Raw genomic sequence first — 115,343 nt, 5'->3', positions numbered from 1 at the left:
CCACGCACAGCCTGCGTGCCACCGCCGGCGTCAACTTCGGCGGCGGTCGCGGCAATGTCGCGATCGACCTCGGCTATTCGAAGTCGCCGACGCTGCTGTTCGGTGCCCGCCCGCTTTCCAACCTCGGCCGGCTGACCGTCAGCAACACCGCGGACACCGGTCCCGCGGACGGCATCCCGGCGGTGAAGGAAATCTTCAACGCCGCCTTCTGGCCATTCAACAGCAACGGCGTGATCTTCACGCGCGCCGCGCCGGTCAGCCAGTTTCTGGCGCGCAGCGGCGGCAACGCGCTGCAATTCTCGCCGGACGGCAGCGTCATCCCGTACAACACCGGCGTCTTGCAGGGCATTCCCTTCGCCGCGGGCGGCGACGGCTTCAAATATCAGGCGCTCGCGGGCCTGCGCACCGGCGTGGAGCGCTACACCGCCAATCTGGTCGGCCATTACGACCTGACCGATCGCATCTCCATCTCGACCGAACTGCTCTACGCCCGCACCACCGGGACGGAGATCCCCCAGGGCAACAGCTATACCACGCTCAATGCCGGCGCGTATAACGGTCCGGTCGTCTTCACCAACGCCAACCCCTATCTGTCGACGCAGGCGCGCACCCTGCTCGGCGCCGCCAACCCGGCGTTCGTGGGTGGGGGGGGGTTGTATGTGTCCAAGTATTTTTACGACCTGACGCCGGCGAACGACCAGACGACGCGAACGGACACGTATCGCGCGGCATTGGCGCTGGAGGGCGACTTCGACGTCGGTGCCCGCAACTTCTACTGGTCGCTCGCCGGCAGCTATGCGCGTGTCGAGGGTGCGCAGCGGAGCTGGCAGGTGGTCAACAGCCGTTTCCAGAACGCGATCAACGCGGTGTCGAGCGGTGGCCAGATCGTCTGCGCGATCAATGCCGACGCCAATCCGTCGAACAACGATGCCGCCTGCGCACCGATCAACCCGTTCGGCGACGGCAACGTCAGCGCCGCGGCGCGCAATTACGTCAGCACCCGCGCCGGCACCGACTGGACCAACGAACAGGCGGACCTGCTCGCCACGCTCGGCGGCACGCTCGCCACACTGCCGACCGGCAATGCCGACTTCAGCATCGCCTACGAACACCGCGACGAACGCGCCCGCTTCGACCCGCTCGCCGCCAACCGGCTCGGCAGCTTCGGCACGGGGGTGCGTCAGGTCGGCCAGTCCGGCGGCTACAACACCGACGAGATGTCGGCCGAGCTGATCGTCCCGCTGATCGGCAAGGACTTCCAGTTGCCGCTGGTCCGCCTGCTCGAGGCGAAGGGCGCGTTCCGCTACGTCGACAACAGCTATGCCGGGCATGAGAACGTCTGGGATCTCGGGCTGCGCTGGGAAGTCGTTCGCGGCGTGACGCTGCGCGGATCGCGCAGCCGCAACTTCCGCGCGCCGACGCTGACGCAATTGCTCGCACCCTCGGCCAGCGGCCTCGACTCGACGGGATTCGATCCCTGCGACGCCGATCGCATCACCGGCGGCCCCAACCCCGCCCAGCGCCGCGCCAGCTGCCTTGCGCTGTTCACCGCCAATCCGGGCTATGGCGTCGATGCCGACGGCACCGGCCGGGGTTTGAGCGCCGCCGCCCGCCTCGCCCGCTTCCAGAACCCGTCCGAGAATTTCGCCCGCGCCACGGTGACCACCGGCGGCAATCCGGCGCTGCGCAACGAAATCTCGAACACCTGGACCTATGGCATCCTGCTCCAGCCGCGGATGATCCCCGGCCTGACGATCAGCGCCGACCGGATCGAGATCGACCTGAAGGACGGCCTGTCCGCCTTCACGACGCAGGATTTCACCGCCGCCTGCTATGACGATCCCAATCCGGCGGCGGGCGTGTGCAGCGCCTTCACCCGCATCGCCACCAGCGACGGGCTCAGCCCCGGCGGCACCATCGCGACGGGCACCACCACCACCTTCAACGCCGGTGTCATCCGCTATCGCGGTGAAAACTACATGGTCGATTACCAGTTCGCGATCGGCGACCTCTTGCGCACCAGCGATCTCGGCCGCCTGCAACTGACCGCGTCGGCGACGCACAACACGCTGCTGACCACCTCGGTCACCGGCACCACCTTCGTGCGTAGCGACGGCACCTATCTGTCGCCGACCTGGGTCGGGCGGTTCAACGCCGCCTATAGCAAGGGGCCGCTGCGCCTGACCTATCAGCTGCAATATCGCGACCGGACCGCGGCGGGATCGAACGTGTCGATCGAAACCACGCCCAATCCCGTCCTTGCCCGCAACATCGTCCACGACGTGTCGGCACAGGTCGATCTCGGCAGCGTCGCGCTGCGCTTCGGCGTCGACAACCTGACCGACAAGGACCCGTCCTATCCGCAGATCGCCTATGGCGATATCCTCGGCCGGCGCTTCTACGCCGGTGCGCGGATCAAATTGCAGTGACGGTATCGCCCGGCCGCAGCGCCGGGCGACCCGCCCATCGCGCCTCATGACGAGCGGATACGGACCCCTCACGATGACCCGGCCGGATAGCCCCGACCCTGCCCCCGACCCTGCCCCTGCCGCTGCGGCGATGACCGAAAGCTATTCGGCCTGGATCCGCCGGGTGATCCGTGCCGTCCGCTCCGAACGCAAGCTGCTGGTCGGCCTGTTCGACAGCTCGGTCCCCGAACCCGTCGAGCATCTGCGCCGGATCGTGGTGGAGGGGTTCGGCGAGACGATCACCTCGCGCTACACCAGCGCCTTCACCAGCGGTAATCCCTATGTCGTCGCACAGCTCGCGCGGCATTATGCGGTGCCGGCGGAGCGGATCGTCTGCACCACCGGTGCGACCGGTGCGCTGTCGCTGGTCTATCGCGCGATGCTGGAACCCGGCGACCGCATGCTGGTGGAAAATCCGGGATTCGACCTGTTCCACAAGATCGCCGAAACCTATGGCTATGGCGTCGATTTCTTTCAGCGTCGGGGCGACGATTTCACGATCGACGTGGAGGCGCTGGCCGCCGCGATCACCCCGCGCACGCGGCTGATCGTCCTGTCCAACCTGCACAATCCATCCGGCATGGCGCTGTCCGCCGACACGCTGGCGGCGATCGGCGCATTGGCGCAGGCGCGCGGCATCCACGTCATCGCCGACGAAGTGTATGGCGATTACGTCGACGCGCCGCTCCGCCCGCCGCCCGCGGTGCAATCGTCGCCCGCGTTCATCAGCATCAGCAGCCTGACCAAGTCGCACGGGCTGAGTACGCTGCGCTGTGGCTGGATCGTCGCGGCGGACGGCCCGATCGCCAGGATCCGCGCGCTCGCCGAGGAGATCGACTTCGGCGTTTCGAACCTGTCGCACGCCGTCGCCGCCCTGGTGCTCGAACATCCCGGGATATTCGAGGCGTATCGAGCCGACATCATGCGCCGCGCCCGACCGATCATGGCCTCCTATCACGCGCATTGGCGCGAGCGGGGGCTGGTCGCCGGCACGCTGCCGCCGTTCGGCTGCATCGCCTTTCCACGACTGGTCGGGATCGACGATACCGTACATTTTTCCGAATGGCTGGCCGATCGCTGCGGCGTCATCGTCGCGCCGGGCGAGTATTTCGGGGCGCCCGGCCATATCCGCATCGGCTTCGCGCGGGCGCCCGCGGATGTCGATTACGGCTTGCAGGCGCTGACCGATGGCCTGATCCGCTACCGCGATCGGCATGACGGGGGGAAGGCATAGGATGATCGTCCGGGCGGCGCTGGGATTGGCGATGCTGATCGCCGGGGCCATTGCTTCGGCCCAGGGTCCTTCCACGGTCCCGACGATCAAGGCGCGCAGCGAACAGATCGCCATCATCCACGGGCAGCGGTTCGCCTATACCGCCGAAGTCGGACTGGTTCCGGTCGCCAGCAAACCCGGCAGGCCGGACGCGACCGGCGGCTATATCTCGTACAGCCGCGCCGGCGGCAGGGATCGTCCGGTCCTGTTCGTCTTCAACGGCGGGCCCGGCGCGGCCTCCGCCTACCTCCAGATGGGCGCGCTCGGCCCCTATCGCGCGCACGTTCCGCAGGACCCGGCCGCTCCCCTGCCCGCCGCCGTCGATGTCACCGCCAATCCCGACACGTTGCTCGACGTCGCCGATCTCGTCTTCCTCGATCCGCCCGGCACCGGATTTTCCGCGCTGTCCGCCGACGCCGACACCGCCTTCTATCGTTCGGTAAAGGGCGATGCGGACGCGGTGGCGCAACTCGCCCGCGGCTGGCTCGCCGCGCATCGCCGCGACCGTGCGCCGATCTACATCCTCGGCGAAAGCTACGGCACGATCCGCGCCGCCGCGATGGTCGATGCCCTGCGCGAACAGGATCCGGCGCTGACTCTGCGCGGCGTCCTGTTGCTCGGGCAGGCGCTCAACATGATCGAGACATCGCAGCGGCCGGACAATGTCGTCACCTATCCGGTGTCGCTGCCGACGCTGGCCGCCATCGCCTGCTATCACCACATCCGCCCCGCGCCGTGCACGCCGCAGGACAGCGCACGCGAGGCGTCGGCCTATGCCGAACCCTATCTCGCCGCGCTGTTCCGCGGCCGTGCGCTCGATGCCGCCAGCCGCGATGCGGTCGCGACGAAGCTGGAAGCGCTCACCGGCATTCCCCGCACCTATTACCTCGCCCACGACCTGCGCATCTCGAAGGAGCAGTTTCGCGTCGAACTGCTCCGTGCGCAGGGGACGGTGCTGGGCCGCTACGATGCCCGCTACGTCGCAGCGCGGGCCGCCGATGCCGGCGATACCGTCGGTGCCGATGCCTTTTCCGCGGTATCCGATCGCTACGGCAAGGCGGTGATCGGCCAGCTGACGCGGATCGGCGTCGCCGATGCCGCCGGCTACCGCGTGATCGTGCGCGGCGGTGACGACTGGCGCTACGGGTCGGGCGATTCGCCGTTCAACGACTGGCCGTTCATGGCCCGGCTGGAACAGGCGATGACCGCCACGCCCGGCCTGCGGCTGTTCGTCGGCACCGGTCTCTACGATCTCACCACCACCGTCGGTGCGGCGGATTACCTGTTCGCGCAAAGCACATTGACGCCGGATCGCTACCACAACGCGCGCTACCCCGCCGGCCATGTCGCCTATTCGGACGACGCGAGCTGGCGGCTGCTGATGCGCGACCTGCGCGCGTTCCTTGCCGCCGGAGCCGCGCATTGACCGACGCGAAGCTTGCGAGGGGAATCGACCTGTGGGGCGTCGTCGCGCTCGGGCTCGGCACCGCGGTCGGCGTGTCGATCTTTTCGGCGATCGCGCCCGCCGCCCGGATCGCGGGTCCGGCGATGCTGCTGTCGGCATTGCTCGCCGCGCTGCCGATGTATCTGATCGCGGTCAGCTACGCGTTCCTCGGTTCGGCGTATCCGGTGTCGGGCGCATCGTTCGTCTGGCCGGCGCGCTTCCTCCATCCCGCCTGGGGCTTCCATATCGGCTGGGCACGCATCGTCGCCAACGTCGGCGCGATCGTCGTCCTCGCGCTGGTGCTCGTCAAATACGCCGCGATGCTGGTGCCGCTGCCGACGAAGCCGACGATGCTCGCGGTGCTGCTGCTCGCGCTCCTCGCGAACCTGTTCGGCGTCCATATCGCCACGCGGGTGCAGAAGGTCCTGCTCGTCGGCATGCTGATCCTGTTCGCCGTCTTCGTCGTCTGGGGCGGCGCGACGGCGGTCGACACGGCACGGTTGCGACCCGTCTTCCCGCACGGCGTCCACGGCATGATCGCCGCGACTCCCTTGCTGATGGGCCTGTTCTTCGGGATCGAGGCCGCGACCGAGGCAGGATCGGAGGTCGCGGACAGCCGCCGGACGATCCCGCTCGGGATCGCACTGTCGATCGGTTCGGCGACCTTGCTGTATCTGGCGGTGGGCTTCGTCGCGCTGGGCGTGCTCGGTGGCGACGCGCTGGGGGCCAGCGAGGCGCCGATCCTCGATGCCGCCAGACGCTTCATGGGCCCTGCCGCTACCCCGCTGATCGTGCTGGCGGCGGTGCTGTCGATCGGCAAGTCGCTCAATGCCCTCTTCGCGATGTTCAGCCGCAGCCTCTACGCCATGGGCCAGTCCGGCATGCTGCCCTCCGCCCTCGGGCGGGTTCATCCGCGCTGGCAGACGCCGCATGTGGCGCTGTTCGCCGTGTTCCTGCTCGGCTGCGTCGGCCTGCTGCTGCCGATGGAACTGACCTTCCTGTTCCTGGCGGTGAACATCCCCAATCTGCTGAAATACGGCAGCATCTGCCTTGCCGCCGCGCGCGTCGTCGAACGCCACCCCGACCTGTACGAGGCGGCCGCGTTCAAGTTCGGCCGGCGGACGATGCGCGCGCTGGGCTACGCCGGTGCGGGGTGCGCCACCGTCCTGATCTTCGTCGGGATGGAAGCGGACTGGCGACCCTATGCGCTGCTTCTCATCTGGATGCTTTGCGGGCTGGGCTTCCTGAAGCTGCGGACACGGGCGCACCGGCGAACGGACACGTCGGGTTGACATCACCTGTTCATCCCTGCTGTCGCACCTGCACAAGGGCCATTTCGGCCATAGGAATCATCCAATGCGTAAGTTCGTGCTGCCGATCATGTTCGGTTTCGCCGCTACCCTGCCCCATGCTGCCAGCGCGCAGGATGCCAGCTTCTACAATTGCCAGAACGATCGCGTCCGGGTCGCCATCGCGCCGATGCGGCTGGACAAGGCGATCGCAAAGTTCACCAGCGTCACCCGCTGCCCGGTTTCGATCGATACGGACATGGTGAAGGGCCGGCCGACCCGTACGATGAGGACCGGTCTGGCCAAGGGCAATCTGACCCCCGAACAGGCACTTGTCCGCATGTTGCGCACCACGCCGCTGAAGGCCAGGCCGATCCATGGCGGCTTTTCGGTCGCCCGATAAGGCACCGCACGTTCCGGCAGCACGGGCCTGAAAACGCCCGCGCTGCCGGACGCGCATCGCCGGCGCGGTTGGCAGCGGACGGCACCTGCGCATATGAGGTGTCATGCGGATCGCGATCATCGATACCAGCACGACCCGTGCCGCCATCATCTCGGATGGCCTGCGTGAGGCGGGGCTCGGCGATCTCGCGCTGATCGATCCCGCCGGCCCGCTGCTCGCGCAGCTCGAGGCGGCCCGGCCCGAGGTGGTGCTGGTCAACCTCGAAAACCCCAGTCGCGACATGCTGGAGGATTATTTCGCGATGAGCCGCGCGCTGGCCCGGCCGATCGCGATGTTCGTCGACCAGAGCGACGCGGAATCCACCGCGGCCGCGGTCGATGCGGGCGTTTCCGCCTATATCGTCGACGGGCTCGCCAAGCAGCGGATCAAGCCGGTGCTCGACCTCGCCATCCGCCGGTTTCAGGCCTTCGCGCGGTTGCAGACCGAACTGGCGGAGGCGAAGAGCGCGCTGGCGGACCGGCAGGCGGTGGACCGGGCGAAGGCGATCCTGATGAAGCGGCGCGGGCTGGACGAGCCGGCGGCCTATGCGCTGCTGCGCAGTCACGCGATGCAGTCCAACCGGCGGATCGCCGAGATCGCGGACGCCATCGTCACCAGCGATGCGCTGATGGGAGATTTGTGATGTTCCGCATCGGTTTCCTGCCGCTGGTCGATGCCGCGCTGCCGATCCTGGCGCACGAACAGGGGTTTGCCGCGGCCGAGGGCGTGCGCATCGAGCTGGTGCGCGACCTGACGTGGGCGACGGTGCGCGACCGCTTGTTGTACGGGCATACGGATGCCGCGCACCTGATCGCGCCGCTGGCGATCGCGACCAGTCTGGGACGGGGGCGGCCGGCGGTGGCGCTGAGCGTGCCGTTCGTGCTGGGGCTGAACGGGAATGCGGTGACGCTGTCGACGGCGCTGGCGGCGGCGGTGGAGCTTGGCGGGGGGCTGGCGGATCCGGTGGCGCTGGGCGCGCGGCTGCGGACGGTGGCGGTGGAGCGGGCGGCGGCGGGAACGCGGCTACGGTTCGGGGTGGTGCATCGCTATTCCAGCCACAATTACATGCTGCGCTATTGGCTGGCGGCGGTGGGTATCCAGCCCGATCGCGACGTCGAGATCGTCGTGACCAGCCCGCCCTTCGCCGCCGATGCGCTGGCGGCGGGCGAGGTCGACGGCATCTGCGTCGGCGAGCCGTGGAACAGCATCGCGGTCGATCGCGGGGTCGGGCGGATCGCGATGGTCACCGCGCAGATCTGGCGGCGGGGCGTGGAGAAGGTGCTGGCGCTGCGCAGCGATACGGTGGCGGAGCGGGGCGAGGAGGTCGCGGCGCTGATCCGCGCGCTGCACCGGGCCGCCGCACATTTCGTCGCGCCGGACACGGCGGAGGACAGCGCGGCGATCCTGTCGCGCCCGGAATATTGCAATGCGCCGCCGGAGACGGTGCTGCGCGCGATCACGGACCGGGTGCGGCTGGCACGCGATGCGGAGGCGCTGCACATTCCGGATTTCATGTTCCAGTACCGCGAGGCGGCGAACTTCCCGTGGCGCAGTCAGGCGGCGTGGCTCTATTCGCAGATGACGCGGTGGGACGGCACGGCGTTCTCCGCGGCGGAGGCGAAGGCGGCGGAGGGGGTGTTCCGGCCGGACCTGTATCGCGCGGCGCTGGCGGGATCGTCGGCGACCCTGCCGGGCGCGAGTTCGAAGATGGAAGGGTCGATCGGGGAAGCGACCGGAGTGGGCGCGACGCAGGGGCGGCTGATCCTGGGCAGTGACCGGTTCTTCGACGGACGGGCGTTCGATCCGGACGAGATACCGGCCTATCTTGCCGGACTGGCAGGGTAGCGGCGCGGCCAATGATTTGCTGCATGTGCGAAATGCACTTGCGCCGACCCTGCGAATCAGGCAGCTTTCGAATCGTCGGGCAATGATGCCGGACACGAAATAGACGCAGCGCCTTTCCAACGGGGGGCAGGCTCTGCGGCGACGGGACGGCGGTGACGCCATCCGTCAACGGCAACGAAGCCGCCAGGATGTAGCCAGCGATGGCCGCCGTCCTGGCGGCTTTTTCTTTGTCCATCGCAGATGGGGGACGGCACATGGCCACGGCACTCTGGCAAGACGATACGACGCAGGACAAGACCGGCTTCTGGCAGAGCGGGCATACGCCGACGCTGATCGCCGCATTCCTGTATTTCGACCTCGCGTTCATGGTGTGGGTGCTGCTCGGGCCGCTCGCGCCGGAGATCGCGAAGACGCTGGCGCTGACCCCGGCCGAAAAGGGGCTGATGGTCGCCACGCCGACATTGGCGGGGGCGATCCTGCGCGTGGTCAACGGCTTGCTCGTCGATCGGATCGGACCGAAAAAGGCGGGCGCGATCAGTCAGATCATCGTCATCATCGGGCTGTTCTCCGCTTGGATGCTGGGTGTGAACAGCTTTGCCGGTACGCTCGCGCTCGGCGTGATACTGGGGTTCGCCGGCGCCAGCTTCGCCATCGCGCTGCCGCTCGCCAGCCGCTGGTATCCGCCGCAGCATCAGGGCAAGGCGATGGGCCTTGCCGGCATGGGCAATTCGGGCACGGTGCTCGCGGCGCTGTTCGCCCCTGCCCTCGCCAAGCTGTTCGGCTGGAACGCGGTACTCGGCCTCGCCTGCATCCCGCTGGGGATCGTGTTCGTCGCCTATATGGTGATGGCGAAGGATGCGCCGGACGCGCCCGCACCCAAGAGCCTCGGCCAGTATCTGACCCCGTTGAAGACCGGCGATGCGTGGTCGCTGATGGGATTCTATGCCGTGACGTTCGGCGGGTTCGTCGGGCTGGCCGCCAGCCTGCCGATCTATTTCACCGATCGTTTCGGCCTGACGACGATCCAGGCCGGCTATTGCACCGCCGCATGCGTGCTGGCGGGATCGCTGGTGCGTCCGATGGGCGGCGCACTGGCCGATGCGATCGGCGGCGTGAAGGCGCTGACCGCAGTGTTCATCGTCGCGGCGCTGGCGCTGGGCGGCGTGAGCATGGCCGGTAGCGTCGAGGCGGCATTGGGGCTGTTCGTCTGCGCGATGCTGGCGCTCGGCACCGGCAATGGCGCGGTGTTCCAGCTGGTGCCGCAGCGCTTCGCCGCGGAGATCGGCGTGATGACCGGGCTGGTCGGGTTCGCCGGGGGTATCGGCGGATTCTATCTCGCCTCGTCGCTCGGCATCGCCAAGCAGTTCACCGGCAGCTTTTCGTCCGGGTTCCTGATCTTCGCCGGCCTCGCTATCCTCGCCTTAACTGGCCTGACGCTAGTGAAGACCGGATGGCGGGCGCGCTGGGGCGCCGCCGATACAGTCCGGATCTGACATGCGCTATACCCTTAATTTCCCTGTACTTGCCCTGATCTGCGCGGCGCCCGCCGCCGCGCAGACGATCACCCCGCTGATCGATACCCGCCTGCGCCACGAGCATGTCGAACAGAACGGCCTTCGCGACGATGCCGATGCCGTGACCGCCCGTATCCGCGCCGGGCTGCAGGTGACCGAAGGCCCGTGGTCGGCGCTCGCCGAAGCGCAGGGCAACCTCGCCATCGTCGGCAAATATTACGATGGCCTTCAGGGATCCGCGACGTCTCGCCCGCAGATCGCCGATCCGCAGAGCATCGGCCTGTACCGGGCGCAGTTGCAGTATCGCAGCGCGCCGCTGACGGTGACGGCTGGTCGCCAGCGCATCCAGCTGGAGGACGAACGCTTCGTCGGCGCCGCCGGCATCCGCAACAACGGCCAGACCTTCGACGCGGTGCGCGTCGAGGTTGCGCCGCTGAAGGGCGTGAAGGCGGACGTCACCTATGCCTGGGGCGTCCGCACCATCTGGGGCATCGACGGATTCGGCGCACGGCCGCAGGCGGTGGGCGGCGACAATATCTTCGCGACGCTCGGCTGGGCGTCGCCGATCGGCACGTTGAGCGGTTTCGCCTATCTGGTCGATCAGGACGAGGCGCCGGTGCAGGGCTATCGCCTGTCGAGCCAGAGCTATGGCGTGCGGCTGGCGGGATCGCGGAAGGTCGGCAAGGCGACCGTCGCATGGCAGGCGAGCCATGCGCGCCAGTCCGACTACCATCGCAACCCCAACGACTATCGCGCCGATTACTGGCTCGCCGACGTCGCGGTCGATCTGGCCGGACCTAAGCTGGGCGCGGGGTATGAGGTGCTCGGCGCCGATCGCGGCACCGCGCTGACCAGTTTCCAGACACCGCTGTCGGCGATCTTCAAGTTTCAGGGCTGGGCGGACAAGTTCACCACCACGCCGCCCGACGGCATCCGCGACCTGTATGCCAGCGCCGGCTGGGGCTGGAAGCAGGTCGGCACGCTGAAGAACGTTTCGGTACAGGCGATCTACCACCGGTTCGAGAGCGACCGTCTGGTCCGCCATTACGGCAACGAAATCGACCTGCTGGCGCAGGCGAAGCTCGGCCGCACCGTCGCGAGCGTCCGCTACGCCGATTACGACGCGGACCTGTTCGCCACAAACACCCGCAAACTCTGGCTCCAACTGGACTGGACCCTATGATGAACACCCGCGAACACCTGGTCGTCATCGGCAACGGCATGGCCGGCTGCCGTGCGGTGGAGGAGCTGATCGCCCGCGATCCGCATCGCTACCGCGTCACCATCTTCGGTGCCGAACCGCATGTGAACTACAACCGCATCATGCTGTCGCCGGTGCTGGCGGGCGAGAAGACGTTCGACGAGATCGTCATCAACGATGCCGCCTGGTACGCGTCGAACGCGATCGAGCTGATATCGAGCGACCCGGTGCAGGCGATCGACCGCGTGGCGAAGACGGTGACGGCGCGGTCGGGACGCAGCGTGTCCTACGACAAGCTGCTGATCGCGACCGGCTCCGATCCGTTCATCATCCCGGTGCCGGGCAAGGACCTGCCCGGCGTCATCAGCTTTCGCGACATGGCGGATGTCGACCACATGCTCGCGGCGGCGGGAGCCGGCGGCGATGCGGTGGTGATCGGCGGCGGCCTGCTCGGGCTGGAAGCGGCGCATGGCCTCACGCTGCGCGGTATGAAGGTCACGGTCATCCACCTGATGCCGACGCTGATGGAGCGGCAGCTGGACGAGGCGGCGGGCTGGCTGCTGAAGTCGGCACTGGAAGCGCGGGGGCAGACGATCCTGACCGAGGCGCATACCGCCGCAATCGTCGGCGACGGCAAGGTCGAGGGCGTCGCTTTGAAGGACGGCACCGTCATCCCCGCCAGCCTCGTCGTGATGGCGGTCGGCATCCGGCCGTCGGTCGCGCTGGCGCGGGATGCCGGTCTCGCGGTCGGTCGCGGTATTCAGGTCGACGACCATATGGTCACGTCCGACCCGTCGATCCTCGCGGTGGGCGAATGCGTCGAGCATGACGGCAACGTCTACGGGCTCGTCGCGCCGCTCTGGGATATGTGCCGCGCGCTCGCCGACGGGCTGGTCGAGAGGCACAGCGGCTATCGCGGCTCGGTCACGTCGACCAAGCTGAAGGTCGCGGGGCTGGACGTGTTCTCGGCGGGCGATTTCTCGGGCGGCGACGGGGCGGAGGACATCGTGCTGCGCGACGCCTCGCGCGGCGTCTACAAGCGCGTGGTGGTGCGCGGCGACAAGGTGGTCGGCGCGGTGTTGTACGGCGATACCGCGGATGGCGGCTGGTATTTCGACCTGCTGAAACGCGAGGAGGACGTGTCGGCGATCCGCGACATGCTCATCTTCGGCCAGGCCTTCGCCTCGGGAGGGGGGCAGGCGGACCCTAAGGCGGCCGTTGCGGCGCTCTCCGACGAGGCGGAGATCTGCGGCTGCAACGGCGTCACCAAGGGCAAGGTCGTCGCCTGCATCGGCGCGGGCAACACGACGCTCGACGCGGTGCGCGCCACCTGCAAGGCGTCGGCATCCTGCGGCTCCTGCACCGGACTGGTCGAGACGTTGCTCGCCGTCACGCTGGGCGATGAGTATTCGGGCGAGCGCACCGTCAAGACGATGTGCAAATGCACCAGCTTCGGCCACGACGACGTGCGGCGAGAGATCGTCGCGCAGGATATGCGATCGATTCCGGAGGTGATGCAGAAGCTGACGTGGAATACGCCCGACGGCTGCTCGTCATGCCGGCCGGCGCTGAATTACTATCTGCTCTGCGCGCTGCCGGGCGAGTATAAGGACGACCAGCAGAGCCGCTTCGTCAACGAGCGCCTGCATGCCAACATCCAGAAGGACGGCACCTATTCGGTGGTGCCGCGGATGTGGGGTGGGCTGACCAACCCGCGCGAACTGCGTGCGATCGCTGATGTCGTCGAGAAGTTCGACGCGCCGATGGTCAAGGTCACCGGCGGGCAGCGGCTCGACATCTTCGGGATCAAGAAAGAGGATCTGCCCGCGGTCTGGGCCGATCTCAATGCCGCCGGGATGGTCAGCGGCCATGCCTATGGCAAGTCGCTGCGTACGGTGAAGACCTGTGTCGGGAGCGAATGGTGCCGGTTTGGCACGCAGGATTCGACGGGCCTCGGCGTGAAGGTCGAGCGGATGACGTGGGGCAGCTGGATGCCGCACAAGTTCAAGATCGCGGTCAGCGGCTGCCCGCGCAATTGCGCCGAGGCGACGATCAAGGACTTCGGCGTGGTGTGCGTCGACAGTGGGTACGAACTGCACGTCGGCGGCAATGGCGGCATCAAGGTTCGCGCCACCGACTTTCTCTGCAAGGTCGCGACGGAGGACGAGGCGATGCATTACTGCGCGGCCTTCATCCAATTGTACCGCGAAAAGGCGCGTTATCTGGAGCGCACCGCGCCGTGGATCGAGCGGATCGGGGTCGAATATATCCGTGAACGCATCGCCGACGATGCGGAGGGTCGCGACGCGCTGGCCGCACGGTTCCGCTATTCGCAGAGCTTCTCGCAGGACGACCCATGGGCCGCGCGTGCGGCGGGCGACGCGCGCGAACAGCATGCGCCGATGGCGGTGTTCACTCCTCTGGATGCAGCGAGGGAAATGGCATGATCGGCGAATGGCTCGATATCGGCTGGGTCGACGAAATCCCGGTGCGTGGCAGCCGCACGGTGCAGGTCACCGGCGGTGATGACATTGCGGTGTTCCGCACGGGGGACGGCAAGGTCTTCGCATTGCTCGATCGCTGTCCGCACAAGCATGGGCGGTTGAGCCAAGGGATCGTGCATGGCGGCGCGGTGGCGTGTCCGCTGCACAACTGGCGCATCTCGCTGACCACGGGCGAGGCGCTGGGTGAGGACAAGGGCTGTACGCCGGTGGTGCCGGTGAAGGTGTCGGCGGGGCGGGTGCTGATCTGCCGGACCAGCGTGTTGGCGGCGGCGGCGTGACGATCCGGGACTTCCAAAGAGAAGCCCCTCCCCTTCAGGGGAGGGGTTGGGGGTGGGGCGGGGTCTCACCGAGACCATCGCCCGCGGACAGGCCCCACCCAAACCCAGCGTCGGGTCGGTCAGGCTCCCAGCCTGACCTGAACCGCGCGGGGCGCGGTTCACCCGACGCTCCTGAAGGGGAGGGGCTTTGAGCGCGACCCGCACCACCTGCGCCTATTGCGGCGTCGGCTGCGGCATCGTCGCCACCCCCACCGGCGAGCGCACCGCCACCATCGCCGGAGACCCCGATCACCCCGCCAACCACGGCAAGCTCTGCTCCAAGGGCACCCACCTCGGCGAAACGATCGGCCTCGAAGGCCGCCTGCTCCACCCCATGATCGGCCAACGCCGCGCCACATGGGACAAGGCGCTCGACCTCGTCGCCCGCAGGTTCCGCGACACCATCGCCAAACACGGCCCCAACAGCGTTGCCTTCTACGTCTCGGGTCAGCTCCTGACCGAGGATTATTACGTCGCCAACAAGCTGATGAAGGGCTTCATCGGCTCCGCCAACATCGACACCAATTCCCGCCTCTGCATGTCGAGCGCGGTCGCCGGCCACACCCGCGCGTTCGGCGAGGATATCGTGCCGGCGAGCTACGACGATCTCGACGCGGCCGACCTGATCGTGCTCGTCGGCAGCAACACCGCCTGGTGCCACCCGGTCGTCTACCAGCGTATCATGGCCGCCCGCGCCGCGCGCGGGACGAAGCTGGTGGTGATCGACCCGCGCCGCACCGAAACCGCGGACGAGGCGGACCTGCACCTCGCCATCCGCCCCGGCACCGATGTCGCGCTGATGCACGGCCTGCTGGCCTGGTGCCGCGCGAACGGCGCGGTCGACCATGCCTATCTGGAGCGCCACGTCGCGACTCCCGACGATTTCTGGAAGGTGTTCGGAGAGGGGAGCGACCTGTGGTCGACGGCGCGCACATGCGATGTTGCGCCGGACGACCTCAGGCGCTTCTTCGACCTGTTCGCCGCCACGCCGCGCACCGTCACGATGTTCAGCCAGGGCGTGAACCAGTCGCTCAGCGGGACGGATCAGGTCAACGCGATCATCAACCTGCACCTCGCGACGGGTCGCATCGGCAAGCCCGGTGCCGCACCGTTCTCGATCACGGGACAACCCAATGCGATGGGCGGGCGCGAGGTCGGCGGGCTGGCGTCAACGCTGGCGGCCCACATGGACTTCGCGCCCGAGAACGTCGCGCGCGTCGGGCGGTTCTGGGCCGCGCCGAACATGGCGACGAAGCCGGGTCTGAAGGCGGTCGACCTGTTCCGCGAACTCGGCCACGGGCGAATCAAGGCGTTGTGGGTGATGGCGACCAATCCTGCCGTATCGATGCCCGACGCGGGGCGGGTACGCGAGGCGCTGGCGACGTGTCCCTTCGTCGTGGTCAGCGACGTGATCGCGGAAACCGACACCAGCGTTCACGCCCATGTCCGCCTGCCCGCCGCGGCATGGGGCGAGAAGGACGGCACCGTCACCAATTCCGACCGCACCGTCAGCCGCCAGCGCGCGTTCCTGCCGCTGCCCGGTGAGGCGAAACCGGACTGGTGGATCGTCACGCAGGTGGCGCGGCGGATGGGGTGGAAGACCGCCTTCGCCTACGATCGCCCCGCCGAAATCTGGCGGGAGCATTGCCGGCTGTCGGGATACGAGAACGACGGAGCGCGGCTTTTCGCGCTGCCGGGGCAGGCGGCGCTGGGCAATGCGGCTTACGACGCGATGGAGCCGTTCCGCTGGGGCGGCACGCCGTTCGCGGACGGGCGCTATCCGACGCCGGACGGCCGTGCACGGCTGGTGCCGGTGGTGCAGAAGCTGCTCGCGAAGCCGCTCGCCGACTGGCCGATGACGCTCAACACCGGGCGGTATCGCGATCAGTGGCACACGATGTCGCGGACCGGCCTGTCGCCCAAGCTGGCGCGCCATCGCGAGGAGCCGTTGGTGGAGGTGCATCCCGACGATGCCGCCGCATTGGCGCTGACGGACGGTGCACTGGCCCGGGTTGCGACACCGCAGGGGGACAGCCTGTTTCGCGTGCGGATCGCGACGACGCAGCGGCCGGGCGAGCTGTTCACGCCGATCCACTGGACCGACCGGAGTGCGACGGGTGGCCGCACCGGGCTTTTGCCGCGCCCGCTCGCCGACCCGATTTCCGGGCAGCCGGGCTTCAAGGCGACGCCGGCGCGGATCACTGCGGTCATGACGGGGTGGCGGGGCTTCGTCATCGTCGCGGGTGAGCTGGCCGCCCGGCCGAATTGCCCGTGGGCGACGCGGGTCGCGGTTCCGTGCGGCACGGCGTGGGACCTTGCAGGAAATGGCGATGCCGCGGCGCTCGACGCGCTGCTGCCGGCCGGCCAGCGGCTGGAGGCGATCGACGCGGCACGGGGAACGCGCCGCATCGCGATCCTGCGCGACGGGCGGCTGGCCGCGGCGCTGTTCGTCACCCGCGACGGCACGCTGCCGCCGCGCGACTGGCTGGTGGAGCAACTCGCCGAGCCGCAGGCCGCGCCGACGCTGCTCGCGGGTCGCGCGCCCGGCGTTCAGGTCGACCGCGGGCCGATCGTCTGCGCCTGTTTCGATGTCGGGCTGAAGACCATCCTGTCGACGATCGCCGCCCAGCGCCTGACCGATGTCGCCGCGATCGGCACCGCGTTGAAAGCGGGCACCAATTGCGGCTCGTGCCGGCCGGCGCTCGCCAAACTCCTCGCCGAAGGATCGACCCATGCCGCATGACACCATCGCCCCCGGTACCGTCTGGCTGGTCGGCGCGGGCCCCGGCGATCCCGACCTGCTCACCCGCAAGGCCGAACGCCTCATCGCCGCCGCCGACGTCGTGTTCTACGACGCCTTGGTCGGCCCCGGCGTACTCAACCTGATCCCGGCGAACGTCGAGTGCGTCGGCGTCGGCAAGCGCTCCGGCCGCCATTCGAAGGATCAGGGCACGATCGACGACATGATCGTCGCCGCCGCGCTGGCGGGCCGGCGCGTCGTACGGCTGAAAGGCGGCGACCCGTCGATCTTCGGCCGGTCGACCGAGGAGATCGACGCCTGCGCCGCGCACGGCATTACGGTGCAGGTGTGCCCGGGCATCACCGCCGCCAGCGCCGCCGCCGCGTCGGGGGTGGTATCGCTGACGCTGCGCGGACTGGCACGGTCGCTGACGCTGGTCACAGCGCATGCGCGGGCGAACGAACCGCTGGACCTCGACTGGGCGGCCCTCGCCCGGCCGGAGGCGACGCTGGCGGTCTATATGGGCCGGGCGGCGGCGGGTGACGTGTCGCGCAACCTGATACAGGCCGGACTAGCGCCGGACACGCCCGTGATGGTGGCGGTCAACGTGTCGCTTCCCGACGAACGACTGATCCGCGGTCGCCTGGATGCGCTGGCGTTTCTGGTCCGCACGATCGGCGATCGCGATCCCGCATTGCTGCTGATCGGTCAGGCGATGGCCCAGCCCATCGAGAGGGGCGCAGGACAGCCGGCCGCACGGCGGACCACGTCGAGCGATCGGATCATGCTGGTCTGATCCGATCCGCAGACGGACGCTCGTCACCGACGAGCGAGACCGGTTCCGAAAAGATGGATGTAGCGGGCGCCTTCATGCCCGTCCGCTACACTTCGTCGTCGGTTGCGAGCGGAGAGAGGTCGGCGGGATCGAACGCGTAGCTGAGCAACTCTCCCGGCGCGCAATCCAGCACCGCACACATGCGCGACAGAGTGGAGAAGCGCAGCCCACGCACCTTGCCCGACCGGAACAGTGACAATTGCGTCTCGCTCAGGCCCACGCGGCGGGCAAGCTCCTTGCCGGTCATCCTGCGTTTCGACAGCACCGCGTCCAACGTGATCTCGACCGGCACGTCAGAGAATCCCGTCCAGTTCCGCTTCCATCTCGCCGGCAGCGTCGAACAGGCGGACGATCAGCAACAACCCCGCCCCGATCGCACCGACGCTGAAGGCCGCGACGTCGAACCGCAGCAATCCCCCACCCTCGCCCCGTTCCATCAGCCAGAAGATCAGATTGGGCATGACGACCACCTGAAGCGTCGCGCCGAGGAGCATGGCGGCGCCCAGCCGGGACAAGGCGCGGCGCGTCGCCGATCCGAACAATTCGCCGGCGGCGATCGACACGAACGCGCTGCGCAATTGCACCAGTCCCAGCAGATACACCAGCGGCGGCACGAGTTCGGTCAGGTTGGACCAGCCCGCCGGTGGCCGCCCCAAGGCCAACGACAATGCCAGCGGCCAGGCCAGCAACAGAAACGTCCCCGCGATCAGGATCGCGGTCAGGCGGCTCAGGGCGCGTGCCTGCCGGATGACGCCCGCACGGGCGGGTGATGAGATGGTAGACATTTATCTTTCACTTAAATAACACGGGCTGAATTTAAATCTTAGCTAAAGGCGCCTGTGATGGAAACAGCTCTTTCAGCCACCGGGCTGGTCAAGCGCTATGACGGCCGTCCGGTCGTGGATGGCCTGAACCTCACCGTACCCCGACGCGCGATATACGGCTTTCTCGGTCGGAACGGGGCCGGCAAGACGACCACGATGCGCATGGTGCTGGGACTCGTGCGTCCTGATGCGGGGCGACTTACGCTGTTCGGCGACGACCGGCGGCAGCGCAGCGCGGTCGTCGGAGCGCTGATCGAAGCGCCTACCGTCTGGGGCAATCTGACGGGACGCGAAAACCTGGAGGTCACCCGTCGGCTGCTCGGGGCCGACCGCGGCGAGGTCGATCGCGTCCTTGCCGTGGCAGGGATCGCCGACGTCGCTGATCGGCGCGCGGGCGGTTATTCGCTGGGTATGCGCCAGCGGCTCGGCATCGCCCGCGCACTGATCGGGGGACCGCGCCTGCTGGTGCTGGACGAGCCGACCAATGGCCTCGATCCGGACGGGATCGCGGACGTCCGGCATCTGCTCGCCCGGCTGGTCGCCGAAGACGATGTGACGGTGATCGTCTCGAGCCACCTGCTCGACGAGGTCGAACGCGTGGCCACGCATGTCGGCCTGGTCGCGCATGGCCGGATGGTGGCGGAAGGACCGATCGCGCAGGTCCGCGGATCGGTCGATCCAGTGGTGGAAGTGGAAAGCGACGCCGGTGCCGGCGACACGCTGGCCGCGGCCGGCTTCGGCTTCACGGCGGATGGTTGCCGGCTGCTCGTCCGCACCGACGCCGCCGACCGGCTGGCGGCGCTGCTGATCGCTGCCGGTCACCCCGTCTCGCATCTGGTACGGCGCGAACGTCGACTGGAACACCTTTTCGACCGGACCGCATTCGACCGGATCGCGTTCGACCGGACCGTACAGGGAGCGATGGCATGATCACGGTATTGGCGGTCGAACTGCTGCGCCTGCGACGGTCGCTGACGCTCGGGCTGGTGATCGCGGCGCCGCTGAGCCTCAGCGTACTGGCGTTCGTGATCCTGATGGATCGCGACAAGTCGCTGCCATGGCGCATGTTCGCCGACGGGACGGCGGCGATCTGGGCCTATCTGATGCTGCCGATGGCAGCGACGGCGCTGTCGGTGCTGCTGGCGCAGGTGGAGCAGGCGGCCCGCGGCTGGGACCATCTTCTCGCCCTGCCCGGCTGGCGCGGCCGCTTCTTCCTCGCCAAGCTGCTCATCCTGCTGCTGCTGCTGGCGGCGATGAGCGTGCTGATGGTCGCCGGGATGGCCGCGGCCGGGTCCGTCGCCGATGCGATCACCGGCGGCAAGATGCTGAGTGGCGAGGCGCCACTCGGGCATCTTGCGGCGCTGATCGCGCGCATGTGGGTCGCCGGCGGATTGCTTGCCCTTCTGCAGTTATGGCTCGCCCTGCGCGCACGCAGCTTCGTGCCGCCGCTGGTGCTGGGCATCGGCGGCACCCTGATCGGGGTGGTCACCGCATCGGCCAGACAGGGCGTCTATATTCCATGGCTCCTGCCGGTGAACATGCTTTCCTCGCCCGACCGCGCCCAGCAGGCGCTGGTGACGGCGATATTGGGAATGGCCGTGCTGGTTCCGATCATGCTGATCGACCTGTCGGCACGGGCGCGGCGCTAGGCAAATTCGCGCAGGGTGAGCCGAACGCACGGTGTCGGCACGCTTGACGCCTGCGGCCATCCCGGCTTGGATCGGCTCGCGGATCAGCCACGGAAAGCCCTTATCCCATGACGCTGCAAGATCTTGTCGTGCCGACCTATGTGCAGATGCTGGGGACGCTGTCTCAATGGCTGGACAAGGCCGAGGCCCAGCAGCCCGACGGCGGCGCGGAAGCATTGCTGGTCGCCCGGCTCGCCCCCGACATGTTTCCGCTGGCGACGCAGATCCGCTTCGCCTGCCGGCAGGCGCAGGAGGGCGTCTTTCGACTGTCCGACCGGGAATTTCCACCTTCGCTACAGGTCCTGCTCGACGAAGCGCGCAATGCCGGAGACGCGCCCGGTACGCTTGCAGACGCACGGGCCCGGATCGTCGAGACGCTCGGCGTAGTCGAGGCTGCCGCGGCCGGGATCACGATGGACGCGTCCGCGCCGATCGCGCACGCACTGCCGAATGGCATGGTTCTCGACCTGACGGCCGGGCAGTACGCGCGCGACTGGGCGTTACCGCAGTTCTATTTCCACGTCGTGACGGCCTATTCGATCCTGCGGGCGCAAGGCGTCGCGCTGGGGAAGGCCGATTATGTCGCGCATATGGTCGCCTGTTTCCGCCAGCCTGCCGCATCCTGAGAGACGATCGGCAGCTATGATCGCACGCGTCTTGCGCCCTTCCCCGACGAGAGATCGACGATGAGCAACGATCCCTACACGCCTCCCGCCGTCTGGACCTGGAACAAGGAGAGCGGCGGCCGCTTCGCGAGCATCAATCGCCCCGTCGCCGGCGCGACGCACGATGCGCCGCTGCCCGTCGGCGAGCACCCGCTCCAACTCTATTCGCTGGGAACGCCGAACGGCGTGAAGGTGACGATCATGCTCGAGGAGCTGCTCGCGGCCGGCCATGCCGGTGCCGAATACGATGCGTGGCTGATCCGCATCGGCGAGGGCGACCAGTTCGGCAGCGGCTTCGTCGACGCCAATCCGAATTCCAAGATTCCCGCGCTGGTCGACCATAGTGGCGACACACCGGTGCGCGTGTTCGAATCCGGCGCCATCCTGGTCTATCTTGCCGAGGCCTTCGGTGCGTTTCTGCCGCCGTCCGGACCGGCACGCGCCGAATGCCTGTCGTGGCTGTTCTGGCAGATGGGCAGCGCGCCGTTCCTCGGCGGCGGTTTCGGCCATTTCTATGCCTATGCGCCCGAGAAGTTCGAATATCCGATCGATCGCTACGCCATGGAGACGAAGCGGCAGCTCGACGTGCTCGATCGCCGGCTGGCGGACAGTGCGTTCGTTGCCGGACCGGACTATACGATCGCGGATATGGCGATCTGGCCATGGTACGGCCAGCTCGTGCAGGGCGAATTGTATGGTGCGGCAGAATTCCTGAAGGTGCAGGATTATCGCAACCTTCGGCGCTGGACGGAGCAGCTGGCGGATCGGCCCGCCGTGCGGCGCGGCCGGATGGTGAACCGGGTGACCGGGGACCCCGCGAGCCAGCTGCACGAACGCCATGCCGCGGACGATTTCACGACGCGTACGCAGGACAGGCTGCAGGGGCAGGCGTAACGGTGGTCCGCGAAAGGACCACGGTCCCGCCGCTGATCAGCCCGTGGGAGGATGCCGCTGCTTCTCCTCCGTCGTCGAGACGATGCGAACGGCCGACGCGCCAGATGCGCCGGGCAACAGGGGCCGCCGGTCGCTCAGCTACAGCAGCGCTTGTGCTTTTTCCCGGATCCGCAGGGACACGGATCGTTGCGACCGACCTTGGCCGCCATGGTGGCGGGTGCGGCGACCGGCATCCGCCCGGCGGATTGCGCGCGCGCGGCGTACAGATGCTCGACGGCCTCCGTCAGCTCGGCCACAGCGCGGTCCTGAAGCGCGTTGACCGCCATGCTGTCGAGGTCGCTTTCGTTGCGCGCGACCGCGATCAGCATGTCCAGTCGCGACCGCGAGGCCATCGTGTCCGGATCGTTCGCCAGCGTCGCCCAGGCGTCCGGACGCAGCGCGATCATTTCGGCGAAACCGTCGATCCAATATTCCCACAGGGGTTCGCCATCGCGCTCGTCGATGTCGAGGATCGGCTGAAGCTTGCCGCGGGCGAGATCGCGCGCGATCTCGTCACGCCGCGCCGCCACTGCATTGGCGAACCATTGCACATCCAGTGGATCCTCGAAGGGCGGGATGCCATCGGCTTCGGCTCCCCAGACCACGGTCATCCACTCGGCCGGCAGGATCGCATCCGGGCAGATCACCAGCCCGGTGAGAAACCCGTCGAGCTCGGTCAGCAGCATCGGCTCCTCGACGGGCAGATCGGCGAGCGCGCCATCCAGCCGGCGGAAGCGCGACGGCAACCGCTTCACAGGCTGAGGTTCCTTCGGCGCATCTCCGCCTCCGCCATATTGCGCAACGGGGTCGGATCGCCCGCGGCGAAAATGTCGGCGAGATCGAGCAGGTCCTCGTCGGCCAGCGCCACCACCGACGCTTCCACCGCGGCGAGACGGTCGAGCGCGCGCTCCGTTTCGGTCGCCATGCGCTTCATTCGTGTTTTGAGCATGGATGTCCGCTAGCAGGATCGAACGGGATTGGCATCGGGCAACCTGTCTGCGAACGTTACGTCGCCCGCGGGATGATCGATCGGTCGGCGCGGTGGCGGCGCGACGGAAGGACCGATGTCACCGCTCGAACGCGAGCAGAATGGGGCACGGGCCGCCGGTCCCGGCGCCGCAATCGTCGGCAAGCCGTGCCAATGCCGCCCTCGCCTGCTGCATCTCCGTGATCCTCGCATCGAGCGCTGCGATCCGCGATCGCGCGAGATCCCGGACGCGGGCGCGATCCTCGGTTGCATCGAGTGCCAGAAGCTCGCGGATTTCCTCCAGCGTGAACCCCGCCGCCTGCGCCTGCCGGATGAAGCGCAAGCGTCGCACGTCGTCGTCGCCATAGCTTCGGAACCCGCCATCGGGCCGTTCCGGTTCGGCCAGCAGCTGCCGCCGCTGGTAATAGCGGACGGTCTCCACGCCCACGCCGCCGGCTTGCGCCAGCCCTGCTATGGTCATTCTCGACATCGGCGCTTGACTCCGGACCATGGTCCGGACCCTATATCGACAGGGTGCCACCGCAGGCAATCAGGAGTGCACCCATGTCCCGCCGTCCCGTCGCCATACTCTATCGCATGGTCATGCCCGAACACGTTTGTCCCTATGGGTTGAAGGCGCTCGACCTGTTGCGGCGCAAGGGCTTCGAGGTGGAGGACCACCACCTCACCGATCGCGCGCGGACCGACGCCTTCAAGGCCGGGCACGGCGTGAAGACGACGCCGCAGGTGTTCATCGCCGGCGAACGCATCGGTGGCTATGACGATCTGCGCCGCCATTTCGGCAGCCGCGTCGCCGAACCCGGCACCACCAGCTATCGCCCGGTCGCGGCGCTGTTCGCGATCACCGCGCTGCTGGCGATGGCGGTGAGCCTTGGCACCCTCGGCGCGCCGTTCACGCCTCAGGCCCTCCAGTGGTTGGGCGGCTTCAGCATGGCGACGCTCGCGCTGCTCAAGTTGCAGAACATCGAGACGTTTTCGACGATGTTCCTCAACTACGACCTGCTCGCCCGTCGTTGGGTGCGCTACGGCTACGTCTACCCGTTCGCGGAGGCACTCGCCGGGGTCCTGATGACCGCGGGCGTGCTGGACTGGCTGTCGATCCCGATCGCCCTGTTCATCGGCATCATCGGCGCCGCCTCGGTCTTCAAGGCCGTCTATGTCGACCGGCGCGAACTCAAGTGCGCCTGCGTCGGGGGGTCTGCCGACGTTCCGCTCGGCTTCGTGTCGCTGACCGAGAACCTCGGTATGATCGCCATGGCGGTGTGGATGCTCGTCAGGTCGGGATCGATGTGAGCAGGCGTGCGGTCGGGCGGTCGGGCGGTCGGCTGAATCGCGGGGATCGTCATCACGCACTGGAACGCACCCATCGGCTAACACGTTTGCGCAGCTCACTTTTCAGGTTCCCCATGCCAGCAAACCCGCCGTCCAGGAGCGTCCACCGCAGCACGGCCGAACACGCCGCATCCCTTGCCCCCCTGCTCGACGACGGCGATCTCATCGCGATCGCGCGGGATGAAGTCGCGGCGGCCGGGCTGGCAGACACGCTGGCCGCCTTGTGTCCGGACAACACAATCCTGTTCTGCCCCGGCAGCGATGCCCTGCCCGGCGACGCCGCGCCGCCCTCGCCCGGCAACGTGGGACAGCGGGTTGCGAGCCTGCACAGGCTGCAACGGCTGCTGGCGACACCGCAGCGTCCGAGAATCGCGCTGATCAGCACGGGCGAGGCGGCGGCGCGGGCGTATCCCAAACCCGAAACCTATGCGGCCGAACCCCCGGCCGTCGCGGTCGGAGACGAGGTCGATCTCGCCGCGCTTCAGGAAAGCCTGCTGGCGATCGGCTATGTCGCGGACGAGCGCGTGGACGAACCCGGTGAAATCGGGTTGCGCGGGCAGGTGCTGGACGTATTCCCCGCCGATGCCACGCTGCCGCTGCGGATCGAGGCCGCCGACGGCCGGATCGCCGCCATCCGCAGTTACGATGCCGCCGACCAGCGCAGTATCGAGGATATCGATCGCCGCGATCTGGGGCGCGTCACAGAACCGGCGGTCAGCGACACGCCGACGACGCTGCTCGATCAGTTTTCGGGCGCACGCGTGACGATCGATCCGGCCGCGGACGACCGTCGCGAGCGTTTCCTGAAGCTGGTGAAGGATGCGACGCGGCGCGGGTCGAAACGCACGTCCAGCGATGTGATCGACGACGCCACATGGCGCAAGACGCTGAAGGCGCGTGACGTCGTGACGTTGGCGCCCGCCGCCGATCCACCACCGCGGTTCGTCGAAAATCCGTCGCCGCTGCGTGCCTGCGCGCAACTGGCGAGGGAGGTGCTCGACACGGGCGGGCGTGTGGTCCTGCTTGCCAGCCGACGCGATCTCCGGTTTCTTGCGCCGCGCCTCGCCAATGCCGTCAAACGTGACATGCAGGATGTCGGATCCTGGGCGCAAGTGGCTGCGGCGAAACCCGGCACCCTGTTGTCGCTACCGGTCTGCGCCGATCGCGGGTTTCGCCACGAGGATGTGCTCGCGGTCACCGCAGCCGATCTGATCGGCAGTCGGGCCGAGCGGAGCGGACAGGCGGTGGCGGTCGCCACGCCCGCGTTAGACGCCGGCACCGAACTGCGCGTCGACGATGTGGTGATCCACGAGGATCATGGACTTGCCGTGATCACCGGCTTGCAGGCGCTGCCCGTCGATGAAGGCGATGGCGGCGACGCGATCGCGCTTACCTATGCCGACGAGGCGGTGCGTCTGGTGCCGGTGTCGGAAGCGGATCGCATCTGGCGCTACGGGGCGGAAGATGATGCGGTTCGGCTGGACAAGCTCGACGGATCGACGTGGCACAAGCGCCGCGGCGAGATCGACGCGGCCATCGCCGAAACCGCCAAGGCACTGACCGCGCTCGCGGAAGAGCGCGCGAACCACACTGCGCCGGTGCTGGATGCGGCACCGGCCGATTACGAGCGTTTCGCGGCCGGCTTCCCCTTTTCGGAAACGCCGGACCAGCTGGCGGCGATCGAGGCGGTGCGCTCCGACCTTGCCAGCGGACGGCCGATGGACCGGCTGGTGGTCGGCGATGTCGGGTTCGGCAAGACCGAAGTGGCGGTACGGGCCGCCGCGGTCGCGGCATTGTCGGGTCGTCAGGTGGCGATCGCTGCGCCTACGACCGTGCTGGCGAGGCAGCATTTCGAAACCTTTACCAACCGGTTCGCCGATACGGACATCACCGTCGCCAGCCTGTCCCGCACCTCCGGCGCGGCCGAACGCAAGGCGGTAAAGGCCGGTCTCGCCGACGGAACCATCCGCATCGTAGTCGGCACCGGCGCGATTGCCGGCAAGGGTGTCGTCTACAAGGACCTCGCGCTCGTCATCGTCGACGAGGAGCAGCGCTTCGGCGCCGCGGACAAGAACCGGCTGCAACAGCTGTCCAGCGGCCATGTCCTCACCCTGTCGGCGACGCCGATCCCGCGGACGCTACAGGCCGCGATGGTCGGCCTGCGCCAGCTGTCGATCATCGCGACCCCGCCGGCGCGGCGTCAGCCGATCCGCACCGCCGTCAGTGCGTTCGCCGACGCGACGTTGCGGGCGGCGCTGCTGCGCGAGCACAGCCGGGGCGGGCAGAGCTTCGTGGTGGTGCCGCGCATTGCCGACATGGCGCCGCTCGCGGCCTTGCTCGACCGTCTGGTGCCCGAGCTGGACGTGCTATCCGCGCACGGCAAGATGCCGGCGGCGGATATCGATGCATCGATGGTGCGGTTCGGACGCGGCGACGGCGACGTCCTGCTGGCGACCAACATCATTGAGGCCGGGCTGGACGTCCCGCGCGCCAACACCATGGCCATCATGCATGCCGACCGCTTCGGTCTGGCGCAATTGCATCAGTTGCGCGGGCGCGTCGGGCGCGGCAGCCGACGCGGACAGGTATTGCTGTTCACCGACGCAGACGACGCGATCGCGCCCCGCACGATCAAGCGGCTACGCACGCTGGAAGCGTTCGACCGGCTCGGCGCGGGGTTCGCGATCAGCGCCCGCGATCTCGACCTGCGCGGTGCCGGCGACCTGATCGGCGACACGCAGGCCGGGCATATGCGCCTGATCGGCGTCGAGTTGTACCAGCAACTGCTGGAAGGCGCGTTGCGCGAGGCGCGGGGGGAGAGCGTCGAACGATGGACCCCGGTGCTGCACCTCGGCATTGATGGCCGTCTGCCTGCGGAATGGATCCCCGACGTGAACATGCGGGTCGCGCTGTATGCGCGACTGGCGCGGATCGTGTCGGCCGACGAACTCGACGGGTTCGAGGAGGAGCTGACCGACCGCTTCGGCGAGGCTCCGGTCGAGGCACGCCGCCTGCTGACAATCGCGCGGCTGCGCCTGCACATGCGGGTGGCGGACGTCGCGCGGATCGACGCGGGGCCTGCGGCGATCGCCTTTACCCCGCGTGGCGACGTCGCCGCGCTCGCCGCGAAACTGGGATTGCCGGAAAAGAAGGGGCGGGTCTTGCTTGCCGAAGCCATTGATGATCCGGAAGCGCGGCTCGAGCGGGTGGGTGCTCTGATGCACGCGGCGGCAGGATGACGTGATCGGCGGCGTCAGCGGGTCGGGTCCGCGGATCCGGAACGGATGCGGTGCGCGCTCTCGCGCAAATCGGGCCACCCTCCGCAGACGCAACACATCCTCGATCGGCCGCTCGGGGTCGGCACCAATCGACCATCTGCCGGCCACGAACGGCCTGGCGTGCCGGCTCCCGGCCCCTTGTCACCCCGCATTTCGATCGTCACAGGATATAACGATATAAAGATATCTTTATATCGTTATTGACAGAGTCTCGCGGATGGTGTTGAACCGGCTCGTCGAGGTTCCTCATCCCAGGCATGGCGATGAGGCTAAGACGGGAAGCCGGTGATGTCCTGCGGACATAATCCGGCGCTGCCCCCGCAACTGTAAGCGGCGAGCGGCGGTTCCAATTCGTGTCACTGGGCTTTGCACAAAGCCCGGGAAGGCCGGAACCACCGCATTGACCCGTGAGCCAGGAGACCTGCCTCCGACGCCAAAACGTTCCTCGGACGGGGGTTCCTCCGGTGGATCGCGTTCGATGCACGTTCCGTGGCTTGCGCCATCCGGGCCTGTGCGGCCCTGCGCGCTCTTCCTCAGACCCTGCCCGGCAAATGCAGGTGAAGTATGACGGATAGCGAGTTCACGTTCACGATAAGCAGCATCCCGTTCGATGAGGATTATCGTCCGGCCGACAATACCCGCATCACCACCAACTTCGCGAATCTGGCCCGCGGCGAAAGCCGTCGGGCGAATTTACGCAACACGTTGAGGATGATCGACAATCGCTTCAACTCCTTGATGCATCGGGATAACCCCGCAGGCGATCGTTATTCGGTCGCGCTCACGATCATTTCCGCCGCCTTGCAGATGCGTGCGCAGGGCAGCGTCGACACGTTCCCGCTGATCGAAATCCTGCAGACGACCGTTATTGACACAGCCACCGGCGAACGCATCGACGGCATGGTCGGCAACAACTTTTCATCCTACATTCGAGATTACGACTTCAGCGTCCGCCTGCCGGAGCATCTCGGGCGGAATCCTGACGGTGGTGCACCTAAGGACTTCGGCGATCTGCACGGCAGCCTGTTCAGGCACTTTCTGCATTCCAGCGCCTATCGAAACACCTTCAGCAAAGCGCCGGTCATCTGTCTGAGCGTTTCGAGCAAGGAATCCTACTGCCGGGTCGCCGGCGAACATTCCGTTCTCGGGTTCGAATATACGAACGGCAAGTTTTCCCCGACCGACGAGTATTTCGCGAAAATGGGGATGAAGGTGCGCTATTTCATGCCGCGTCATGGCGTTGCACCGTTGGCGTTCTACCACATCGGCGATCTGGCCGGTGACTATGGCGATATCGAGCTCGCCAGTACAATTGCCACGATGGAAACGTTCCAGAAGATCTATCGTCCCGAAATCTACAACGCAAATTCGGTTGCGGCCGAGCTTTATCAGCCGAGCCTCGGGTCCCAGGATTATTCCCTGACCCGGATCGTCTACGATCGCGACGAGCGCAGCAGGCTGGCCGTCGAGCAGGGCAAGTTCGCCGAAGACCATTTCATCAAGCCGCATGGCGCGATGCTGACGCGATGGGCGGCGACCTGCGGTCTTTGAACACCACGAACAATACAGGCGAAATCATCATGACGACGTTGTTGCCGACCACCACCGCGGGCAGCATGCCCAAACCTTCCTGGCTTGCAGAGCCCGGGACGCTCTGGTCGCCGTGGAAGCTGGAGGGTGATGAGCTGGCGGCCGGCAAGCAGGATGCCTTGCGACTGGCCGTCGATGATCAACGGCAGGCCGGGATCGATATCGTCGGAGACGGCGAACAGACGCGCCAGCATTTCGTCACGACCTTCGTCGAACATCTCAGCGGAGTCGACTTTGCCAAGCGCGAGGTCGTCAGGATTCGCAATCGCTACGATGCGAGCGTGCCGACGGTAGTCGGTGCCGTGTCGCGGCCGAAGTCGGTCTTCGTCGACGATGCGAAGTTTCTGCGCGCGCAGACCGACCGGCCGATCAAATGGACGCTGCCGGGTCCGATGACGATGATCGATACTCTTTACGATGACCATTACAGGAGCCGCGAGAAGCTGGCCTGGGAGTTCGCCAGGATTTTGAACGCGGAAGCCAGGGAGCTGCAAGCGGCCGGCGTCGACATCATCCAGTTCGACGAGCCCGCGTTCAACGTCTTCTTCGACGAAGCGAACGACTGGGGGATCGCCACGCTGGAAAAGGCGGCCGAGGGACTCAAGGCCGAGACCGCCGTGCATATCTGCTATGGCTACGGCATCAAGGCCAACACCGACTGGAAGAAAACCTTGGGATCGGAGTGGCGCCAGTATGAGCAAACCTTTCCCAACCTGCAAAAGTCCCGAATCGATATCATCTCGCTGGAATGTCAGAATTCACGGGTGCCGATGGACCTTATCGAGCTCGTCCGGGGCAAGAAGGTGATGGTCGGTGCCATCGACGTGGCGACCGATACGATCGAAACGCCGGAACAGGTGGCGGATACCCTGCGCAAAGCACTCAGGTTCGTCGATGCGGACAAGCTCTATCCCGCCACGAACTGCGGCATGGCGCCCTTGTCTCGCGATGTCGCGAGAGGAAAACTGAGGGCATTGGGTGCGGGTGCGGCGATCGTGCGGCGAGAGCTTTCGGCCTGACCGCGATCCCGGCAAACGGAGAATAGTCGCGAGCGGCGGCATGACGCCGCCGCGACCTTCATCCGCCCCATCGGCCAGCGCCGCACCGGCATCGGATAAGCCGACTCCGGACATCATCATAATCCGTAGAAGGATTCCGCAGACGAGCGGAATATGCCCTGCACCCGCTCTGGCACACGGTCCTGTATGAAACGCAGGGAATGATCCAGCCAGTCGCTGTAATTCCATCCGCTTAGCAGCAGCACCGGCCAGTCGCTGCCCCACATCAGCCGGTCCGGGAACACCCCGATGACGTGGTCCATGCAGCCGGATAGCAGGACTTCCGATGCTGGCGCCGGCAGTTCCGTCAGCAGGCCGGACAGCTTGCACCACACGTTGGGCAGTGCCGCGAGTTCCGCCATGTCGAGCCGCCATCGATCGAGGTCTCCGTTCACCGGATCGGGTTTGGCGGCATGATCGATCACGATACGCAAGTCCGGCCAGCGCCGGGCCAACAGGTGGATCGCGGGCAGATGCCGGGGCCGGACCAGCGCATCGAAACACAGGTCGTGCGTCACCATGGCCTCGATCGCGGCATCCTGTTCGCGGCGCAGGATCCAGCGCGCGTCGGGCATGTCCTGCAGCATCGGACGCAAGCCCAGTAATCTCGGTCGTGCGGCAAGGCGTGCGATGGCATCGGGAGCGTCCGCCGCATCCAGTGCGGTCCAGCCGACCACGCCGGCGACGTTCGGCGCCCGCGCGCCGATGTCGAGCAGCCAGTCCGTCTCGCGCGGATCGGGCTGTGCCTGCACCAACACGGCGCGGTCCAGCGGCAGGGCGGCGAGATCGGCGAGGCCGAAGTCACGATGGATATCCGCCAGATCGGCGCCTGGCCACTGATGAAACCGCGACGCCAGCGACCATAGATGCACATGGCTGTCGCATATGACCGGCCGGTCGTTTGCCACCACGGTCACAGCCGGGCGGGGTCGATCACGATATGGCGGATGCGTCGCCGATCGTAGGTGTAGGTGATGTGGACCAGATTGTCCGCCGACTGGATCACCGCAGGATAGGCGTAGCCGTCCTTCAGCGGTTTGTCCTCCAGCGTCAGGACGTTGCGCCAGCGCACGCCGTCATCGGACAGGCCGATGTTGATCGGATAGCGCACCCCCTTGCCCGGCATCGCGGGCGAATGCGCGGCATGATTGTAGACGATCAGCTGCCGTCCATCGCGCAACGTGATCGCATCGGTGCCGGAATTGGGGTTGGGCAGATCGACCGGCATCAGCGGCCCCCAGCTCCGCCCGCCGTCGCGGGAGAAGGTCGCGGCGACGACGCCCTGCCGCGTACGCGCAACCGCCTCAAGCTGGCCATCGCGCAACATCAGCACGCTCGGCTGGATCGCGTCGAATCTGGACCCCGGATCGACCGGCGGCGTGGCAGTCCACGTCTTGCCGGCATCGCGGCTACGCTCGAAATGCAGCGACCAGCCGCCGCCGTCCGCCTGCTCCGTACTGGACGGGGACAGCCAGTCGCCGTCGGCGAGAACCACCGGCTTGTTCTTGATCGGACCCAACACTCCGTCGGGCAAGCGGCGCGGGCGGCTCCAGCTGCGACCCTCGTCGATCGAGCTGATGACCATGCCCCACCATTGCTGGGGGCTGGGCCCGACCTTGTAGAACAGGTGGAGCGGCCCCTTCGGATCCTGGAACAGCACGGGATTCCACGTCGGCAGTCGCGTACCGTCCGGCTGGATGCCGGTTGCGACGGACCTGGGCGTATCCCATTTGGCCGGGCCACGCCTCGCGAACCAGATTTCGACGTCCGGATGACGTTCGTACGTGCCGCCGAACCACGCCGCGGCGATCGTCCCGCCGCGCGTCTGCACGATCGTCGATGCATGGCTCTGCGGATAGGGTGCGGTGTCGTAGACGAACTCCATCGTCCGGATCGCGGACCGGGCGGGGTCGGCCACCGGACCGGCCTGCATCGCCGCCACCCCCGTCGGAACCGTGGAGGGCGCGAACGCCAACAGCGCGATCACCAGCCATCGATAGGTCATGCATCGACTCCCTTCGCAGCGCCTGGCGTGCGGATGACGCCCTTGCGCAGGATAACATTGCCATACAGCCGCGTTTCGCCCGTCGCGACGATCGCGAAGCATTCCGCCGCACGATCGTAAAAGGCATGGCGTTCGAGCGGAACGATCGGCCGGTCGTAACCGGACCCGTGCAGCACATCCGCCATGTCGGCCACCGTTTCGGGCATGCGATCGGAATCGCCCACCACCGCCATCGAAAAGACGGCATCGTCGAAGTCGTCCAGCGGCAACACGCCGACGATCGCGGACAGCATGCGGATCAGCGTATGCCCGTCGCAGCGCACCAGCCGCCGTGCCCGCGCCGCGGCAGGAAAGTTCGCATCGACCAGTGCGATCTCATCGCCATGGCCCATCGCCCGCAGCGCAGCGAGCAGATCGGGACCCAGCAGGGGATCGAGACCGATCAGCATGTTACGTCCGGGTGCATCAGTCTTTCTCCGGCCAGATCGCGCCACAGGGCGGGCGGGATCGGATGATCGAGCAGTGCGACGTTGCGGCGGACCTCATCCGGAGTCCATCCGCCGGGATGACGGACACGACAGCGGGATGCCGCAACGGAAAGGCGAGCCCCGCCGCGGCGAGCGGCACGCCACAGGCGACGCGTACCGCGTCGAGCCTTCGCGTGCGCTCCATCACCGCCTCGCCTGCCGACGCAATCGTACCATGCGCCGGCAACCGCACCGGTCGCCAGAATACCGCTGTTGAATGGTCCGCCGATCACGATCCCCACCCCGTCCGTCAGACAGCGCGGCAACAGGTCGTCCTGCGCCTGCTGGTTGAGCAAAGTAAGCGCCCCGCGAGCAGGAACAGATCCGGGTCCGCAACCTCGAGCAGGCGCAGGCAGGCCCGCACCTCGTTGACGCCCGCACCGATCGCCCGCACGTCGCCGGCGGCGCGCAATTCGATCAGCGCCCGCCAGCCGCCGCCATCGACCAGTTCGGCGATGCGGGCATCCGCCCCCGTGCTATCACCGTGCGCGGATGCGTCGACGTCATGGACGTAAAGGATGTCGACAGCCCGGCCCAGCCGCTTCAGGCTCGCCTCGTACGACCGCATCACGCCATCGTAGCTATAGTCGAACGCAACCCTTACATCCGGCACGTCGACGTAGATGCCGCTGTCCTGTGCGCGGGATGCGCACGATATCAGCAGCCGACCGACCTTGGTCGACAGCATCACGTCGGTCCGTCCGCTCAACGCCTTGCCGGCCCGGCATTCCGCCAGCCCACGGCCATAGAGCGCCGCGACGTCGACATGCCGTAAACCCGAGGTCGAGCGCCGTGGTAACGGTCGCGATCGCATCCGCATCCGCCATCGGCCGGCCCATGTTGCCGATCGGCGCCGCGCCGAAGCCGATCCGGGTCAGGTCGATGCGCGCGGCATGGCGGGTGACGAACGGCATGGACGTCGCCGCCGCGCTCGGCCGGGTCATGGCCAGGCCCGCCGTCACATCACCGCTCCGATCTGCCACGGCACGAATTCGGCGCCGCCATATCCCAGCGCCTCGCTGCACGTCTGTTGCCCGGATGCGACGGCAGCATCAGGTCCAGGATCTCCGTTCCCATATCCTCGACACTCGCACCGCCGGATACGATCGTGCCGCGATCGAGGTCGATGTCCTCCGCCGTCCGCTCGAACAATGCGGTGTTCGACCCCAGCTTGATCGACGGCGAGGGTTTGTAGCCCAACGCCGATCCGCGCCCCGTGGTGAAGACGATCAGCGTCGCGCCGGACGCCACCTGCCCGGTGGCGGAACACGGGTCGAACCCCGGACTGTCCATAAACACCAGCCCCGGCGTCACCACCGGCTCCGCATAGCCGATCACGTCGGCCAACGGTGCGCTGCCGCCCTTCGACACGGCACCAAGCGATTTCTCCAGAATGGTGGTCAGCCCGCCCGCCTTGTTGCCCGGTGAGGGGTTGTTGTCCATCTCCGCATCGTGGCGGCGGGTGTAGTCCTCCCACCATTCCAGTCTGGCCCGCAACCTGGCGCGGTCGTCGCATCGGAGCGCGCGTACAGCAAATGCTCCGCGCCATAAATTTCCGACGTTTCGTCGCGAGCAACGCGGTGGCGCTCGTCTGCATCTCCGCCGTCGGCCTTCGCCGGAAGAGGCAGACAACGGGCCGCCTGTCATGACAGGCGGCCCGTCCGGTGCCGGCCGCTAGTTTCCGAACTGCATACGGCCGCCGACCAGCACTCGGACACCGCCATAGGACAGGCGCTGGACCTTGGGCGTTCCGTCCGCAAAGTTCTGACTGGCGTCGAGAACCTTGATCACCCCCTGCCTCTTCAGGTTGCGGCCTTCCGCATAGATCTGGAAATTACGGGTGATGTTATAGGCGACCTTGGCGTCGATATAGGTCGTGGCATCGGTGTAGGATGGCGACCCCGGATTATAGCCGTCGCCGGCAAGAGGATTGCGGACGTTGGTATAGCCGTCGCCGGGATAGTTGAAGTCGACCGTGTTGCCGCCACACGGTGTGATGCAGGTGAACTGGCTCGTCCGCCGCTGGTAGGCGAGGCGCGCGTTAAACTTGCTGTCGTCATACCAGATTGACGCATTGATGAAGTATTTCGATTCGTTGGTCGGCAATTGTACGGCGCCGGTCAGCGGTGCGCGGATACCACCGATCTCGGTATCGGACTTGGCGGACGAGATGTTGAAGTCGGCGCCGGTATGGCGCAGGATCCACGGCAGGAAGGTGAAGGCGGTGCGAATCGCCACTTCCCAGCCCTTGCGCTTGTAGCCGGGGCCATTCTCGAAGGTCGGAATGCTGAAGACCGTGGCGGCGACCGGCTGACCGGTGATCGGGTTGATCTGGTCGCTTTCGGCGAACACCGCCCGGTCCGCCGTCGAGGCGACCGGGTTGCCGATCTTCACGTCCTGAACAAAATAGGCGAAGGAAATCGACGTGTCGCGGTTGGGATAATATTCCAGGCTGTAATTGTAGTTCCACGACGTGAACGGGCTGAGCCCCGGATTGCCGATCCGGCCGGTGCATCCGCTCGGGAGCGAATCGTCCTGAAGGATGCGTTCGTCGAGGATGCATTCGCCCGCCGGCAGCAGTGTGCCGACGTTCGGGCGCGCCACGGTCTTGCCGCCATAGGTGCGGACCACGAGCTTGTCGTCGAACGCCCACAGATTGGCGTTGTAGGTCGGCAGCCAGTCGGTTGTCCTGTTCCTGAACGTCACGTTCTGTCGGAAAACGGCGTCCTGAAACGCATTGGTGGCAGGATCCGCATACGTCCGGACCCGCAAGGTGAGAAAGCCGGTGCCGCGAACGTCGGTGAAAACGCCGCGCACGCCGGCGTTGCCGGTGAAGCGCAGCCCGATCGGCAGGTCCTGTTCCGCGTCCGCCATGACATAGACGTTCCTGGTAACCTCCATCGTCTCGGTCTTCGGCTGGTCGTACTGCTGGCCGTCGCTGCCCGCGCACACTTTGACGCAGTCGAGATTCATGAACTTGTAGGCATCGAGTTGCTGAAAGATCTTCTGCGGCAGGACGCCGTCGCGGGTGCTGCCGACCGACGCGCCCGGATAGCCGTTGAAGAAGCCGACGGTCGCGGGTTCAACCGAGCCTGCGAACAGATCGCGCAGCTGTTGCGGCGTCACCACCTCGTTGCCCGAACGGGAGGCTGTCGGATCGGCGGAGGGCGTGAAGCCGAACACGCAGGGCCGCCCGCCCGGAGCACGCGATCCCGCGGTATCTTCGCAGGCGAACAGCTGGCCACGGACGTTGGCGGTCGGCACCCGCACCGGCGCGACATAGCCGGCGGTGCCGAAGGTTCCACGCGGTCCCGTCGCCTCATATCCACCGCCGCCCCACCGTTCGATCCTGCTATCGCGATATTGCACGCCGGCCTTCACCCGCTTGATGAACGGCAGGATGTCGTCGGTGCGGTAGGCGGCGTCGAACCTGCCGTTCCTTTCCGACGTTTCCAGGATCTGCGGCGTGTAGGTGAGCTGGGTGTTGGCCGACGTCAGCGGCAATTGCCCGACCGTGTAGCGATTGGGATTGGCATTGACGCCGAACGCCGGATCGACCGGGTTCACCGCGGCGCAGCCCGGTGCCGTGCGCGGGAACCCGGCAGGCTGCGTCGCCAGACAGGTGGCCGGCGACATTTGGACGTATCGCTGCGGATCGTTGAGATCCACCCCCTCCGGCAGAGTCAACGACCACAGGCCGCTGGGCGTGATCGATGCGGTCACGTCGCCCACGAACGTCGAACGGCTGGTGCGAAAATCCTCCCGCGTCGAATCGGCCAGCGAGATGCCGGCCATCGCGTTGATCTCAAGCAGCTCGCCGACATAGTCGCCGCCGAGCTGCGCGTAGCGGGTCCTGATTTCGGTATTATTGTCGATCTGGTCGACGCCCGCCCTGTTGTTGGTCGTCGTGAACCGAGTCACATTGTGCATGGAATCGACCGCGACGCTGCCGGGCAGGACGTTGAGGACATCGCCACGAAGCGGCACGATATTGGCGACCGACGTGGTGCTGATATTGTATTGCGTGGTGCCGAACACCGGATCGACCAGCAGATAGGCGCCCGGCCCGCCCGGTGCGGTGGGGTTGATCGCATTCAGCTGCGGATAGGTGCCGGTCGGAGAGAAGGTGCCGGCAGCCTGTGCGGCGGGTATGCCGCCCGACGAAAAGGCGCGCTGCCGGTCGTTACCCGATCGGCTGCTCTGGTTCACCTTGCCGTAGACGACGAAATCGTCCGTCACCTGATAATCGGCACGCAGATCGACCGACGTGCGGATCTCGTCGTTGCTCGTCACCAGCTGACGAAAATTCTCAGGGAGATAGTCGTTCCACTGGTTGAGGCACGTTCTCTGCTCCAAGATGCGCTGGATCCGCTGGTTGTTGTTGCTGCCGACCTGCGCGAGATCCGGAAACAATTGCAGGCACTGCGCCTTGGAAGTGGCACCGGCGGATTTGGTGAGCAGGGTGCGCGGCGTTTCGAGGCTGTTGCCGAACACGGTGTCCGACTCCCGGTCAGCCGAAAGCGTATCGAGGTTGAACGCGAACGTCTTGGCGGGCGAATTGTCGAAATCGAACCGGCGCAGATAGCCACGGGCACCCGAGCTGACGTTTTCCTGAAAATGCTGTTGAAGCTGGATATCGGTGCGGTTGACGCTGCCGATGACGCCCAGCCGATCGTTGAAGAACTTGCGCGTGGCCACGACGTTGACGTCGGGGGACCAGCGGTCCCCCAGCGTGGTCCGTTGTCCACCCGCCCGAACCGAAAAATACGGCTTCTTGAAGTCGAGGCCCGAGCGCGTCTTGATCTGGATCGTGCCGCCGAGCGATCCTTCGGTCATGTCGGCGGTGGATCCCTTGACGACGTCCACGCTCTTGATGAGTTCGGCGGGCAGTTCACGAAGATCGGCACTGCGCGCGCCGCCGTTGCCGCCGGGGATATTGGTGCCCAGCACGCCCAGACCGTCCAGTTCGACGCGGGTCAGGTCAGGTCCGTTGCCGCGGACGGCGACTTCGGTACCCTCACCGAACCCGTTGCGGCTGAGCGCGACGCCGGGAATGCGCGAGATCGCTTCGTTGACGTTGCGATCCGGAAAGGAGCCGATGTCGTCGGCGACGATGGAATCCGTCGCGGTGCGGGCGTTGCGCTTGCGTGCGATCGCCGACTGCTGGCTGGCGCGGGCGCCGACGACCACGATGTCGTCGATCTCGACACCCTGCTCGGCCGAACCGGTCGTGGGTTTCGGCGTGGATCGGGAGAAGCCCGGTGACGTTCGCGCGTCGATCGTGCCCGATTGTTGCAGCGGCGCCGCTGCCGCCTCGCCGGCACTGCTTGCCAGCATCAGACCCAGCACCGCCCATGACGATGTCGCCGCCATCCGGCACCGACCCCTGTTATCCTTCGCCATCCGCCCCTCTCCCGTTCTGATCGTTCAGGGTGTGGCCGGCCGCAGGTGTGCGTTGCCGGTGACGGGGACGATGGCGCGTCGGGTCCTTTGCTCCGGTACATCAACCGGACCTGACGATCGCCCCTGTCTTCTGAACGTTTATTGGTTGGTCCACATTATCATCGTGGTCCGACCAAACTAAGAGGATGCAGTTCGTCCAGTCAAGAACTATCGGTTCGATATCGACACAAATCGTCAGCCGTCGATATTGCGTGCCCGCTCCTTCAGGCTGAGCCTGCGCTGCGAACTGGCGCTCTGGATTTTCCTGATCTCGGCCATTTCGATGGAGGCGAGCAGATGGTCGCGAACACGATCGAGATGGTTGCGCATCGCCGTTCGCGCCGCCCCGGCAGATGCGGACTTCAGGGCATCGACGATGGCACGATGTTCGACGATGCGGTCCTGCATCCCGTTGTCCGCCACATCGACGAGCAGCTGCTTCGCCGAAGCGGACCAGTAACGCCAGTCCCACAGGCTCTGGACGATGGCGACGATGGCCTCGTTGTCGGTCGCCCTGGCGATCGTCAGATGGAACTCGCGATCCGCCCGCTCGGCGGTTTCGCGATTGGCATCCGTCATCGATTGCAGCAGGTCCTCGAGCCGTTCGAGATCGCCCGGGGTGGTTCCCGACGCGGCCAGCGCACAGACCTCGCCCTCGATCACGCGCCGCGCCTCGATCAGCTTGAACGATCCGATCTCCGAATCCTGGAAGCCGATCGGATTTTCGCTGGTGATCCGCAGCACTTCGACGCCCCGGCCATGCGCGATATCGATCCAGCCCCGCGCCTCCAGCACGATCAGGGCCTCGCGCACCGTGTTGCGACTGACCTGATATTCGGTGGCGAGATCGCGCTCCGTTGGCAGTCGTTGCCCGACCGCGTAACGCCCCGATTGCAACTGCGCGAGGAGTTGCTGGGCTATCGTCTTATACAATTTGTTGCCACTCGCCATGATCACCGCCATCCCGGACATGATGCCCATCCGTAAGCATCGGTTACGCGGAGATTGGTAGGTCCAATTCGCCAAAGATCAATTGCGATCGTCTAACCTCGGGACGATTGATGCCATTACCCTGCCGATGCAGACGAGCTTTGTTGACTTGACAGGCTTCCTCAAGCATATTGGTCCAACACCATGGCGATATTGAACCTACCAAATGGTCCGTCGAGGGGGGAGTGTAGCGAATGAACATCCTGCGGAACGCGTCCGCAGCGATGCCGGGTATCCCCGGTACGCTCACGATCTCCAATGCGCTTTGCACCGTTCTCCGGGAGCGCGCATCGCGGCCGGGTCATGGATATGCGTGGTCGCAGGCAGCGCTGGCGATGCTCGCGATCGTCGTCCAGCAACCGGCGCATGCGCAGCGCAGCCGCGTGTCGATCAACGACGGCTGGCATTTCCAGATGGGCGACCCGGCCGGCGGCAAGGTCGACCTGCGCTACGAGGTGCGGCCGGAGCTTCGGTTGCGTCCCGACGGCGCGGATTTCGATGCCGGTGGCATGGGTGGCATGGGTGGCGAGCAGGCGCGCGGCGCCGGTATCCTGCGTCCTTATATCCTGCCCAGCGGCAACGCCTTCCTGAGCGATCCGGCGCGACGCCACGTCCGCCCCGCGGGCCATCCGGGCAGCGACCACCCCTATGTCGCGGCGCGCTTCGACGACAGCGGGTGGCAGCGTGTCACCCTGCCGCACGACTGGGCGATCGGCGGACCGTTCCTGCGCAAAGGGCCGTTCGGCGGCATGGGGCGACTGACCAGCTGGGGCGTCGGCTGGTATCGCCGGTCGCTCGCGATCCCCGCCGCCTCGCGCGGCAAGGCCATCATATTGGAGGTCGACGGCGCGATGTCGCACGCGGCGGTCTGGATCAACGGCAAGCTCGCCGGCGGCTGGCCCTATGGGTACAACAGCTGGCAGGTCGACCTGACGCCGTATGTGGTACCAGGCGGGGTCAACCAGCTGGCGATCCGACTCGACAACCCGATGGAATCCTCGCGCTGGTATCCGGGCGGCGGGATCTACCGCAACGTGTGGCTGACCACCGCCGACCCCGTGAGGGTGGCACAATGGGGCAGCCGGGTAACGACGCCGCAGGTGTCCGCCGCCGCCGCCCGCATCGAACTGGCCGTGGCGGTCGAGAACAATGGTACGACGCCCGCGCAGGTCACCGCACGCACCGCCATCTTCCCGATCGACGGCAACGATCGTCGCATCGGCGCTGCGGTCGCACGGATTCCCGCCGCCGATGTGACGATCGCGCCCGCAGGGCGTGAGACGATCTCACGCAGCGCGACGCTGCCGAACCCGCGCTTGTGGGGGCCGCCGCCGATGCAGCGGCCCCACCGCTACGTCGCGGTGACCAGTCTTGAGCGGAACGGCCGGGTGATCGACACCTGCGAGACGCGCTTCGGCGTCCGGTCGATCACCTTCGATCCGAATCGCGGCGTCATCGTCAACGGCGAACACGTCATGCTGAACGGGGTCAACCAGCATCACGATCTCGGCGCGCTGGGTGCCGCGTTCAACGCGCGCGCGGCGCAGCGACAGCTGGATATCCTCGCGGCGATGGGCGTCAACGCGATCCGCACCAGCCACAATCCCGTCGCGCCCGAACTGCTCGACATGACCGACCGGATGGGCATGCTGGTCGCCAGCGAGATTTTCGACGCCTGGCAACGCCGGAAGACCCCGCTCGACAGCCATTTGATCTTCGACGACTGGTCGGAGCAGGATCTGCGTGCGATGATCCGGCGCGACGCCAATCACCCGTCGGTGATCCTGTGGGGCGTGGGCAACGAGGTTCCCGAACAGAATGACGACGGCAAGGGCGCAGCGATCGCACGCCGGCTGGTCGGCATCGCCCATGACGAGGACGACACCCGCCCGGTCTTCGCCGCGATGAACACCGGAGCAGCAGGCTCGGCCTATGCATCCGCCTTCGATGTGGTTGCGCTGAATTACCAGGGTGCCGGGGTCCGGACCCGCGCGCCGACCTTTCCGATCTTCCGCGCGCGGCATCCCGGCAAGGTCATCTTCAGTTCGGAGAGCGCCGCCGCCTATAGCAGCCGCGGCGAATATCAGTTTCCGGTCCCCGGCGCGAACAGCAATCCGGTGCGCCCTGGGGTCGGTGCCGACTGGGACACGCGCCAGATCAGCGCCTATGAGATCTTCGCCAGCGACTTCGGCGGGTCGGCCGACCGCACATGGTCGGCGCAGGACCAGAACCCCTTCGTCGCCGGCGAGTTCGTCTGGACGGGGTTCGACTATCTGGGCGAACCGGCGCCGTTCTACGAATCGCGCAGCTCCTATTTCGGCATCGTCGACCTCGCCGGTTTTCCGAAGGATCGCTACTGGCTCTACAAGGCACGGTGGCGGCCGGACGAGCGCTTCGTCCACGTCCTGCCGCACTGGACGTTTCCGGGACGCGAAGGACAGGTGACACCGGTCCATGCGTTCAGTTCGGCGGATGAGGCGGAGCTGTTCGTCAACGGGGTGTCGCAGGGCCGGCAAAAGAAGCTGCCCTATCAATATCGCTTTCGCTGGGATTACGTCCGCTATGCGCCCGGCACCATCCGGGTGGTGACGTACAAGGCCGGCAAGACGTGGGCCGAGCAGGTCGTCCGGACTGCCGGCACCGCCGCGACGATCGCTGCGCTCGCCGATCGCGGGACTATCGCCGCCGATGGTCGGGACCTGTCGTTCGTCAGTGTGGCCCTGCACGATGCCGCCGGCAATCCGGTACCCGCCGACAAACGCGAGCTGCAGTTCGCCATCGATGGTCCGGGAGAGGTCGTCGCGACCGACAACGGCGACCCGACCGACTTCACCGCTTTCCCGTCGATCCGGCGCCGCCTGTTCAATGGCAAGGCGCTCGCCATCGTGCGGGGGAAACCCGGACAGCGCGGCCCGATTACGCTGACCGTCCATGCCGCGGGCGTACCCGACACGACCGTGCGCCTGACCGCCCGATGACCTGCCCGATACACTGCCCGATACACTGCCCGATGGCCCGGAACGCCACGCTTGCGATCTGCGCCCCTTTCCCCGCCGCACCCGCCGATACCGGCCCTTTCCTGCTCGGCGGGCGCCGCGTCGAGCCATATTCGCTGGCGATCCGTCGCACCGCATTTGGGGCGGCACGGTGATGCGATGGGTCGTCCTGGCGGCTTCGGCGCTGATCGTCATGCCTGCCGCCGCTCGCGCACAAGGCACGACGCTGTTCGATGGCCGCGAGGTCGCGGACATCGTCCATGCCGCCGACGAATCCGCACGGCTCGCCAGCGATATGCTGGCGCGCGATCTGACCCGGGTCACCGGGCGCACGCCGCGCGTGCTGACCGGCGTGGCGCAATGCCGCCGCCTGTGCGTGGTCGTCGGCGCGGCGGACACCGCATTGGTCCGCGCCGTCGCCAACGACGGCGGGGTCGCACTGGATGCGCTGGCCGGCCAGTGGGAACGGTATCTGCGACTGGAAACCCGATCGCGCAGCGTGCGCTCGCGCCGCTACCTGCTGATCGCCGGGTCGGACCGGCGCGGCGCGATCTGGGGCGTGACCGATCTGACCCGCGAGATCGGCGTATCGGCGTGGGAATGGTGGGCCGACGTGACACCGCGCCGGGTTGCCCGGCTGGCGGTAGACGGCACACGCCGTCTGTCGAACGCCCCGTCGGTCCGCTATCGCGGCATCTTCCTCAACGACGAGGACTGGGGGCTGCAACCCTGGGCGGCGAAGACGCACGAGCCCGCGGTCGGCGACATCGGGCCGAAGACCTATAGCCGTATCTTCGAGCTGCTATGGCGGCTGAAGGCCAATCTGATCTGGCCGGCGATGCACGACAGCACCCGCCCCTTCTATCAGGTGCCGGGCAACGCCGAGGCCGCTCGCGCCCACGATATCGTAGTCGGCACATCGCACGCCGAACCGATGATGCGCAACAATGTGCGCGAATGGGACGACGCATCCGACGGCGCATTCAACTTTTTCTCCAACCGCGACGCGATGGTCGAATACTGGCGCCGCCGGGCGGAGGGCGTGAAGGATTTCGAGAACGTCTATACCATCGGCCTGCGCGGCAAGCACGATTCCGGCATGGAGGGTGCCGCCACACCCGCGGACGCACGCGGCGCGATGGCCGACGCGATCCGGTTGCAGCGCGACATCCTGGCCAGGGCTCAGCGCCGTCCGGCCGAACAGGTGCCTCAGGCCCTGACGCTCTACAAGGAAGTCCTCGACGTCTATGCGACCGGGCTGAAGGTGCCGGACGACGTGACGATCGTCTGGCCTGAGGACAATTACGGCTATGTCAGCCAGCTGCCGAATATGGCGGAACGCACCCGGTCCGGCGGGTCGGGCGTTTATTACCACATCTCGTACTGGGGCCGTCCGCACGATTATCTCTGGCTGGCGACGACCCATCCCGCGCTGATCCGCGAACAGCTGGACCGCGCCTGGCAGACGGACGCGCGTCGGCTGTGGGTGGTCAATGTGGGGGATATCAAGCCAGCCGAATATTTGACGCAATATTTCCTCGATCTCGCGTTCGATCACCGCGCCTTCACCGACACCCCCCGTGCGCATCTCGCCGGCTGGGCGCGCGACCAGTTCGGCGCCGCACAGGCGGACGCGATCGCCGGGGTGATGACCGATTATTACGATCTGGCATTCGAGCGCCGTCCGGAATTCATGGGCTTCAGCCAGGTCGAACCGGTTACCCCCATCCGGATCGGCGATTACACGCGCAGCGGTGGCGAGGAAGCGTACCGGCGGATCGATCGTTACGCCGCCCTCGTCGCACGGGCGGAAGCGATTGGCGCGGGGCTGCCCGCCGACCGGCGCGACGCCTTCTTCCAGATCGTCCTCTATCCGGTCCGGTCCGCGGCCAACCTCAACACGCGCAACCTGACGCTCGATCTTGCCGCGCTCTACGCCCGGCAGGGCCGGACGAACGTCAACGCCCTGTCCGATCGGGCGCGCGCGGCGCATGCGGGGATCGTCGCGGATACCCGCGCCTATAACGAGCAGAGCAACGGCAAATGGCGGCATATCATGGACATGGCGCCGCGGCGCCTGCCGGTATTCGCCGAACCGCCCTATCCGAAGATCGACCTGCCCGCCGCGCCCGGCTGCGTCGTGGACGCAAGCGAGCTCGTCTTCGTCACCGGAATGGCGGCCAGTCACCCGGCGACGATCCGGAGCAACGGCCAGCCGGCGGACTGGTCGATCGGCGCCGTCCCCGGGCTGGTGGCGGACGCGTCCTCGGGGCGGCTGGAGGCGGGTAACGGGTTCGAGCGGAGGGTGATGTTCCGCTATGACGGCAAGGGGTCGATCGGACCTGCGACCGCCCGCTGTCAGGGCAAGACCTACCGCATGACGCCCCGCCTCATGCCCGCCGCTCCGGCGGGTACGCCGGTCGCCTACCAGCGCGTCATCTCGCTCGCGCCGACCGATGCGGACGGACCCGTGCCCGGCGACTGGGAGCAGGTCCCCGGTCTCGGATCCCGCGGCACGGCGTTGCGCACGCGACTGACGCTGACGTCGGCCGGGCCCGACGATACCCGCACGCCGCTGCGCTACAGCTTCACGACCGGTGCGGAAGCAGATGCCGAATTGCGGATCGTCGGGTTGCCGGTGCACCCGCTCACGTCGGACACCCGGCTGCGCATCGGCGTGCGCGTGGACGACGGGGCATTGCAGGTGCTCGACTACGAAACGCACGGACGGAGCGAGGAGTGGAAGCGGAACGTCCTGTCGAACAGCGCGGTCCGGTCGCTGCGCCTCGCGACGCTGGCGCCCGGCAGGCATCAACTGCGCCTGTATGCGCTCGACCCCGGCTTCCTGCTCGACCGCGTTGACCTCAGGCTGGATGGCGCACCCGACTCCTATGGCGCGCCGCTGACCCGATGAAATCCGATGAGAGGACATGGTCCCGTATGACGTCAGTCTCGTTCACGCCCCGCGTCGAGGCGGAGCCGCGCTGATGCCACGCATCACCGACGCAAGCGTCATCGTCACCGGACCCGGCCGCAATTTCGTCACGCTGAAGATCACCTGCGACGACGGCACGACCGGCCTCGGCGATGCGACCCTCAACGGCCGCGAGATGGCCGTCGTCAGCTATCTGACCGAACATGCCGTGCCGTGCCTGATCGGCCGCGACGCGCACCGGATCGAAGATGTCTGGCAGTATCTCTACAAGGGTGCCTATTGGCGGCGCGGCCCCGTAACCATGACCGCGATCGCTGCGGTCGATACCGCATTGTGGGACATCAAGGGCAAGATCGCCGGCCTGCCGGTCTATCAGTTGCTGGGCGGTGCATCGCGCGACGGCTGTCTCGTCTACGCCCATGCCAGCGGCGTGACGATCGAGGACACGATCGCCGCCGCCAAAACCGCGATCGGCGACGGCTATCGCGCGGTACGGCTGCAATGCGGCGTCCCGGGACTGCCGTCGACCTATGGCGTCGCCAGGCCCGGCGAGCGCTACGAGCCGGCCGATGGCGCGTTGCCGACCGAGAGCGTCTGGTCGACGCCGCAATATCTGCGCATCGTGCCGGAGCTGTTCCGGGCCACGCGTGAGGAATTGGGCTGGGACGTCCACCTGCTGCACGACATCCACCACCGCCTGACCCCGATCGAGGCGGGGCGGCTGGGCCGCGATCTGGAACCCTATCGCCCCTTCTGGCTGGAAGATCCCACGCCGGCCGAGGATCAGGACGCCTTCCGTCTCGTCCGTCACCACACCACCACCCCGCTCGCCGCCGGCGAGGTGTTCAATTCGATCTGGGACTGCAAGGCGCTGATCGAGAACCAGCTGATCGATTACATCCGCGCGACCGTGGTGCATGCAGGCGGCATCACCCACCTGCGCCGGATCGCGGCGCTGGCCGATCTGTACCAGATCCGCACCGGCTGCCACGGCGCGACCGACCTCAGTCCGGTCGCGATGGCGGCGGCGCTCCATTTCGGCCTGTCGGTGCCCAATTTCGGCATACAGGAACACATGCCGCATACCGCAGAGACCGATGCCGTCTTCCCGCACGCCTATCGCTTCGCCGACGGCCTCATGCATCCGGGCGATGCGCCGGGTCTGGGCGTGGACATCGACGAGGCACTGGCTGGGGAATATCCCTATAGCCGCGCCTATCTGCCGGTGAACCGTCTGCAGGACGGCACGATGTGGAGCTGGTAGGGATGACGACCCTGCCCGCCGGGGATGCCGCAAGGCCGCGCGGTCGTACCCGCTGGATCGTCTGTGCGCTGCTGTTCGCGGCAGTCGCGCTGAGCTACATCGATCGGCTGGTGCTGCCGACGCTCAAGCCCGAGCTGCAGGCGCGATACCGGTGGAGCGAACAGGGCTACGCCGACCTGGCGATCGCATTCCAGGCGGCGTACGGCATTGCGTACGTGCTGTTCGGCCGGTTCGTCGACCGGTTCGGTGCAAAAATTGGTTATGCGGTGGCGGTGACGATCTGGACGATCGGGCATGTCGCGCATGTGTTGTTCACCAGCGCGAGCGGAATGATCTGGGCAAGGCTGCCGCTGGCGATCGGCGAAGCGGGAGCGTTTCCGGCGGCGCTGGCGGCGGCGAACGAATGGTTCCCGCAGCGCGAGCGCGCGCTGGCGATCGGCATCTTCAACGCCGGGTCCAACGTCGGCGCGATCCTGACCCCGCTGATCGTGCCGGCGATCGCCGTCGCCTTCGGCTGGCGGATGGCGTTCGTGGCGACGGGCGCGCTCACCGCGCTGTGGCTGGCGGCGTGGCTGATCTTCTATCGCAGCCCACGGCGGCACCCCCGTGTGACGCCGGAAGAACTGGCGTGGATCGAGAGCGACCCGGTCCCGGCGGCGCAGCCCGTGCGCTGGCGGACGCTGCTGCGGCTGAGGCAGACCTGGGCCTATATGCTCGCGCGGTTCATGATCGATCCGATCTGGTGGACCTTCCTGTTCTGGCTGCCGGATTTCTTCAATCGCCAATATGGCGTCCGAATGCTGGATTTCGGGCCGCCTCTCGTCGCGGTCTATGTGCTGGCCGATGTCGGATCGATCGCAGGTGGCTGGGGATCGTCGCGTCTGCTGGCGCGCGGTGCCAGCGCCAACCGGGCGCGCAAGACCGCAATGGCGGCATGCGCGGTGTTCGCCTTGCCGATCATCTTTGCCGCGCAGGCGCCCGGCCTGTGGTGGGCGGTCGTGGCGATCGGCATGGCCTGCGCCTGTCACCAGGGTTTCTCCGCCAACGTCTACGCCATTCCCGGCGATCTGTTTCCACGCGGGATGGGCGGATCGGTCATCGGTCTCGGCGGGCTTGCCGGAGCGATCGGCGGCATGCTGATGGCGAAGTTCGCCGGGACGATCCTTGCCGGGGTCGGCAGCTATGGTCCGATATTCGCGGTGGCGGGCTGCGCCTATTTCGCCGCCCTGCTGGTCGTTCATCTGCTGATCCCGCGCTATACGCCGGTCGATCGGGAGCGGCTGGCGTGAGGGCGAAGCGATGCCGGATTACCCCATAGGCGCCCCGCTGCGCACACGCCCGTTGACCATGGTCGCGATCGCGAGATCGCCGGTGACGTTGAGCATCGTGCGGCACATATCCAGCAGACGATCGACGCCGAGCACGATCCCGATCGCGGCCGGCGGCACACCAACCATGCCGAGGATCAACGCGATCACCGGCAGCGAGCCTGCCGGAACCCCGGCGGTGCCGATTCCGCCCAGGATGCACACCAGCATCACCATTCCCTGCTGGCCGAGCGAAAGCTCCACACCGAAGAATTGCGCGAGGAAGATCACGGTGACGCCCTCGAAGATCGCCGTGCCGTTCTGGTTGGCGGTGGCGCCGATCGTCAGCACGAAGCGTGCGATCTTGCGCGGCAGCTTGAGTTCGGTCTCGGCGATGCTCAGCGACGTGGGCAGAGTGGCGTTCGAACTTGCGGTCGAGAACGCCATCACCATCGCCTCGCGCGCGCCGCCGAAAAAGGTTCGCGGACTCATGCCCGCCGCGAACCACACCCCGGCACCATAGACGATCACCAGCTGGAAGGTGATCGCGGCGAGCACGGTCGCCACATACCAGCTCAGCCGGATGAGGATGTCGAAGCCGAACAGCGCGGCGAGATTGAACATGAAGCAGGCCACGGCGATCGGGGCGAGCCGGATGACGAGGCCAATCAACGCCATGGCCACCTCCAGCAAGCCTTCCACCGCATTCTGGAAGACATGCGTCTTGTCGGTGCGGACGAGCACCAGCCCGACGCCGATCGCGAGTGCGAACACCATCAGCGCGAGGATGTCGTCGTCCGCCGCGGCCTTGATGGCATTCGACGGGATGATGCCGAGCACGGCCTCGACCCCGCCCGGCTGATTGCGGCTCGACCCGACGATCGCACCGGCGCCGTTGCCGGCCTGCGCCAGCATGGCCCGGGCCAGCGCGGGGTCGACCCCGCCGCCCGGCCGGATCACGTTGACCAGCACCAGCGCGACGATCACCGAGATCGTGGACAGGACGAGCGTGAATGCGAGCGTGCGCAGCCCCACCCGCTTGAGCGAGGCGATATCCCCCATTTCGGCGACGCCGGTAACCAGAGCCGAGAACAACAGGGGTATCACCAGCATGAACAGCAGGCGCAGGAACACCTGCCCCGCCGGGCCGGTGACATAGGTAGTAATCGTCTTCACCCATGTCGCGTCCCCCGCCGTCAGGTTGACGACGAGGCCGCCGACAAGACCGATGGCAAAGCCCGCGAGCATCTGGAAGTGAAGCGGAAACCGCGGTGGGGCCGGCGTGTCGGTCTCGGTCTCGCTCATCCAAACTCCAGCGCGAACAGTTGGCCCTGCCCGGACCATGACACGGATCGTGCAGCGGAGCGACGGCAGTTCGCATGACGCGTCGGCCCCGGCCTGCGGACGCCGGGAGCGACGCGATCAATGCGGCGCGGGCGCCGGTCCAGTGGTCTTCCGCAACACGAGTTCGGCAGGCACCACCACCGGCGCGGCGGGAGCATCGCCGGTGCGCCGCTGTTCGATGATGAGCTGCACCGCGCGGGCGGTGACGGCCGCGATCGGCTGGACGATCGCCGTCACCGGCGGATTGGCGTACCGCATGGACGGGGTATCGTCGAAGCTGATGAGCGACAGGTCCGCCGGCACGCACAGGCCGCGCTCTTCGGCGACGAGCAATGTGCCGAGCGTCATCTGGTCGTTGCTCACCACCAGCGCCGTCACGCGGTCCTTCAGCGCGAGCAGATGTTCTGCGGCGGACCGGCCCGATGCATGACTGAAGTCGCCGGTGGCGAGCAGATCGTCCGTGCGCAGCCCCGCACGTTCCATCGCCGCACGCCAGCCGTCGATCCGCCAGCCGCTCAGCTCGTAATCGGCGGGACCGGCGACGAAGCCGATCCGGCGATGCCCCAGTTCGATCAGATGTTCGGTCGCGATCCTTGCCGCGCGTTCGTCGTCCATCGTCAGCTTGATGCCGCCGCCGGGCCGCACCGAGCCGATCCGCGCGAAGCTGATCCCCTGCGTCGCCAGCAGATCGACGATCTGGCGATTGCCCGAATGCGGCGGGGTCAGGACGATGCCGTCCGGCTGCACGGCGGCGATCGCGGCGAGCAGTTCGCGTTCCAGCTGGTCGCTATGCGTGTCGACCAGTTCGATGATCATGCGATAGCCGTGCTCGGCGCAGGTCAGCATGCCGCCCAACAGCATCTGGTCGACCCAGTCGGTGCCCTGCCGCAGCCGCCAGTCGGCGATCGTGCGTTCGCGGTCGTTGAGTGCGAGAATGAAATAGGAATGCGCACCGGCCATCCGCTGCGCCGCCAGCGACGGCACATAGCCCAGACGATCGATCGATTCCTGTACCCGGAGCGCCATTTCCGGCCGGACGTTCGGCGCCTTGTTGACGACGCGGCTGACCGTCTGCAACGACACGCCCGCATCGGCGGCGACGTGCTTGATGGTGACCGACTGCCGCCGTTTCGATACGACCATCGGCTAGCGCGACGCGCCGCAATAGCGCGCGACATAGGCGCCGTGTCCGGGCAGCCCCGCCACCGTCCGCCGCGCCGTGTCGCGCAGCGTCTGCAACAACGTCGCCAGTTCGTCGTCGCGCAGCTTGCCGGCGATCGGGTGCCAGCTCTGCGGCATGATCCCCTGCCCCATCATCACCTGCACCCAGCTGTTTTCGGCGAACAGTTCCTCGTTGCGGCGAAAGACGCGGCCCGTGTCGCGAAACAGCTCGATCTTCTGCGCCAGCGTGTCCGGGATCTCCATCGCCGCGCATTGCCGCCAGAACGGGCTGTCGCGGCGTTCGGTGACCTTGTAGTGCAGGATCAGGAAGTCGCGGATCTGCAGCATGTCCTGATGCTGCTGGTCGTTGAATTCGGCGATGTCACGCGGCGACACCGGACCCGCGGGCATCATCCGGATCAACCGCAGGATGGCGCGCTGGATCAGATGGATGCTGGTCGATTCCAGCGGCTCCATGAACCCGCCGGACAGGCCGATGGCGATACAATTGCGATGCCACTGCTTGCGCCGCGCGCCGGTGACGAAACGCAATTTGTTGGGCTGGGTCAGCACCGGGCCGGTCAAATTGCCGAGCAGGCGTTCCAGCGCCGCGTCGTGATCGAGGTAGCGGCTGCAATAGACGATGCCGTTGCCGGTGCGATGCTGCAACGGGATACGCCACTGCCAGCCCGCATCGTGCGCCATCGCGCGGGTGAAGGGCGGCGGCGGCCCGGCGTTCTCGGTCTGCACCGCGATCGCGGCGTCGCAGGGCAGATAGTGCGTCCAGTCGTCGAAACCGGTGTGCAGCGCCTGTTCGATCAGCAACGCGCGGAAGCCGGTGCAGTCGAGGAACAGGTCGCCCTCGATCCGCATGCCGGAATCGAGCACCAATGCCGCGATGTCGCCGCTCTCGCCGTGCAGCTCCACGCGGGCGATCCGACCCTCGATCCGGCGCGTCCCGTCCGCTTCCGCCATGCGGCGCAGGAACTGGCCGTATAACGTGGAGTCCAGCTGATAGGCATAGTTCATGCCCTCGTCGGGCAGGTGCGCGAATCGCCCTTCCGCCGCCGCCAGCAGTTCGAGGCAATAATCGTCGTAGGGCTCGGTATGCCCCTTCTCCCGGCCATGAAGCCAGAAGTGCTGGAACCCCGCCGACCAATGATCCCTGCCGGTCAGGCCGAAGGAATGGAAATAGCTCTCGCCCGCGGTCTTCCAGCCGTCGAACATGATGCCGAGCTTGAAGGTCGCCTGCGTCGCCCGCATGAAATCGGCTTCGTTGATGCCGAGCAGTCGGTTGTAGGTGACGAGCGGCGGAATGGTCGATTCGCCCACGCCGACGGTGCCGATCGCGTCCGATTCCACCAGCGTCAGATCGACGGTGCGCCCCATCGTCCGGGCGATCGCCGCGGCCGCCATCCAGCCGGCGGTACCGCCGCCGGCGATGACGATGCGGCGGGCGGGTGCCGCGCCGCTCATCGGCTGAGCGCCCGCAACAGGAAGGCGCGCAGCCGCCCCGCACTTTCCGCCGTCAGCGTCGACAGGATGCTGCGCGCCCGTTCGGGGATATGCGCAATCGTCGTGTCGTCATCGTCGAACACATAATAGTCGAACATCTCGCGCCAATGCCTCTTCTGATCCGCGGGCAGGTCACGAACCGCGAGGATCGCGTGGTTGAGCGCGTCCTGCGGTTGCCCCAGCCAGCGCGGCGTCGTCCGCCACCAGTAATTCACCAGCACGTTGAACGCCGCCAGCCCCTCGACGTGATGCCACCACATCGCCGGAATGTAGAGTGCGTCCCCCGCCTCTAGTTCGGCGACCTGCGCGTGGGCCAGCGCATCGTGGAACTTCGGGTGGGCGGTGAAGTCGGGCGCATGGAAATCGACCATACTCACCGCACGCCCAGCCGGCGTGTTGTCGATCGGCCCCAGATACAGGTTGCGGAACTGTTCGCGCGGGAAGAGCGTGAAGCGCCGCCGGCCGACCGCGACGCAGGCGAGGTTATCGGGCACGTCGTTGTGCGCGGCGATCCGCGTCCGCGTGCCCATCCAGATGCTGGCGAGCGGCGTACGGTCGCCGAGATCGACATGGTTCGCCTCGTGCAGCCCGTCGAAATAGCCCTGCATGTCGATTGAGGCGAGATAGATCGGCCGGGCATCGCCACTCTGCTCGCTCGCGTCGATATGCGCGAACACCTCGTCCAGCTTCGTCTTGAAGGTGGCGAAGTTCATCGCCATCGCCTCGTCGTAGAACAGTCGGCCGTCGCCGCCGCTCGCGCCTACGGAGACGGTGAACGGCACGTCGCGGCGATGATCGAGGAGGTAGCGCCGCGCCTCCGCCGCGGATCGCCGCCCGGCCTGCACCAGCGGCCAGTCGGCGGCCAGTCCACGAACGACGAACGGGCGGTCGGCGCTCCGTAGTGCCGCGTCGAGATCAGCGGCATCCGCCACCACGCGTTCGGGAACGTGGGGCAAGGCTGCGAAGATGTCGGTGTCGCGGTCAGTCACTGCCCAGGGTCTGGTTCTTGCGGGCGATCAGCCGCGGCAGATTGCCCTGCGACGCCAACGCCATGAAGATCGGTATCAGGTGCCCGCCCTGATGCAGGTCGCCCAGCGCCATGGCATCGAGCCCGCGCAGGCGATCCTCGTCGATGACGTGAAAGCCGACCAGATTGTTGATCGAACCGTCGTCCAGCGGCACTTCGAGCATCAGCGGTTCGAGCAGGTCGTGCCGATCGAGCGCGGCGAAGAACGCGACGCTGGCACGATAGCCGGTATCGAGCGCGCCCAGTTTCTCGATACGGTCTTCGAGGAAGGCCGAGGGGGCACCATCGTCTTCGAACAGTCGCACTCCGTCGGTCGTGGCGATCCGCGGGCTGGCCATGTCGATATGCACTTGCGCGCCTTCGCCGCCCGCTGGTGAGCCGCCGATCAGCAGCGGCTGGATATCCATCGCCAGCGGGATGTAGCGCGCGTCCCAGCCGCCGGCGGAAAGATACAGGTTCTCGCCATTCTCGAATCCGAACATCGCAAGGGCGGCGGTCGAGCCATCCTCGACATTGCGGCGGAACAGGATCAGATAGTCGCTCTGCACCCGCCGGAATTCGTCGGGGACGATCAGGCAGCTCATCACCGCATCGCCGAAGGCGGCGCCGCGATCGTGCCGGACACGCGTCTCGCCGTGCATCGCAGCGGTCAGGATAGCGTGGTCCGGCATGTCGTTCCTATCCAGTCGTCGTTGGCCCGCCTGTCCCACGCGGGCACGGCCATGCCGCGCGGGCAGACCTATCCCTTGTCACCGCCGCGGCAAGACGAAAAGCGCCATGCGTTCGGAAACCATGGCTCCTTTCGTCCGCCGCGGCGGACGGAATCAAAAGCTGAACCGGACGCCGCCCGAATACCGCGCGTCCTGCTTCACCACGAACGTCACGTTGCGATCCGACCGGCGATGACCGCGGCGGTCCGCACCCAGCAGGTTGATCGCCTCGGCAAAAACGGTCAGCCCCGGCACCACCTCGACACTGGCACTCGCATCGACCTGCCCGTAATCCTCGGTGTAGAACGGGTTGATGCCGCCCCCGGCGAGGAATTCAGCGCGCCAGTTGTACGACACGCGCGCCTGGATACCGTTCTTGTCGTAATAAGCGCTGGCATTGGCGCTGTCGGACAGCCCGTTGACCGCGAATTGCGACACGCTGGCGGGAAGCGCATTGTTATAGTCGCGGTTGCCGTTGACGAGCGTGTAGTTCAGCTGCGTACCGAACCCGGTGTTCCAGAAGCTGTGCTGGATCGCGAATTCGAAGCCGTTGATCGTCGCGGTTTCGTCGCTGTTGAACGGTGTCGAGATCACGAAATTGACCGGGGCATCGTCGGCTCGACCGAGGATGGTGCCGTTGACGACGCTGCCCGGGAAGTTCGCGCCGATATAGTCGCGGATCTGCGCGAAGGTCGCCCCCGCACCCAGTGCCGCCAGCGCCGCCCGGTACCGCGGACCGTTCGCCGGATTGGTCAGGCCGAATGCCGGGCCGTTGACCTGCGTACTGCCGATGTAGTTCGAGACGTTCTTGCGGAAATAGCCGACCGACATGTAGCTTTCGGGGGTGTAATACCATTCCGCCGACAGATCGATGTTCTTGGACTTGTAGGGCACGAGGTTGGGGTTGCCCTGCGCGCCCGTGCCGCCGCCGACGCGGAACAGCTGGTCGAGCGTCAGACCGCCCTGCAGCGAACCGTAATCGGCGCGCGTGATGGTGTGGCTGTACGATGCGCGCAACTTGACGTTGCGGATCGGCTGGACGTCGAAGTCGACCGACGGCAACCATTCATCATAGCTGCCCGAGAAGGTCGTGAAGTCGCTGTTGCCCGAATAGACGATGTTGAATTCGTTCTGCGAATTCTGGCGCGTGCCGGTCGGGATCGGCACCAGCGCCGACGATTTCACCGTCGTGTTCTCGTAGCGCAGGCCGGCGATCAGGTGTGCCGGATTGTCGAACAGATCGAACGTGTTGTTGATCTGCAGATACGGCGCCACCGTCTTTTCACGAATACGGCGATCGGTGGTGTAGGGAGTCAGGCAATTCCCGTCCCCGCCGCAGATCTTGTACGTCTGGTCGAGCAGACCGACGACCTGTTCGAAGCTGTAGCCGTAGAACGTCTTGGCGATATCCGCGCTGCCGACGCCGCTGACGCCCTTGAACTTGCCGGGGATGTCGATCGCCTTGAAGATATCGTCGGGCAGCAGCGCCGCCGCCGCCGCACGCTGCGCTGCGCTGTCACCGCCGGTGCCGCCCCAGGTGTCGTTCTGGAGCACGCCATAGGCCGAGCGCACCTTGTTGTCGGTGAAGGTGAAGCCCCAGTCGAGCGAGTCGAGGAAGCTGCCGTCGTGATCGTAATGGCCCTTCAACTGGACCTGATTGATCCGGTCGCGGAAGTAGGCATTGCGGAACGCATTGCCCGTCGGCACGATCAGCGCCGCGTTGAGCGGGTCGATCCCCGGCTGCATCTGGTACGAGATGACCGGCAGGTCGTTCTCGAAATTGATCGTCTGGTTGGCGACACCGAACACGGCGGCGCCGAGCGAGTTGCTGTTGCCGTATTTGTTGGTCGGCTTCGATTCCGCGGTCGAATGATGTGCATCAAGCGTGATCGTGACGCCGCCCGGCGCCTCCCACGTCAAGTTGCCGCCGAGCGACTTGTTCTCGGTGCGATAGGCGGTCAGCGCGCTGGAATAGGACAGATCCTTGGCTTCCGCCGCGGTGAACCGCTCGGTGTAGAACAGCGGGCCGGCGACAGGGCCATCGGTCCATGCGGACGACGTGTCGTTGTGGTTGAACCAGATGCCGACGTTGGCGTTGCGCGTCTTCACCTCGTTGCGCGAATAGGTGTAGTCTACGGTCGCGGTCAGCGCGTCGGTCGGCTTCGCCTGTAACACCAGCTGGCCGTTGATGCGTTCGCGGCTGATGTTGTTGACGTCGTAGGACGCGTTCTGCGGCACTTCGTAGACGTCGGTCGGATCGGGCCGATTGGTGATGTTCCGCGCGCGCGGATCGCCCGGCTGCGCCAGCGAACCCCAATTGTTCTCCGACCCCAGATAACCGTCGCGCCAGCCGACGTTCGCCTGGTTCACCGAGGCACGCCGCTTCTGGTATACGCCGTTCACCAGGATGCCGATACGATCGTCGGCGAAGGTGGTCGAAAAGATGCCGGACACTTCCGGCGTGATGTCGTTCTTGCCGTTCTGCGAGGTGTCGATCACGCCGCGCGCCGCGATCGAGCCGCGCGTGCCGACCTTGTCGAGCGGGCGCGGCGTGCGGATATTGATCGTCGCGCCGATGCCGCCCGACGGCACCGAGGCACGACCGGACTTGTAGACCTCCAGCGCCGCGATGCCTTCCGATGCCAGATTGGCGAAGTCGAACGCGCGCGAACCCGGCGCGCCGTTGCCGTCGCCGATGACCGAGGTCGGCAGCTGGCGACCGTTGAGCACTACCAGGTTGTATTCCGGCCCAAGGCCGCGGACGGTGACGAACGAGCCTTCGCCGTTGGACCGGTCGATCGATACGCCGGTGATGCGCTGGAGCGATTCAGCGAGGTTGGTGTCGGGGAACTTGCCGATGTCCTCGGCCGAGATCGCATCGACGATACCCTGCGCGTCGCGCTTGATGTCGGCGGAGGCACGTAGCGAGGCGCGGATGCCGGTGACGACGATGTCATCCGATTCCGCCGGATCGGTGGCGGCCTGGGCAGGCTGCGGAGCAATTTCCGAAGGACCGGTGTTGCCGACCGTTGCGGCAGCGTCCTGTGCCAAAGCGGCAGCGGGTACGCCGGCGAGGGCAAAAACCGAGGTGCCGATGATCAAACGCGAAAGCGAGCGAGCCGTGAAGCCACGCATCCTGTATCCTCCCTTTGCGACACGCATAGCTCGTGCCTGCTCCTGTGAACGTTCACTTCATTCTTTGCCGAAATTTGTCAAGCGGATGTCGCTGCTATTGTGAACGTTCACCGGATATGCTGTTGATGATGGAACGGTGTGACAAATCTGCACCGCTCGACTGCCGGCAAACCCGGCGATCGGGATCGAGAGGAGAGACGATGTCCAGACTGCTGCAAGTCGCCCTGGCGGGTGCCGCCACGATGGCGTTGATCCACACCGGCGCGGGCGCGCAAACCGCGACGTCGCCATCCACCGTTTCTGCGGCCGAGGCCCGCGCCCGCGCCGATACGATCGTGGCGCGGATGACGCAGGACGAAAAATTGCTGCTGGTCCACGGCCTGTTCCCGCCGATGGCGGCGGGTAAGAGCCGTAACGAACTGATTCCCTCTGCCGGCCACATCGACGGCATTCCGCGCCTCGGCGTGCCACTGGTCCGTGAAAGCGACGCCTCGCTCGGGGTCGCCAATCAGGTAGAACAGCGGAAGGGCGATGTAGCGACCGCGCTGCCGTCCAGCCTTGCCACCGCGGCGAGCTTCGATCCTGCAGTGGCGCGGGCCGGTGGCGCGATGATCGGATCGGAGGCGCGGGACAAACGGTTCAACGTATTGCTGGCGGGTGGCGTCAACCTGACGCGCGACCCCTGGAACGGGCGCAACTTCGAGTATCTGGGCGAGGACCCGCTGCTGGCGGGTACGCTCGCGGGCGCGCATATCGCCGGCGTGCAGAGCAATCGCATCGTCTCTACGGTCAAACACCTCGCCCTCAACGCGCAGGAGACCGGACGTATGGTCGTCGATGCGCAGATCGGCGAGGCCGCGCTGCGGATGAGCGACCTGCTGGCGTTCGAGATCGCGATCGAGCGCGGCCAGCCCGGATCGGTCATGTGCGCCTACAACAAGGTCAACGGCGACTGGGCGTGCGAGAACGACCACCTGCTGAACGACGTGCTGAAGCGCGACTGGGGCTATCCCGGCTGGGTCATGAGCGACTGGGGCGCGGTGCATTCCACCGTGAAGGCGGCGAATGCCGGACTCGACCAGCAATCGGGACAGGAACTGGACAAGGCGCCCTATTTCGATGCGCCCTTACGGGCTGCCGTCGCCAAAGGTGCGGTGTCGCAGCGGCGGCTCGACGACATGGTCGCGCGTTATCTGACGGGACTGATCCAGACCGGTGCGTATGACACGCCGATGCCCGCCGCCGCGGTGACACCGCCCTATGCCCGCAACGCCGAGGTCGCACAGCGCGCCGCCGAGACCGGTATCGTGCTGCTGAAGAATCAGGGCGACGTGCTGCCGATCGCACGCACCGCCAAGCGGATCGTCGTGATCGGCGGCAATGCCGACGTCGGCGTGTTGTCGGGCGGCGGATCGTCACAGGTCCGCTCGGTCGGCGGTGCCCCCGTCGAGACCCCGCTCGCCTATGGCGGGTCGGCATCGTTCGCGCGCATCACCTATCACGCCTCCTCGCCGCTCGCCGCGTTGCGCAAGGCATTGCCGGGCGCGCAGGTGACGTGGATGGACGGCCGCAACTTCAACGCGACCATCGACGCCGCCAGGGGAGCCGACATGGCGATCGTCTTCGCCACGCAATGGACGACCGAGGCGGATGATGTGCCCGACCTGCGGCTGCCCAACCATCAGGACGCGCTGATCGCCGCGATCGCCGCGGTACAGCCCCGCACGGTCGCGGTGCTGGAGACGGGCGGGCCGGTGCTGATGCCGTGGATCGACAAGGTCCCGGCGGTTGTGGAGGCGTGGTATCCCGGCCAGCGCGGGGGAGAGGCGATCGCCAACATCCTGACCGGCAAGGTCAATCCGTCGGGCCGTCTGCCGATCACCTTTCCTGCCGACGCCTCGCAGCCGGTTCGCCCCCGTCCGGTCGGCCTCGATCGCCTGACCGGCCTTGACGCCGCCGCGGCCGCCGATCCGGGTGCCGCATCGACGCATGTGCTCGAAAGCTTCCCGGTCGATTACGTCGAGGGGGCCGATGTCGGCTATCGCTGGTACGACCGGAAGCGGATGACGCCGTTGTTCCCGTTCGGTCACGGCCTCACCTATACCAGCTTCGCCTATCGCAACCCGGTCGTCACCGGCGGCCGGACGCTCAGCGTGACCTTCGACGTGGTCAACACCGGCGCGCGTGCGGGTGCCGACGTGCCGCAGATGTACGTCGCGAAAGAGGCAGGCGGCGCACTGATGCGACTGGCGGCGTTCACCCGCGTCATGCTGAAACCCGGCGAGACGCGGCGCGTGACGCTGACCGCGGAACCGCGCATCGTCGCCGATTACGACGTGAAGCTGCCCGGCTGGCGGATCGATGCCGGTCGCTATCGCGTCGCGCTGGGTCGCAACGCCGCCGACCGGACGATGGTGTCCGCTACCACGGTGGAGGCCGCGACGATGAAACCCTGACGGGGTTCACTCTGCCGGAGCAGCGGTTGCCGCGACGGCACAACGCGGGCAGGGTCGCGGGCCGATGACCTTGCCGTCTCCACCGCGCCGATCACCCATCTTCCTGTTCGTCTTCGCGCTGGCGAACGTCGGCGGCGTCATCGCATACCTGCCGCTGCTGACGCTGCTGCTGCCGCTGAAGATCGAGCTGCTGAGCGGACCCGCGCGGATCGGCGTCTTCACCGCCTGCGTCACCGCCGGGGCGATCGCCGCCAGCGGATCGGGCATCCTGTTCGGCTGGCTGTCGGACCGGTCGATGCACGGCGGCATCGGTCGACGTGGCTGGATCACGGCCGGCCTGATCGCGACCGCCGCCAGCTATGCGCTGGTCGCGCTGGCGACAACGCCGGTGAAGATCGTACTGGCGGTGGTCGCGTTCCAGCTGGCGGTAAACGCGCTGCTCGCGCCGATGATGGCGATCATGTCCGAAGAGATACCGGACGCACAAAAGGGGGTCGCGGGCGGCCTGCTGTCGCTCGGCAGCCCGGTCGCCTCGGGCGTATCGGCCTTGCTGGTCGGACAGGCGATGCTGCCGGAGGCGGCACGGTTCGCGCTGATCCCCGTCGCAGTGGCCGCCTGCCTGTGTCCGCTGCTGGTCAGCCGCCGGCACCTTGTGGTCCACTCCCCCTGCCCCGATGACGGCGAGGCCACCAGCCGGCCGCTTCCACGCCGCGATCTCGCCGTGGCCGGCATGTCGCGATTGCTCGTGCAGATCGCGGGCGTGGTGACGCAGGCCTATCTGCTGTATTTTTTCGAAAGCATCCCGACGGACGGGTCGCGGGCCGATCTGCCCGCGCGGATCGGCCATCTGCTGACGCTGGCATTCCTGCTGCCGCTGCCGATCGCGCTGGTGCTCGGCCGACTGTCGGACCTGACGCGGCGGCGCAAACCGTTCCTGCTGATCGCCGCCGGCGTGGCGTCGGCCGGGCTGATCGGCATGGCGGGCGCGACCGATTGGGCCAGCGGTGCCGCCGGCTTCGTCGTCTACGCGATCGGATCGTCGGTGTTCGTCGCGCTCCACGCCGCCTTCGCGATGCAATTGCTGCCCAGCCCGGCGCACCGCGGCCGCGATCTGGGCCTGCTTAATCTCGCCAATACGCTGCCGTCGCTGCTCGGGCCGCCGCTGACGTGGATGCTGGCGACGCCGCATGATTTCAGCGCGGTGCTGCTGACGCTGGCCGTGCTGACGCTGGGCGGTGGCCTGGGGATGCTGTGCGTCAGGGCGTGGCGCTAGCCCAGTAGCGGACGTAGTCGACGCTCATCCGCTGCGGCAGAACCGCGTCGTCGATACCCTTCGCCCCGCCCCAGTCGCCGCCCACGGCGAGGTTGAGGATCAGCTGGTACGGCCGGTTGAAAGGCCAAGCCGCGGTGCCACCCGGCCGATCGTTGACCACACGCATGTAGCCGCGTCCGTCGACGCCGACCAGGATCGCATCGCGCCGCCAGTCGAGCTGATAGGTGTGGAAGGCGGTACAGGCCGTCGACACCCTCACCTGCGCACCGCGCTGCGTGCCCTTGGCGTGATTATAGGCTTCGCTGTGCAGCGTCGCATGGACGACGTTCGGGTCCCATCCGACCATCTCCATGATGTCGATCTCGCCCGCCGCAGGCCATGCGCCGCTGGAAGGCAGCAGCCAGACCGCCGGCCATGTCCCGCGTCCACAAGGCAGGCGCGCGCGGATCGCGTAGAAACCGTAGCCGAAGGCCTTGCGGCTGACGAGCTTGGCCGAGGTATATGACTGGCCGCCCCAATCCGCCGCACGCGCCTTCGACAGGGTTTCCTTGCGCGCCTCGATCACCAGCGATCCGCCGGCGACCCTCGCGTTGTCCGGCCCGTAATATTGCCGCTCGTGATTGTACCAGCCTGCTGCGTTACGCGATCGGTCGAACGTCCATTGCGCGCGGTCGACGCGCACGCCGTCGAACTCGTCCGCAAAGCTCGGACGCACGGCGGGTTGCGTCATCGGCACGTCGACGTGATGGTCGGACGCGCCGAGTGCCTGCGGCGCGGGCTGCGCCAACTGCGCGGCAAGGGCGAACAGCAGCATCACGGCGCCTGCGTGGTGGCAGGATAATGCGTCAGCGTCTGGCGGATCGCGCCCGGTCGCGCCGCGGCACCCGCGTCATTGACCAGATGCGCGATGGTCCCCTTGCCGCCGCCGAGCGAGATGGTGGTGACATTCGCGATCCGTACGCCGGGCGTATGGGGCACCTCGACCGCGCTCTCCAGCACGATGCCCGGGTCGGCCGTGAAATTGGCGTAGATGCCCATCCCCGTCGCCTGATGCGTCCGTACCGTGTCGGCCACCTTGTACGCCGCCCAGCCGCGCGTTCTGCCGGCCATATAGGCGGCCTGATTGGGCGGATCGTAGGGGAGTTCGTTCTGGTAGAAATAGGTGCGCCCCCGCTCGCCGTTCCATATCGTCTGGTACCGGCGGAAATGCTCGACGAACAGGCCGTAGAGCGTAACGTCGCTGCCGTTCACCACCAGTCCCTGGTTGCCGACGCTCTCCGACCAGCCGACGTGAACGCGCCCGCCCTCCCGATCACCATGGTCCGCACGCCAGATCCACAGGTGGTCGCCAATGACATGGTGGCTGTTGATCTCCAGACAGGTGTCGGCATTGCCCACGGAAGCGCCACCGACGCGGAAGAACAGGTCGACGAGCAAGGTCGGCGCGGCGCGGTGATCGCGCGCCGCTCCGCGCGGGCCGATCTCGACCAGCACCGGCGACATCGTCGGACCCGCGTCGATCAGCAGGCCGGCGATCGTGACCCCGCCGACATCGGCGACCCGGATCGCCTGCGTGCCCCCTTCGGCCAGCAGCGTCGCGAGGCCGAGGCCGAGCAGGATCGTGCCGGGACGAACGACACGGATCGGCTCGCGAAGCCGGTAGATGCCCGGGGTGAACAGCACGTGCCGACCGGCGGCGAGCGCGGCGTTGATCGTCGCGGTCGGCATGCCGGCCCGCGCGATCAGGAAACGCGACAGCGGCACGGCGTCCGGCGTGCCATCGGATGCGTCCCAGCTTACCCCGGTCGCATCGTGGCGCAGCCGGGGTACCATGACCTGCCACGATCCCGCCGCGTCGATCGCGAGGAACGGCTTCTCGCGGATCAACGGCACGGTCGGGAGTGTCGTGTGCGGCGGTTCCGGAAAGCGCGATGGCGGCGCACCCGCGACACCCATGAACATCATGTTCCAGTTCGATCCCACCCATGCCCCCAGATGGCTGTTGCGGGTGAACCATTGCTGCTGGCTGCCCGACCGTACGGTGCCATCGATCCGGCAGTCGGCCATGAACCCGCCGCTCGACCAGCCGCCGTCGTCGAGTGCGAGGTCGCCGTACAGGTGCATGCGGCGATATGGCGCGGCCTGCGACACCGCCCAGCGATCGCGCCCGTCGGGCGGCCGGACCGCGCAATTCTCGACGCTGCGCCAGAAGTTGACCAGCGCCATGCCGTCCGCCCAATCCGCCTCGGCATGGATATGGCCCTCAATCGTCACGTCGTCGGGACGGATGCCAAGGCCCGCGACCTGCGTGAAGAAGCCGACGTTGACGTCGACGGCATAGCGGCCGGGCTTGAACAGGATGGCATGGCGTGCGTCGGTGAAATGCGCACGCTCCTGTGCACGGAACACCGTGTCGAGCTTCGCCTGGATCGCGGCGGCGGACATCGCAGGATCGAACACCAGCACATTGGGTCCCAGATCGGGTTCCGATGCCGTCGCGGCGTCCGCCTCACCGATCCCGGCCAGTCCCACGGTCGCCGCCGCCAGTCCGCCCAACACCGTGCGGCGATCCGGCTGCATGTCGTGCGATGGATATGCCATCCTCTTGCTCTCCCGGCATTTTCTTCCCGGATATCGACGTAACGATGTCGTCCGTTCCCGCAAGCGCCGGATAAGGTCGGTGAGGTGCTACGTCAGTGAGAGGAAGGCGGTCACCGTCAGTCGCCCGCGCACGGGATCGGCGCTCAGCACCGCATCCGGCGCGATCGCGCCGCTGTGCAGCAGCGCGCTACGATAGACCAAGGCGCGATTGTAGCGTGCGTCGATCCGGTCGATCTCCTCGAACAATCGCGTCGATCCGGCGACATAGCCGGGGTCCGGTGCCCCGCCATGACGCAATTCGGCGTTGAGCTGCCCGAGATAGATCGACGAGCGCGACTGATCGACCGTTTCGAACCCGGTCGAACGATGGCGGAAAAAGGCGGTGCCGTCGCGATCCTCCGGCGACAGATAATGAACCAGTGCGATCCGGCAAAGATCGATCGCATCCATATGCGGCAATCGCTGCGGCAGGGTCAGGCGATCGGGCGGCGTCGTCACGATCGAATAACTGGCGTCTATCCACGCCATCCTGTCCTCGTGACCGAACGCATCGGCCAGCGCCGTCTCCAGCACCGGCGCGACATCCGTGAGATAATCCGCTGGCAGATCAGCGCGGATCCCCGGATAATGGTGGACGCCCGGCCGGAACGCCGTCTCCGCCGCCAGTCGCCTGAGCGTGTCGGGATCGGGGTGGAACGCGTCGATGATCGCGATCGGCTGGCCCTCGCGACCGATCCGCCGGACAGCGATATCCGGCGCAGTCATACTATCCCGGCGGCCTCGGTTTTCATGCCCCCTGCATAAAGGGCAGTGCACACTGTGATCCAGTCCTAACCGATGACCAGAATTTGCGAGCGCACGTGCGGTATTGACGGATCTCGATCGACGGCACCAACCACGATTTCGGGCCGCCGCCGGCGGATTGCCGGTCGACGTGACCGACCGCGCGATGCGCCATCGGCATGGCATGTGATCCGCCGGGCAAAGCGTGACCGGTTACAGTCGCACCCGACATCAGCGATGATACCGCATGGAATCGTCGCAATCGGAATTGGTCGCAGTCCGGGCAGGCAGGCTGCGGGGGCACAGGGTCGGTGATCTCACCGTCTATCGGGGCATTCCCTATGCCGCGGCCCCGGTCGGCCGACGGCGTTTCGCCGCGCCTGCGCCGGCCGAATCGTGGGACGGGATCCGGGAAGCGGTCGAGCCGGTCCCGAATGCGCCGCAGCGCACGCGGGTCGTACCCGGCCTCGATGCCGCACCACTGATCGGCCGCGGCTGGGCGAAGGGTGACGACTATCTCGCACTGGACATCTGGCAACCGGCGGGCGAACGGACCGGATTGCCGGTGATGGTCTTCATCCACGGCGGCGGTTTCGTCGTCGGCAGCAAGACCGCGGCGGTGCAGGACGGCGCGACCTTTGCCCGCGACGGCATCCTGTATGTCGCAATCAACTATCGCATGGGCGTCGACGGCTTTCTGCCGATCCCCGGCGTGCCGACCAACCTCGGCCTGCGCGACATGATCGCGGGGCTGCAATGGGTGCGCGACGAGATCGCGGCATTCGGCGGCGATCCCCGCAACGTCACCGTCTTCGGCGAAAGCGCAGGCGCAATGGCGATCGCGGACCTGATCGCCTCGCCGCTTGCAAAGGGCCTGTTCGCGCGGGCTATCGTCCAGAGCGGCCATGGCGGCATGACGCGCGACGTAGGCGTCGCGCAGCGGCTCGTCCGCAAACTCGCCAAGCTGCTCGATATCACCCCCGACCGCGCCGGCTACGACAGCGTACTGCCGGGCGATGCCTTGCTGGATGCGGTGGAACAGGTGTCGCTCCCCACCACGCGGCTCGACCTGCGCGGGGCCGACGGCCGCGAACCGGTATTCGGGATCAGCCGTTTCGTCCCCGTGCACGGCGACGACGTGCTGCCGCTGGAACCGCTCGAGGCGCTGAAACAGGGAGCCGGCGCCGAGGTGCAACTGCTGATCGGCAGCAATGCCGAGGAGATGAACCTCTACCTCATCCCCAGCGGTGCGCGCGACAAGCTGGGCAAGCTGCTCGCGTGGTTCGTGCTCCGCAAATCGCAGCCGCGGGCATGGGCAGTGCTCAAGGCATATGGCATGGGTCGCGGCAAAAGCGCGGGTCAGGCGCTGACCGATGCGATGTCCGACCTCGTCTTCCGCTGGCCCGCCCGCCGCTTCGCCGAGGAACATCGCGGCCGCACGCATATGTACGAATTCGAATGGCGATCGCCGCGCTGGCGTGGGCAGCTCGGCGCGTCGCATGGCATGGAGCTGCCGTTCGTGTTCGATAGCCTCGCCACCTGTACGGGTGAAGAGGGCCTGTGCGGCACTGCCCCGCCGCAGGATCTCGCCACCCGCATCCACGCGATCTGGGTGCAGTTCGCCCGCGACGGATCGCTGCCATGGGCGCCGTTCGATCGCGAGACGCGCACGCTCTACAGGCTTGCCGCCGGCGAAGCGGTGGCCGAGCCAAAGATGCCTGCCGCCGCCTTCCTCCCCTGAATCGGAACCGACCATGTATTTCGACCGCCTGCGCCTCGACGGGCGCACCGCCTTCGTCACCGGCGGCGCGCAGGGCATCGGCTATGCCTGCGCCGATGCGCTGGCCGAGGCCGGCGCGCACGTCACCATCGCCGATCGTGATTCCGACGCGATCGGCCAGGCGATGGAGTCGCTGAAGGCGAAGGGGCATCGCGTCGACGGCGTCATCCTCGACGTCACCGACAGCGCCCGCGTGACGCAGGTCGCCGATGCCGTCGGCGCCGTCGACATATTGGTCAACAACGCCGGTATTGCGCGTAGCGAAACCGCAGCCGAGAATGTCGCGGACGAACATTGGCTCAATGTCCTCGACGTCAATCTCAACGGCACCTTCTGGTGCGCCCGCGCCTTCGGTCGTCACATGCTCGCCCGCGGCCGGGGCAGCATCGTCAACATCGGCTCGATGTCCGGCGTCATCGTCAACCGCCCGCAACCGCAGAGCTATTACAACGCCAGCAAGGCCGCGGTGCACCAGCTGACCAAAAGCCTCGCCGCCGAATGGGCAGCGCGCGGCGTGCGCGTCAACGCCGTCGCGCCGACCTATATCGCCACCCCGCTCAACGCCTTCGCCGACAAGAGCGGCGAGATGTACAGGCGCTGGATCGACGGCACCCCGCAGGGCCGGCTCGGTGAACCCGAAGAGGTCGCGTCGATCGTCCACTTCCTCAGCTCCGACGCGGCCAGCCTGATGACCGGCAGCATCGTACTCGCGGACGGCGGCTATACCTGCTGGTGATCGGTACACTCGAAATGCCGATCGGCAAAGCCGCCGAACCTTTCCGATAGGTTCAAAGGGGCGCACAACCTTTCTGACAGGTGGGCGAAGACTCACCGGCCGTAGAGAGGATTAAAGATGCGCCTTCGTACCCTGTTCGCCGCCTCCACCGCGCTAGCTTTGGCCCTGCCTGCCGTCACCCATGCGCAGGTCGCGGAAGCCCCCGACGCCACCGATACAGCACCCGGCAAGGCCACCGGTCCCGCCCCGCAGACCGGCGATCAGGAGATCGTCGTCACCGCCCGCAAGCGCGCCGAAACGCTGCTCGACGTGCCGATCGCCGCCACCGCAATCAGCGGCAATACGCTGACCGAGCGCGGCATCAATTCGGTACGCGAAGCCGCCACCCTCACGCCCGGCCTCAATATTACCAGCGACGGGTCGGGCCGCGCCTTCGTCTCGATCCGCGGCGTCGGCGTCACGTTGGTCCAGTCGGTGCAGCCCGGCGTCGGCCTGTTCATCAACGGCATCTACCAGCCAAACACGTCCTATTTGAACAACCCGCTGCTCGACATCGACCGGATCGAGGTGCTGCGCGGGCCGCAGGGTACGCTCTATGGCAAGAACACGCTGGGCGGCGCGATCAACGTCATCACCCGCCAGCCCTCGAACGAGGTCGAGGCGCGCGGCAACTTCAGCTTCGCCGGCCCGGACGACAGCTTCCTCGCCTCCGCCTCGGTCAGCGGTCCGATCATCAAGGACGTGCTTCAGGTCCGCCTCGCCGCCGGCCACCGCCAGCAGGACGGGTTCCTCCGCAACACCCTGCTCGGCATCGACGCCAGCCCGTTCAAGACCGACTCCCTGAACGGCACGATCCGCTTCGTGCCGACCGGCGATGTCGTGCTGACGATCAACGGCTATTACGACTGGGTGAAGGGCGCCAACACGCCCTATGCCCGCGTCACCGGGCCGACCAATTATTCGCGCAGCGTCCAGTTCAACGTGCCGAGCCGCGTCGAATATCGCTATCGCGGCGTCAACGCCCGGTTGGAAACACCGATCGACGCGATCAACTCCAAGTTCACGTTCGTCGGGTCGTATGATGCGCGCAACGGCGTGTCGCCCAACACCGACGCCGACTTCGGCCCCGTCGATCTCGCGCGCGCGAACGGCACCGACAAGCTCCGCACCAAGACCGTCGAGACCCGGCTCGATACCGAGATCGGCACCACGCTCAGCTCACTGATCGGCCTGTTCTACAGCCGCGAGGAAACCGGCGCGTTCGATCGCACCCGCATTCTTCCCGCCAACCTGACGCGGCTGACCAACAATGCGACCAAGGCGGACACATATGCCGCGTTCGGCACGCTGTTCTGGAAGCCGAGCACCGCATGGGAGGTCGCGCTGGGCCTGCGGTACGATCACGAGGATCGCCGCGCCGACGGCAACGTGTCGATCAGCGTCGGTGCGGCGACGCTGCCGACCACCGTCACCACCGCGCAGCTGAAATCCGATCAGGTCCAGCCGCGCCTGTCGGTCACCCGGCACTGGTCGAGCCAGCTGATGACCTATGCCTCGGTCGCGCGCGGCTATCGCGGCGGCGGCTTCAACGCGCCGACCGCACCGATTCGCCAGTACAAGGGCGACAGTGCCTGGACGTACGAGGTCGGCACCAAATACGTCTCGCCCGATCGCAAGTTCAGCCTGTCGGGCGACGTCTTCTACAACGATTATAGCGACTATATCGGCCTCAACTCGATCGCTCCCGCAGCGGGTGGCGGCCTCGTCACCGTCGACCTCAATTCCGGCGATATAGAAAGCTATGGCGCCGAACTGGAAGCGACGCTCCGCCCGGTCAGCAACTGGTCGATCAACGGCAGTGTCACCTACGTCCACGCCCGCCTGACCGATTCCTCGCCCTACACGCTGGTGACGGGACGCCGGCTGTCGTCGGATCGGCTGACCTTCCAGCCCGACTGGTCCGGCAATCTGTACAGCGATTACACCATCCCGATCGGCAACACCGACAGCCTGATGCTGACCGGCGGCGTCACCTTCAAGGGCAGCCGCCTTGCCGGCACGCTCAACGAGACGACGCCGACGATCCTGAAAGGCTATGCGCTGGTCAACACCGCGATCACGTACCGCAGCGGCCCGCTGGAGCTGGCGATCTTCGCCAACAACCTGCTCCAGAAGGATTATTTCGACGCTTACATCGAAAAGACGACGTTGCAGCTCGCCGGGCTGCCCGCGTCCGACCTCGGCATCATCGGCGATCGGCGCCGCATCGGCGCCCGCCTCGGCTTCAGGTTTTGATCACATGCATATCGAGACGTCCTTCATCCGTGCGGAACTGGACCCGGCGTTCGTCGGACGGCTTCGCGAACGGTTCGGCGCCAGCCTCAACATGTCGGCATCGATGCTGGAACAGCACGGGTCGAACGAGGCGCATTTCGACGTCGTGCTGCCCGACGCGGTCGTGTTCGCACGGTCGACGGAGGACGTCGTCGATCTGGTGAAGCTGTGCGTCGCCGCCAACGTGCCGATCGTACCCTTCGGCGCCGGCACCTCGATCGAGGGCAACGCGGTGCCGGTGCGCGGCGGGGTCAGCGTCAACCTAGGCCAGATGGACCAGATCGTCGCGGTCAACCCGGAGGATTTCGACTGCGTCGTTCAGGCTGGGTGCCGGCGCGAGCAACTGAACGAACATCTGCGCGACACCGGCCTGTTCTTTCCGATCGATCCCGGCGCCAATGCGACGATCGGCGGCATGGCCTCCACCCGCGCCAGCGGCACCAACGCGGTCCGTTACGGTACGATGCGCGAGGCGGTGCTGAGCCTCAAGGTCGTCACTCCCGACGGCACTGTCATCACCACCGCCCGCCGCGCGCGCAAATCGGCGGCGGGCTACGACCTGACCCGCCTCTACGTCGGCAGCGAGGGAACGCTCGGCATCATCACCGAAGTGACGCTACGGCTGCATCCGATCCCCGAGACGATCTCGGCTGCGGTCTGCGGGTTCGAAACACTGGAAGGCGCGGTCAACACCGTCGTCCAGTCGATCCAGTCGGGCGTGCCGCTCGCGCGCGTGGAAATCCTCGACGACATGCAGATCCGGGCCGTGAACGCATGGTCGAAGCTCTCGCTGCCGGAGGTAACGACGCTGTTCTTCGAATTTCACGGATCGCCCGGCAGCGTCGCCGAACAGGTCGAGATGGTCAGCATGCTCGCCGCAGAGAACGGCGGCGGCACCTTCGATTGGTCCAACCGGCCCGAAGAGCGCGCGAAGCTGTGGAAGGCGCGGCATGAGGCTTATTACGCCGCCGTCGCGCTGCGCCCCGGTGCAGTCGGCTGGGCGACCGACGTCTGCGTGCCGATCAGCCGCCTGCCCGAATGCATCACCGCGACCAAGGCGGACCTTGCGACCGCGAGCGTCCCCGCGACGATCCTCGGCCATGTCGGCGACGGCAATTTCCACGTCATCTTCGCGATGGACCCGGCCTCGGCGGACGAACTGGCGGAGGTACAGGCGATCAACCGCCGCCTCGTCGCCCGTGCGCTGGCGATGGACGGCACCTGCACCGGCGAACACGGGATCGGTATTGGTAAGCAGGAATGGCTGGTCGAGGAACTCGGCGACGCCGTCGACGTGATGCGCACGCTGAAGCGGGCGATGGACCCGAAAGACCTGTTCAACCCCGGCAAGATCTTCAGCCTGTAACGCCGGCCTGCCCTGCCCTCACCCTTCGCCGCCTTCGGCGTCTCTCCCTCTCCCGTCGGGAGAGGGAAGGAGCGGCGTAGCCGCGGGAGGGTGAGGACGACACGCGATCTTTCCGCCCCCCTCCCCCACGAGGAACCATCATGTCCGACACCCGTCCCTTCGCCCGCTCGCTCCCGCCGCTGCTCGCGCTCGCGCTGGCGATGGCGATCGGCTTCACCATGATGGCGTCGTTCGGCACCGTGCAGGAAGGCGCGAAGGCCGAACTGCACCTCAGCGACTATACCCTCAGCTTGATCCAGGGCCTCAGCGCCGCCTTGCCGCTCGCGCTATTTTCGATCCCGATCGGCATCTGGGTCGATCGCCACAATCGCGTCCGCATCATGCTGCTGCTGGTCGCGACGTTCGTCCTCGGCACATTGCTCACCGCATTTGCGCAAAGCGTCTTGCTACTGTTCGTCGCGCGCATGCTGACCGGGATCGGCACCACTGGCGCGCTCACCGCCGCCCTCTCACTCTGCGCCGACCTGTGCGCGCCGGCGCAGCGCGGACGGGCGTTGCTGATCGTCAACCTCGGCAAGTCGCTGGGTCAGGCGCTCGCCTTCGGCCTCACCGGCGCGTTGTTCGGCATCTTCGTGCATGGCGGCGCGCCCGACTGGTTCTGGCAGGCGACACCGTGGCGCAGCGCCCACCTCGCGCTCGCGATCCTCGGTGCAATATTCGTGATCCCGCTTTTCCTTCTTCGCGAACCCGCCCGCCGCGAAGTCGCGGCAAGCACACATGCACCTTTCCGCATCGTCACCGCCGAACTCTGGGCACGACGCGCCTTCCTGATCCCGCTGTTCATGGGCCAGGTCAGCGTGGTCATGGCCGATGCCGCCGCAGCGATCTGGGCCGCGCCGGTGCTGTCGCGCAGCTTCGGACTGCAGCCCGATCAATTCGCCGGCTGGATGGGACCGCTGATCTTCGTCGCCGGCCTGCTCGGCGCGATCGTCGGTGGCTTCTCCGCCGATTGGGGGCAGAAGAGCGGTCGTCAGGGCGGCCTGCTGATCGGCGCGGTGGTTGCCGCCGCGATCGGCATCCCCGCCGCGCTGTTCCCGATCGCGCCATCGGTGCCGGTCTTCGCCGTCGCGCTCGGCACGCTGATCCTGTGCGGTTCTATCACCGGTGTCGTCACCTCGGTCGCGCTCACGGTACTGATCCCCAACGAGCTTCGCGGCCTGTGCATCGGCGCGTTCATCGCCATCGCCGGGCTGATCGGCTTCGGCCTCGCGCCGACCCTGGTCGCCGCGGCGAGCAGCCTGTTCGGCGGCGAATCGCACCTTGATCAGGGGCTTGCCACGGTCGGGGCCGTCACCAGCGCACTCTCGTTGATCGCCTTCTTCTTCGCGATGCGCCGCGCGCCGTCATCCGCTCTGGCAGAACCTATCTGAAAGCTCTTGCTTAAGCTATCGGACAGGTTCATCTTGCCTGCAACGACATAAAGGTGAGGACGGATGAAAGCGCGGATCGACGTATCGCCGGAAATGCTGGCCTTCACCGGTGACGGTCCGTTACCCGCTGGGGAATGGCCAGCCGATACGGTCGCCTTCGGCTATCGCTTCGCACCGGCGACCTTCGCCTTTCATCCCGAACCGCGGACTGTGGAACTGGTCCCGGCCGACCTCGTCTTCGTCGTCACCGCGCAGGCGTGCGCGCGTATCTTCGGCGGTGCGCCCGACCATGCCAGTGCGTGGCATCTTCCCAGCGATCTGCGCGCCATCGCGCTGGCGATCCAGCAGGCGCGCCTCCCGGGCAACGCCGCCACGACCCTGCGCGTCGCCAAGTGCATCGAATTGCTCTGCGTGACCTTCGAGCGGCTCGGCGACGCCACCCTGATCCCCGCCGACGGCGCCGGCGCCTTGTCCGCGGCCGAGGCGCAGCGAATCGCCGACGCCCGCCGTCTGATCGACGAACGCTGGCACGAAAAGCTGACGCTCGATTCGATCTCGCGTGCCTGCGGCCTCAATCGCGCCAAGCTGACCCGCGGGTTCCGTTCGGTGTTCGCCATGAGCGTCGCCGACGCGATCGCCGACCGCCGGCTGGGCGGCGCGCGCGATCTGCTGCTGGCGACCGATCTGCCGGTATCGTCGATCGGCTATCGCTGCGGCTATCTCAACAACGCCAGCTTCACCCGCGCCTTCTCACGCCGCTTCGGTCAGGCGCCGACGCAATTCCGCAGCCGGCAGATCGCGGCATGACCGCCCCCCTGTCCGGCCAGGTTTCCGGCTCGCTGGTCGATCACGCCGTACGACGCATCCGCGACCATATCCGCGATTCGGATATGAAGGTCGGCGACACCCTGCCTGGCGAAGGACATTTCGCTACCCAGATGGGCGTCAGCCGCGCGGTGATGCGCGAGGCGTTCGGCGCGCTGGCCGCGCTTCGGGTCATCGATGTCGGCAACGGCCGCAAGGCGCGCGTGGGCGCGATCGACGGATCGGTGATGGCCGCCTCGATCGATCACGCCGTCGCCACCGCGCAAATCACAACGGCACAGGTCTGGGACGTCCGTCGCACGCTGGAATTGCGCACCGCGGCGCTCGCGGCCGACCATCGCAGCGATGGGGACGCCCGCGTCATCCTGAACCACGCACAAGGCATGGCGACGCATCAGAACGACCTCGGCACCCTCATCGGCCACGACATCGCCTTTCATCAGGCGATCGCCCATGCCGGTGGCAATGTCCTGTTCCACCAGATCGTGCGATCCTTCGAACAGCTGATGCGGGTGGCGGTGCCGAGCGCGTGGCATACGCGGGAAACATCGGTCCAGCGCGATGCCGTGATAGCGGTTCATCGCGATCTCGCCAATGCCATCGCCGATCGCGATCCAGCCGCCGCGGCGCGATTGATGGATGCGCATTTTGATCAGACGATCAGCGACATGTTCTACGAGAATGCGGACCGCTGAAAGCGGTCGAGGCGGGGAGCCGGACTTCGACATGACGCGACTGGGCCGTGCGAACAACGTAGCCGATCTGCGTCTGATGGCGCGCCGCCGGCTGCCGCGACCGATCTTCGACTATATCGATGGCGGCGCCGACGACGAGGTGTCGCTGCGCCGGAACGTTACCGCATTCGCGGATTACGAGATCGTTCCCGACGTCCTCAACGACGTATCAGATATCCGGACGGAGACGAGTATCTTCGGGCAGCCGTCGCGCTGGCCGCTCATGCTGTCGCCGACCGGCCTCACGCGGATGTTCCACGGACAGGCCGAACTCGCCGTCGCCCGCGCGGCGGCGCGGCACGGGCTGCTCTACAGCCTGTCGACGATGGGTACGACGCGGCTGGAGGATCTGGCGCAGGCATTTGCCGGCCCGAAGGTGTTCCAGATCTACATCTTCAAGGATCGCGGCCTTACCGCCGAGTTCGTGGCACGCTGCCGGGAGGCAGGGTATCACGGCCTCGCGCTGACGGTCGACACGCCCGTGGCCGGCAATCGCGAACGCGACAGGGTCAGCGGCCTGTCCCTGCCGCCGAAGCTGACGCTGCGGTCGCTGCTCAGCTTCGCGCTCCATCCCTCATGGTCGCTGCCGGCGTTGACCGGCTCCAGGTTCGATCTTGCCAACGTCAGCCACAGGATCGACGCGTTGGCATCGGGGCCGATGAGCCTGTTCGACTATATCGGCGGTCAATTCGATCGGTCGGTCGGTTGGCGCGACGTCGAATGGCTCGCGCGCGAATGGAACGGCCCGCTCGCGATCAAGGGCGTGATGACCCCCGAGGACGCACGCCGCTCGATCGCATCCGGAGCGACCGGCGTCATGATCTCCAACCATGGCGGCCGTCAGCTGGACGGTGCCCCCGCCCCCATCGACCAGATCGAAGCGGTACGGCATGCTGTCGGCGATGCACCGGATGTGATCTGCGACGGTGGCATCAGACGCGGCTCGGACGTCGTGAAGGCCATCGCCCTGGGCGCCACCGCCTGCTCGATCGGACGACCCTATCTGTATGGCCTGGCCGCAGGCGGCGAGCCCGGCGTCGATCATCTCCTGACACTGTTGCGCACGGAATTCGAGCGGACCCTGACACTGGCGGGGATCAACGATGTCGCCGCCTTGTCCCGCCGCCACGTCCGCAGGACACGGGGCGCAGGATAGGGATGACATGCAGGTCATCCTGTCGTCGCACGCGTGATTGCGCCTGCGACAACCCCATCGATCGTGCTGATGCGGTCATGACCAGCACGAGGCCGATCCGCGCGCCGCATCGGGGAAGCGGTCGGATCGACTGAAACCGGCGGCGGATCGTGTTTCGACTGCCGTATCCGAATGGCACGTCTCCCCAAGGCATGCTGCTTGCCACATGGGTTCGGCGGCCATCCGGCAACGACGTCTACGCTCAGGTTTTCTGTCGTGACGTTATCCACACGCGCGATGTCTGCGCAGGGGCGTCGGTGACGACCGACGTGGCGACCAGCGACGATCCGCCCGGCGCATAGCTTACCGAGCCATCCGCCAGCGGGAATTCGGGGATGGGACCACCGTTGCGGTTGGCCCGTTGATAATAGGGCACGGCGCGCAGCTTGCTGCCATCCTGCCATTTGCCGTCCAGCGTAACGATGCCACCCAACAGGCCGGGCTGCCATGATGGCACCGGTAGGCCGGCGACGGGTCGATCGATATTGGGCTGGTCGATGCTTTCGACGGCATAGACGAGCGGACCGTATCGGAACGCCTCATGCCCGCGGGTGACCGCGATCTTGTCGCTTGCCACGATGCGTTGCACCGCCAGCGGGACATCGAAGCTGATGCGATCGCCTGCCTTCCACTCCCGGCGGATGACCGCATAGCCATTCTCCATCAGGACCGGGGTCGACTGGCCGTTCACCAACAGCCGCTTGATGCCGGCCACGGCGGGGCTCGCCGCGTACAGGGTGCTGGTCGCGCGGTCCGGCACGCGGACGTGCACGGCAAAACGGCTGGGTACCGCCGGGTTGACGGTGATCGCCACGGCTTCCTTCCACGGATAATCCGTCTGCTGCACCATCTCGACCTCGGTGCCCGCCACCTTGCCGACGTTGACGCGGCTGCCGATGAACAGGTTCACGAACAGGGCGTCGCTGGCCTTGGCGTAGGCCCAGGTCGGCGCCATCAGCAGCGTGCGGGGGATGTTGCCGACGCAGCACGGGCACGAATGCCACTTCGCCCGCTCCGTCCCGTCGAGCGGATTGGTGTAGCAAAAGCTCTTGCCCGTGATGTCGACCGATCCGAGCAGCGCGTTGTACATCGTCTCTTCGAGAAGATCGGCGTATTTGGCGTCGTGATAGGCGAGGTTCATCTTGTACTGGAAGAAGATGAGGCCGCAGCTGGAGCATGACTCGCAATAGGCATCGTTCTTCAGCGCGTAATCGACCCCGAACCCTTCCGCGGTGTCGCCGCTGCCGACGCCGCCGGTGACGTAATATTTGCGGTTCACCATATTGTCCCAGAGCGACATCACCGCGCTCTGGTAATCGATGTCGCCGGTCTCGGCGGCGACGTCCGCCATGCCGGAATAGAAATACACGGCACGCACTGCGTGGCCGACCGCTTCATACTGGCGGACCGGCGGCACGTGGCTCTGGTCGTACTCCGACCCGCCCTCCCGAGAGTCGAGCAGGAAGCGCGCGAGGCGGACATAGGCGTCGCCGCGCTTGCCGCCCTCGACATCGTTGACGAACCGGCCAAAGCGGACCAGCGCCTGCTCCATCTCCTGATGCCCGTCGAACCAGGCCTGCTTGTCCGGTCCGATATGTGCCACCCAGCAATCCGCCAGCTTCTTGGCGGCATTATACAGCCGCAGGTCCTTGCCGCCCGTCAGCGTGTGGTGGTTGATCGCCGATTCCAGGAAGTAACCGGCCACATAACCTTCGTGATTGCCGCGCTGCGCGGGCGACCAGCGGCGTGGCCATTCCTTGCGATCGGCCAGCGTGAATGCGGTCTGGAGATAACCATCGCTCTCCTGCGCGGCGAGGATGATCGGGATCCAGCGATCCAGCGTCGCGCGCATCTTGTCCTGCGCCTGTGCGATCTCCGTGTCGCCGGCCGCATCCACCATCAGCGCGAGGCACATCGACTCGACGGTCTGGTAAATCCAGGCGTTGGAGAAGACATAGCCCTTGTGCGTACCGTGCGGTTCGCCGCGCAGTGCCTTGGCCGCCTCGACGAAATTGTCGATCCCGCCCTGCCCCGTCGGCAGATCGGTGCGCTCGCAATAGGCGACACAATGGGGAATCCAGTTGACGATCAGCGACTTCACCCGCGCGTTCCACATCGGATTATCGACCGACCATGGCGTGGTGTAGACGACGTCGAGACGCTGGGCAGGCGGCGGCGCGACGGCGCGGACGTGCAGCGTCGATGCACCGTTCTTGGCACCCGCATTACCGGTCAGCCGCAACACATAGTCGCCCGGCGCCGAAAACCCCGCCAGCGTGTCCGATGCGGTGGGATCGGCGAAGCTGACGGTGCCCGGCCCGCTCGCCTTGGTCCATCGCAGGCTGTCGCCCGGCGCCCGGCTTACCCAGCGCGCGTCGGCGGTAAGATAGGTCTTGCCACCGACGATCACGCTGCGGTCGATCCCCGCGGCGATCGCGGGAGCCAGCGACGGCAACGCGCCGGCGCTCAGCACCCGCCAGCGCAACACGCCTGCGGACTTGCCTGCCGCGGGCTCGACCTCCAGCCGGAGGCGGTCGGTGCTGAGGGGCGCGAAGTCGAACCCGTCGAACATGTCCTTGCCCAGCGTCGGCGACGTACGCAGCGTGACGGGAACATACTTGCCGCCGTCCCAGCGCAGCAATCTGGCGCTATGCGGCAACAACACCTCGCTTCCGTCGATAGCCCAGTACACCTCGACCCGGGACGCGGTGACCGGTTCGGACCAGCGCAGGTCAATCCACTGCATGTCGCGATGCGGCCAGCTGCTCCACGCACCCTTCAACGTGTCCGTGGAGGCGGAGGGCAGCCGGGTGTCGAACAGCGTCAGCAGGCGCGGGTCCTCGCCCACTGTCGACGCGGTGGGCACCGCGACGGGCGCGAGATCGATGGCGCCGCTCCCGGCGATGGCACGCCCGGGAATGAGTGCGAGGGCGCCCACCCCTGCCCCGCCGAGCAGCAGGTTGCGACGGCTCGGCCCGGTCTGGGCGGCAGGGTCGCAGTGATGGCTGCAGGTGGTGCTGTCGTGATAATCGCTCATCGCATTCTCTCCTGCCGGATGTCCGGCCTTTGGCTGTTTGCACCAATATTCGCGATCGGCGGGTAGTCCCCTGCCGGAGATCGCCGTCATTCCATCGCCTGTCGGGTGTCTTCCAATGCCTTGTCGACCAGAACGTGCATTGCCGCCGCCGCTGCGACGCCATCCCCCGCGACGATCGCATCGAGCACGCGGCGATGTTCGGGGATCGGATCGCGCGGCAATGCGCGCGATCGCTGCTTGAACTGTGTCGTCATGGTCACCGCCGTGCCGATGCTGGTAGTCAGCACGGCGAGGTAATCGTTGCCCGTCGCCCGCAGGATCGCGTCATGGAACGCGCAGTCCGCTGCCTGCCCGGCAACATGATCGAGCCCGTGGCGGGCCATGGCCGCAAGGGCCGTCCGCATCGCCTTGATGTCGGCACGCGTGCGGCGCTCCGCCGCCATCGATGCCGCCCACGGTTCCACCATGACCCGCAATTCGAACAGGCTGCGCACGACCGCCATGTCGGGCTGACCGGAAAAGGTCCAGGTGAGGACATCCGGATCGAGCAGGTTCCAGCGATGGCGCGGCTGCACCACCGTTCCGGTACGCGGGCGGCTTGCGACCAGCCCTTTCGCGACCAGCGTCCGGATCGCCTCCCGATAGACCCCGCGCGACACGTTCAGGGCTACCGATCCGTCCGCCTCGCTCATCAGCACATCGCCCGGGGCATGATCGCCCGACACGATCGCGGTACCCAGATGATAGGCGACGGCTCCGCGTAACCGCCGTCCCGTGCCGCGTGCTTCGGGGATGACTGCCGGGTCGCCGGCCTCGGCGCCATCCGGCGCGAGGTCGTCATCGCCGACTGTGGTAGGCTGCCTCACCGTCACGTTCGATTGCCTCGCTTGGCGTATCTGGCACGCGCGGTGGCGATGTCCTTCGCCACGGCATCGCGCTGCGTCGCGAACGTGTCGTCGGCGAAGGTGATGGTGGGAATCTGCCGCTGCTCGATGGTCACCGGACGATAGGTGTTGAAGCCATATTCGTGGACGCCCGTCGATCCACGGCCCGCTGCCGGCCAGCTGAGATGATGGAAGGATGCGACCTTGTCATCGTTGGCGCGGGGGTAGAGTGCGTAACGCGCGACGTGGTTCATCGGGATGAATCCCATCAGCGCATCATATTGCATCTCGGCGACGGCGGGGATGCCGGGATGGCGATGGGCGAGCTGATCCACCAGATCGCGTGTGCCGACCAGCATGTCGCCCTGCGTATTGTTTTCCCACAAGCCGCAGATATCGAGGAAATACGCGTCGACCTTCAGCCGGTCGATCATCGTCGAAATGCGGCCTGCCAGATGGTCGCGCCAGCTTTTCACCGCGAGGTTCATGAAGACCATGGACCCGTCACCCTTGCGATCGCCGTCCCAATCCACGTAATTCGCCGGGAACGGTGCGCCGTAGACATCGTCCAGCCGGGCATCGGCAACCGCGGCGAAGGACGGCGATGCAGGATTGGCGACGTTCGAGCCGAACATGAGCGCAAAGCGGAACCCGAGCTTGCGCCCTTCCGTGACCAGCCGGTCCAGTCCGGCCTGCCCACCGGGCTTCGCACCGGTCGCAAAGGCGGGATAGTCCCAGTAATATCGGGCATCCCAGCCGGTCAGGAAGACCATCACGGTTGCGGGATCGATCTGGCGCGCGATCCACCGGAGGATTTCGAGCTGCCGCGCAAAATCGTTGAAGACGTAGCCGGTCCAGTGTTCGCCGTGCAGCGCGACGACACAGGCGATGTGTTTCATCCAGTCGGGCGCATCGGTTCTGCTCGCCAGATCGGGGATCGACCACGCTTGTTCGACCGAGGTGAAATGTCGCCGCGCCGCGGCCGCGATGTCGGCATCCGGCGCGATGCGCCAGCCGCAAGTGGTGACGTCGCCGCGCCGGTCCCAGCCGGCCTGTTCGTACAACAGTTCGATCTTGTACCCGTCGGCGCCCGGCAGGAACGCAAAACGCGCCGGCCGCACCTCCTTCTGGAGTGCGGACAAGCCCCAGACGCGGCCATCGCGGCCCTCGATCGCCATGAAGGGCGTCGCCATTCCGCCCGTCAGCATGGGATATTCGAACACTCGCTCGGCCTCGCCGAGATCCTGCCAGTCGTCCGCGGTCATGGATACGCGCCCGCGCGGCAATCCACGCACGATCGTCTTCACCGCCTTGATCGGAATATCCATGCCGGCGGATACGGTCCATTCGATCGCGCCGTCTGCGGCGCGGGTCAGTGCGGCGACGAGCTTTCCCTCGCGGCGTCGCTGTCCCCCGGCCCATGTCAGGCCCGTCGCGGTCAGACGCAGCGTATCGCCGCTTCGCTCGACCGACACCCTCGTCGGATCGATGCCGTAATTGTTCTCGAACGTGATGATTTCAAAGCCGAACAGCAGATTGCCGAACGCCACGGACGGCTCCGGGTTGGCAAAGCTGAACTTCATCACCCCCGGCCCGCGCGGCGGTGTGTTGATCCCGTCGACGGATGTCAGCAGGCGCAGCCCCGCGGGATTGGCGCCAGATGCCTGCGCTGCAGCCGCCCCGGGGGCCAGCACCGCTGTACCACCCGCCGCCGCAGCGCCCGCCAACAAGGTTCGGCGCGAAACAATGCTGTCGTCGGTCATGCGCATTCCTGTCTAGTCCTTCAAATGGCCACCCGGACGCGAACGACCGGGTGGCCCCGGCGGTTAGAGGCCGCCGCCCAGCTTGATCTGGAAGCCGGCGTAGATGCGGCGGTTCTCCAGAGCATCCTGCGCGAAGAAGCGGTCGTCCTCGAACGAACGGCGGATCAGCGACTGCGTCAGGTTGACGCCGCTGACGATCAGGTTGACCCGCGGGGTCAATGCATAGGTCAGGTTGGCATCGAGCTGGCCGAACGGCGTCCGGTAATCGGGCCGGCCACGCGGATCGTTGCTGGTCGCTTCCAGCAGCAGGCTGCGCCAGACCCAGTTGACGTTCGCGCTGATCCCGTACTTCCGATAAGTGCCGGACAATTGGTAGTTGTGCCGCGTGATCTGCTCGTACGGCACGATGTAACCGGCGTCGTTGGGCGACCTGGAGCCATCGACATATGTATAGCTTCCCTGCACGCCGAGGCCCGACAACGGTCCCGGCAGGAAGCTGAAGCTTTGCCGGTAGCCGACTTCCGCACCAGCCACGTATCCATCGATCGCGTTGGCCGGTCGGGTAACCTGGAAGCCTGCGACCGCAGTGCCGATCGTCTCGTTCCGGATAAAGCCGCTCACGTCCTTGTAGAAGCCGGCGGCGTAGACGCTGTTGTCCGATCCGAAATAATATTCCAGCGACGCATCCAGCTGATCGGCGCGCAGCGGCTTCAGGTTGGGATTGCCCGACGAGCCGATACGATCCTGGAAGTTGAGCGTGGTTACCGGGGCCAGCTGCGCGAATCCGGGCCGCGATACCTGCTTGGAATAGCTGAGACGCAGGAACAGATTTTGGGCCAGCGTCAGGCGCATGTTGGCGCTGGGCAGGACGTTGACGTAGTTGCTGCCGGACGTCTGCGGCACCAGCGTGGTCGTCGGCACACCGCCGATCAGCGTGGTGTTCGCCTGCGTGCCGTTCAGCGTGAAATCGGTCTGCGTCACGCGAAGGCCAACGTTGCCGTCCACCGGAATGCCCAGGATCGGCACCGCGAACGATGCCATGCCGTAAGCGGAGATCACCTTTTCCTTGCCGCTGTATGCCGATGCAGGGCTGTCGGGAACGTCTCCGCTGACTCCAAAGAAACCACGGGTCCGGTCGACATAGCGTGTCAGCACACGTGGGCCGAAACTGGCCCATTGACGCTGGGTGACCGGGGTGTTGTCGTACAGGTCGTTGGCGGTCAATTCGCTCAGCTGGCTCGATGCCACGCTGCCGATCGTTGCCGGGACAAGTCCGTTGCGCGAACCGCCGCTGTGACCGATGGTCCGGCTGTCGTAGCGCAGACCGACCTGAATGTTGCGCAGCGTTCCGTCGAAATCGTACTTGCCGTCGAGCCGCAGCGCGATGTCGTCGCTCTCGTCACGGTTGATGTACTCGAAGAAGTTCGAGAACTTGTAGCTGTTCTGGTTGGCCTGATCGACACCACCGATCACGAAGGACGGATATGTCACGTCGGCGTTATACGCCACAGTCGGCGCAGTGGAGGTCATCGCGATGCCGCCGCCCGGCCCCCTGAACGTGGAACGGGTATAGGCCGCATCGAAGCTGATCGTTGCAGCCTCCTGCTTGTACGTGGCGTTATAGCCTGCCTGGAACGCAGCCAGCTTGCCACCGAACAGGTCGAGCCCCGACTCGATCGGTACGTCGCGATAGTTGCCGGAACGGAAGATGTTGCTGTTGGGATAGAGGCTGAACGGTCCCGTTGCCGTTGCACCCGCCGGGGTGACCCCGGTTACCGGATCGCGGGTCGGCTGCGTCAGCGCGACGCTCAGGTTCTGCAGACCGCCGACGTTCGACGTGCTGTTGTACAACACATCGACCACCATCTCGAGCGCATCGTTCGGCCGCCACTGCAGCGAACCGTACCCCGTCGCCAGCTCCTTGTTATTGAAGAAATATCGCTTGTACACCGATGTGGGCGCATCGATGTTGGTGCCGCCCGGGCCGGTCTGGAGCCTGTTGCCGTTGGTGGTCAGCAGATCGAGCGCATTGCGCTGCCGCTGGAAGCTGCCGCCGACCAGGACGCCGATGTCGCCCATGCCGGTATCCCAGCGATTGGACGCATAGCCCGACACGATCGGATCGATCTTGCCGTCCAGATTGGTATGAACGCCCTTGACCGTAGCGGACGCGGCGAACCCGTCGAAGTCGAACGGACGGCGGCTGCGGAAGTCGACGATGCCGGCGATGCCGCCCTCGATCTGATCGGCCGTCGGCGTCTTGTAGACCGCGACGCCGGATACCAGGTCACCGGGAAGGGTGGCGATATCGAAATTGCGACCGATACCGCTAGGAAAATTGCGGCCGTTCAGGCGATTTTCCGTCTGGCTGAGACCGCGGATCGATACGATGCCGCCGCCGCCGCCCTGCGACACCTGCATGCCCGGTACACGCCGGACGATGTCGATCAGAATGGTATCGGGAATGTTGCGCAGGTCGCTCGTCGTCAGCACGCTGACGGACTGTGGCGCATCGCGCTTGATCTGGCTGGTCGTGCTGAAGCCCAGTCGCTGGCCGGTGACGACGATATCCGCGACGTCCGATTCCGCGGGAACCGCCGGCTCGCTCTGTGCGACCGGCTCGTCCTTCTTCTCCGCGCCGGTCGTTTGCGCCTGCGCGCTGCCGATAGCGGCCAGACCGGCGGCGGACATCATCAGGCCATTGTAAAGCCAGTGATCATAGCGATTCGTTTTCATAAAGCCCTCCCCTTCGATGCTGCGCATCGTGTTATGTTCTTCGTATCTGGCGGTGATCGCCCCCCCGCCGCTCAGGCAGGATGTGGCTCGCGATCATGGCGCATGGCGGTCATCGTCGCTTTCCCAACCCGACGCTGGCACCAACGAAAAATCGTCGGCTTTCGTCGAACGTCTGATTGATGAACCGGCGATCCTGGAAATACTCCTGCGTCCGTCGTTGCAGCACGTTGAGTGCGCTCGCGGTCAGGCTGATCCGCGCCGTCACGGGCACGGCGAAGGTGGCGTCCAGCTGCCCGAAAGGGTTGCGGAAAAGTGGCCGGCCGAGCGCATCGCCGCGCGACAGCTCCACAATGCGACTGCGCCAGATCCAAGTCACGCCGGCCGAAACGCCAGCGCGATCGTAAGTCACGCCGACCATGTGATTGTGGCGCGACATCTGCTCCAGCGGCACGCGAAAGCCTGCGCCATTGTCCTGCGTGAAGCTGCCGATGCGGGTATAGCTCGCCTGTAATCCCAGTCCGGCCAGCAGCCCGGGCATGAAGCGCAAGGCTTGCGTAAAACCAAGCTCGACGCCGCCGATCCAGCCGCTATCCAAGTTCACGGGCCGGCTGATGAGGAATGATCGTCCGTCGATCTGCTCCGCTGCCGCCTGCGTGCGAATGAAGCCCTGCACCTGCTTGTAGAAGGCTGCGGCGTACACGTTGCCGCCGTTGGCGGAATACCATTCCAGCGCCGCGTCATATTGCGATGCGCGCAGTGCATCGAGGCGCGGATTACCGGCGTCTCCGACGGCATTCACGAAGTCGAGTATTACAGTCGGCGACAGCAGCGTGAACGACGGGCGCGTGATCTGCCGCGACCACGCCAGACGCAAATAAAGGCGGCGATCGAGCTCCGCCCGCAGGTTGATGCTGGGTAACCAATGGTCATACGAGCGATCGAAGTCCGGGATGGCGCCCGACACCATCGGCGGGCTGCCGATCGACAGATGCGTGGCGGCATAGCGAAGCCCCGCATTGCCATCGATCGGCATGCCTCCCGCAGCCATGCCGAAGGTCGCCTCGACATAGGCGTTGGTGATCGTCTCCCGCGCCCGAAAGCCAGATTCGGGATCGAACGCTGGCGCGCCGGACTGAAGCCCGAACACGCTGCGCAATGTGCCCAGCCGTTCGACCGCAAGTGCCTGCCTAGTGGGGGCGATCCACTGCGCCTGCGGATAGGCCGACGTGAACAATCGATCGAGCCCGGTCCCGGTGAAATTGTCGCCGGCCATCGTAACCGTACCGGCGGATACGTCCGCCAGCGTCAGGCCTGAATTACGATCGACGTTCCGCCGGGCGAAGCGTCCGCCGAATTTCAGCGCCTTGATCGTCCCGTCGAACGCGTGGACGCCGTCCAGCCGAACGTTCGTTTCCCGATTATTGTCACCAACATCGAATTCGCTGTAGGCGGCGAGGCGCCAGGTGTCGGTCCTGGTCGGATCGATACCCGACACCGTGAATCGCGGCAGGTCGCGGTCGATGCCATAGTCGAGCTGCGGCGCCGAGGCGCCCAGCGTGGCGGTGGGCGCGCGATATCGAAAGCGGGTCGCGGTGTTCGCAACATTGACCAGCAGGCTGAGCGGACCGCGTTCGTAGCGCCCGCTCAGGCCATATTGGCGGGTTTCGAAATAACCTTGCCCATAGGTCGTACTCGACTCCAGCGGCACTGCAGTCCAGCGGCCGCTGCGCACCGCCATCGTATCGGGATGCAGATCGAAGGGGCCGCTCGCCACGCCATCAACCAGCGACGCCAGCAGCGATGTCGTCGTGAAGTCCAGCGTGCTGCGATTGTAGAGAACGTCGCCGGTGATCTCGAATGTCGTCGCCGGTCGCCATTGCGCCGACGCATAGACTGCATCCAGGGTCTTCGTGCCGCGGAGATATCGCTTGATCGCGTCGACCGGCGCATCGACGATTTGACCGGTTTCGATCGGCCGCAACGCGTTGGTGTCGATGCGGAAGATGTCGCCCGCGACATCCTGGGACTGGTGGCTGGCACCGATCAACAGACCGATCTCGCCCGCGCTCGTTGTCCACCGCCCGCTGACATGTCCCGAAACATAGGGGCGGACCCGGCCGTCCAGATCGCCGTACACACCCTTGACGGTCGCCGTCGCCTCCGGCGTCGCGGCGTCGAACGGGCGACGCGTTTGGAAATCGACAACGCCGCCGATCCCGCCCTCGATCTGGCTGGCAGATGGCGTCTTGTAGACATCGATGCTGGAGACGATGTCGGATGGCAGGGCCGCGATGTCGAAGCCGCGGAACAACGTGCTCGTCAGATTGCGGCCGTTGAGACGATATTCCGTCTGGCTCAGACCCCTGACCGTGATCAGAGCGCCCGCGGCACGCACGGACGATTGCACCCCTGGGACGCGCCGCAACACGTCGGCCAGCGACGTGTCGGCGACCTTGCGAATGTCTGCGTCGCTGAGGCCGCTGACCGATTGCAGCGACCGGCGCTTGACCTCGGTCGCCTCGCCCCGGTCGAGGCGCGTCCCGACAATGACGATATCGACGGTGTCGTTATGCGCGACCAGCGCGCGTGCGACGATCGGCACGGGCCTGTCCGCGGACGCCGCGGCCAGCACATAGCCCCCGTCGATCGCCCGGAATGTCAGCCCGGTGCCCGTCAGCAGGCGGGCAAGGCCCAGATCGGGATCGAACCGGCCGTCGAGTGCCGTTCCCAGCTTGTTGCGAACCAGTTTCGGGGCAAAGCCGACCGAGCGCCCGGTCTGGCGCGAGAACGTCCGCAAGGCATCGACCAGGTTCGTTTGCGGAATGCGGAGCAACCGCGGAAGCTGCCGGACGCGTGAGAACGGCTGCGGCAAGGCCTGCGACGCACGCTGGGCCGTTGCCTTATCGACGGCCGCGACCGTCAGTAGACCCGTCATGCCCAGCAGCTTGCCCATCAGGCGCGTCACCCTCCCTGCTCCCATGCTCCGCTCCGATCTGTGCCGAGCCGAGTATGAGTGAAGACGTGGCGGGCGCTGAAACCCGTAATAGTAGGACTAACTTATTTTAGTGTTTTGTGTGATGGGCCGAAATCGACGGCGCATCGCCCGGTCGGACGAGCGCGGCGGGCAGGGAACTGGCGACGGCGTCGAGGAAGCTGGCGCTCTGGTCTGCGCGGAACGATCCGCTGATCCGCCAGTCGCTTACATCGGGCGAGATGCGGATCGGAACCCGCCGGTAGCGATTGACCTCGGCGACCGCGCGGGCGAGCGGAACGTCGTCGAACAACAGCCAGCCATCGCGCCATCCGACGATCGCCCCGGCATCCGCAGGCACGGTGATGCGCACCCGATCGTTCGCCAGCGTCAGCAAACGACCGGGTTGCAGTCGTACGGAAGCCGCCGTCTCCGGATCATAGTCGGCGCTCAGAGAGGCGTCATCGGCAAAGACCGTGACCCCGGTTGCCGTCTTCCTCACATTCAGCCCGCCCGACCGCAGCCGGATGACGCCACCCGGAACCCTTAGCCGGATCGGCTTGCCCGTCGTGCTGACATACGCTTGCCCTTGGATCGTCAATGTCGTTCCCTCGACCGTGACCCGGCTCGCCGTATCCAGCATCACATCCACAGGCGCGTCGATGGCGAACGTTTTGCGCTCGCCTGTTGCGGTCGAGAACACGCGCGGCGGTGCGGCGACTACTACGGGTGCCGGCTGCGTGAAGTGACGTATCGTCAGTGCCGCGACGGGCATCACCACGATCGCACCGCACAGTCCGGCGATCGCGACGTGACGGCGACGACGGCGACGGTTGGCGGCACGCCAAAGCGCGGCATCGCCCAGATCCTGCGACACCTGTTCCGCGGAACAGGCTCGGGCGATGCCGTCTGCCTCGACGATCGCGGCATAGGCCTGCTGATGGGCGTCGCCAGCGCTGTACCACGCCCCGAATCCGGCATCCGCGGCCGCGCGGGCGGGGCCGTCGGCCACGTCGTTCAATCGGGCGTACCACCACGCGGCTTGCTCAAGTTGCTCCCGGGTCATCAACGGAACTCCGCGAGCCGGGTGGCAAGATGGCTCAATGCGCGCGCATGATGCTTCTCCACCGAACTCAGCGATATCTGCATCGTTCGGGCGACTTCGGCCATCTTCATTCCTCGCAGAGTCTTCAACGCGAACACGTCCCGCGTGCGTTCCGGCAGTTGGAGCAGCGCCTCTTCCATCCGCGCGGCCATGGCCTTGCTGTCGAGCACCCGGTCTACCGATAATTCTGTGCTTTCCAATTCGATATCGTCCAGATCGGCATGATCGGAGACGTGCCGTACGCCGCGACGCCGATGATGATCGATCAACACCGACCGGGCGACCGAAATCACATATCCTTTGGGGCTTTCGAGGGTTGCGGGAACGACGGACTTGCTCAGCTTCAGGAAAACATCCTGAACGAGGTCGGGCACTTCGCTTTGATCCGGAGCATGACGCGCGAAAAAACGCGCCAGCAGCGATCGATGATTGCGTACCAGCTCGGCGAGTCGATCAGTCGGTTTTACCTTACCCGAATCAGCCACCCGCCTGCTCAGCCCTTCGTAATTGTGGTGATCTCCTCGGCGTCCATATCGTCGGCCAGTCACGCTAGCCAGGGATTCCGACACGATAGTGATCGTCATCCACCGCCGGAGCGGTAACACCGATCATGGCGATGTACTGTAGTGAAACTCCGCGACGGATAAGCTCTTCGATAGTCCCACCCTGTTACAAGGAGTTATGGCGGCGTGACCGGATGAGCTAGATCATTCAGCCAATGTATCCCTATTTCTTATCCAGGCGAAATGGTTTGCTGAACTCTCACACAAACCGGAAGGCGTGCGCATTGCCTTCGTACGAGGCGCGCTGCCGGAGCAAGGCAGCACAGCCGCCGCATATTCGAAGAACCCTTTGAAAAAATCCATTATGGGTGCAACTTATATTAGGAATTTATGTCCATAACGGTTACATAGGCCGGCAGGTAGCGCGCCGGTCGTGGAAATCGAGTGGCCTGCATATGATCGTAAAGCCTGAAGACGCCTGCCTGGGAATGTACGTGTGCGGCTTTGAGGGGAACTGGCTGTCCCACCCGTTCTGGCGCGCGAATTTCATCGTCACGACGCAGGACGAGCTCGTCAAGATACGGCACAGTCGCGCCAGTATCGTGATCGATCCCGCACGCGGTGTGACCCCGGTCATCGCCGGCGACCAGACGCCTGAGGGGCGGAAGGAAATAGTGGCGATCGTCCCCAAAACGTCTTCGCGATGGCACGACATCTCTTCCGTGCCGACGAAGCCCCTGCCACCGCGACCCGCGCCAAGGCGCATCGTCCCGCCGGCCGCTTTCGGCAAGGCCGACAAGGCGCGCGCAGCAGCGCTGGCGCAGCGATCGACGAAGGTGGTGAAGGCGCTGTTCGAGGATTGCCGCCTGGGCCGGGAGATCGCGGCGCCCCAGATCATCGGCGTCGTCCGCGACATCGCCGATACGCTCGAACAGAACAGCGCAGCCTTCGCCAGCGTTACCCGGTTGAAGGCGAAGGACGATGGCACCTACACGCATTCCGTTGCCGTCTGTGCGCTGCTCATCAGCCTGGCGCGGGAGATTGGAGCATCGCCGGAAGCGGTGCAGGATTATGGTATCGCGGGCCTGCTGCACGATATCGGCAAGCTGCAGATCGACGATGCCGTCCTGCAAAAGGTCGGCCCGCTGACCGATGCGGAACGTGCGCACATCGCCCTGCATCCCGAACTCGGCCACGCGATCCTGTCGGCGGAAACCGGCCTGCCCGCCGTCGCGCTCGATATCTGCCTGCATCATCACGAACGGATCGATGGCTCGGGCTATCCCTTCGGGCTTTCCGGCGACCAGATCACGCCCGCTGCCAGAATGGCGGCGATCTGCGACGTCTATGATGCGATGACCTCGGACCGCCCCTACAAGAAGGGCATGTCGCCGATCGATGCGATCACCGAGATGGCCGGTCTGGATGGGCATTTCGATCAGGATCTGCTGTTCCGGTTCATGCGCAGCATCGCGGTGTTTCCACCCGGCAAGCTGCTGCGCCTGCGCTCCAACCGCCTCGCCATCGTTTTGCCGTCCGCGCACGCCGACCGCCTGCCCGTCGTGCGCGCCTTCTACGCCACCGTCGGATCGCATTTCGTCGACTATGAGGATGTGATCCTCAGCGACCGACTGAGCGACGATCAGGCGGTGAGCCAAGAGGACCCGGCGGTGTGGTTCTCGGACAACGGTCGCGCGATGGCGGCGCGGATCATCGGCAACCTGCCGGTCCAGGCGCCACCTTCCAGTCACGCGCCGACGTTGCACGCTGCTCGATAGGGGCTTCTCGCCACGCAGGCCGCGGCAGGATCGATCGCCGCTCACGTGACATCCAGACCACCATAACAGCGCCTTGCCGCGCCTCCGGTGGTCCACCCATGCGGCAGATTAGGGCAAGTGCCTCCGTCCCGGGCACAAGCAAAGCGAGCTCACCGACGCAGGACCGGCGGCGGACGACGGCTGGCGGCCTCGTGCCGCCGGACCGCGTCGCCGCGCTTGACCTGTTCGACCGCGTCCAATTCTCCCAGATCGTGAATACCTGCCGCTGCAGCCGCTCGCTGTTCGCAGCGTCACTGGCCAAAGCGCGTGTCGTCCAACGATGCCGATCGCCTGCACAAGTATCTGCAGCAATTCGATCTGACATGGCAAGAGCTGCACGCCCAACGTCAAGGTCGACCCGTCAACCACGTCCGTGACGATCGACCCCCTACCGATCATTCACCACAGGTTTCCGCATTATCGCCACCGGCCGCCGGTTCACGCGGCGGTTCTGCCGCTTCCGATTTTGCTTTTAATTGATCAACTTCGCAGGTGTATGCTCGCGGCGCTGATGCAACGGCCATCTTTCGGCGCGGGAGATCGTGTGATGTACAAAATGCTGGCGTTGGTGGCCCTGTTGACCATGGCTCAGGCAGCGCCTGATCCCCATCGGCCGACGCCGACGTACGATACCGCTGCACCCGCGGTCCCGAAGGGCTTGCGTGGTGCGGTTTTGATCGTGTCGAAGACCAATGGCTGGCGGCACATCGAGCATATCCCGAGTTCAAACGCCGTACTTGCCGATATCGCAAAACGTCTGGGCCGCGCGAGCTACACCACCGAAAACGCCGCAATCTTCAACGACGATCAACTGCGCCGCTTTTCCGTCGTTGTCCTCAATAGCGCCAGTGGCGACTTCCTTACGGACGATCAGCGCGCCGCATTTGCCCGCTTCGTCGCGCGGGGTGGTGGCGTCGTGGCGTTACACGCGGCCGGCGACAACAGTCACACCGCGTCCTGGTACAAGGACACGGTGATCGGCACCACGTTCATCGGCCACCCCGGCGGCACCGATCAGCTGCAGCCGGCCCGGATCGTCGTCGAACAACCCGATCACCCTGTCATGGCTGGCGTAACGCTGCCCTGGTCGCCCGTAGACGAGTGGTATTCGTTCGATGTGAATCCCGCAGCTCGAGGAATGACCGTTCTCGCGAGGATCGACGAGGCAAGTTACCGTCCCGGCGCGAAACTGACGATGGGCGTGCATCCGATCGTCTGGGTCAATCCGTCAACCAAAGGGCGCGTCTTTTACTCGGCGCTCGGCCACACACCGGATGCGTATAAAGACCCGAATTACCGCCTCATTCTCACCAACGCTATTCGGTGGGCGGCACATTAGGCGGACATACGTGCGGCTTCCGCACACCGACGCTTTTCGGCATAACACGCGTCGCGAAGACCCCCAATCGATCGCCCGCCATCATCCAGCACGCATTCCATAGGTCGACCTGACGGTTCATGCCCTAAAGGGATGGTATCGACGTCTCGAGGTTCCAATGTCCGATCGCCTGCCGGTCCTGCTTCAATATATGCTGCCGAAGCAGTTTCTCACCACGTTCGCAGGTCGCGTCGCCAGGGCGCATGGCGGTGCGATGACAACGCAGCTCATCCGCTGGTTCGTCGGCAAATATTCCGTCGACATGAGCGAAGCCGCGGATGCCGACATCGGCAGCTACAAGAGCTTCAACGACTTCTTCACCCGTCCCCTCAAAGCGGGTTCGCGCGCGGTCGCGGCTGCCGACTTCGTCTGTCCGGTCGACGGCGCGATCAGCCAGTTCGGCTCGATCGATGATCATCACATCCTGCAAGCGAAGGGGCATCGTTTCACCACGACGCAGCTCGTTGGCGGCGACGCGGCACTGGCCGATCAGTTTCGCCATGGCAGCTTCGCAAACCTGTACCTCTCCCCCAAGGATTACCACCGCCTGCACATGCCCTGCGATGGCAAGCTCACGCGCATGATCTATGTGCCGGGGACGCTCTTCTCGGTGAACCCTGTCACGGCGCGCGGCGTGCCGAACCTGTTTGCGCGCAACGAGCGGGTAGTTTGTGCCTTCGACTCGGTGGAGCATGGCCCGTTCGTCATGGTGCTGGTCGGCGCCACCATCGTCGGAAGCATGGCGACCGTATGGCACGGTGTGGTCAATCCGAAGCGCACCAACAGGACGTCGGAGTGGACCTATGCCAACCAGAATATCGTGCTGAAGAAGGGGGAGGAAATGGGCCGTTTTCTGCTCGGCTCGACGATCGTGTTGCTGTGGAAACAGGGGGCCATCGCGTTCAACGAAGACTGGGCGCCAGAACGGACCGTACGCCTGGGCGAGCCGATGGGCCAACGCGCGAATTGAGCGTTCGTCGCCCCGTCAGCCGCGATGCGAAGACTTTCAAGCTGACGCTCGAAACGGCCTATGCCCTGCCGGAAAGCTGGTGGACAACAATCGTCATCACCACGTGCAGATCGGCGGAAGATTGTAGCGCTTGCATAATGGGACGCGTATCTTAGGCTCACCCGGATCAAGTCGATGGGAGTCCTGGACGTGCAGAGATCAGCGCTGGCATTCTGTATCCTCGGTGCGGTTGGCGTAGCCGCATGTGACAGATTGGAGTCGGCGCCGATCAACGCGACAACCGTTGAGGGCAAGGTTCGCGGCGAAAGAGCCGGCGGCGAGGAAGTTCGCGTTTGGCGAGACCCCGGAACCGGTTGCCAGTATCTGTTATGGGAACGCCGACAGAGGGGAGCGATGACACCACGCCTTGCACCCGACGGGCGGCCGATGTGCAAGTCGTAGCAGTTCAGATCTGCACTATCTTTGATGCGCGGCGCTCAAGATGAGCAGGTGCGTCTGTGTTGTGAGCATTGCCCGCGAAGCCCCGTTTCAAGCCTTCGGCCAAGCTTGAGCGTCGTCCGACGTTGAGCGTGGTGTATCGCCCGCTCCGGCGGACATTGCCACGATGATTCGCCAGAGACAGGCATCCAGTATCGGCCAAACATACGGCTGCATGTTCGACGGTACGCAGATCGTCGGCCACATGAGTGCCGCCACTATAAGAGCGGATCGCGTCGAGTTGCGGCCTCGCAGGGAGCCGGTACTACCGCGACGAAGCGCAAACCCGGTATCCGGGAAAATATGCCTCCGGCACCGCCGTCGATCCCGATGACGCCTCGATCACCACGGCATCGGAGCCAATGCGGTTTTGCGCAATGCTTACAGAGAGAACGGTCGCGCCAGGCTAGCTTGAGGCTGCTCGTCGGATCAAGGCGTTTATCCTTCAAGTGCGGGGGTAGTGCCCGGATACCGTGGTAGCTGCAATCTCATTGAATGGGTGTCGACGCTGCGGGTACAATCGGGCTCGATCCGCCGTATCCCGCCCGGGCAATGGAGACGGTCGTTCGCCATCACGCCAGCCCGTGCCTCGCCAACAGGGCACCCAAATCGGGGCCCCGTCGCCGGAAAGCGTGAAAATTGTCGGCCGAGGACCGGGTCGCACCGCGAGCCAGTACCTCGTCCCGGAACGCTTCGCCGGTGAGGCGATCAACAAGTCCTGCCTCGGTGAACCGCTCAAAACCATCGGCTGACAACACCTCCGCCCAAAGGTAGCTGTAATAGCCCGATGCATAGCCACCAGCGAAGATATGGGTGAAGGCATGTGGAAAACGATGCCATTCCGGAGGGCGGATAACAGCGACTTCGTCTCGCACCGCTTCGATCACGGTGATCGGATCGTGGCCCAGCGTGCCAAGATGAAATAACAGGTCGAAAAGCGCAAACTCTACCTGGCGAAGCAGCATCATGCCCGACTGGAAATGACGCGCTGCGATCATCCGATCGAACAGGTCGGGTGGCAGCGGCGCACTCGTCGGGTGATGCCCCGACATGCCGGTCAGGACACCGCGATCCCATGCGAAATCCTCCATAAGCTGGCTGGGGAGCTCGACCGCGTCCCATTCGACGCCGTTTATCCCGCCGATGCTCGGCCGATCGACGCGCGTGAAGATATTGTGCAGGCAATGACCGGTTTCGTGGAGTAGCGTCACGACCTCGCGGTGCGACAGCAGCGCCGGCGTCGTATCGCTGGGCGGAGCGAAGTTGCACACCAGATAGGCGACCGGCAGGCTCTGCGCCGCTCCATCGTCCAGCCGCGGGCGCGCGTTCGCCACCCACGCCCCGCCTCGCTTGCCCGGTCGGGCGTAGAGATCGAGGTAGAGGCCGGCAAAGACCGTGCCGTCGGCATCGATCGCGTCGAAATATCTGGCATCGGGATGCCACAGATCCACGTCGTCGCGCGCGACGAAACGGATGCCGTAGAGGCGTTCCAGCAGACTATGCCAGCCGGCCATGACCCGATCGACCGGGAAATATCCGCGCACTTCCGCCTCGTCGATCGCGTGCCGGGCTCGGCGCAGCCGGTCCGACGCGAAACCGACGTCCCAGGGCTGGAGGTCGTCGATGCCCAGATCGGCGGCGGCGAAAGCGCGCAGGTCCGCCATTTCGCGTTCCGCCGGGGCCCGCGCACGCCCCGCCAGATTGCGCAGGAACGCCAGCACTTCGCCGGCATTGGGAGCCATCTTCGTCGCCAGCGACCATTCGACCGGGTCGGCGAAGCCGAGCAGCCCCGCCGCCTCGCGCCGCAGCGCCACGATGCGGGCGATCCGATCCGAATTGTCGAACCGTCCGGCATCGGGCCCGCGATCCGACGCGCGCGTGCCGAACGCTTCGTAGACGCGGGCGCGCAAACCGCGATCCTCGGCGAAGGTCAGCACCGCCGCCACGCTCGGCTGGTGGAGCGTCACGACCCAGCCGTCCAGCCCCCGCGCGCGGGCAGCGGCGGCCAGCATCGCGCGGTCGGCCTCGGACAGGCCGGCGAGCAGCCCCCCGTCGGTGACGTGCTCGGTCCAGGCCTCCGTCGCGTCGAGCACCGCGCTGGCAAAGCCGTTCGACAATTCGGACAGCTCGACCGAGATAGTGGAGAAGCGTGCACGCGCATCCGGTTCCAGCGCGACCCCCGAGAGAGTGAAGTCACGGATCGCGTGCTCCACCGCCACGCGGTCGGCAAGCGGCAGTGTCGCGAAATCGGCGCTGGCGGCCAGTGCGGCAAGCACGTCGTACAGCGCGCGATCCTGCTGCACGGCCATTGTCGCCGCGACCAGCCGCGCCTCTCCCGCGGCATGCGCAGCGCGCAGCTCGGCGGTGTCGGCGACGGCGTGGAGGTGCGAGACCGACGACCATAACGCCTGGATCGCGGTGGTGCTGCGCTCCAGCGGCAGCCATGCGTCGGCAAAGGCGGTGGGCTGCCCCTGTTTGAGCCGGGCGACCGTCGCCTCATGCGCGCGCAGCACGGCGTCGAGCGCGGGCGCAATCGCATCGGGTACGATGGCGGCAAAGGGCGGCAACCGTGTGACGTCGCAGAGCAGGTCTGTCATGATGGTCCTTCGAAGACGCGGATTGCTGTATCAGGCCGCGCTGGCGGCGGCGAGGTGTGCCAGGATCATGGTCGGCAGCTGGGTGGCGCGCGCCGCATAGGCGGCGTTGGTCGATGCCAGATTAGCCTCGAACCGCCGGGCCAGCTCGGGATGGCGGGTGCGGAACAGGTCGGGAAGGTGGACTGCATCGCCAGAGTCGCGCTGCGGCTGGGTTTCCTCCCACAGCGCGTGGAGGGCCGCATCGGCCGCCTGTTTCTGGACAGCGTCGAAATCGGGGTCCGGCACTACGGGGATGGCGGTCGCCCAGTCGTGGATCAGACCGACCAGAACCGAACGACTGGTCGCCAACGGCCAACAGGCCAGCGCGCAGGCTCGCAATGCCGCCCGAATAGCGTCATCGGCGGCGGCTTCCTCAGTCTCGATCGCGGTGCGCAGCGGCGTCCAGGTGGCGCGATCCGCGATATAGCCGGCTGCCTCGCGACGGTGCTGGGCGACCACCACGGCGAAGCGGCGCGGCGCCAGATCGGGTGCGCCGAGCCGCTCCAGCAAATCAATCAGGATGCGCAGCGGGACATCTGACAGATCGGTCCCCGGCCTTACGCAGCGGTGCCACGCAATCGCGGTGTCGCAGGCGGAGGCAGGAACGCTTGCAGCGATCGGGTCGAGCAGCCCGGCCAGCGCCAGCGGATAGCCAAACCGCGCGGCATAATCCTCGGTCGCAGCGCTTTCCGCCGCGACGCCCAGGGGGGTGCCGGATGTGCCGTCCCAGTGGCTGGCACCGAACGACAGCGTTCCCGCATCGGCATGCCGTTCCAGCCGGGCGATCACGTCGGACCGGATCGCCGGGTCGCCATGAAAGGCGCGGATCACAGATGCTCCTCGATCCACTGCGACAGATGCGAACGCGTACGGATGCCCAGCACGCGATCGATTTCCCTGCCGTCGCGATAGAGCGCCAGCGTCGGCACGCCGCGGACGGCCAGCCGCTCGGACAGGGACGGTTCGGCATCGACGTCGATCTTGCACACCGCGACCTGGCCGACGAAGTCCGCGGCCAGATCGTCGACGATCGGGGCCAGCGCCCGGCAGGGTACGCATCCCGGCGACCACAGGTCGATCAGAACCAGCCCGGCCCGGGCGGCGACCGCTGTATCGAACGTCGCGGCGGTCACATCGATGATTTTCGTCATGGCACGTCCTCTCTCGCGGGCATGCGGCGCTGCCCGTCCTGTATCGTCGAAGTTGGGGGCAAGGCGACGATCAGCCGTTTGGCCGATCTCCGGAAACCACGGCCGCCACGGCAACCCCGTCGGCGATGGTCAGCACGTGGGTGTGACGGTCGATCAACGTCGCATCATGGATCACGCTGAGGATCGTCACATCGGGCAGCGTTTCGCGGATGCAGTCGTAGAAGTGACGGGCGTTGTCGCCATCGAGCGCGCTCGTCGCCTCGTCGAGCACCAGCAACGCCGGTCGGTGCAGCAGGATGCGGGCCAGCGCCACGCGTTGCTGTTCGCCCGGCGACAATTCCTCCTGCCACATCCGCACGGCGTGGAGGTCGTCGGCCAGATGTTCGAGCCGCACGCGATCGAGCAGTGCGAGGATCGTGGCATCGCCGTGAGCCTCGGGCCGGTCGGGGAAACAGATCGCGGCCTTCAACGCGCCGAGCGGCAGATACAGGCGCTGCGGCACGAACATTGCCTCCGTGTTCTCCGCCAAGGTCACGCGCCCACGGCCCTCGGGCCACAAGCCGGCGAGCGCGCGGACGAGGGTCGATTTGCCCGCACCCGACACACCGCGCAGCGCCCAGCGTTCGCCGGTGCGCGCGGTCCAGTCGCCGACCTCGACCAGATGCTCGCCGGACGGCCGGCACAGGACCAGCCCGGTCGCGGCGACCGCGACGCCCGCTGCCGAACCGATGCCGACAGTGATGCCGGCAGGCCGCTCGGTCTCGATCGCGTCGTCCAAGCCCTTGACGCGGTTGAAGTAACTGACTTGCAGGCCGATCCGTTCGAACGCCTGGATGAAGTATCCCAGCGCGAATGCCAGCCGCTGGAACGCATCGCGCGCGCCCATCAGCTGACCGAAACTGAATGCGCCGGCGAAATAGCGCGGCAACAGCAGGAACAGCGGCAGGACGGTAACCAGCCGCTCGTACACGCTCTGCGTCGCGGTGATGCCCAGCGAGGTATAGATCACGGTCCGGAAGTTGCGCCGCACCGCATCGAACGACTGGCGCAGCGATTCGCGTTCGACCGACACTGCGCCGGCCAGCCCGATCTGAGGCGCGTTCCGCCGGACGTGGATCAGGCCGGATCGAAAATCCGCCTCACGGTGCTGTTGCCGCATCGATGCCCGGATGAAGGGCGATCCGATCTTGGCGGTCAGCCATGAGCTGATCAGCACGAAGGTGACAGCGTACCAGACCGTGCTGCCGGGGATCGCCACCGCGATACCGAATGCGGTGAACCGGATTGGTGCAGCGGTCTCCAGCAGGATCATCGCGAAGCTGATGCCGGTCACGATCGATCCGACCATGCGCAGCGAGATGCTGAGCACGCCGGCCGAGGAACTGGTGATCCGCTCCAGATCGTCGGCGATACGCTGGTCGGGGTTGTCGATGATCCGCAGCCGCTCGATCTCGGCATAGCGGTTATGGGCCATCCAGCGATCGACGTAACGTTCGGTCAGATAGGTGCGCCAGCGGATCGACAGCAGCCGCTCGACGAATCCCTCCACCAGGATCAGGCCGACCTGCATCGCCAGGATGCCGATGAACACGAAGATCAGCGATCCGAACACCGCGATATTACGCTGTTCGATGCTGTCGAAGAAACTCCGCTCCCACCGGTTGGCCGAAACCAGGATATAGGCTGTGCCGAACTGGAGGACGAGCAACGTCAGCAGCGCCGCCCATGCGAATTTCCAGTCCTTCGATGCCCAATAGCTGCTGGCCAGCCGCCAGGCGTGACGCCAGCGGAGGCCCGCTGGCTGCGGGTCGGCGAGGCCCGCCTCGCGGCGGACCTCCCCGCTTTGGGTGGGTTGCGGAATCATCTGTCGACCAGGCCGTGCCGTCAGCGGAACTTGTAACCGACGGTCAACCGCCAGTTGCGCGGCTCGCCGATCGGCACGAAGGAACTGGCGATCGTCGGCAGCAGGTTGTTGCGGTCGAACAGGTTCCGCACGCCCAGGTTGATGTCGAACTTGCCCGCCGTCGCGAAGGCATTCAGGTCGGCCTGGACCGATGCCGGGACGTAGAGGATGCCGCTTCGGTCGATCGCCGATCGCGACCGACCGCTGACCCCGGCGCCCAGACCTGCGGTAACCTCCGGCGCCAGCGTTTGCCGATACGAGGTATAGAGGCTGTAGACGTCGCGCGGCTGGCCGTTGACGATGTTGCCTAGCGTGGCGACCGGGCGGAGATAGCGATAATTGGTCCGGGTATAGGCGGCGACGACCGACAGCCCGCGCAACGGCTCGCCGCTCAGGTTGATGTCGATGCCGCGACCCTGCTGGCCCGGCAGTGCGATCTGGAATTGCTGGTTGGTCGGATCGGACACGATGCGGTTGCTTTCGCGGATGTTGAACCACGACGCGTTGAGCAATGCGCGCTCGCCGAACAGATCCCATTTGATGCCCGCCTCGGCATTGCGTGTCTTGACATCGGGCAGGCGATTGCCAGCCCGGTCGAGGTTGAACGTCGGCAGGAAGCCGTAGGCCAGCGTCCCGAACACCGACAGGGTCTTCGTCACGTCGACCACCGCGCCGTAATTGGGTGTCGTGGCATTGGAGCGATCGTCGGTCTTGCCGGCACGGAAAACTTCCGACCTGATACGAGTCCGGTTGTGCCGGACACCGGCCAGCAGGTGCAGCCGCCCGAAGCCGAGCAGATACTGGGCGTAATATCCCATTCGTTCGTTATCGAGCGCGTTGGAGAAGCTGTAGACGCTCGCCAGCGTGGGTAACGGTGGCGCGCCGGTAAACAGGTTGTACGGACGGAAGCCGCCGTTCTGGCCGTTCTGCGCCACGATATTCTCATACATTCGAGAATGGCCCGCGACAATCTTGTGCGACAGCGGCCCCGTCTGAAACGTTGCACGCGCGTACGCGTCTATCGCGTCGACATTTGATTTCTGACGCACGCCCTGCGACGACACCAGCAACAGGCCGGTTGGGGCCAGCAACACGAACGGCGAATATTGCGTCAGGCCGAAACTGGTTTCCTGGTGCTGCCCGCGCACGACGACGGTCAGCCAGTCGGTCACGTTCTGCGTCACCTCGCCATTGAACTGCGTCGTCTCAATCTGAGCGAACTGGTTCTTCGGGCCGATGACGGGCCGACCGGTCGGCAGGGCAAACGGCCGCTTCGTTGCGGGATTGATGATGGTATAGGGCACGGAACCGAAGATCTGGTTGCCGATCGTCGCCGACACGACCGCATCGGTGTCGCCGTTCTTGAAGCGCAGCGACGGGGCGAACAGATAATCCTCGTTGCCGCGATAGCCCCCGAAATTGCGGCTGGCCGTCGCGGCGGTCGCGACGATGCGCGCGCTCCAGCGCTTGTCAGCGCTGATCGCGCGATTGGCGTCCACTGTGCCACGCACCATCCCGAACGATCCGGTTTCAGCGGACACGTACAGCCGCTCGTCCGCACTCGGACGCTTCGTGACGATGTTGACGGTGCCACCCAGATTGTCGCCACCGAGCAGGATCGCATCCGGCCCCTTCAGCACCTCCAGCCGCTCGATATTGGCCATTGGCTGGCTCGTGCCGGCGGCAAAGCTGCTGCCCGACGGGGTTGGCAAGCCGTTGACTGATCCATTCGAGCTGAAGCCGCGGATCGTATAGCTGACGCCGCTCTGGATCGTCGTCGCATTGACGGTGACGCCGCCGGCGTTGGCGAGCGCTTCCGATAAGGTTCGCGCCTGCTGCTGTTCGAGCAGCTTGGACGAGATGACCTGGGTGTTGCGTGCCTGATCGCGCAGCGACTGGCCCAGCCGCGATGAGGTGGTGGCCCCGCGAACGAGGACGTTCGTTTCTGCTTCGTCACGAGAGGCGATGACGACGATGTCGTTGGCGATCGTCAGGCTGCCGTCGTCCCTGCGTTGCCGTGCGATCGGCAGCCCGTCGGTTGCTTGGCGGACGGCATCCTCGGCGGACTTCGCATCCACGACCGGCTTGGACGTCAGGGTCCGCACGGCGTCGGGATCGATGTTGAGCGACTGCCCCGACCAGGAAGTGATCCGTTGCAGCGCCTGGTCGAGCGGCATGGCGGGCAGCGAGAGCGCGGCGGTCTGCGCCTGCACGACGCCCGGCGATGCGAACGCTGCCGCCGACGACGTCAAGGCGATAGCCGCGGCGTGCACCAGTGGTGAAACCCGGTAGTTCATGGTTGTCGTTCCCCCTTTTGAATCTTGAACATCGAATTCCGGGCTAGCCCGGTGCGCGACGGACGAGTGGTTCTCCCAATCCCAGCCCGCCAAACTGCCCCTTGATCCGGTCCCAGTCGCCCACCACCACCCAGTGCATGCTGCCCGGATCGAGCAGGTCGACCGCGGCTTGGCGCACGCCCGCGACGGTCAGCGCGCGCAATTTCATCGGATCGCGGATGATCGCGTCATGGGGCCGGCCATAGGTTTCGCTGTCTGCCATCGCCGTCAGCACGTCGGCATTGCCTTCCAGGCGCGCGGCGATGCGGTTGATGCTGGCATTGGCGATACGGTCGAGCTCAGCCTGGGTGGGCGGTGCGTCGCCGGTCATTGCGCGCATCTCGCGGATCAGCTCGGCGATCGTTTCGCCGGTGTGGTCGCGGTCTACCGACCCGGCAATCTCCCAGATCCGCTGCCCCCGCGCGTCGCCGGTCCCCGACCCGATGCCATAGGTCCAGCCCTTATCCTGGCGCAGCGTCGTGCCGATCCGCGCGCTGGACGTGCCGCCATAGACTTCGTTCGCGCCATCGAGCGCCAGATCGTCGTCGGCCGATGTCGGCGAGATCGTCCGTGCGACCTGAATGTAGGACTGGACGGCGCCAGGCTTGTCGATGACGATCAGGCGGGGCGCTACCGTCGCGACCGCCGTCGGGATCGGCGGGTCGATCGCTGCGAGCCCGGCGCCTGTCCACCCACCCAGTGCCGTTTCCAGTAAAGGGCGCAGTACGGCCATGTTGGTATCACCCGCGATATACAGCCGGGCCCGATCGGGTCGCACATGCCCGCGCAGCCAACCGTGGACCGCCGACAGATCGACCGCCGTGATCGCCGGAATGTCAGCCGCGGCGTCAGCGTTCGCGCCATAGGGATGCGCCGCACCGTAGATGGCGTTGCGCACCATCCGCTGGGCCGATGGCCTACCGAGCATTTCCGCGCGGGCCGCAGCCAGCGCAGTGTTCCGGACCCTGGCCAGCGCGGTGGCAGTCAGGCTCGGCTGGCGAGCGATATCTCCCAGAAGCGCGATACCCGACGCCAATTTCGCCGTATCCATCGACAGCGACACGTCGGAGACGTCGAGCCAAACGTTGGTACGCAGGTTACCACCCAGCGCCTCGACCCGTGGTGCCAGCGGTCCGGTGGCGTCCGCCAGCATCGCCATGGCCATGCGGTCCACCGGACCCGGCGCGCTCGCCGCACCAGCATCGAACCGCAGCAACATTTCCGCCATCGCGGTGCCGGGTCGCGGCACGAGCACGACCTCAAGCCCATTCGATAGCCGGGCGCGTTCCACCTTCGGGAAGGCGATCGGCACCATCGGACCCATCGCAGGTGGGCCCTGCGCCAGGTCGTAGCCGCCGGCCGTCGCCTTCCAACCCGGCAGCGGCCGGACGATCAGGCGATGACCCGGCCGCCCATAGACCGCCGCCGCCGTCCGTCGCACGCTCTCCGGCGTTGCCGCGCGCAACTGGCGGACATAGGTGGACATATAATCGGGATCATCGGTCATCGACACGCCGCGCATCAGCAGGAATGCCTTGCCGAAGGTGCTGTCCTGCGACCGGCGGACATAGCCGATCCGCGCATCGCGGGCCCGCGCCAGTTCCTCGAGCGTCGGGCCGTCGGCGACGAACCGGGCGATTTCGGCATCGAGTTCGGCCTCCGCGCGCCGGACCTGGTCGGGCGATTTCACCTCGACGACGAAACCCATCTGACTCGACAGCCGCCGTTCGTCGAACGTGACCATCGCAACCGTTGCGATGCCCAGCTCGTCGACCAGCCGATGGTTCAATCGCGATGTCGCACCATTGGCCATGATCTGCGCGATAAGGTCGAGGTTCGCGATATCGGGCGTGCCGGCGGGCGGTGCGGCATAGGTCGCATAGATCCTGCCCCCCGGCACCGCCTCGAACGTCTCTCGGCGCAATGCGCCCGGCAAGGGTGAGACGCGCGTCAGCACGCGATTCAGCGGCGCGCGCGGCGACAGGCCGCCGAAATATCTCTCGACCAGCGCACGGGCTTCGTCCGGCGCGATGTCGCCGGTCAGGATCAGGGATGCGTTGGCAGGGCCGTAATAGGCGTCGAACCAGTCGCTCGCGTCCTTCACCGTGATCGCGCGCAGATCGGCCTCGCTGCCGATCACGCCGTGGCGATACGGATGGTCGACCGGATACATGTCCGCCGCGATCGCGATCCAGTCGGTGCCATAAGGAGCACTCCCGCGCTGCCGCTTCTCGTTCAGCACGACATTCACTTCGCGCGACACCTTGGCCGGGGTCAGCGCCGCGGCCAGATAGCCCATGCGGTCGGCTTCGAGGAACAACGTCCGTTCCAGCGCGGCACGTGGCACGGTCTCGTAGAAGATCGTCCGGTCCTCGGTGGTCGTGGCGTTCAGTTCCGACGCGCCCATTCCGGTCAGCGCACGCACCGCATCCTCATCCCAATGTCGGCTGCCGCCGAGCATGAGGTGTTCGAACAAATGGGCATAGCCATACTGGCCGAGATTCTCGTCTTTCGCTCCGACGTCGTAAATCACGATTGCAGTGACGATGGGCAGCCGGCGGTCGGGCTGGACGACGACCTTCAGTCCATTGAGCAGGGTGAACGTCGTGGCGCGTTGCGTTCCGACGGGAATGATGCCGGCGTTTCCACCGTTCAAAGCCGGCCGGGTCTGCTGCGACCATGCAGGAGCCGCAGCCGATCCGATCAGCATCGCGACAGTGAATAATAGGCGCCATCGAACCGTCATGATGATCTCATGACCTATTGCTATCACAAAGGCGCCAGTACAATTTGCAATAATATGACCGAACCGTTCCACTCTACTGGGCCTGACAGTTGTTTGAACGGTCTATTGCGCAACAATACGACAATGACTCTGTCCGACCGTCTTTACAGGGATGTGGCGGGGATGATCATCGACGGTTCGTTCGCGGTCGGTCAGCGACTGCCGTCGGTTCGCGATATGGCACAGCGCCGTAGTGTCAGTCGCGATACCGTTCTTCGCGCCTACGACCGACTTGTGTCCAGCGGGCGTGCACATGTGGTGCGGGGGTCGGGATATTTCGTTGCGGAACGGGTTTCGCCCCCGTCCCCTATCGTTTCGATAGACGAGCGGCATCCCCAGGATCCGACGCGGCTCCTGCACTCGGACTTTTCGCTCGATCATCAGCCGGGCAGCGGCATCCTGCGTCATGGAGCCGCTGCGCAGGTGGAGGTCGCCCGTGTGCTGCGCAGCGTCGTGGCCAGCGGCTTTGGCCTCGATAGCGGCTATGGCGATCCGCTGGGCTATCTGCCCCTGCGCCAACAGTTCCAGAGCGGGTTGCGACAAGGCGGCGTCGATTGCGCGATCGACAATATCGTCACCGTTCCCGGCGCCACTGCCGGCATCAGTCTGGCAGTACGGGCGCTGTTGCGGGCGGGGAGCGTAGCACTGGTCGAAGACCCCTGTTCGTTCATCCACATGAACACGCTGATGGCACAGGGCGCGGAGATTCGCCGCGTACCCCGGCTCGTGGATGGACCGGACATGGATGTCCTGCGCGAACTGTGCGAACGATACCGTCCAAAGCTGTTCGTCCTGAGTTCGCTGCTGCACAATCCTACTGGCACCACGATCACGTTGCATAAAGCACAGACGCTGATCGAGATGGCCGCCGAATTCGGAATGGTGCTCATTGACGACTGCAGCTACGCCGACTTGCTGCCCCGAACTGAAAACCAGTCGATGGTGCCGTTGATCCTGCTCGATCGGCTGCGCTGGGTGATCCACATCACTGGTTTTTCGCGCACCGTCTCACCGGCGATCGGCTCCGGATATGTCGTCGCTGGCGAGGCGCACATGCGCTATATCCGTGCCTATCGCCCCGTAGCGGGCCTGGGTAACATGATCGTCGCCGAACGGAGCGTGTATCGCTTGTTAAACGAGGGGTCGTATCGACGGCGGTGCGAGCGCATCCGGGCTAGCCTGGCGTGCCAGATGGTCGCGCTGCGGCAGCATATCGCATCGATCGGACTGCCCCTTCCTTCCAGCCGGCCAGGCATGTTCCTGTGGCTCCCGCTCGGGGAAAACGTCGAAGCGGCCGCCGTGGGCACGCGCATGTCAGTGCGAGGGTTTCTCACGGCACCGGCGAAGCATTTCACGCCTTTGCAGAACGCGCAGTCCTATATGCGTTTCAATGTTACCACGACCAGCGGAGATGCAGTGACGGCGCTGTCTGCCTGTCTCTGACGACGCGGCGTTGGCCAACGATCGCCTGTCCTCGGTAAAATGCTGTCAGTCCAACACGAACCACTCTCCACATGATGCACTTGGTTCCTTGACGCTGGCGGCCTGGCTCGCAAGGATCTGCCACGCCGCCAAGCCGCGGGGCGTCGTTTCCCGCAGGCCTGTCGATCGGTGAGACGGCGCTTCAGACTGAAGTTATTGTGGATGTTGGCGTGTACGAAGGCGAACTTCTGTAGCGTCTTCAATTGTCTGAAGCGAAGCATCGACCGCTCTCGTCGTCAGAACGGCAGATGAGAATTCTCCACCGATTGTTGGCCAAGCGTCCGACCTCCTGGCGTTCGGCATTGCCTAGCCATCGTCGCGCTCGCAGCCACCGTCGTCGTCTGGCTATAACCGATAAGTCCGGACCCTAGGCTAACAAGGCGCAAATCCGCTACGTCGACACCTATATCTCAACTTCAGCAAGGCACTCCACCGCCTCACGCCCCCGGCATGTTCAAGCCAGTTCAGCTCTTCAATGGCCGACCGACCATGATCGCGCAGGAAGATCGAGCGTGTATCTGTCGCCCAGCGCCTCGGCATTATCACCCGCCGCGATTTCGTAGCGGCCCGCCGGCAAGTGCCATGCGCCCTGCCGCCAATCCGCCATGACGCGGCGATCCAGCGGCACGACGACGCGACGTTGCTCGTCGGGCTTGAGATCCACGCGCTGGAAACCGATCAGCCGGCGCATCGGCACACCGGCGCGACGGATGAGATAGAGTTGCACGACGGTAGCGCCGGACCGGGAGCCCGTGTTCCGAACGGTGACTTCCGCGGTCTCGTTCCGAACGACCGGCCGCGATGTCGAAAAGCCGGTGTAGGACAGGCCGAACCCGAAGGGGAACAAGGGCTTGTGGCCCATGCGCGCAAACCAGCGATAGCCGACATCGGCGCCATCGACGCTATAGTCGATGGTCATGGACTTGCCGGGCTGCGGCTTGCCGGCGTCGAGCGGTTCGAGCGTATCGCTGCCGTCGATCAGCGGGCGCGCCAGCTGCGCCGTATCTGCCGGGAAGGTCACGGGCAATCGTCCGGAGGGGTTCACATCGCCGAACAATACGGCGGCAATAGCCTCGCCTCCGCGAGCGCCGGGATACCAAGCCTCGATCACCGCCGCCGTGCGATCCAGCCAGGGCATAGCCACGGCGCTGCCGGTCTGGAGCACGACGATGGTGTTGGGATTGGCGGCAGCGACAGCATCGATGAGAGCGTCCTGACCGCGGGGCAATGACAGATCGGGCTGGTCGAACCCTTCCGTCTGCCATTGATTGGCGAATACGATCGCGACGTCGGCCTTGCGCGCAGCGGCGACTGCCTGGCCGACATACGCGCCGGTGCGGAAGGTCACCGACACCTTCTCTCCCGCCCGGCTTCGAATTGCCGCCAACGGCGGGGTTACACGCTGATATTGTTCATAACCGTTGAACAGGCCCTTGCCGCCACCGGGGAGAGCTGCGGCTGGACCGCCATCGACGTGAACCTGACTCGACCCCCCGCCCGAGAGCACGCCGACGTCCGCATAGCCGCCGATGACCGCGATCGACGCCACTTTCGACGCCAGCGGCAACACATGCCCGCGGTTGCGCAGCAGGACGATCGCCTGACGCTCCACCTCCTCCGCGATCGCCGCATTGGCGGCCTTGTCGATGGAACCGCCGGGTCGTACGGGCCGGCTGCGCAGGCCATTCGCGTCGATCGCGTAAAGCACGCGACGGTTCATGTCCGCGAGCCGCGCGCGATAGGCAGCATCCCGTGCGGCCGCCTGTTGCAACGGCGTTTGAAAGTAGCGTTGGGCGTCGAGCTCGCCAGCCGACTGCTGATCCAGACCATGCATGGCATATTCCACCGAATGGACCGCATTCCAGTCGGACATGACGAAGCCGGGATATTTCCAGTCCTGCTTCAGCACCGTGTTGAGCAGCCAGTCGCTTCCGCAGGCATATGGCCCGTTGACCCGGTTATAGGCGCACATGACGGCGCCCGGCTTGCCGCGCTCGATCGCGATCTGAAATGCGAGCAATTCGCTTTCGCGCGCTGCGGCCTCGCTGATCCGTACGTTCGCGAAGTGACGCCCGGTTTCCTGATTGTTGAAGGCGAAGTGCTTGACCGTGGACATGATCGCGTTCGACTGGACGCCGGCGATCGCCTCACCGCCCAGAACGCCCGACAGCAGCGGATCCTCGCTCAGATACTCGAAGCTCCTGCCACCGCGTGGATCGCGTATCAGATTGATGCCCCCTGCCAGCAGGACGTTGAATCCTTTCGCACGCGCCTCCGCACCGATCATCGCACCGGCCTTGCGGACGAGGACGGCATTCCAGGTTGCGGCCATCGCGGTGCCGGAGGGCAGCGGCGTCGCACCCTGCGATCCACGGGCGCCCAGTGCCCATGACACGCCCAGGCTGGCGTCGCTGATGGTCAGCGCGGGGATACCCAGACGGGGAATAGGCGCGACATAGCCGGCGCCCTTCACCGCGCCTTCCGGAATCTGGTCGCCGAGCGGACCATCGGGCAGCGGCATCATGCTGCTCGTCAGGACGACGCGCTCTGCGTCCGTCATGGCGGCTTCGGTCGCGCGCGGCCAGTCGTCGCCACGCCTGTCGGCCGCCGCGCTGGCGCCCGTCGTGGCCAGCAGCAACGCAGCGCCGACAGTTTCCCGGATCATCTCGCCTCTCCACCAGCGTTCGACGTCACCACGCCGCGCATGGCCCCGATCAGAACTTGAACGTCGCGCGCACGCCGAGCGTGCGCGGATCCTCGAACGCCGCCTCGGCTCCCGCCGAGTTGCGGGCGAAGGTGAGCACCATCGCGTTCTCCAGATTCTTGGCGAACAGTTGCAGGTTCCACGCTTCGTCCGCGGGCGCGAACGTGATCGTCGCGTCGGTCTTGGTGAAGCTCGGCTGATAGAAGTGAACCCGTGTCGCCAGATCCGTCAGGTCATACCGATCGGAAAAGCGCGTGCGGACATTGGCCGAGAGTTGCTGTCCGCCTCCAAGCACCCGCGTGTATGTATAGCCGGCGAACCATGACCAGCGCGGGGCACGCGACAAAGCCTGTCCGGCAAAGCTGACGGTGGCGGTCGGCATGAAGTCGGCATACCGGGCATCGAGCCAGTTGAGACCCAGATCGACCTGATGCGCATCGGCGGGTCGGATGATCGCCTCGAGTTCGACGCCATCGATCTTGGCGCGGGCGGCATTGGATGTGATCGAACAGTTGATTCCTGCGCAAAAGCTCGCCTGACTGAGCTGCAGGTTGTTGTAATCGTAATGGAACGCCGCACCATTCAGCCGAAGGGCACGACCGCCCAGCCGCCATTTGAAACCCACTTCATAGGCCGTCAGCGTTTCGGGCTCGTAGTAAAGCTGCTGTTCCGACAGCGTGCAGGTGGGGCCTGAGCCAACCTGACAGCCGTCGTTGAAGCCGCCCGCCTTGTACCCCGTGGACATGCTGCCGTAGACGAGGCCCAGATCACGAACATCATAGTCGACGCCGCCGCGCCACGTCACCCGGCTGAACGATCGTTTCGCATCATTGACCTGAACAATCGTTCTGACGGGGGTATCGGCCGTGATCGCGCCCGTGCGGGATTTGTCGTCGTGAGAGTAGCGGACGCCGCCGGTCAGGTTCAGTCCTTCGGCAAGGGTCAGCGTGGTTTGTCCGAACGCGGCCTTGCTCTCCGACACCGTGGGATTCTGGACGAACCGGCGGTTGGCTTCGATCACGGTCGTGTCGATCTTCGATGTTTCCCGGAAGTAGAAGGCGCCCACTTGCGCGCGCCACCACCCGCTGCCGCCGAAGGCGAGCCGCGCCTCTTCGGAATGCTGCCGGTACGTGCCGTCGAACGTGCTGCGGAACGACGCCGTCGGGCCTGCGTGCCGCCGCTCGTCGCGTTCGAATTCGCGATAGGATGCGAGCCATGTCAGCTTGGCCGGGCCGAAATCCCAGTTGAATTCGCCCATGACGCCGCGATCGCGATTGTCGCGATATTCCCGCCAGGGGATGATCCGGCTGGTCGTGCGCTGCGCCTGTGTCGAGGAGTCGAAATAGATCGGTGTCGTATCGGCGGTGAACGGACCGCGGAAGAAGTTGGTCACCGGCACCACCGCAAATGGTGATCCCTTGATTACCGAATAATCGGCTTGCAGGTACAAGGAGACGTTGGACGCCAGGTCGGCCAGCGCCGAGAGACGGATCGACCGATTGTTTCGCGACGGATCGATATCGATCCGGCTGACAGATGTCTCGACGACGTTGTCACGCCGTTCCAGGTTGACCGCAGCCCGGACGGCGAGCCAATCGGATAAAGGCAGATTGACGACGCCGGTCGCCTGAAGGCTGCCGAAGCTGCCATAGCCGACCAGGCCAGACACTTCGAACCGTGGGGCGGGTCGGGCGGAGATGACGTTGACGACGCCTGCCGTCGTATTCCGGCCGTATAACGTGCCTTGCGGGCCGCGCAGCACCTCGACACGCGCAAGGTCGAAGAACGAGACGTCCTGCGCCTGCGGACGTGCGATATAGATGCCATCGCGCAGGAAGGCTGCGGAGGGATCCCCCTTCTCGGTGGCATCCGTGCTGGTCACGCCCCGGATCGTGATCTGCAGGCCGCCGCCCGCAGCCGGCGCATTGTCGCGCTGTATGGCGACGTTGGGCGTAAGATCGGCCAGAGCGGTCGGGCTGGTGATGCCGGCCTGGATCAGCGTGTCGCCCGTCAACGCGGTCAGCGCAGCGGGGGTGCGCGACAAAAGGGATGTCTCGCGATTTGCGGTCACCACGATGTCGCCTTCGGGCGCCTCGCCGTTGTCCTGAGCGATTGCCTCGGCAGACGATGCGGCGACCCCGTCGGCGGCGACGGGCGGTGCCGCGGTGGTGCTCTGCGACCAGGCAGGCGCCGAAGTCAGCGCGGAAATCGAAACGCTGAGTGCCAGTAGAGACCGTTTCATACCATCCTCCCCCTCTTGTCGATCACCGGCCCGTTCGGGCTCTTGATAGATCGCAGCATCTTGCTCCAACCGAAGCTGACACTCTGATGTAGATTAACGTCAACGTTGTCAACAATGATAGACAACGTTGACGTAGTTAGCGTGCATCGTGGGTGTTAAGGGGGGCTTTGGTGATCGGGCGGAGGGATCGAGTTTGAAGGACAGAACACGTATCCGCCTCATTGATATCGCGCGGGAAGCGGGCGTGTCCGCAAAGACCGTCTCTCGCGTCGTCAACAACGAACCGGGGGTGGCCGAACCGCTTCGAGCCGCGATCAGGCAGACGATCGACCGTCTCGGGTTTCGGCCGAATCATGCCGCTCGCGCGCTCAAGATCAACTCCAGTCGAACGATCATGTTGATAACGAACCGGATCGATTCACTTTATTCCGCCGCCGCCATTCAGGGCGCACTTGCCGCATGCCGCCTCGGCGGCTTTCAACTGATCGTCGAGGATTATCAGGCGGATGATCTCGGGCGTATCCTGGGTGATCTGGATAGCAATCCGGTCGACGGCGTCCTGACCCTTCCACCGGTAAGCGATGATACGACCTTGCTGGCCGCCCTTAAGGCGCGCGATATTCCCGTTTGTCGCATGTCGCCCGCAACGCCGCTTGGATCAGCCAGCGAGGTTGCGTGCCACGAGTTCGACGGTGCTGCCATGATCGGTCGGCATTTCCGCTCGCTCGGCCACGAGTGCGCAGCTATTTTGCTCGGCATACCGTTGCATCGTGCGGCGATGTTACGGCGCGATGGCTTCGAACAGGGCTGGGCCGCGGCTGGCGGCAATCCTGCCCGGATCAGGGCCATCGAGTGGAGCGATTATGGCGATGCCTTCGATGCATCCGATCGCGACGGCCCGGCTGTCCCTCAATCATTCGTGGATGTCGGGGCTGCGGCAGCGCGACGATTCCTTGCGCTGGAGGACAGGCCGACAGCCGTGTTCGCCTTCAACGACGCGATCGCGATCGGCTTCATGTGGGAAGTGCGCGCAGCTGGACTCGCAATCCCGACCGACCTATCGGTAGCAGGCTTTGACGGCGGCGTCGCCGCATCGCTGGTGCGCCCGCGCCTGACGACGATCCACCAGCCGTTGGTCGCGATGGCAGCCGCTGCCGTCAAGGGATTGATCGAGCCGCACGCCCCGGCCGCCTCAATCTTCGAAGTGACGTTCGTACCTGGTGAAACTACTGCAATTCCGTCGCTGCCGTCAGGTATGACCAGGTGACCGCGGTCAGGGCGGCTCGGCCTCGTAGAATGTTGGCGGACAGGCACCGGCAGCGGCTTGGAATGACGGCAAACCAGCGTCTCCGGCGCACCGAGGCTATAAATCGAATCCAATCCATATTCTGCAATTGTGTCAGGGTCTTACGTCGATGGCCTGTCTTCGGCCAGGGCGGGAACAGCCGGACCGCGTAAATTTGCGATGATCCGACCGCAGCCATTTGGAGGCCCCTGCCCGCCTTCCAACTACTGTCATCTGTTCATCTCGAACCGAGGCTCCCCGGTTTCTCATTCAGGCTGAGGGTGAGTTTCCGGCGTTCATTCGGCAGCCTTGGCGACCTCTGCGGCAGTATCTTCGACCGGCGTCATCCAGCCAGCCAAGCGACGTGTAAGGACGCCTCTCGTTAGAGTTCCTCCACCAAGCCTTGAGGTGGTCTCGCCATCCTGAACGGTTTGGCGGCTGAGCTAGGCTATACCCTGGTTGGTTTACGCCGCCATTCCGGTGAACGCCACATCCGGGGCATCACCCGGATGTGGCGTTGCCGCGATCTGCCCATACACCTCGTCCGGCGTTCGGCAGGCGAGGCGGGAGTGAGTCCGCTCCCCGTTGTGATAGGCAATCCATCCGCCGAGCCCGGTCCGCAGCTCGGAGCCGGTCTCGAATGCATTCAGGTAGACGCATTCGTATTTCAGCGACCGCCAGAGCCAATTGACCGAAGCTTTGCACGTCCGGGCCGAAGGCGACATCGTGATGATCGATGGCGAGGCGAAGTAAAGCACCGCTCTTCCCGGCAACTCCTACCCATAGCCGCGAAGCGCTACATGAGGCGGTGCCTACCGCAAACGGTCAGATCGGCATCCACCCCTCAACCGACCGCAACCCCGATTCAACGCATGGAGGGGCAAGGGGATATCCGCCATTCTTGTGACGTTCATCCGGTACGCCCTAAGGGCGCCGCAACGGATGATCTGAGCGAGACGATGCAATTACGGGCGAACTTCGGCTGGGGCTTGCTGGGCGGACTGGTTCTCGCCATGTCCGGCTGCGCCACTCCGCCCACTCCTGTGCAGCCGCCACCGGTTGTCGCGACATTGCCGCCGCCTCCCCCGCCGATGCCGGCAGGTGGCTATATCGGCATGAAGAGTCCGACCAGGCGCGCCGATGGCAACTATTTCACGCCCAATCTCGACAACACCGATCAGGCGGCCGTTTGGCATCTGCGCAACGCGCTTAACGTCGCCGCGCTCGGCTGCGATCAGGCAGGTGGCGGGATCGTCGAACCTTACAATGCGTGGATCAAGACGCATGCGACCGTGATCGATCGGTACTACCAAGCCTATTTGCGGGAATGGCAAGCGCCCGGTTGGTGGGATTGGCAGCGTGTCTACGACGACAATCAGACTCGCATCTACAATTTCTACGCGCAGCCGGTGATGCGGGCGGCCTTTTGCGCGGTGGCACGCGTGGAGATCGCGCAGGTCGGTCAGGTCGCGGATGACGATCTGCCGGCCTTCGCCCGGGCCGCTCTGGGACGGCTCGACCGGCCGTTCGTCGAATTCTACGCGGCATTCGACGCCTGGCGCGACTATTATCAGCCGGCTCCGCCACCGGTGGTGCGAACCATCGACGTCCCCATCGTGGTGACCCCGCCGGCCGTGGTCGCGACGCTGGGCAGCAATGATACGGTGACGACCGGTGCCGAGGTTTCTCCGGTTCATGCGCCTGGCGATACCCCGCCTCCCGATCTCCTTTCGCCTCGATGACAGGTCACTGTCTCGGGCACGTCGATGGCGAGGACGAAGCCCGCAACCGTCGATGATGACGCCTCTCTGGACGGAGTACCGCTTCGCAACATCTGAACTGCAAAACATGCTTTCCCCCGTCCCTCGGGCGTACGCTTGCAGAGCTCTTCATGCGCCATTCGGCCAGTACTCACCGCTTCGACGCGGATATCCGAATATAGCGGGAGGCTGTCATCACCTCTTCCCGCCCCTATCCGGGCGAGGGCGGCGGACAAACGCGCCGCCGCTGTTCGCCCGATCTTCTTGCGACAGCTTGCGCCATCGCGCGACGCGGGCGGGATCGAGCACACCGCTCGTCGTCGCGGCCCGGATGGCGCAGCCAGGCTCATCGGCATGGGCGCAATTGGCGAAGCGGCAGGCGAGCGCCAGGCTCGTGACATCCTCGAACACCTCGGTCACGCCAGACGCCACTTCTGACATCTGAAGCTCGCGCATACCCGGTGTGTCCACCAGCCACCCGCCCCCGCCCGCATCGCCGGCAAGGCGGTGCATCTGGCGAACGGTCGTTGTGTGCCGGCCCTTGCCGTCGTCCTCGCGAACAGCCTGGGTGGCAATGTCGTCCGATCCGATCAGCGTATTGATCAGCGTCGACTTGCCGACCCCGGACGATCCCACCAACGCGACCGTCGCTCCCGCCCCGCAATACCTCGCAAGGCGAGCTGCGTTCGTCGGGTTGCGGGCATCGACCAGTTCTACCTGTAATGCCATCTGAAGAGCGCGCGCGGCAGCGACGAAGGGCTCGGGCGCCGGCGACAGGTCCGCCTTGGTGAGGACGACCACCGGACGAACGCCGGTCTCGCGCGCGAGCACCAGGTAACGCTCGAGACGTGCGACGTTGAAATCCTGATTGCATGACGTGACGACAAATAACGTATCGACGTTCGCAGCGATCAGCTGCACGCGGCGGTCGTGAGTCGGGGCGGGTCGCTTGAACAGGCTCGTCCGATTGAGGATGCGCGCGATGGTTCGGGTGCCCCGATCCATCAGCAGCCAGTCGCCGACGGTAGGGCGATCCTCCGCAGCTCCGTCACCGGCCGCACTGGACGAGATCGAGCCATCGAAGCCCTCGCCCATTACCGTAACTCGTCCGCGATGGACGGACATCACACGGACGGGCTGGCCAGCGACACCCTCTTCGATCGCAACCTGTTCGCTGAAGAATGGCTTCCAGCCGAGATACGCGAGCGTGACGACAGGATCATCTATCATTCAGCGTAGGCGTCCAGAGCCGTCCGTCTACTCAGCATCCGGCGCTCGCTGCTCGGCGGCCCGCTTGTCGGCCTTGGCTTGCGCCTTCTTCCCGGCCTCAACGGCTTTGTTCTTCTCACGCTCGCGGCGCTCAAAATCGTAACTCGGCTTACGTGGAATGTCTGTGGCTCCAAGACTTGGGTCCGGCTGGGCGATATACTGCCCTTCGACCAACCTGAAGGGTAACGCTACACTGATCCGTCGAACACGACTAGGGTCAGCTCGATCGTCGCGATCGTGTGGTTGTAAGCCGAACGTCGTCGTGAACAAACCCGGCCGAGGAAGTGCAGCGTGTTTGTTGCGACGGGCATCTCGACACACTTCCGCGTCGATTGCCCTCGCCATCCACCATGATCAACACCGGCTTGCCGCGTGACGTCCGCGCCCGGCCAGCGTCGAGGCAGCCTGATAGCGGCTCCGGTCGACTGCCGCGGTTGGGAAGCCGATCCGCATCGTGCCGCATGGCGATCCCAATGGCGCTGCGCTCAAGCCTTGCATATAGCCGGTCCCATGCCATTCTTTCCGCCCGCGTCGTCCCGCTTCATTCTCGCCACGCTCCTGTCGCTGCTCACCGCCCCGTTGCCGGCAAGCGCAGCTGAGGCCCGCCGGCAAAAACCGCGTGCCGCGGCACCGCAACCCATCAAGGCTGACAATGCGATCATCGCATTGCCGCTGAACCCTGTCGTGCCGGCGGGGCAGCGCGTGTGTTCGACGACGGCAGCGTCTGGTCTGGGATCGACGACGCTACGGGCCGGCGCCGGCGCCAAACCTGGCGCGGGCGACGTCGTCCTGGTGAATTATGTCGGCTATCTTGCGGCGACCGGGGCTGTATTCGACCAGGGAATGCGATCGCCCTTGCCAGTCGACGGCGTGATTCCGGGATTTTCGCAGGGACTGCGGACGATGGCGCGGTCCGGCATCACGCGGTTCTGCGTTCCCGCCGCACTCGGCTATGGCGGCGGGGCATCGGGGCCGATCCCCGCCAATTCCGATCTCGTCTTCCAGGTCGAACTGCTCGACTTCAAGACGGCCGCCGAGGTCGAAAGCATGAACAACGCTCAAGTCCCCGAACCCGCGGCGCCAAGGAGCACCCCACCTCAGCCGTGATCGGGTTTCGTCCGGAGCGCCGGTGCCGCGCTGCACCACACCACGCATCCTTCCGTTCGCCCGAGGCGCCCACCTACGCCGACGCGGTGCCATATGAAAACGTCCAACCTGCCCCTCCCCCCACGCTCGACCCGTGAAAGCTGGGAACGGAGACGCCGGACTGTTGCAGGAGTTCAACCAGCGGCCAGCGGAGCGTCTCAGGCAAAGCGGGCAGTCCTGATGCATTGGAGAATGCTGTCACCTCAGGGGATGAGTTGAAGTAGCGAAACGGCCTGCGCGGCCTGCGCGGCCGGGCATACCGCCAGTCTGTTCTGCCCTATTTACCAGTCGGTGCATTTGGACTGACAAAGCTTGTCCTCGCGATACCGCCAGCACGCAAACGCGTGAACGGGCGACCACAGGATGGGCGCGGGCACGAAAAAGAGCAGTGGTAGTCAAAAGCAAAAGTCATCGTACTAGGCTCCCATCAATGTGGAGCGGCTGCAATTGGACGATCATCATTGCGAGCCGCTAACACTATAATGCCATCTTGCATCCATGCCTCGACACCCAAGGTGATTGCGGCAGTACGTGCGAACCCACCGGGATCGTCTAGCCGGAACACCCCGTACAGACGTTTTTGCGCCAGTTCCGGACCACGGATGACGATCGGGATCGCGCTGTAACGATTGAGCTCTGTGACGGCCTCCGCCAGCGTTTCGCCTTCGAGATCCAACCTGCCGGATCGCCATGCGAGTTTGCGCTCGATCGTCGGCGCGACGACTGCCTCCCGATGCATCGTCGCGGTATCGGATACGATCAACGCGCCGCCCGCGTTAGGGTCAGGACCCATTGATGGGAGCGCCGCGATCTGATTCATGCTCCGTGAGGAGAGCGTGGATGAGCGACCTGTACTGGTTGACGGATGAGCAGATGGCGCGCCTGCAGCCATACTTCCCCAAGA

The 115,343-nt window shown here is 65.9% G+C and carries 82 protein-coding genes, 1 pseudogene and 1 riboswitch (1 of these 84 running past the window's edge); of the genes and pseudogenes, 44 read left to right on the top strand and 39 right to left on the bottom strand.

The genetic code is table 11. The features are described 5' to 3' along the window. From LRA87_RS00410 to cobA, 13 genes are all read left to right on the top strand, one after another. Positions 1–2,429: the 3' portion of a TonB-dependent receptor domain-containing protein gene (locus LRA87_RS00410; RefSeq protein WP_230628438.1), read on the top strand. The gene continues 652 nt to the left of window position 1, outside the view; 2,429 of the gene's 3,081 nt are visible here — the last part of the coding sequence; its start codon lies beyond the left edge, outside the window; it ends in the stop codon at positions 2,427–2,429. A 73-nt stretch (positions 2,430–2,502) separates the two neighbouring features. Beyond that, positions 2,503–3,702, top strand: a complete 1,200-nt coding sequence (locus tag LRA87_RS00405) for a pyridoxal phosphate-dependent aminotransferase (RefSeq protein WP_230628437.1) — start codon at positions 2,503–2,505, stop codon at positions 3,700–3,702. A gap of 1 nt (position 3,703) precedes the next feature. Beyond that, entirely contained in the window at positions 3,704–5,167 is a 1,464-nt protein-coding gene (locus LRA87_RS00400; protein ID WP_230628436.1) for a S10 family serine carboxypeptidase-like protein, read from the top strand. Then, a complete protein-coding gene (locus tag LRA87_RS00395; protein ID WP_230628435.1) occupies positions 5,164–6,477 on the top strand; it encodes an APC family permease in 1,314 nt (437 codons plus the stop codon). Before LRA87_RS00400 ends, LRA87_RS00395 begins: the two co-directional genes overlap by 4 nt. Positions 6,478–6,541: 64 nt before the next feature. Continuing rightward, the gene (locus LRA87_RS00390) at positions 6,542–6,877 is read left to right on the top strand and encodes an STN domain-containing protein (protein WP_230628434.1); all 336 of its coding nucleotides are present in this window, start codon (positions 6,542–6,544) and stop codon (positions 6,875–6,877) included. Between the two features lie 103 nt (positions 6,878–6,980). Next, a complete protein-coding gene (locus LRA87_RS00385) occupies positions 6,981–7,559 on the top strand; it encodes an ANTAR domain-containing response regulator (protein ID WP_230628433.1) in 579 nt (192 codons plus the stop codon). Beyond that, positions 7,559–8,761: a CmpA/NrtA family ABC transporter substrate-binding protein gene (locus LRA87_RS00380; protein ID WP_230628432.1), complete on the top strand. Its 1,203-nt coding sequence runs from the start codon at positions 7,559–7,561 to the stop codon at positions 8,759–8,761. Before LRA87_RS00385 ends, LRA87_RS00380 begins: the two co-directional genes overlap by 1 nt. A 254-nt stretch (positions 8,762–9,015) precedes the next feature. After that, the gene (locus tag LRA87_RS00375) at positions 9,016–10,254 is read left to right on the top strand and encodes a nitrate/nitrite transporter (RefSeq protein ID WP_230628431.1); all 1,239 of its coding nucleotides are present in this window, start codon (positions 9,016–9,018) and stop codon (positions 10,252–10,254) included. A 1-nt stretch (position 10,255) separates the two neighbouring features. Then, positions 10,256–11,458 (top strand): alginate export family protein, encoded by a 1,203-nt coding sequence (locus LRA87_RS00370; RefSeq protein ID WP_230628430.1) that lies wholly within the window; start codon positions 10,256–10,258, stop codon positions 11,456–11,458. Beyond that, complete coding sequence (nirB, locus tag LRA87_RS00365; RefSeq protein WP_230628429.1) at positions 11,455–13,923, top strand: nitrite reductase large subunit NirB; 2,469 nt, start codon at positions 11,455–11,457, stop codon at positions 13,921–13,923. Before LRA87_RS00370 ends, nirB begins: the two co-directional genes overlap by 4 nt. Next, positions 13,920–14,258: a nitrite reductase small subunit NirD gene (nirD, locus tag LRA87_RS00360; protein WP_230628428.1), complete on the top strand. Its 339-nt coding sequence runs from the start codon at positions 13,920–13,922 to the stop codon at positions 14,256–14,258. Before nirB ends, nirD begins: the two co-directional genes overlap by 4 nt. 187 nt (positions 14,259–14,445) lie before the next feature. After that, the gene (locus LRA87_RS00355) at positions 14,446–17,040 is read left to right on the top strand and encodes a nitrate reductase (RefSeq protein ID WP_230628427.1); all 2,595 of its coding nucleotides are present in this window, start codon (positions 14,446–14,448) and stop codon (positions 17,038–17,040) included. Beyond that, positions 17,030–17,833 (top strand): uroporphyrinogen-III C-methyltransferase, encoded by an 804-nt coding sequence (gene cobA / locus LRA87_RS00350; RefSeq protein WP_230628426.1) that lies wholly within the window; start codon positions 17,030–17,032, stop codon positions 17,831–17,833. The genes LRA87_RS00355 and cobA overlap by 11 nt, the downstream gene beginning before the upstream one ends. An 85-nt stretch (positions 17,834–17,918) precedes the next feature. On the opposite strand, the gene LRA87_RS00345 is transcribed toward cobA, so the two are convergent. Next, entirely contained in the window at positions 17,919–18,164 is a 246-nt protein-coding gene (locus LRA87_RS00345) for a helix-turn-helix domain-containing protein (RefSeq protein ID WP_230628425.1), read from the bottom strand. Position 18,165: 1 nt separating this feature from the next. Continuing rightward, a complete protein-coding gene (locus LRA87_RS00340; RefSeq protein WP_230628424.1) occupies positions 18,166–18,657 on the bottom strand; it encodes a DUF2975 domain-containing protein in 492 nt (163 codons plus the stop codon). A 57-nt stretch (positions 18,658–18,714) separates the two neighbouring features. Between LRA87_RS00340 and LRA87_RS00335 the strand changes: the two genes are divergently transcribed. From LRA87_RS00335 to yghU, 4 genes are all read left to right on the top strand, one after another. Then, positions 18,715–19,626: an ATP-binding cassette domain-containing protein gene (locus tag LRA87_RS00335; RefSeq protein WP_230628423.1), complete on the top strand. Its 912-nt coding sequence runs from the start codon at positions 18,715–18,717 to the stop codon at positions 19,624–19,626. Then, the gene (locus LRA87_RS00330) at positions 19,623–20,345 is read left to right on the top strand and encodes an ABC transporter permease (RefSeq protein WP_230628422.1); all 723 of its coding nucleotides are present in this window, start codon (positions 19,623–19,625) and stop codon (positions 20,343–20,345) included. Before LRA87_RS00335 ends, LRA87_RS00330 begins: the two co-directional genes overlap by 4 nt. Positions 20,346–20,452: 107 nt before the next feature. After that, positions 20,453–21,010, top strand: a complete 558-nt coding sequence (locus LRA87_RS00325) for a DUF1993 domain-containing protein (RefSeq protein WP_230628421.1) — start codon at positions 20,453–20,455, stop codon at positions 21,008–21,010. 60 nt (positions 21,011–21,070) lie between these two features. After that, complete coding sequence (gene yghU, locus LRA87_RS00320) at positions 21,071–21,943, top strand: glutathione-dependent disulfide-bond oxidoreductase (RefSeq protein ID WP_230628420.1); 873 nt, start codon at positions 21,071–21,073, stop codon at positions 21,941–21,943. A 134-nt stretch (positions 21,944–22,077) separates the two neighbouring features. Here yghU and LRA87_RS00315 read toward each other — a convergent pair whose 3' ends face one another. The 3 genes from LRA87_RS00315 to LRA87_RS00305 form a co-directional block, all read right to left on the bottom strand. Beyond that, positions 22,078–22,737 (bottom strand): UPF0149 family protein, encoded by a 660-nt coding sequence (locus tag LRA87_RS00315; RefSeq protein WP_230628419.1) that lies wholly within the window; start codon positions 22,735–22,737, stop codon positions 22,078–22,080. Then, positions 22,734–22,931 (bottom strand): hypothetical protein, encoded by a 198-nt coding sequence (locus LRA87_RS00310; RefSeq protein WP_230628418.1) that lies wholly within the window; start codon positions 22,929–22,931, stop codon positions 22,734–22,736. The genes LRA87_RS00315 and LRA87_RS00310 overlap by 4 nt, the downstream gene beginning before the upstream one ends. A gap of 118 nt (positions 22,932–23,049) precedes the next feature. Then, complete coding sequence (locus tag LRA87_RS00305) at positions 23,050–23,439, bottom strand: MerR family transcriptional regulator (RefSeq protein WP_230628417.1); 390 nt, start codon at positions 23,437–23,439, stop codon at positions 23,050–23,052. A 74-nt stretch (positions 23,440–23,513) separates the two neighbouring features. Here LRA87_RS00305 and LRA87_RS00300 point away from each other — a divergent pair, with 74 nt between their 5' ends. From LRA87_RS00300 to LRA87_RS00285, 4 genes are all read left to right on the top strand, one after another. Beyond that, positions 23,514–24,263, top strand: coding sequence for a glutaredoxin (locus LRA87_RS00300; RefSeq protein ID WP_230628416.1), 750 nt, complete (start codon positions 23,514–23,516; stop codon positions 24,261–24,263). 113 nt (positions 24,264–24,376) lie between these two features. Beyond that, positions 24,377–27,541, top strand: a complete 3,165-nt coding sequence (locus LRA87_RS00295; protein ID WP_230628415.1) for a helicase-related protein — start codon at positions 24,377–24,379, stop codon at positions 27,539–27,541. Between the two features lie 261 nt (positions 27,542–27,802). Beyond that, positions 27,803–28,023: riboswitch (cobalamin riboswitch) on the top strand. Between the two features lie 121 nt (positions 28,024–28,144). Next, positions 28,145–29,131, top strand: coding sequence for a putative oxygenase MesX (locus LRA87_RS00290; RefSeq protein WP_230628414.1), 987 nt, complete (start codon positions 28,145–28,147; stop codon positions 29,129–29,131). 29 nt (positions 29,132–29,160) lie between these two features. Beyond that, on the top strand, positions 29,161–30,189 hold the full coding sequence (locus LRA87_RS00285) for a methionine synthase (protein WP_329958579.1): 1,029 nt from the start codon (positions 29,161–29,163) through the stop codon (positions 30,187–30,189). 116 nt (positions 30,190–30,305) lie between these two features. Here LRA87_RS00285 and LRA87_RS00280 read toward each other — a convergent pair whose 3' ends face one another. The 7 genes from LRA87_RS00280 to LRA87_RS00250 all read right to left on the bottom strand — a co-directional run bounded on the left by LRA87_RS00280 (position 30,306) and on the right by LRA87_RS00250 (position 39,174). Beyond that, entirely contained in the window at positions 30,306–31,145 is an 840-nt protein-coding gene (locus LRA87_RS00280) for an amidohydrolase family protein (RefSeq protein ID WP_230628412.1), read from the bottom strand. Then, positions 31,142–32,233: a sialidase family protein gene (locus LRA87_RS00275; protein ID WP_230628411.1), complete on the bottom strand. Its 1,092-nt coding sequence runs from the start codon at positions 32,231–32,233 to the stop codon at positions 31,142–31,144. The genes LRA87_RS00280 and LRA87_RS00275 overlap by 4 nt, the downstream gene beginning before the upstream one ends. Then, positions 32,230–32,682, bottom strand: coding sequence for an RbsD/FucU family protein (locus LRA87_RS00270; protein WP_230628410.1), 453 nt, complete (start codon positions 32,680–32,682; stop codon positions 32,230–32,232). The genes LRA87_RS00275 and LRA87_RS00270 overlap by 4 nt, the downstream gene beginning before the upstream one ends. A gap of 328 nt (positions 32,683–33,010) precedes the next feature. Beyond that, on the bottom strand, positions 33,011–33,574 hold the full coding sequence (locus LRA87_RS00265; protein ID WP_230628408.1) for an aldo/keto reductase: 564 nt from the start codon (positions 33,572–33,574) through the stop codon (positions 33,011–33,013). A gap of 149 nt (positions 33,575–33,723) precedes the next feature. After that, the gene (locus tag LRA87_RS00260) at positions 33,724–34,257 is read right to left on the bottom strand and encodes a UxaA family hydrolase (RefSeq protein ID WP_230628407.1); all 534 of its coding nucleotides are present in this window, start codon (positions 34,255–34,257) and stop codon (positions 33,724–33,726) included. Between the two features lie 177 nt (positions 34,258–34,434). Further along, positions 34,435–38,133: a TonB-dependent receptor gene (locus LRA87_RS00255; RefSeq protein ID WP_230628406.1), complete on the bottom strand. Its 3,699-nt coding sequence runs from the start codon at positions 38,131–38,133 to the stop codon at positions 34,435–34,437. A gap of 264 nt (positions 38,134–38,397) precedes the next feature. Beyond that, positions 38,398–39,174 (bottom strand): FadR/GntR family transcriptional regulator, encoded by a 777-nt coding sequence (locus LRA87_RS00250; protein WP_230628405.1) that lies wholly within the window; start codon positions 39,172–39,174, stop codon positions 38,398–38,400. Positions 39,175–39,386: 212 nt separating this feature from the next. Here LRA87_RS00250 and galB point away from each other — a divergent pair, with 212 nt between their 5' ends. The 5 genes from galB to LRA87_RS00225 all read left to right on the top strand — a co-directional run bounded on the left by galB (position 39,387) and on the right by LRA87_RS00225 (position 47,676). Then, on the top strand, positions 39,387–42,170 hold the full coding sequence (gene galB, locus LRA87_RS00245) for a beta-galactosidase GalB (protein WP_230628404.1): 2,784 nt from the start codon (positions 39,387–39,389) through the stop codon (positions 42,168–42,170). 32 nt (positions 42,171–42,202) lie between these two features. Then, positions 42,203–42,343, top strand: coding sequence for a hypothetical protein (locus tag LRA87_RS00240; RefSeq protein ID WP_230628402.1), 141 nt, complete (start codon positions 42,203–42,205; stop codon positions 42,341–42,343). Continuing rightward, entirely contained in the window at positions 42,343–45,102 is a 2,760-nt protein-coding gene (locus LRA87_RS00235) for a glycosyl hydrolase 115 family protein (RefSeq protein WP_230628400.1), read from the top strand. Before LRA87_RS00240 ends, LRA87_RS00235 begins: the two co-directional genes overlap by 1 nt. Positions 45,103–45,175: 73 nt before the next feature. Next, positions 45,176–46,387 carry a D-mannonate dehydratase ManD gene (gene manD, locus LRA87_RS00230; RefSeq protein ID WP_230628399.1) on the top strand — a complete coding sequence of 404 codons (1,212 nt, stop codon included), beginning with the start codon at positions 45,176–45,178 and terminating at the stop codon, positions 46,385–46,387. Between the two features lie 2 nt (positions 46,388–46,389). Continuing rightward, complete coding sequence (locus tag LRA87_RS00225) at positions 46,390–47,676, top strand: MFS transporter (RefSeq protein WP_230628397.1); 1,287 nt, start codon at positions 46,390–46,392, stop codon at positions 47,674–47,676. An 18-nt stretch (positions 47,677–47,694) separates the two neighbouring features. On the opposite strand, the gene LRA87_RS00220 is transcribed toward LRA87_RS00225, so the two are convergent. The 6 genes from LRA87_RS00220 to LRA87_RS00195 form a co-directional block, all read right to left on the bottom strand. Then, complete coding sequence (locus tag LRA87_RS00220) at positions 47,695–48,999, bottom strand: dicarboxylate/amino acid:cation symporter (protein WP_230628395.1); 1,305 nt, start codon at positions 48,997–48,999, stop codon at positions 47,695–47,697. A 117-nt stretch (positions 49,000–49,116) separates the two neighbouring features. Next, complete coding sequence (locus tag LRA87_RS00215) at positions 49,117–50,181, bottom strand: LacI family DNA-binding transcriptional regulator (RefSeq protein WP_230628393.1); 1,065 nt, start codon at positions 50,179–50,181, stop codon at positions 49,117–49,119. A 3-nt stretch (positions 50,182–50,184) separates the two neighbouring features. Next, entirely contained in the window at positions 50,185–51,675 is a 1,491-nt protein-coding gene (locus LRA87_RS00210; RefSeq protein ID WP_230628390.1) for a tryptophan halogenase family protein, read from the bottom strand. Continuing rightward, positions 51,672–52,703 (bottom strand): cupin-like domain-containing protein, encoded by a 1,032-nt coding sequence (locus LRA87_RS00205; protein WP_230628387.1) that lies wholly within the window; start codon positions 52,701–52,703, stop codon positions 51,672–51,674. The genes LRA87_RS00210 and LRA87_RS00205 overlap by 4 nt, the downstream gene beginning before the upstream one ends. Then, positions 52,696–53,412 carry a SapC family protein gene (locus tag LRA87_RS00200; RefSeq protein WP_230628384.1) on the bottom strand — a complete coding sequence of 239 codons (717 nt, stop codon included), beginning with the start codon at positions 53,410–53,412 and terminating at the stop codon, positions 52,696–52,698. The genes LRA87_RS00205 and LRA87_RS00200 overlap by 8 nt, the downstream gene beginning before the upstream one ends. 153 nt (positions 53,413–53,565) lie before the next feature. Then, positions 53,566–56,586 (bottom strand): TonB-dependent receptor, encoded by a 3,021-nt coding sequence (locus tag LRA87_RS00195; protein WP_230628381.1) that lies wholly within the window; start codon positions 56,584–56,586, stop codon positions 53,566–53,568. A 200-nt stretch (positions 56,587–56,786) separates the two neighbouring features. Between LRA87_RS00195 and LRA87_RS00190 the strand changes: the two genes are divergently transcribed. Both LRA87_RS00190 and LRA87_RS00185 read left to right on the top strand, forming a co-directional pair. Continuing rightward, positions 56,787–59,042, top strand: a complete 2,256-nt coding sequence (locus tag LRA87_RS00190) for a beta-glucosidase family protein (protein WP_230628377.1) — start codon at positions 56,787–56,789, stop codon at positions 59,040–59,042. A 64-nt stretch (positions 59,043–59,106) separates the two neighbouring features. After that, positions 59,107–60,315: an MFS transporter gene (locus LRA87_RS00185; RefSeq protein ID WP_230628374.1), complete on the top strand. Its 1,209-nt coding sequence runs from the start codon at positions 59,107–59,109 to the stop codon at positions 60,313–60,315. Here LRA87_RS00185 and LRA87_RS00180 read toward each other — a convergent pair. The 3 genes from LRA87_RS00180 to LRA87_RS00170 all read right to left on the bottom strand — a co-directional run bounded on the left by LRA87_RS00180 (position 60,299) and on the right by LRA87_RS00170 (position 63,681). Then, positions 60,299–61,129, bottom strand: coding sequence for a glycoside hydrolase family 16 protein (locus LRA87_RS00180; RefSeq protein WP_230628371.1), 831 nt, complete (start codon positions 61,127–61,129; stop codon positions 60,299–60,301). The genes LRA87_RS00185 and LRA87_RS00180 overlap by 17 nt on opposite strands. After that, complete coding sequence (locus tag LRA87_RS00175; protein WP_230628368.1) at positions 61,129–62,916, bottom strand: adenylyl cyclase; 1,788 nt, start codon at positions 62,914–62,916, stop codon at positions 61,129–61,131. The genes LRA87_RS00180 and LRA87_RS00175 overlap by 1 nt, the downstream gene beginning before the upstream one ends. A gap of 87 nt (positions 62,917–63,003) precedes the next feature. After that, positions 63,004–63,681 carry a DUF6445 family protein gene (locus LRA87_RS00170; RefSeq protein ID WP_230628365.1) on the bottom strand — a complete coding sequence of 226 codons (678 nt, stop codon included), beginning with the start codon at positions 63,679–63,681 and terminating at the stop codon, positions 63,004–63,006. Between the two features lie 265 nt (positions 63,682–63,946). On the opposite strand from LRA87_RS00170, the gene LRA87_RS00165 reads away from it, so the two are divergent. The 8 genes from LRA87_RS00165 (at position 63,947) to LRA87_RS00130 (ending at position 74,060) form a co-directional block, all read left to right on the top strand. Next, positions 63,947–65,440, top strand: a complete 1,494-nt coding sequence (locus LRA87_RS00165) for a carboxylesterase/lipase family protein (protein WP_230628364.1) — start codon at positions 63,947–63,949, stop codon at positions 65,438–65,440. A gap of 13 nt (positions 65,441–65,453) precedes the next feature. Then, positions 65,454–66,215, top strand: coding sequence for an SDR family NAD(P)-dependent oxidoreductase (locus LRA87_RS00160; RefSeq protein WP_230628363.1), 762 nt, complete (start codon positions 65,454–65,456; stop codon positions 66,213–66,215). 117 nt (positions 66,216–66,332) lie between these two features. Next, on the top strand, positions 66,333–68,510 hold the full coding sequence (locus LRA87_RS00155) for a TonB-dependent receptor (RefSeq protein WP_230628362.1): 2,178 nt from the start codon (positions 66,333–66,335) through the stop codon (positions 68,508–68,510). A gap of 4 nt (positions 68,511–68,514) precedes the next feature. After that, on the top strand, positions 68,515–69,915 hold the full coding sequence (locus tag LRA87_RS00150; protein ID WP_230628361.1) for an FAD-binding oxidoreductase: 1,401 nt from the start codon (positions 68,515–68,517) through the stop codon (positions 69,913–69,915). A gap of 140 nt (positions 69,916–70,055) precedes the next feature. Further along, complete coding sequence (locus tag LRA87_RS00145; RefSeq protein ID WP_230628360.1) at positions 70,056–71,345, top strand: MFS transporter; 1,290 nt, start codon at positions 70,056–70,058, stop codon at positions 71,343–71,345. 63 nt (positions 71,346–71,408) lie between these two features. Continuing rightward, complete coding sequence (locus tag LRA87_RS00140) at positions 71,409–72,152, top strand: helix-turn-helix transcriptional regulator (protein ID WP_230628359.1); 744 nt, start codon at positions 71,409–71,411, stop codon at positions 72,150–72,152. Next, on the top strand, positions 72,149–72,865 hold the full coding sequence (locus tag LRA87_RS00135; RefSeq protein WP_230628358.1) for a FadR/GntR family transcriptional regulator: 717 nt from the start codon (positions 72,149–72,151) through the stop codon (positions 72,863–72,865). Before LRA87_RS00140 ends, LRA87_RS00135 begins: the two co-directional genes overlap by 4 nt. A gap of 31 nt (positions 72,866–72,896) precedes the next feature. After that, positions 72,897–74,060: an alpha-hydroxy acid oxidase gene (locus tag LRA87_RS00130; protein ID WP_230628357.1), complete on the top strand. Its 1,164-nt coding sequence runs from the start codon at positions 72,897–72,899 to the stop codon at positions 74,058–74,060. 241 nt (positions 74,061–74,301) lie between these two features. Here LRA87_RS00130 and LRA87_RS00125 read toward each other — a convergent pair whose 3' ends face one another. The 7 genes from LRA87_RS00125 to LRA87_RS00095 all read right to left on the bottom strand — a co-directional run bounded on the left by LRA87_RS00125 (position 74,302) and on the right by LRA87_RS00095 (position 87,179). Next, positions 74,302–77,226, bottom strand: a complete 2,925-nt coding sequence (locus LRA87_RS00125; protein ID WP_230628356.1) for a glycoside hydrolase family 127 protein — start codon at positions 77,224–77,226, stop codon at positions 74,302–74,304. Then, complete coding sequence (locus LRA87_RS00120; protein ID WP_443024814.1) at positions 77,223–78,002, bottom strand: FadR/GntR family transcriptional regulator; 780 nt, start codon at positions 78,000–78,002, stop codon at positions 77,223–77,225. The genes LRA87_RS00125 and LRA87_RS00120 overlap by 4 nt, the downstream gene beginning before the upstream one ends. Positions 78,003–78,004: 2 nt before the next feature. After that, positions 78,005–79,783 (bottom strand): hypothetical protein, encoded by a 1,779-nt coding sequence (locus LRA87_RS00115; RefSeq protein WP_230628355.1) that lies wholly within the window; start codon positions 79,781–79,783, stop codon positions 78,005–78,007. 63 nt (positions 79,784–79,846) lie between these two features. Next, positions 79,847–82,519 carry a TonB-dependent receptor gene (locus LRA87_RS00110; RefSeq protein WP_230628354.1) on the bottom strand — a complete coding sequence of 891 codons (2,673 nt, stop codon included), beginning with the start codon at positions 82,517–82,519 and terminating at the stop codon, positions 79,847–79,849. A 109-nt stretch (positions 82,520–82,628) separates the two neighbouring features. Next, complete coding sequence (locus tag LRA87_RS00105; RefSeq protein WP_230628352.1) at positions 82,629–85,484, bottom strand: TonB-dependent receptor; 2,856 nt, start codon at positions 85,482–85,484, stop codon at positions 82,629–82,631. Between the two features lie 97 nt (positions 85,485–85,581). Beyond that, the gene (locus LRA87_RS00100; protein ID WP_230628350.1) at positions 85,582–86,556 is read right to left on the bottom strand and encodes a FecR family protein; all 975 of its coding nucleotides are present in this window, start codon (positions 86,554–86,556) and stop codon (positions 85,582–85,584) included. Beyond that, on the bottom strand, positions 86,556–87,179 hold the full coding sequence (locus LRA87_RS00095; protein ID WP_230628348.1) for an RNA polymerase sigma factor: 624 nt from the start codon (positions 87,177–87,179) through the stop codon (positions 86,556–86,558). The genes LRA87_RS00100 and LRA87_RS00095 overlap by 1 nt, the downstream gene beginning before the upstream one ends. A 374-nt stretch (positions 87,180–87,553) precedes the next feature. On the opposite strand from LRA87_RS00095, the gene LRA87_RS00090 reads away from it, so the two are divergent. The 4 genes from LRA87_RS00090 to LRA87_RS18475 all read left to right on the top strand — a co-directional run bounded on the left by LRA87_RS00090 (position 87,554) and on the right by LRA87_RS18475 (position 91,704). Then, positions 87,554–88,876, top strand: a complete 1,323-nt coding sequence (locus tag LRA87_RS00090) for an HD-GYP domain-containing protein (RefSeq protein WP_230628346.1) — start codon at positions 87,554–87,556, stop codon at positions 88,874–88,876. A gap of 412 nt (positions 88,877–89,288) precedes the next feature. After that, a complete protein-coding gene (locus tag LRA87_RS00085; RefSeq protein WP_230628344.1) occupies positions 89,289–90,254 on the top strand; it encodes a ThuA domain-containing protein in 966 nt (321 codons plus the stop codon). 301 nt (positions 90,255–90,555) lie between these two features. Continuing rightward, entirely contained in the window at positions 90,556–91,263 is a 708-nt protein-coding gene (gene asd / locus LRA87_RS00080) for an archaetidylserine decarboxylase (protein ID WP_230628341.1), read from the top strand. Positions 91,264–91,437: 174 nt separating this feature from the next. Further along, entirely contained in the window at positions 91,438–91,704 is a 267-nt protein-coding gene (locus LRA87_RS18475; protein ID WP_443024813.1) for a DUF6440 family protein, read from the top strand. 608 nt (positions 91,705–92,312) lie between these two features. Here the strand turns inward: LRA87_RS18475 and LRA87_RS00075 are convergent. The 6 genes from LRA87_RS00075 to LRA87_RS00050 all read right to left on the bottom strand — a co-directional run bounded on the left by LRA87_RS00075 (position 92,313) and on the right by LRA87_RS00050 (position 102,512). Next, complete coding sequence (locus tag LRA87_RS00075; protein WP_230628338.1) at positions 92,313–94,337, bottom strand: M3 family metallopeptidase; 2,025 nt, start codon at positions 94,335–94,337, stop codon at positions 92,313–92,315. Positions 94,338–94,367: 30 nt separating this feature from the next. Beyond that, positions 94,368–95,207: a hypothetical protein gene (locus LRA87_RS00070; protein WP_230628337.1), complete on the bottom strand. Its 840-nt coding sequence runs from the start codon at positions 95,205–95,207 to the stop codon at positions 94,368–94,370. Continuing rightward, positions 95,204–95,527 (bottom strand): thioredoxin family protein, encoded by a 324-nt coding sequence (locus tag LRA87_RS00065; protein WP_230628335.1) that lies wholly within the window; start codon positions 95,525–95,527, stop codon positions 95,204–95,206. Before LRA87_RS00065 ends, LRA87_RS00070 begins: the two co-directional genes overlap by 4 nt. A 70-nt stretch (positions 95,528–95,597) precedes the next feature. Beyond that, positions 95,598–97,391 carry an ABC transporter ATP-binding protein/permease gene (locus LRA87_RS00060; protein WP_230628332.1) on the bottom strand — a complete coding sequence of 598 codons (1,794 nt, stop codon included), beginning with the start codon at positions 97,389–97,391 and terminating at the stop codon, positions 95,598–95,600. A 20-nt stretch (positions 97,392–97,411) separates the two neighbouring features. Further along, positions 97,412–99,727, bottom strand: coding sequence for a TonB-dependent siderophore receptor (locus LRA87_RS00055; RefSeq protein WP_230628329.1), 2,316 nt, complete (start codon positions 99,725–99,727; stop codon positions 97,412–97,414). Between the two features lie 43 nt (positions 99,728–99,770). After that, entirely contained in the window at positions 99,771–102,512 is a 2,742-nt protein-coding gene (locus LRA87_RS00050) for a M16 family metallopeptidase (RefSeq protein ID WP_230628326.1), read from the bottom strand. Positions 102,513–102,566: 54 nt separating this feature from the next. Here LRA87_RS00050 and LRA87_RS00045 point away from each other — a divergent pair, with 54 nt between their 5' ends. Further along, complete coding sequence (locus LRA87_RS00045; RefSeq protein ID WP_230628323.1) at positions 102,567–103,994, top strand: aminotransferase-like domain-containing protein; 1,428 nt, start codon at positions 102,567–102,569, stop codon at positions 103,992–103,994. 511 nt (positions 103,995–104,505) lie between these two features. Here the strand turns inward: LRA87_RS00045 and LRA87_RS00040 are convergent. Both LRA87_RS00040 and LRA87_RS00035 read right to left on the bottom strand, forming a co-directional pair. Continuing rightward, positions 104,506–106,698 (bottom strand): beta-glucosidase family protein, encoded by a 2,193-nt coding sequence (locus LRA87_RS00040; protein WP_230628320.1) that lies wholly within the window; start codon positions 106,696–106,698, stop codon positions 104,506–104,508. Positions 106,699–106,747: 49 nt separating this feature from the next. After that, the gene (locus LRA87_RS00035; RefSeq protein ID WP_230628318.1) at positions 106,748–108,979 is read right to left on the bottom strand and encodes a TonB-dependent receptor; all 2,232 of its coding nucleotides are present in this window, start codon (positions 108,977–108,979) and stop codon (positions 106,748–106,750) included. 193 nt (positions 108,980–109,172) lie between these two features. Here LRA87_RS00035 and LRA87_RS00030 point away from each other — a divergent pair, with 193 nt between their 5' ends. Then, the gene (locus LRA87_RS00030) at positions 109,173–110,246 is read left to right on the top strand and encodes a LacI family DNA-binding transcriptional regulator (protein ID WP_230628315.1); all 1,074 of its coding nucleotides are present in this window, start codon (positions 109,173–109,175) and stop codon (positions 110,244–110,246) included. A 482-nt stretch (positions 110,247–110,728) separates the two neighbouring features. Here LRA87_RS00030 and LRA87_RS00025 read toward each other — a convergent pair. Then, a pseudogene (locus LRA87_RS00025) lies at positions 110,729–110,947 on the bottom strand (integrase core domain-containing protein); the annotation flags it as partial. A gap of 276 nt (positions 110,948–111,223) precedes the next feature. Between LRA87_RS00025 and LRA87_RS00020 the strand changes: the two are divergent. Beyond that, positions 111,224–112,006, top strand: coding sequence for a hypothetical protein (locus LRA87_RS00020; RefSeq protein WP_230628312.1), 783 nt, complete (start codon positions 111,224–111,226; stop codon positions 112,004–112,006). A 213-nt stretch (positions 112,007–112,219) separates the two neighbouring features. Here the strand turns inward: LRA87_RS00020 and rsgA are convergent, their stop codons facing one another. Continuing rightward, positions 112,220–113,254: a ribosome small subunit-dependent GTPase A gene (gene rsgA / locus LRA87_RS00015; RefSeq protein WP_230628310.1), complete on the bottom strand. Its 1,035-nt coding sequence runs from the start codon at positions 113,252–113,254 to the stop codon at positions 112,220–112,222. Between the two features lie 549 nt (positions 113,255–113,803). Here rsgA and LRA87_RS00010 point away from each other — a divergent pair. Further along, positions 113,804–114,400, top strand: coding sequence for an FKBP-type peptidyl-prolyl cis-trans isomerase (locus tag LRA87_RS00010; RefSeq protein ID WP_230628307.1), 597 nt, complete (start codon positions 113,804–113,806; stop codon positions 114,398–114,400). Positions 114,401–114,866: 466 nt separating this feature from the next. On the opposite strand, the gene LRA87_RS00005 is transcribed toward LRA87_RS00010, so the two are convergent. Then, a complete protein-coding gene (locus LRA87_RS00005; protein ID WP_230628304.1) occupies positions 114,867–115,259 on the bottom strand; it encodes a hypothetical protein in 393 nt (130 codons plus the stop codon). Positions 115,260–115,343 lie beyond the last annotated feature (84 nt).

This window comes from Sphingomonas sp. Leaf37 (genome assembly GCF_920939475.1).
Classification (GTDB): Bacteria; Pseudomonadota; Alphaproteobacteria; order Sphingomonadales; family Sphingomonadaceae; genus Sphingomonas.
The sequence above is the reverse complement of the archived record's forward strand: the minus strand, read 5'-3'. Positions and strand labels throughout refer to the sequence as shown.

Excerpts from the sequence above, each read along its gene's own strand:
- LRA87_RS00405 (WP_230628437.1), top strand. The coding sequence starts at position 2,503 with ATGACCCGGCCGGATAGCCCCGACCCTGCCCCCGACCCTGCCCCTGCC.
- LRA87_RS00400 (WP_230628436.1), top strand. The coding sequence starts at position 3,704 with ATGATCGTCCGGGCGGCGCTGGGATTGGCGATGCTGATCGCCGGGGCC.
- LRA87_RS00390 (WP_230628434.1), top strand. The coding sequence starts at position 6,542 with ATGCGTAAGTTCGTGCTGCCGATCATGTTCGGTTTCGCCGCTACCCTG.
- LRA87_RS00385 (WP_230628433.1), top strand. The coding sequence starts at position 6,981 with ATGCGGATCGCGATCATCGATACCAGCACGACCCGTGCCGCCATCATC.
- LRA87_RS00380 (WP_230628432.1), top strand. The coding sequence starts at position 7,559 with ATGTTCCGCATCGGTTTCCTGCCGCTGGTCGATGCCGCGCTGCCGATC.
- LRA87_RS00375 (WP_230628431.1), top strand. The coding sequence starts at position 9,016 with ATGGCCACGGCACTCTGGCAAGACGATACGACGCAGGACAAGACCGGC.
- LRA87_RS00370 (WP_230628430.1), top strand. The coding sequence starts at position 10,256 with ATGCGCTATACCCTTAATTTCCCTGTACTTGCCCTGATCTGCGCGGCG.
- nirB (WP_230628429.1), top strand. The coding sequence starts at position 11,455 with ATGATGAACACCCGCGAACACCTGGTCGTCATCGGCAACGGCATGGCC.
- nirD (WP_230628428.1), top strand. The coding sequence starts at position 13,920 with ATGATCGGCGAATGGCTCGATATCGGCTGGGTCGACGAAATCCCGGTG.
- cobA (WP_230628426.1), top strand. The coding sequence starts at position 17,030 with ATGCCGCATGACACCATCGCCCCCGGTACCGTCTGGCTGGTCGGCGCG.
- LRA87_RS00340 (WP_230628424.1), bottom strand. The coding sequence starts at position 18,657 with ATGTCTACCATCTCATCACCCGCCCGTGCGGGCGTCATCCGGCAGGCA.
- LRA87_RS00335 (WP_230628423.1), top strand. The coding sequence starts at position 18,715 with ATGGAAACAGCTCTTTCAGCCACCGGGCTGGTCAAGCGCTATGACGGC.
- LRA87_RS00330 (WP_230628422.1), top strand. The coding sequence starts at position 19,623 with ATGATCACGGTATTGGCGGTCGAACTGCTGCGCCTGCGACGGTCGCTG.
- LRA87_RS00325 (WP_230628421.1), top strand. The coding sequence starts at position 20,453 with ATGACGCTGCAAGATCTTGTCGTGCCGACCTATGTGCAGATGCTGGGG.
- yghU (WP_230628420.1), top strand. The coding sequence starts at position 21,071 with ATGAGCAACGATCCCTACACGCCTCCCGCCGTCTGGACCTGGAACAAG.
- LRA87_RS00310 (WP_230628418.1), bottom strand. The coding sequence starts at position 22,931 with ATGCTCAAAACACGAATGAAGCGCATGGCGACCGAAACGGAGCGCGCG.
- LRA87_RS00305 (WP_230628417.1), bottom strand. The coding sequence starts at position 23,439 with ATGTCGAGAATGACCATAGCAGGGCTGGCGCAAGCCGGCGGCGTGGGC.
- LRA87_RS00300 (WP_230628416.1), top strand. The coding sequence starts at position 23,514 with ATGTCCCGCCGTCCCGTCGCCATACTCTATCGCATGGTCATGCCCGAA.
- LRA87_RS00295 (WP_230628415.1), top strand. The coding sequence starts at position 24,377 with ATGCCAGCAAACCCGCCGTCCAGGAGCGTCCACCGCAGCACGGCCGAA.
- LRA87_RS00290 (WP_230628414.1), top strand. The coding sequence starts at position 28,145 with ATGACGGATAGCGAGTTCACGTTCACGATAAGCAGCATCCCGTTCGAT.
- LRA87_RS00285 (WP_329958579.1), top strand. The coding sequence starts at position 29,161 with ATGACGACGTTGTTGCCGACCACCACCGCGGGCAGCATGCCCAAACCT.
- LRA87_RS00275 (WP_230628411.1), bottom strand. The coding sequence starts at position 32,233 with ATGACCTATCGATGGCTGGTGATCGCGCTGTTGGCGTTCGCGCCCTCC.
- LRA87_RS00270 (WP_230628410.1), bottom strand. The coding sequence starts at position 32,682 with ATGCTGATCGGTCTCGATCCCCTGCTGGGTCCCGATCTGCTCGCTGCG.
- LRA87_RS00265 (WP_230628408.1), bottom strand. The coding sequence starts at position 33,574 with ATGCGATCGCGACCGTTACCACGGCGCTCGACCTCGGGTTTACGGCAT.
- LRA87_RS00255 (WP_230628406.1), bottom strand. The coding sequence starts at position 38,133 with ATGGCGGCGACATCGTCATGGGCGGTGCTGGGTCTGATGCTGGCAAGC.
- LRA87_RS00250 (WP_230628405.1), bottom strand. The coding sequence starts at position 39,174 with ATGTCCGGGATGGCGGTGATCATGGCGAGTGGCAACAAATTGTATAAG.
- galB (WP_230628404.1), top strand. The coding sequence starts at position 39,387 with ATGAACATCCTGCGGAACGCGTCCGCAGCGATGCCGGGTATCCCCGGT.
- LRA87_RS00240 (WP_230628402.1), top strand. The coding sequence starts at position 42,203 with ATGGCCCGGAACGCCACGCTTGCGATCTGCGCCCCTTTCCCCGCCGCA.
- LRA87_RS00235 (WP_230628400.1), top strand. The coding sequence starts at position 42,343 with ATGCGATGGGTCGTCCTGGCGGCTTCGGCGCTGATCGTCATGCCTGCC.
- manD (WP_230628399.1), top strand. The coding sequence starts at position 45,176 with ATGCCACGCATCACCGACGCAAGCGTCATCGTCACCGGACCCGGCCGC.
- LRA87_RS00225 (WP_230628397.1), top strand. The coding sequence starts at position 46,390 with ATGACGACCCTGCCCGCCGGGGATGCCGCAAGGCCGCGCGGTCGTACC.
- LRA87_RS00220 (WP_230628395.1), bottom strand. The coding sequence starts at position 48,999 with ATGAGCGAGACCGAGACCGACACGCCGGCCCCACCGCGGTTTCCGCTT.
- LRA87_RS00215 (WP_230628393.1), bottom strand. The coding sequence starts at position 50,181 with ATGGTCGTATCGAAACGGCGGCAGTCGGTCACCATCAAGCACGTCGCC.
- LRA87_RS00210 (WP_230628390.1), bottom strand. The coding sequence starts at position 51,675 with ATGAGCGGCGCGGCACCCGCCCGCCGCATCGTCATCGCCGGCGGCGGT.
- LRA87_RS00200 (WP_230628384.1), bottom strand. The coding sequence starts at position 53,412 with ATGCCGGACCACGCTATCCTGACCGCTGCGATGCACGGCGAGACGCGT.
- LRA87_RS00195 (WP_230628381.1), bottom strand. The coding sequence starts at position 56,586 with ATGCGTGGCTTCACGGCTCGCTCGCTTTCGCGTTTGATCATCGGCACC.
- LRA87_RS00190 (WP_230628377.1), top strand. The coding sequence starts at position 56,787 with ATGTCCAGACTGCTGCAAGTCGCCCTGGCGGGTGCCGCCACGATGGCG.
- LRA87_RS00185 (WP_230628374.1), top strand. The coding sequence starts at position 59,107 with ATGACCTTGCCGTCTCCACCGCGCCGATCACCCATCTTCCTGTTCGTC.
- LRA87_RS00180 (WP_230628371.1), bottom strand. The coding sequence starts at position 61,129 with ATGCTGCTGTTCGCCCTTGCCGCGCAGTTGGCGCAGCCCGCGCCGCAG.
- LRA87_RS00175 (WP_230628368.1), bottom strand. The coding sequence starts at position 62,916 with ATGGCATATCCATCGCACGACATGCAGCCGGATCGCCGCACGGTGTTG.
- LRA87_RS00170 (WP_230628365.1), bottom strand. The coding sequence starts at position 63,681 with ATGACTGCGCCGGATATCGCTGTCCGGCGGATCGGTCGCGAGGGCCAG.
- LRA87_RS00165 (WP_230628364.1), top strand. The coding sequence starts at position 63,947 with ATGGAATCGTCGCAATCGGAATTGGTCGCAGTCCGGGCAGGCAGGCTG.
- LRA87_RS00160 (WP_230628363.1), top strand. The coding sequence starts at position 65,454 with ATGTATTTCGACCGCCTGCGCCTCGACGGGCGCACCGCCTTCGTCACC.
- LRA87_RS00155 (WP_230628362.1), top strand. The coding sequence starts at position 66,333 with ATGCGCCTTCGTACCCTGTTCGCCGCCTCCACCGCGCTAGCTTTGGCC.
- LRA87_RS00150 (WP_230628361.1), top strand. The coding sequence starts at position 68,515 with ATGCATATCGAGACGTCCTTCATCCGTGCGGAACTGGACCCGGCGTTC.
- LRA87_RS00145 (WP_230628360.1), top strand. The coding sequence starts at position 70,056 with ATGTCCGACACCCGTCCCTTCGCCCGCTCGCTCCCGCCGCTGCTCGCG.
- LRA87_RS00140 (WP_230628359.1), top strand. The coding sequence starts at position 71,409 with ATGAAAGCGCGGATCGACGTATCGCCGGAAATGCTGGCCTTCACCGGT.
- LRA87_RS00135 (WP_230628358.1), top strand. The coding sequence starts at position 72,149 with ATGACCGCCCCCCTGTCCGGCCAGGTTTCCGGCTCGCTGGTCGATCAC.
- LRA87_RS00130 (WP_230628357.1), top strand. The coding sequence starts at position 72,897 with ATGACGCGACTGGGCCGTGCGAACAACGTAGCCGATCTGCGTCTGATG.
- LRA87_RS00125 (WP_230628356.1), bottom strand. The coding sequence starts at position 77,226 with ATGACGGCGATCTCCGGCAGGGGACTACCCGCCGATCGCGAATATTGG.
- LRA87_RS00115 (WP_230628355.1), bottom strand. The coding sequence starts at position 79,783 with ATGACCGACGACAGCATTGTTTCGCGCCGAACCTTGTTGGCGGGCGCT.
- LRA87_RS00110 (WP_230628354.1), bottom strand. The coding sequence starts at position 82,519 with ATGAAAACGAATCGCTATGATCACTGGCTTTACAATGGCCTGATGATG.
- LRA87_RS00100 (WP_230628350.1), bottom strand. The coding sequence starts at position 86,556 with ATGACCCGGGAGCAACTTGAGCAAGCCGCGTGGTGGTACGCCCGATTG.
- LRA87_RS00095 (WP_230628348.1), bottom strand. The coding sequence starts at position 87,179 with ATGACGATCACTATCGTGTCGGAATCCCTGGCTAGCGTGACTGGCCGA.
- LRA87_RS00090 (WP_230628346.1), top strand. The coding sequence starts at position 87,554 with ATGATCGTAAAGCCTGAAGACGCCTGCCTGGGAATGTACGTGTGCGGC.
- asd (WP_230628341.1), top strand. The coding sequence starts at position 90,556 with ATGAGCGAAGCCGCGGATGCCGACATCGGCAGCTACAAGAGCTTCAAC.
- LRA87_RS18475 (WP_443024813.1), top strand. The coding sequence starts at position 91,438 with ATGGGAGTCCTGGACGTGCAGAGATCAGCGCTGGCATTCTGTATCCTC.
- LRA87_RS00075 (WP_230628338.1), bottom strand. The coding sequence starts at position 94,337 with ATGACAGACCTGCTCTGCGACGTCACACGGTTGCCGCCCTTTGCCGCC.
- LRA87_RS00065 (WP_230628335.1), bottom strand. The coding sequence starts at position 95,527 with ATGACGAAAATCATCGATGTGACCGCCGCGACGTTCGATACAGCGGTC.
- LRA87_RS00060 (WP_230628332.1), bottom strand. The coding sequence starts at position 97,391 with ATGATTCCGCAACCCACCCAAAGCGGGGAGGTCCGCCGCGAGGCGGGC.
- LRA87_RS00055 (WP_230628329.1), bottom strand. The coding sequence starts at position 99,727 with ATGAACTACCGGGTTTCACCACTGGTGCACGCCGCGGCTATCGCCTTG.
- LRA87_RS00050 (WP_230628326.1), bottom strand. The coding sequence starts at position 102,512 with ATGACGGTTCGATGGCGCCTATTATTCACTGTCGCGATGCTGATCGGA.
- LRA87_RS00045 (WP_230628323.1), top strand. The coding sequence starts at position 102,567 with ATGACCGAACCGTTCCACTCTACTGGGCCTGACAGTTGTTTGAACGGT.
- LRA87_RS00040 (WP_230628320.1), bottom strand. The coding sequence starts at position 106,698 with ATGATCCGGGAAACTGTCGGCGCTGCGTTGCTGCTGGCCACGACGGGC.
- LRA87_RS00035 (WP_230628318.1), bottom strand. The coding sequence starts at position 108,979 with ATGAAACGGTCTCTACTGGCACTCAGCGTTTCGATTTCCGCGCTGACT.
- LRA87_RS00020 (WP_230628312.1), top strand. The coding sequence starts at position 111,224 with ATGCAATTACGGGCGAACTTCGGCTGGGGCTTGCTGGGCGGACTGGTT.
- rsgA (WP_230628310.1), bottom strand. The coding sequence starts at position 113,254 with ATGATAGATGATCCTGTCGTCACGCTCGCGTATCTCGGCTGGAAGCCA.
- LRA87_RS00010 (WP_230628307.1), top strand. The coding sequence starts at position 113,804 with ATGCCATTCTTTCCGCCCGCGTCGTCCCGCTTCATTCTCGCCACGCTC.
- LRA87_RS00005 (WP_230628304.1), bottom strand. The coding sequence starts at position 115,259 with ATGAATCAGATCGCGGCGCTCCCATCAATGGGTCCTGACCCTAACGCG.